The sequence below is a fragment of the Actinomadura spongiicola genome, from assembly GCF_003432485.1.
Taxonomy (GTDB): Bacteria; Actinomycetota; Actinomycetes; order Streptosporangiales; family Streptosporangiaceae; genus Spirillospora; species Spirillospora spongiicola.
This window is the reverse complement of sequence record NZ_QVNQ01000005.1, coordinates 108,034-222,345: the sequence shown is the minus strand read 5'-3', so window position 1 is coordinate 222,345 and position 114,312 is coordinate 108,034. Positions and strand designations below refer to the sequence as shown.

General features: G+C 71.9%; 107 protein-coding genes and 2 pseudogenes (1 of these 109 only partly in view). 66 read left to right on the top strand and 43 right to left on the bottom strand.

Going from position 1 to position 114,312, the window contains the following annotated elements; genetic code table 11:
- Together D0T12_RS17500 and D0T12_RS17495 are read right to left on the bottom strand one after the other, a co-directional pair.
- Positions 1-130 carry the 5' portion of a tryptophan 2,3-dioxygenase gene (locus tag D0T12_RS17500; protein ID WP_117400669.1) on the bottom strand. It extends 686 nt beyond the left edge of the window, so 130 of the gene's 816 nt are visible here — the first part of the coding sequence; its start codon is at positions 128-130; the stop codon falls past the left edge of the window.
- Positions 131-248: 118 nt separating this feature from the next.
- Positions 249-779, bottom strand: coding sequence for a MarR family transcriptional regulator (locus tag D0T12_RS17495; protein WP_233526135.1), 531 nt, complete (start codon positions 777-779; stop codon positions 249-251).
- Between the two features lie 44 nt (positions 780-823).
- Here D0T12_RS17495 and icmF point away from each other — a divergent pair, with 44 nt between their 5' ends.
- Together icmF and D0T12_RS17485 are read left to right on the top strand one after the other, a co-directional pair.
- Positions 824-4,066, top strand: a complete 3,243-nt coding sequence (gene icmF, locus D0T12_RS17490) for a fused isobutyryl-CoA mutase/GTPase IcmF (protein ID WP_233526134.1) — start codon at positions 824-826, stop codon at positions 4,064-4,066.
- A 14-nt stretch (positions 4,067-4,080) separates the two neighbouring features.
- A complete protein-coding gene (locus tag D0T12_RS17485; RefSeq protein WP_233526133.1) occupies positions 4,081-4,905 on the top strand; it encodes a helical backbone metal receptor in 825 nt (274 codons plus the stop codon).
- Positions 4,906-5,455: 550 nt separating this feature from the next.
- Here the strand turns inward: D0T12_RS17485 and D0T12_RS17480 are convergent.
- Positions 5,456-5,785 carry a DUF3099 domain-containing protein gene (locus D0T12_RS17480; RefSeq protein ID WP_117400668.1) on the bottom strand — a complete coding sequence of 110 codons (330 nt, stop codon included), beginning with the start codon at positions 5,783-5,785 and terminating at the stop codon, positions 5,456-5,458.
- A gap of 69 nt (positions 5,786-5,854) precedes the next feature.
- On the opposite strand from D0T12_RS17480, the gene D0T12_RS17475 reads away from it, so the two are divergent.
- Positions 5,855-6,067 carry a dodecin gene (locus tag D0T12_RS17475; protein ID WP_117400667.1) on the top strand — a complete coding sequence of 71 codons (213 nt, stop codon included), beginning with the start codon at positions 5,855-5,857 and terminating at the stop codon, positions 6,065-6,067.
- 111 nt (positions 6,068-6,178) lie between these two features.
- Here D0T12_RS17475 and D0T12_RS17470 read toward each other — a convergent pair whose 3' ends face one another.
- Together D0T12_RS17470 and D0T12_RS17465 are read right to left on the bottom strand one after the other, a co-directional pair.
- A complete protein-coding gene (locus D0T12_RS17470; RefSeq protein ID WP_117401076.1) occupies positions 6,179-7,552 on the bottom strand; it encodes a metallopeptidase TldD-related protein in 1,374 nt (457 codons plus the stop codon).
- A 5-nt stretch (positions 7,553-7,557) separates the two neighbouring features.
- Positions 7,558-9,057, bottom strand: a complete 1,500-nt coding sequence (locus tag D0T12_RS17465; RefSeq protein ID WP_117401075.1) for a TldD/PmbA family protein — start codon at positions 9,055-9,057, stop codon at positions 7,558-7,560.
- Positions 9,058-9,222: 165 nt separating this feature from the next.
- Here D0T12_RS17465 and fabG point away from each other — a divergent pair, with 165 nt between their 5' ends.
- Together fabG and fabI are read left to right on the top strand one after the other, a co-directional pair.
- Positions 9,223-9,927, top strand: coding sequence for a 3-oxoacyl-[acyl-carrier-protein] reductase (gene fabG, locus D0T12_RS17460; protein ID WP_117401074.1), 705 nt, complete (start codon positions 9,223-9,225; stop codon positions 9,925-9,927).
- Between the two features lie 5 nt (positions 9,928-9,932).
- A complete protein-coding gene (fabI, locus tag D0T12_RS17455; protein WP_199487516.1) occupies positions 9,933-10,718 on the top strand; it encodes an enoyl-ACP reductase FabI in 786 nt (261 codons plus the stop codon).
- Positions 10,719-10,993: 275 nt separating this feature from the next.
- Here the strand turns inward: fabI and D0T12_RS17450 are convergent, their stop codons facing one another.
- From D0T12_RS17450 to corA, 3 genes are all read right to left on the bottom strand, one after another.
- Positions 10,994-12,889, bottom strand: a complete 1,896-nt coding sequence (locus tag D0T12_RS17450; protein WP_233526132.1) for a helix-hairpin-helix domain-containing protein — start codon at positions 12,887-12,889, stop codon at positions 10,994-10,996.
- Positions 12,886-13,839: an aldo/keto reductase gene (locus tag D0T12_RS17445; RefSeq protein ID WP_117400665.1), complete on the bottom strand. Its 954-nt coding sequence runs from the start codon at positions 13,837-13,839 to the stop codon at positions 12,886-12,888. Before D0T12_RS17445 ends, D0T12_RS17450 begins: the two co-directional genes overlap by 4 nt.
- Positions 13,840-13,916: 77 nt before the next feature.
- On the bottom strand, positions 13,917-14,888 hold the full coding sequence (gene corA, locus D0T12_RS17440; RefSeq protein ID WP_199487515.1) for a magnesium/cobalt transporter CorA: 972 nt from the start codon (positions 14,886-14,888) through the stop codon (positions 13,917-13,919).
- 75 nt (positions 14,889-14,963) lie between these two features.
- Between corA and D0T12_RS17435 the strand changes: the two genes are divergently transcribed.
- From D0T12_RS17435 to mshC, 7 genes are all read left to right on the top strand, one after another.
- Positions 14,964-15,668, top strand: a complete 705-nt coding sequence (locus tag D0T12_RS17435) for a histidine phosphatase family protein (RefSeq protein ID WP_117400663.1) — start codon at positions 14,964-14,966, stop codon at positions 15,666-15,668.
- 10 nt (positions 15,669-15,678) lie between these two features.
- Entirely contained in the window at positions 15,679-16,227 is a 549-nt protein-coding gene (locus D0T12_RS17430; protein WP_117401072.1) for a DUF3090 domain-containing protein, read from the top strand.
- Positions 16,228-16,308: 81 nt separating this feature from the next.
- Positions 16,309-17,100, top strand: coding sequence for an SCO1664 family protein (locus tag D0T12_RS17425; RefSeq protein ID WP_117400662.1), 792 nt, complete (start codon positions 16,309-16,311; stop codon positions 17,098-17,100).
- A gap of 236 nt (positions 17,101-17,336) precedes the next feature.
- Complete coding sequence (locus tag D0T12_RS17420) at positions 17,337-18,152, top strand: NRDE family protein (protein WP_325050818.1); 816 nt, start codon at positions 17,337-17,339, stop codon at positions 18,150-18,152.
- A 92-nt stretch (positions 18,153-18,244) separates the two neighbouring features.
- Positions 18,245-19,135: an ABC transporter permease gene (locus D0T12_RS17415; RefSeq protein WP_117400660.1), complete on the top strand. Its 891-nt coding sequence runs from the start codon at positions 18,245-18,247 to the stop codon at positions 19,133-19,135.
- An 8-nt stretch (positions 19,136-19,143) separates the two neighbouring features.
- Entirely contained in the window at positions 19,144-20,088 is a 945-nt protein-coding gene (locus tag D0T12_RS17410; protein WP_117400659.1) for an ABC transporter permease, read from the top strand.
- A 78-nt stretch (positions 20,089-20,166) separates the two neighbouring features.
- Complete coding sequence (gene mshC / locus D0T12_RS17405) at positions 20,167-21,405, top strand: cysteine--1-D-myo-inosityl 2-amino-2-deoxy-alpha-D-glucopyranoside ligase (protein WP_117400658.1); 1,239 nt, start codon at positions 20,167-20,169, stop codon at positions 21,403-21,405.
- A gap of 50 nt (positions 21,406-21,455) precedes the next feature.
- Here mshC and D0T12_RS17400 read toward each other — a convergent pair whose 3' ends face one another.
- The gene (locus tag D0T12_RS17400; RefSeq protein WP_117401071.1) at positions 21,456-22,298 is read right to left on the bottom strand and encodes a PAC2 family protein; all 843 of its coding nucleotides are present in this window, start codon (positions 22,296-22,298) and stop codon (positions 21,456-21,458) included.
- Between the two features lie 273 nt (positions 22,299-22,571).
- On the opposite strand from D0T12_RS17400, the gene D0T12_RS17395 reads away from it, so the two are divergent.
- The 7 genes from D0T12_RS17395 to D0T12_RS17365 all read left to right on the top strand — a co-directional run bounded on the left by D0T12_RS17395 (position 22,572) and on the right by D0T12_RS17365 (position 30,909).
- A complete protein-coding gene (locus tag D0T12_RS17395) occupies positions 22,572-23,240 on the top strand; it encodes an HAD family hydrolase (RefSeq protein WP_233526131.1) in 669 nt (222 codons plus the stop codon).
- 143 nt (positions 23,241-23,383) lie between these two features.
- A complete protein-coding gene (locus D0T12_RS17390) occupies positions 23,384-23,815 on the top strand; it encodes a hypothetical protein (RefSeq protein WP_117400657.1) in 432 nt (143 codons plus the stop codon).
- A 977-nt stretch (positions 23,816-24,792) separates the two neighbouring features.
- Positions 24,793-25,785, top strand: coding sequence for an ABC transporter permease (locus tag D0T12_RS17385; RefSeq protein ID WP_117400656.1), 993 nt, complete (start codon positions 24,793-24,795; stop codon positions 25,783-25,785).
- A gap of 45 nt (positions 25,786-25,830) precedes the next feature.
- Positions 25,831-27,597, top strand: coding sequence for an ABC transporter substrate-binding protein (locus D0T12_RS17380; RefSeq protein WP_117401069.1), 1,767 nt, complete (start codon positions 25,831-25,833; stop codon positions 27,595-27,597).
- Between the two features lie 104 nt (positions 27,598-27,701).
- Positions 27,702-28,715, top strand: coding sequence for an ABC transporter permease (locus tag D0T12_RS17375; RefSeq protein ID WP_117400655.1), 1,014 nt, complete (start codon positions 27,702-27,704; stop codon positions 28,713-28,715).
- Positions 28,715-29,782, top strand: a complete 1,068-nt coding sequence (locus tag D0T12_RS17370) for an ABC transporter ATP-binding protein (RefSeq protein WP_117400654.1) — start codon at positions 28,715-28,717, stop codon at positions 29,780-29,782. The genes D0T12_RS17375 and D0T12_RS17370 overlap by 1 nt, the downstream gene beginning before the upstream one ends.
- 26 nt (positions 29,783-29,808) lie before the next feature.
- Positions 29,809-30,909 carry an ABC transporter ATP-binding protein gene (locus D0T12_RS17365; protein WP_117400653.1) on the top strand — a complete coding sequence of 367 codons (1,101 nt, stop codon included), beginning with the start codon at positions 29,809-29,811 and terminating at the stop codon, positions 30,907-30,909.
- Positions 30,910-31,097: 188 nt separating this feature from the next.
- Here D0T12_RS17365 and D0T12_RS17360 read toward each other — a convergent pair whose 3' ends face one another.
- From D0T12_RS17360 to D0T12_RS17340, 5 genes are all read right to left on the bottom strand, one after another.
- A complete protein-coding gene (locus D0T12_RS17360) occupies positions 31,098-33,599 on the bottom strand; it encodes an ABC transporter permease (RefSeq protein WP_233526130.1) in 2,502 nt (833 codons plus the stop codon).
- A complete protein-coding gene (locus D0T12_RS17355) occupies positions 33,596-34,474 on the bottom strand; it encodes an ABC transporter ATP-binding protein (protein ID WP_117400651.1) in 879 nt (292 codons plus the stop codon). Before D0T12_RS17355 ends, D0T12_RS17360 begins: the two co-directional genes overlap by 4 nt.
- Before the next feature lie 380 nt (positions 34,475-34,854).
- The gene (locus D0T12_RS17350) at positions 34,855-35,535 is read right to left on the bottom strand and encodes a response regulator (RefSeq protein WP_117400650.1); all 681 of its coding nucleotides are present in this window, start codon (positions 35,533-35,535) and stop codon (positions 34,855-34,857) included.
- A 275-nt stretch (positions 35,536-35,810) separates the two neighbouring features.
- Positions 35,811-37,034 carry a sensor histidine kinase gene (locus tag D0T12_RS17345; RefSeq protein ID WP_117400649.1) on the bottom strand — a complete coding sequence of 408 codons (1,224 nt, stop codon included), beginning with the start codon at positions 37,032-37,034 and terminating at the stop codon, positions 35,811-35,813.
- Positions 37,035-37,244: 210 nt separating this feature from the next.
- Positions 37,245-38,267, bottom strand: coding sequence for a RecB family exonuclease (locus tag D0T12_RS17340; RefSeq protein WP_117400648.1), 1,023 nt, complete (start codon positions 38,265-38,267; stop codon positions 37,245-37,247).
- A gap of 104 nt (positions 38,268-38,371) precedes the next feature.
- On the opposite strand from D0T12_RS17340, the gene D0T12_RS17335 reads away from it, so the two are divergent.
- The 13 genes and pseudogenes from D0T12_RS17335 (at position 38,372) to D0T12_RS17280 (ending at position 52,363) form a co-directional block, all read left to right on the top strand.
- Positions 38,372-39,553 carry a site-2 protease family protein gene (locus tag D0T12_RS17335; RefSeq protein WP_233526129.1) on the top strand — a complete coding sequence of 394 codons (1,182 nt, stop codon included), beginning with the start codon at positions 38,372-38,374 and terminating at the stop codon, positions 39,551-39,553.
- Between the two features lie 89 nt (positions 39,554-39,642).
- Positions 39,643-40,626, top strand: a complete 984-nt coding sequence (locus D0T12_RS17330) for a tRNA (adenine-N1)-methyltransferase (protein WP_117400646.1) — start codon at positions 39,643-39,645, stop codon at positions 40,624-40,626.
- A 295-nt stretch (positions 40,627-40,921) separates the two neighbouring features.
- Entirely contained in the window at positions 40,922-42,685 is a 1,764-nt protein-coding gene (gene arc, locus D0T12_RS17325) for a proteasome ATPase (protein ID WP_117400645.1), read from the top strand.
- 129 nt (positions 42,686-42,814) lie between these two features.
- Positions 42,815-44,332 carry a depupylase/deamidase Dop gene (gene dop / locus D0T12_RS17320; RefSeq protein WP_117400644.1) on the top strand — a complete coding sequence of 506 codons (1,518 nt, stop codon included), beginning with the start codon at positions 42,815-42,817 and terminating at the stop codon, positions 44,330-44,332.
- A gap of 806 nt (positions 44,333-45,138) precedes the next feature.
- A complete protein-coding gene (locus D0T12_RS17315; protein ID WP_117400643.1) occupies positions 45,139-45,348 on the top strand; it encodes a ubiquitin-like protein Pup in 210 nt (69 codons plus the stop codon).
- A gap of 421 nt (positions 45,349-45,769) precedes the next feature.
- Positions 45,770-46,603: an endonuclease VII domain-containing protein gene (locus tag D0T12_RS17310; protein ID WP_199487514.1), complete on the top strand. Its 834-nt coding sequence runs from the start codon at positions 45,770-45,772 to the stop codon at positions 46,601-46,603.
- Between the two features lie 169 nt (positions 46,604-46,772).
- Entirely contained in the window at positions 46,773-47,618 is an 846-nt protein-coding gene (gene prcB, locus D0T12_RS17305) for a proteasome subunit beta (RefSeq protein WP_117400641.1), read from the top strand.
- Positions 47,619-47,639: 21 nt separating this feature from the next.
- Positions 47,640-48,410, top strand: coding sequence for a proteasome subunit alpha (gene prcA / locus D0T12_RS17300; protein WP_233526173.1), 771 nt, complete (start codon positions 47,640-47,642; stop codon positions 48,408-48,410).
- A 191-nt stretch (positions 48,411-48,601) separates the two neighbouring features.
- A complete protein-coding gene (gene pafA, locus D0T12_RS17295; RefSeq protein WP_117400639.1) occupies positions 48,602-49,960 on the top strand; it encodes a Pup--protein ligase in 1,359 nt (452 codons plus the stop codon).
- A gap of 99 nt (positions 49,961-50,059) precedes the next feature.
- A pseudogene (locus tag D0T12_RS37395) lies at positions 50,060-50,503 on the top strand (FKBP-type peptidyl-prolyl cis-trans isomerase); the annotation flags it as partial.
- Positions 50,504-50,626: 123 nt separating this feature from the next.
- Positions 50,627-50,986, top strand: coding sequence for an FKBP-type peptidyl-prolyl cis-trans isomerase (locus D0T12_RS36625; protein WP_233526128.1), 360 nt, complete (start codon positions 50,627-50,629; stop codon positions 50,984-50,986).
- A 199-nt stretch (positions 50,987-51,185) separates the two neighbouring features.
- The gene (locus tag D0T12_RS17285) at positions 51,186-51,842 is read left to right on the top strand and encodes a helix-turn-helix transcriptional regulator (protein WP_117400637.1); all 657 of its coding nucleotides are present in this window, start codon (positions 51,186-51,188) and stop codon (positions 51,840-51,842) included.
- 32 nt (positions 51,843-51,874) lie between these two features.
- Entirely contained in the window at positions 51,875-52,363 is a 489-nt protein-coding gene (locus D0T12_RS17280; RefSeq protein ID WP_117400636.1) for a DUF3291 domain-containing protein, read from the top strand.
- A 78-nt stretch (positions 52,364-52,441) separates the two neighbouring features.
- On the opposite strand, the gene D0T12_RS17275 is transcribed toward D0T12_RS17280, so the two are convergent.
- Positions 52,442-53,524, bottom strand: a complete 1,083-nt coding sequence (locus D0T12_RS17275; RefSeq protein ID WP_117400635.1) for a DUF3866 family protein — start codon at positions 53,522-53,524, stop codon at positions 52,442-52,444.
- 236 nt (positions 53,525-53,760) lie between these two features.
- On the opposite strand from D0T12_RS17275, the gene D0T12_RS17270 reads away from it, so the two are divergent.
- The 12 genes from D0T12_RS17270 to D0T12_RS17215 all read left to right on the top strand — a co-directional run bounded on the left by D0T12_RS17270 (position 53,761) and on the right by D0T12_RS17215 (position 65,039).
- Positions 53,761-54,786, top strand: coding sequence for a helix-turn-helix transcriptional regulator (locus D0T12_RS17270; RefSeq protein ID WP_117400634.1), 1,026 nt, complete (start codon positions 53,761-53,763; stop codon positions 54,784-54,786).
- Positions 54,783-55,766: a helix-turn-helix transcriptional regulator gene (locus D0T12_RS17265; protein WP_117400633.1), complete on the top strand. Its 984-nt coding sequence runs from the start codon at positions 54,783-54,785 to the stop codon at positions 55,764-55,766. The genes D0T12_RS17270 and D0T12_RS17265 overlap by 4 nt, the downstream gene beginning before the upstream one ends.
- A 128-nt stretch (positions 55,767-55,894) precedes the next feature.
- On the top strand, positions 55,895-56,116 hold the full coding sequence (locus tag D0T12_RS17260) for a hypothetical protein (protein WP_233526127.1): 222 nt from the start codon (positions 55,895-55,897) through the stop codon (positions 56,114-56,116).
- Between the two features lie 44 nt (positions 56,117-56,160).
- Entirely contained in the window at positions 56,161-56,481 is a 321-nt protein-coding gene (gene tatA, locus D0T12_RS17255; RefSeq protein ID WP_117400631.1) for a Sec-independent protein translocase subunit TatA, read from the top strand.
- A 51-nt stretch (positions 56,482-56,532) separates the two neighbouring features.
- Positions 56,533-57,393 (top strand): twin-arginine translocase subunit TatC, encoded by an 861-nt coding sequence (gene tatC / locus D0T12_RS17250; RefSeq protein ID WP_117401068.1) that lies wholly within the window; start codon positions 56,533-56,535, stop codon positions 57,391-57,393.
- Between the two features lie 131 nt (positions 57,394-57,524).
- Positions 57,525-60,293 carry a DEAD/DEAH box helicase gene (locus D0T12_RS17245; protein WP_117400630.1) on the top strand — a complete coding sequence of 923 codons (2,769 nt, stop codon included), beginning with the start codon at positions 57,525-57,527 and terminating at the stop codon, positions 60,291-60,293.
- A gap of 176 nt (positions 60,294-60,469) precedes the next feature.
- Positions 60,470-60,826: a hypothetical protein gene (locus tag D0T12_RS17240; protein WP_117400629.1), complete on the top strand. Its 357-nt coding sequence runs from the start codon at positions 60,470-60,472 to the stop codon at positions 60,824-60,826.
- A 202-nt stretch (positions 60,827-61,028) separates the two neighbouring features.
- A complete protein-coding gene (locus D0T12_RS17235) occupies positions 61,029-61,952 on the top strand; it encodes an ABC transporter ATP-binding protein (RefSeq protein WP_117400628.1) in 924 nt (307 codons plus the stop codon).
- A complete protein-coding gene (locus D0T12_RS17230; protein ID WP_117400627.1) occupies positions 61,949-62,809 on the top strand; it encodes an ABC transporter permease subunit in 861 nt (286 codons plus the stop codon). The genes D0T12_RS17235 and D0T12_RS17230 overlap by 4 nt, the downstream gene beginning before the upstream one ends.
- Before the next feature lie 155 nt (positions 62,810-62,964).
- Positions 62,965-63,555, top strand: coding sequence for a TetR/AcrR family transcriptional regulator (locus D0T12_RS17225; RefSeq protein ID WP_117400626.1), 591 nt, complete (start codon positions 62,965-62,967; stop codon positions 63,553-63,555).
- 59 nt (positions 63,556-63,614) lie between these two features.
- Entirely contained in the window at positions 63,615-64,217 is a 603-nt protein-coding gene (locus tag D0T12_RS17220) for a MarR family winged helix-turn-helix transcriptional regulator (protein WP_117400625.1), read from the top strand.
- A 105-nt stretch (positions 64,218-64,322) separates the two neighbouring features.
- On the top strand, positions 64,323-65,039 hold the full coding sequence (locus D0T12_RS17215; RefSeq protein ID WP_117400624.1) for a DUF4142 domain-containing protein: 717 nt from the start codon (positions 64,323-64,325) through the stop codon (positions 65,037-65,039).
- A 45-nt stretch (positions 65,040-65,084) separates the two neighbouring features.
- Here D0T12_RS17215 and D0T12_RS17210 read toward each other — a convergent pair whose 3' ends face one another.
- The gene (locus tag D0T12_RS17210) at positions 65,085-65,483 is read right to left on the bottom strand and encodes a MerR family transcriptional regulator (RefSeq protein WP_117400623.1); all 399 of its coding nucleotides are present in this window, start codon (positions 65,481-65,483) and stop codon (positions 65,085-65,087) included.
- A 61-nt stretch (positions 65,484-65,544) separates the two neighbouring features.
- On the opposite strand from D0T12_RS17210, the gene D0T12_RS17205 reads away from it, so the two are divergent.
- Positions 65,545-66,720 (top strand): MFS transporter, encoded by a 1,176-nt coding sequence (locus D0T12_RS17205; RefSeq protein WP_117401067.1) that lies wholly within the window; start codon positions 65,545-65,547, stop codon positions 66,718-66,720.
- Between the two features lie 96 nt (positions 66,721-66,816).
- On the opposite strand, the gene D0T12_RS17200 is transcribed toward D0T12_RS17205, so the two are convergent.
- The gene (locus D0T12_RS17200; protein WP_233526172.1) at positions 66,817-67,686 is read right to left on the bottom strand and encodes an NAD-dependent protein deacetylase; all 870 of its coding nucleotides are present in this window, start codon (positions 67,684-67,686) and stop codon (positions 66,817-66,819) included.
- 440 nt (positions 67,687-68,126) lie between these two features.
- On the opposite strand from D0T12_RS17200, the gene D0T12_RS17195 reads away from it, so the two are divergent.
- Both D0T12_RS17195 and D0T12_RS17190 read left to right on the top strand, forming a co-directional pair.
- Positions 68,127-69,515 (top strand): 6-phospho-beta-glucosidase, encoded by a 1,389-nt coding sequence (locus tag D0T12_RS17195; protein ID WP_117401066.1) that lies wholly within the window; start codon positions 68,127-68,129, stop codon positions 69,513-69,515.
- 36 nt (positions 69,516-69,551) lie between these two features.
- Positions 69,552-70,730: a carbohydrate kinase family protein gene (locus D0T12_RS17190; protein WP_117400621.1), complete on the top strand. Its 1,179-nt coding sequence runs from the start codon at positions 69,552-69,554 to the stop codon at positions 70,728-70,730.
- 45 nt (positions 70,731-70,775) lie between these two features.
- Here the strand turns inward: D0T12_RS17190 and D0T12_RS17185 are convergent, their stop codons facing one another.
- The gene (locus tag D0T12_RS17185) at positions 70,776-71,144 is read right to left on the bottom strand and encodes a hypothetical protein (RefSeq protein WP_117400620.1); all 369 of its coding nucleotides are present in this window, start codon (positions 71,142-71,144) and stop codon (positions 70,776-70,778) included.
- 130 nt (positions 71,145-71,274) lie between these two features.
- Between D0T12_RS17185 and D0T12_RS17180 the strand changes: the two genes are divergently transcribed.
- Together D0T12_RS17180 and D0T12_RS17175 are read left to right on the top strand one after the other, a co-directional pair.
- Positions 71,275-71,568: a DUF2470 domain-containing protein gene (locus D0T12_RS17180; protein ID WP_117400619.1), complete on the top strand. Its 294-nt coding sequence runs from the start codon at positions 71,275-71,277 to the stop codon at positions 71,566-71,568.
- Positions 71,569-71,690: 122 nt separating this feature from the next.
- Positions 71,691-72,347 (top strand): biliverdin-producing heme oxygenase, encoded by a 657-nt coding sequence (locus D0T12_RS17175; protein ID WP_117400618.1) that lies wholly within the window; start codon positions 71,691-71,693, stop codon positions 72,345-72,347.
- Positions 72,348-72,390: 43 nt separating this feature from the next.
- On the opposite strand, the gene D0T12_RS17170 is transcribed toward D0T12_RS17175, so the two are convergent.
- Together D0T12_RS17170 and D0T12_RS17165 are read right to left on the bottom strand one after the other, a co-directional pair.
- On the bottom strand, positions 72,391-73,137 hold the full coding sequence (locus D0T12_RS17170; protein ID WP_117400617.1) for a Crp/Fnr family transcriptional regulator: 747 nt from the start codon (positions 73,135-73,137) through the stop codon (positions 72,391-72,393).
- A 254-nt stretch (positions 73,138-73,391) separates the two neighbouring features.
- Entirely contained in the window at positions 73,392-74,312 is a 921-nt protein-coding gene (locus D0T12_RS17165; protein WP_117400616.1) for a 5'-3' exonuclease, read from the bottom strand.
- 92 nt (positions 74,313-74,404) lie between these two features.
- On the opposite strand from D0T12_RS17165, the gene D0T12_RS17160 reads away from it, so the two are divergent.
- Complete coding sequence (locus D0T12_RS17160) at positions 74,405-75,514, top strand: M24 family metallopeptidase (RefSeq protein ID WP_233526126.1); 1,110 nt, start codon at positions 74,405-74,407, stop codon at positions 75,512-75,514.
- Positions 75,515-75,747: 233 nt separating this feature from the next.
- On the opposite strand, the gene D0T12_RS17155 is transcribed toward D0T12_RS17160, so the two are convergent.
- Positions 75,748-76,941, bottom strand: a complete 1,194-nt coding sequence (locus D0T12_RS17155) for an ABC transporter ATP-binding protein (protein ID WP_117400614.1) — start codon at positions 76,939-76,941, stop codon at positions 75,748-75,750.
- A gap of 144 nt (positions 76,942-77,085) precedes the next feature.
- Here D0T12_RS17155 and D0T12_RS17150 point away from each other — a divergent pair, with 144 nt between their 5' ends.
- Entirely contained in the window at positions 77,086-78,108 is a 1,023-nt protein-coding gene (locus D0T12_RS17150) for a LacI family DNA-binding transcriptional regulator (protein WP_117400613.1), read from the top strand.
- Positions 78,109-78,182: 74 nt separating this feature from the next.
- Entirely contained in the window at positions 78,183-78,623 is a 441-nt protein-coding gene (locus D0T12_RS17145) for an Lrp/AsnC family transcriptional regulator (protein ID WP_117400612.1), read from the top strand.
- Positions 78,624-78,655: 32 nt separating this feature from the next.
- On the opposite strand, the gene D0T12_RS17140 is transcribed toward D0T12_RS17145, so the two are convergent.
- From D0T12_RS17140 to D0T12_RS17095, 10 genes are all read right to left on the bottom strand, one after another.
- A complete protein-coding gene (locus D0T12_RS17140) occupies positions 78,656-79,654 on the bottom strand; it encodes an N-acetylglucosamine kinase (RefSeq protein WP_199487557.1) in 999 nt (332 codons plus the stop codon).
- Positions 79,654-80,910, bottom strand: a complete 1,257-nt coding sequence (locus D0T12_RS17135) for a 6-phospho-beta-glucosidase (RefSeq protein ID WP_117400611.1) — start codon at positions 80,908-80,910, stop codon at positions 79,654-79,656. The genes D0T12_RS17140 and D0T12_RS17135 overlap by 1 nt, the downstream gene beginning before the upstream one ends.
- Positions 80,907-81,737 carry a carbohydrate ABC transporter permease gene (locus tag D0T12_RS17130; RefSeq protein WP_117400610.1) on the bottom strand — a complete coding sequence of 277 codons (831 nt, stop codon included), beginning with the start codon at positions 81,735-81,737 and terminating at the stop codon, positions 80,907-80,909. The genes D0T12_RS17135 and D0T12_RS17130 overlap by 4 nt, the downstream gene beginning before the upstream one ends.
- Positions 81,734-82,714, bottom strand: a complete 981-nt coding sequence (locus D0T12_RS17125; RefSeq protein WP_233526125.1) for a carbohydrate ABC transporter permease — start codon at positions 82,712-82,714, stop codon at positions 81,734-81,736. The genes D0T12_RS17130 and D0T12_RS17125 overlap by 4 nt, the downstream gene beginning before the upstream one ends.
- A 3-nt stretch (positions 82,715-82,717) precedes the next feature.
- Entirely contained in the window at positions 82,718-84,046 is a 1,329-nt protein-coding gene (locus D0T12_RS17120; RefSeq protein WP_199487513.1) for an ABC transporter substrate-binding protein, read from the bottom strand.
- Positions 84,047-84,085: 39 nt separating this feature from the next.
- Complete coding sequence (locus D0T12_RS17115; protein WP_117400609.1) at positions 84,086-85,348, bottom strand: ROK family transcriptional regulator; 1,263 nt, start codon at positions 85,346-85,348, stop codon at positions 84,086-84,088.
- Between the two features lie 78 nt (positions 85,349-85,426).
- Positions 85,427-85,966, bottom strand: coding sequence for a DUF1707 and FHA domain-containing protein (locus D0T12_RS17110; RefSeq protein WP_117400608.1), 540 nt, complete (start codon positions 85,964-85,966; stop codon positions 85,427-85,429).
- 106 nt (positions 85,967-86,072) lie between these two features.
- The gene (locus D0T12_RS17105) at positions 86,073-87,146 is read right to left on the bottom strand and encodes a DUF3616 domain-containing protein (RefSeq protein WP_117400607.1); all 1,074 of its coding nucleotides are present in this window, start codon (positions 87,144-87,146) and stop codon (positions 86,073-86,075) included.
- 25 nt (positions 87,147-87,171) lie between these two features.
- Positions 87,172-88,356 carry a cytochrome P450 gene (locus D0T12_RS17100; RefSeq protein ID WP_117400606.1) on the bottom strand — a complete coding sequence of 395 codons (1,185 nt, stop codon included), beginning with the start codon at positions 88,354-88,356 and terminating at the stop codon, positions 87,172-87,174.
- Between the two features lie 63 nt (positions 88,357-88,419).
- On the bottom strand, positions 88,420-89,805 hold the full coding sequence (locus D0T12_RS17095) for a KamA family radical SAM protein (RefSeq protein ID WP_117400605.1): 1,386 nt from the start codon (positions 89,803-89,805) through the stop codon (positions 88,420-88,422).
- Between the two features lie 123 nt (positions 89,806-89,928).
- Between D0T12_RS17095 and kdd the strand changes: the two genes are divergently transcribed.
- Positions 89,929-91,011 (top strand): L-erythro-3,5-diaminohexanoate dehydrogenase, encoded by a 1,083-nt coding sequence (gene kdd, locus D0T12_RS17090; protein WP_233526124.1) that lies wholly within the window; start codon positions 89,929-89,931, stop codon positions 91,009-91,011.
- A 49-nt stretch (positions 91,012-91,060) separates the two neighbouring features.
- A complete protein-coding gene (locus D0T12_RS17085; protein ID WP_117400604.1) occupies positions 91,061-92,392 on the top strand; it encodes a DUF2252 domain-containing protein in 1,332 nt (443 codons plus the stop codon).
- A gap of 431 nt (positions 92,393-92,823) precedes the next feature.
- Here D0T12_RS17085 and D0T12_RS17080 read toward each other — a convergent pair whose 3' ends face one another.
- Complete coding sequence (locus D0T12_RS17080; protein WP_117400603.1) at positions 92,824-94,452, bottom strand: SpoIIE family protein phosphatase; 1,629 nt, start codon at positions 94,450-94,452, stop codon at positions 92,824-92,826.
- 100 nt (positions 94,453-94,552) lie between these two features.
- On the opposite strand from D0T12_RS17080, the gene D0T12_RS17075 reads away from it, so the two are divergent.
- Entirely contained in the window at positions 94,553-95,353 is an 801-nt protein-coding gene (locus tag D0T12_RS17075) for an SAM-dependent methyltransferase (protein WP_117400602.1), read from the top strand.
- A 1,258-nt stretch (positions 95,354-96,611) separates the two neighbouring features.
- Here D0T12_RS17075 and D0T12_RS17065 read toward each other — a convergent pair.
- Entirely contained in the window at positions 96,612-97,379 is a 768-nt protein-coding gene (locus D0T12_RS17065; protein WP_117400600.1) for a bestrophin-like domain, read from the bottom strand.
- Between the two features lie 272 nt (positions 97,380-97,651).
- Here D0T12_RS17065 and kamD point away from each other — a divergent pair, with 272 nt between their 5' ends.
- The 6 genes from kamD (at position 97,652) to D0T12_RS17035 (ending at position 104,202) form a co-directional block, all read left to right on the top strand.
- On the top strand, positions 97,652-99,277 hold the full coding sequence (gene kamD / locus D0T12_RS17060; RefSeq protein WP_117400599.1) for a lysine 5,6-aminomutase subunit alpha: 1,626 nt from the start codon (positions 97,652-97,654) through the stop codon (positions 99,275-99,277).
- Positions 99,274-100,173, top strand: a complete 900-nt coding sequence (gene kamE / locus D0T12_RS17055; RefSeq protein ID WP_117400598.1) for a lysine 5,6-aminomutase subunit beta — start codon at positions 99,274-99,276, stop codon at positions 100,171-100,173. Before kamD ends, kamE begins: the two co-directional genes overlap by 4 nt.
- A complete protein-coding gene (kal, locus tag D0T12_RS17050; RefSeq protein ID WP_117400597.1) occupies positions 100,170-100,568 on the top strand; it encodes a 3-aminobutyryl-CoA ammonia lyase in 399 nt (132 codons plus the stop codon). Before kamE ends, kal begins: the two co-directional genes overlap by 4 nt.
- Before the next feature lie 510 nt (positions 100,569-101,078).
- Positions 101,079-102,833 carry an apolipoprotein N-acyltransferase gene (gene lnt, locus D0T12_RS17045; protein ID WP_233526122.1) on the top strand — a complete coding sequence of 585 codons (1,755 nt, stop codon included), beginning with the start codon at positions 101,079-101,081 and terminating at the stop codon, positions 102,831-102,833.
- A 5-nt stretch (positions 102,834-102,838) separates the two neighbouring features.
- Complete coding sequence (locus tag D0T12_RS17040; RefSeq protein ID WP_117400596.1) at positions 102,839-103,603, top strand: polyprenol monophosphomannose synthase; 765 nt, start codon at positions 102,839-102,841, stop codon at positions 103,601-103,603.
- 89 nt (positions 103,604-103,692) lie between these two features.
- Complete coding sequence (locus D0T12_RS17035) at positions 103,693-104,202, top strand: FxsA family protein (RefSeq protein WP_117400595.1); 510 nt, start codon at positions 103,693-103,695, stop codon at positions 104,200-104,202.
- Between the two features lie 4 nt (positions 104,203-104,206).
- On the opposite strand, the gene D0T12_RS17030 is transcribed toward D0T12_RS17035, so the two are convergent.
- The 3 genes from D0T12_RS17030 to D0T12_RS17020 are packed head-to-tail and all read right to left on the bottom strand — an operon-like array spanning position 104,207 to position 107,411.
- Positions 104,207-105,019: an ABC transporter permease subunit gene (locus D0T12_RS17030; protein ID WP_233526121.1), complete on the bottom strand. Its 813-nt coding sequence runs from the start codon at positions 105,017-105,019 to the stop codon at positions 104,207-104,209.
- Between the two features lie 11 nt (positions 105,020-105,030).
- Entirely contained in the window at positions 105,031-106,485 is a 1,455-nt protein-coding gene (locus D0T12_RS36620; RefSeq protein WP_233526120.1) for a DUF1349 domain-containing protein, read from the bottom strand.
- Positions 106,482-107,411 (bottom strand): ABC transporter ATP-binding protein, encoded by a 930-nt coding sequence (locus D0T12_RS17020; protein ID WP_117400593.1) that lies wholly within the window; start codon positions 107,409-107,411, stop codon positions 106,482-106,484. Before D0T12_RS17020 ends, D0T12_RS36620 begins: the two co-directional genes overlap by 4 nt.
- A gap of 167 nt (positions 107,412-107,578) precedes the next feature.
- Between D0T12_RS17020 and D0T12_RS17015 the strand changes: the two genes are divergently transcribed.
- Both D0T12_RS17015 and D0T12_RS17010 read left to right on the top strand, forming a co-directional pair.
- Entirely contained in the window at positions 107,579-108,646 is a 1,068-nt protein-coding gene (locus D0T12_RS17015) for a sensor histidine kinase (protein ID WP_199487511.1), read from the top strand.
- The gene (locus D0T12_RS17010; protein ID WP_117400591.1) at positions 108,643-109,323 is read left to right on the top strand and encodes a response regulator; all 681 of its coding nucleotides are present in this window, start codon (positions 108,643-108,645) and stop codon (positions 109,321-109,323) included. Before D0T12_RS17015 ends, D0T12_RS17010 begins: the two co-directional genes overlap by 4 nt.
- A 134-nt stretch (positions 109,324-109,457) precedes the next feature.
- Here the strand turns inward: D0T12_RS17010 and D0T12_RS17005 are convergent, their stop codons facing one another.
- The 3 genes from D0T12_RS17005 to D0T12_RS16995 form a co-directional block, all read right to left on the bottom strand.
- Positions 109,458-109,802, bottom strand: a complete 345-nt coding sequence (locus tag D0T12_RS17005; protein WP_067802035.1) for an RNA polymerase-binding protein RbpA — start codon at positions 109,800-109,802, stop codon at positions 109,458-109,460.
- Positions 109,803-109,944: 142 nt separating this feature from the next.
- On the bottom strand, positions 109,945-110,550 hold the full coding sequence (locus tag D0T12_RS17000; RefSeq protein WP_117400590.1) for an ATP-dependent Clp protease proteolytic subunit: 606 nt from the start codon (positions 110,548-110,550) through the stop codon (positions 109,945-109,947).
- Positions 110,547-111,191: a ClpP family protease gene (locus tag D0T12_RS16995; protein WP_117400589.1), complete on the bottom strand. Its 645-nt coding sequence runs from the start codon at positions 111,189-111,191 to the stop codon at positions 110,547-110,549. Before D0T12_RS16995 ends, D0T12_RS17000 begins: the two co-directional genes overlap by 4 nt.
- A 108-nt stretch (positions 111,192-111,299) precedes the next feature.
- On the opposite strand from D0T12_RS16995, the gene D0T12_RS16990 reads away from it, so the two are divergent.
- On the top strand, positions 111,300-111,572 hold the full coding sequence (locus D0T12_RS16990) for a type II toxin-antitoxin system Phd/YefM family antitoxin (RefSeq protein WP_199487510.1): 273 nt from the start codon (positions 111,300-111,302) through the stop codon (positions 111,570-111,572).
- Between the two features lie 58 nt (positions 111,573-111,630).
- Here the strand turns inward: D0T12_RS16990 and D0T12_RS16985 are convergent, their stop codons facing one another.
- On the bottom strand, positions 111,631-112,437 hold the full coding sequence (locus tag D0T12_RS16985) for a glycerophosphodiester phosphodiesterase (protein ID WP_199487509.1): 807 nt from the start codon (positions 112,435-112,437) through the stop codon (positions 111,631-111,633).
- Between the two features lie 130 nt (positions 112,438-112,567).
- Here D0T12_RS16985 and D0T12_RS16980 point away from each other — a divergent pair, with 130 nt between their 5' ends.
- Positions 112,568-112,789 (top strand): EF-hand domain-containing protein, encoded by a 222-nt coding sequence (locus tag D0T12_RS16980; RefSeq protein ID WP_117400586.1) that lies wholly within the window; start codon positions 112,568-112,570, stop codon positions 112,787-112,789.
- A gap of 18 nt (positions 112,790-112,807) precedes the next feature.
- Here the strand turns inward: D0T12_RS16980 and D0T12_RS16975 are convergent, their stop codons facing one another.
- Both D0T12_RS16975 and D0T12_RS35925 read right to left on the bottom strand, forming a co-directional pair.
- Positions 112,808-113,443, bottom strand: a complete 636-nt coding sequence (locus tag D0T12_RS16975) for an SAM-dependent methyltransferase (protein ID WP_117400585.1) — start codon at positions 113,441-113,443, stop codon at positions 112,808-112,810.
- Positions 113,444-113,539: 96 nt separating this feature from the next.
- On the bottom strand, positions 113,540-113,710 hold the full coding sequence (locus D0T12_RS35925; protein WP_199487508.1) for a hypothetical protein: 171 nt from the start codon (positions 113,708-113,710) through the stop codon (positions 113,540-113,542).
- Positions 113,711-113,811: 101 nt separating this feature from the next.
- Here D0T12_RS35925 and D0T12_RS36615 point away from each other — a divergent pair.
- A pseudogene (locus D0T12_RS36615) lies at positions 113,812-114,045 on the top strand (TetR/AcrR family transcriptional regulator C-terminal domain-containing protein); the annotation flags it as partial.
- Positions 114,046-114,099: 54 nt separating this feature from the next.
- Here D0T12_RS36615 and D0T12_RS16965 read toward each other — a convergent pair.
- A complete protein-coding gene (locus D0T12_RS16965) occupies positions 114,100-114,309 on the bottom strand; it encodes a DUF4287 domain-containing protein (RefSeq protein WP_117400584.1) in 210 nt (69 codons plus the stop codon).
- Between the last annotated feature and the right edge of the window lie 3 nt (positions 114,310-114,312).

Here is a 114,312-nt window from a genome sequence, read left to right as displayed (position 1 = left end):
ACAGCTCGTACACCTGATGGATGATCACGAACAGCAGCTCGTCGTGGGCCTCCGTCCGCGGCTCCTGGCAGGACAGGAGATCATCGAGCCGTAGGTAACCGCCGTACGTCAACGTCGGCGACTCCGCCATTCCGCCTCCTCGCGACACCACGGATGTGATCCGCAGCATATGGGATGCATCACCCCATCAAGGTGATCAGGGCTCCTCAATCACCCATACCCGGCACCGCGTTCCGGGTGGCTCCGGGTCAGTCGAGGTCGCCCGCGGCGAGGCGGAGGGGACGCAGCGAGTCGGTGATCTCGGCGGCCTGCGCGGCGGGCAGCCCGGAGACGCCGAAGCCGGACTCGTTGAGGGCCAGGGTGGCCTTCTCGGCGAGGTCGCGCCCGTCGGGGGTGAGGGTGGCGAGGACGACGCGGCGGTCGTCGGGGGAGGGGGCGCGGCCGACGAGCCCGCGCCGCTCCAGGCGGCCGATGACGTTGGTGACCGACGCGGGATGGACCATGAGCCGCATGCCCATCTTCCCCATGGGTAGCGTCCCGGTGCGGGTGAACGCGAGCAGGCGCAGCGCCTCGTAGGCGGCGAACGTCAGCCCGTACGGCTTGAGGACGGCCTCGATCCGGCTCAGCAGGAGCTGCTGGGCCCGCATCACGGAGGTGACGGCCGCCATGTGGTCGGCGTGCTCGGGCCAGCGCAGGCTCCACTGGCGGTGGGCCTCGGCGATGGGGTCGGGCATGTCGGGCACCGCCTGATCGTATGCGGTCTTGACTGAGGGACGCATGGAAACTATTTTAACTTCCAAATATTGGATGTCCAAGGGTTGGGGTGGAGACGGTGACGGCCGACCTGCACACGCCGGTGCACCCGGTGCGGTTCGTGACGGCGGCGGCGCTGTTCGACGGGCACGACGCGGCGATCAACATCATGCGGCGCATCCTGCAGTCCCAGGGCGCGGAGGTGGTGCACCTCGGGCACGACCGCTCGGTCCGCGAGGTGGTCGACGCCGTCCTGGAGGAGGACGCCCAGGGCGTCGCGATCAGCTCCTACCAGGGCGGCCACGTCGAGTACTTCGAGTACCTGTCGCGCAGCCTGAAGGAGGCCGGCGCCGAGCACGTGCGGGTGTTCGGCGGGGGCGGCGGCGTGATCGTCCACGAGGAGATCGCGCGGCTGGCCGGCGCCGGGGTGCGGATCTTCTCGCCGGAGGACGGGCAGCGGCTGGGCCTGCCCGGGATGATCAACGAGCTGGTGCGGGAGTGCGACGTCGACCTCACCGCCGAACCGGTGCCCGTGGAGGCCGTGCCGACGGGGGACCGGCGGGCGCTCGCCAGGACCATCACCCGCGCCCAGGCCGGGAAGCTGACGGAGGACGAGCGGGCGTGGCTCGCCGAGCGGGCGGGGACCCGGCGGTCGGCCGTGCTCGGCGTCACCGGGACGGGCGGGTCCGGGAAGTCGTCCCTCACCGACGAACTGGTGCGGCGGCTGCGCGTCGACCAGGGCGGTCTTGAACAGGCTGGCGGTCCGCGCGTCGCGGTGCTGGCCGTCGACCCGACCCGGCGGCGCGGCGGCGGCGCGCTGCTCGGCGACCGGATCAGGATGAACTCCCTGGACGGAGACCAGGTGTTCTTCCGTTCGCTGGCCACGCGAGGTGCGCGGGAGCTGCCCGACGGCATCGACGACATCATCCTCGCCTGCAAGGCCGCCGGATACGACCTGGTCATCCTGGAGACCCCCGGCATCGGGCAGGGCGACGCGGCGATCGCCCCGCTGGTCGACGTCTCGCTGTACGTGATGACGCCGGAGTTCGGCGCGCCCACCCAGCTCGAGAAGATCGACATGCTCGACTTCGCGGACGTGGTCGCGATCAACAAGTTCGAGCGGCGCGGCGCAGCCGACGCGCTGCGGGACGTGGCGCGGCAGCTCATCCGCAACCGTGGGGCGTTCGGGCAGCGGCCCGAGGACATGCCCGTGTACGGCACCAGCGCCGCCACCTTCAACGACGACGGCGTGACGGCCCTCTACCAGCACCTCAAGGAGCTGCTGGTCGACCACGGCGTCGACCTGCCGGAGGGGAACCTGCCGAAGGTCGAGACGAAGATCTCCACGGCCGCCGCCACCGTGATCCCGCCCGCCCGGGTGCGGTACCTGTCCGACATTTCCGACACCGTGCGCGGCTACCACGCCGGCACGGCGCGGCAGATCGAGGCCGTCCGGCGCGTCCAGCGGCTGGACGAGGTCCGCGCCGAGCTGACCGACGCCACCGAGGTCGAGGGGCTGCTGGAGAGGGCGCGCCGAGACGTGGACCCCGGCAACGCCGCGTTGATCGAGGAATGGCCCGCGGTCGTGGAGTCGTACTCCGGAGACGAGCAGGTCGTCCGCGTCCGCGACAGGGAACTGCACACGAAGCTGACCCGCGAGTCCCTGTCGGGCAGCCGCATCCCGCGCGTCGCGCTGCCTCGCTACACCGACCACGGGGAACTGCTGCGGTTCCTCCGGAACGAGAACCTGCCGGGACGGTTCCCGTTCACGGCGGGAGTGTTCCCGTTCAAGCGCGACAACGAGGACCCGGCCCGCATGTTCGCGGGGGAGGGCGACCCGTTCCGCACCAACCGGCGCTTCAAGCTGCTGTCGGAGGGCCAGCCCGCGACCCGCCTGTCCACCGCGTTCGACTCGGTCACCCTGTACGGGCGCGACCCCGACGAGCGTCCCGACGTGTACGGCAAGATCGGCACGTCCGGGGTGTCGATCGCCACGCTGGACGACATGAAGGCGCTGTACGACGGGTTCGACCTGTCGTCGCCGACGACGTCGGTGTCGATGACGATCAACGGCCCGGCGCCGACGATCCTGGCGTTCTTCCTCAACACCGCCGTCGACCAGGGGCTGGACGCCTTCTACGAGGAGCACGGCCGCGAACCGTCCGCCGAGGAGGCCGCCGCGATCCGCGCCCGAGTGCTGTCCACCGTGCGCGGCACCGTCCAGGCCGACATCCTCAAGGAGGACCAGGGGCAGAACACCTGCATCTTCTCCACCGAGTTCTCCCTGCGGATGATGGGCGACATCCAGGAATGGTTCATCGCCAACCGGGTCCGCAACTTCTACTCGGTGTCGATCTCCGGCTACCACATCGCCGAGGCCGGCGCGAACCCCATCAGCCAGCTCGCGTTCACCCTCGCCAACGGGTTCACCTACGTCGAGTCGTATCTGGCGCGCGGCATGGACGTCGACGACTTCGCGCCCAACCTGTCGTTCTTCTTCTCCAACGGCATGGACCCCGAGTACAGCGTCCTCGGCCGCGTGGCCCGCCGCATCTGGGCCGTCGCGATGCGCGACCGGTACGGCGCCAACGAGCGAAGCCAGAAGCTGAAGTACCACGTGCAGACGTCGGGGCGGTCCCTGCACGCACAGGAGATGGACTTCAACGACATCCGCACGACGTTGCAGGCGCTCATCGCCATCTACGACAACTGCAACAGCCTGCACACCAACGCCTACGACGAGGCCGTCACCACCCCGACGGCCGAGTCGGTGCGGCGCGCCCTGGCGATCCAGCTCATCATCAACCGCGAGTGGGGCCTGGCGATGAACGAGAACCCGTTGCAGGGGTCGTTCATCATCGACGAGCTGACCGACCTCGTCGAGGAGGCCGTCCTGGCGGAGTTCGACCGGCTCAGCGAACGCGGCGGCGTCCTCGGCGCCATGGAGACCGGCTACCAGCGCGGCCGCATCCAGGACGAGTCGATGCTGTACGAGCAGCGCAAGCACGACGGTTCCCTGCCGATCGTCGGCGTCAACACGTTCCGTGGCCCGGACTCCGGCGACGGGACGCCCGACACGATCGAGCTGGCCCGCGCCACCGAGGAGGAGAAGCGGTCCCAGCTCGACCGGGTGCGCGCCTACCGGGACGCGCACCACGACGAGGCGCGGGCGGCGCTCGACGCGTTGAAGGACGCGGCGCGGGCCGGGGAGAACGTGTTCGCCGTCCTGATGGACGCGGCGCGCGTGTGCAGCCTCCAGCAGATCAGCGACGCGTTCTTCGAGGTCGGCGGCCAGTACCGGCGCAACGTGTGAGCCGCCGCCGACACATGGACGCCACTGACGACCCCGCCTCGGACGCTGTTCGTCCGGACGCCGCCGATCCGAACGCGGTCGACGACACCGGCGCCCCGGTCCCTGTCCCGGACCGGGTGCGGCGGGTCGTGTCGATCGTCCCGTCCTTGACGGAGACGGTCGCGGTGACCGCGCCGGAACTGCTGGTCGGCGCGACCGCCTGGTGCACCCATCCGGCCGGACTGGACGTCCCGCGCGTCAGGGGCACGAAGAACCCCGATCTGGAGCGGATCGCGGAACTGCGGCCCGACGTCATCCTCGGCAACACCGAGGAGAACCGTCCCGCCGACGTGGAAGCGTTGCGCGCCGCGGGGATCCCGGTGTGGTTGACGGACATCCGCACCGTGGACGGGGCGCTCGCGTCCCTGCGCCGGTTGCTCGCCGTCGCGTGCCGGGTCCCGGTGCCGGGCTGGCTGGACGAGGCGTCCCGCGTCTGGGCGGACGTCGCGCCCGGCACGCGCCGCGCGGCGGTCGTCCCGATCTGGCGGCGGCCGTGGATGGTCGTCGGCCGGGACACCTTCACCGGCGACGTCCTGTCCCGCCTGGGCGTCGCCAACGTCTACGCCGATCATCCCGAGCGCTATCCGAAGATCCCCCTCGGTGATCTGAACGCGGCGGGCGCCGACCTGGTCGTGTTGCCGGACGAGCCCTACCGGTTCACCGGGGACGACGGACCCGAGTCGTTCCCGGGCGTGGACGTCGCGCTCGTCGACGGCCGCCTGCTCACCTGGTACGGCCCGTCCCTGGTCGAGGCCCCGCGAGCCCTGGCGCGCCAGCTCGCCGACACCCGCCGCCGCTGACGCTCGGGGCGAGGAGACGCACCCGCCGACGGTGAGGCGCGAAGGCCCTCAGATCCCCGTGCGCGGGCCGGAGGACGCGGTTGGCTGTCCAGGCGTCGGCGGCCCGTGCGCACACGCCCACGGGCTTCTGAACGTCCGCCAGCCCCACCGAGGCGCTCGGCCCCTCCTCCGGACACGGGGATGTACGCGCCGCGTCCCGGATCGGTTCAACGGGGTGGTGCGCCGCGCCGGGAAGGTTCCACCGGACCGGGTTTCGGCCGTGGCCGTAGCAGGCCACGACAGGGGCTTGCGTTCCCGGCCGGTCGTGCGCAACGCCCGTGGACGCCGTCAAGAACGAACCAGGGACGGGTCATCGACGACCCGGGGGAACACCAGCGGAACACCCCGGACATGAAAAGCGGCGCCGGGTGGATACGGGGGCAATCCACCCGGCGCCGCATCATCGGTGTTCCGACGGGGGCCCGGAACACCGGCACGGGCGCTCCGACGGGGGACCAGAGCGCCGGTACAAATCGTACACCGAAACCCCCCGCGGTTAGTCAAGAGAATGTCACGACCGGATTTCTGGTCGCTGTCCGGAAACGGGCTTCTGTACCCGCCGCGAGCGGTCGTCAAAGGTCGCGGGGGCGGTGGGCTCCCGTCCGCCGTTCGCGAAAATCACCGCGACGTACGGCAGAAAGAGCGCCCCGACCACCAGAAGGATCATCACCCACACCGGCGCGCCCGCCACCGCGGCCAGGATCGCGCCGACGAAACAACCCGTCCGGACGCCCATGGACAGCAGGTAGCGGCGCTGCCGGTGGCCGATGTCCTCCGACATGGGCCGCGGAGCGTCGGTGACCGTGTAGACGTCCGGCCGTCGATGGTGATTGACCTTCACACTTCCACGGTAAGCCCAAGGGGGACGCCGGGCGACGGCAGTACGGGTCAAGTCAGCGGGAGGAACGAGATGACCGATCGCACGTACCGGGTAACGGAGATCGTCGGGACCTCGCCGGAGTCGGTCGAGAGCGCGATCCGCAACGGTGTCAGGCGCGCCGCGCAGACGCTGCGCCACCTGGACTGGTTCGAGGTGACCGAGGTCCGCGGCCAGATCGAGGACGGCGAGGTCGCCCACATCCAGGTCACCATGAAGGTCGGTTTCCGCCTGGAGGACGCCTGAGCGCCGCGCGGGGCCCGTCCCGCTAACCGGGGACGGGCTCCGCGCGGACGGCGGCCGGAGGTGGCCGTCAGGGCGCCTGTAGTCCGGGCGCCTGTAGTCAGCACGCCGGGTTCAGGACGCCTGGGACACCGTCGACATGTTGAAGTCGGGGATCCGGAGCGGCGGCATCGCGGCGCGGGTGAAGTAGTCGGACCACTCGCGCGGCAGGGTCGGGCGCGTCCCGCCGACCTCGGAGAGGCGGGACAGCAGGTCGACGGGGCTCTCGTTGAACCGGAAGTTGTTCACGGCCCCGACGACCTCCCCGCCCTCGACGAGGTACACGCCGTCGCGGGTGAGGCCGGTCAGCAGCAGCCGCTGCGGGTCGACCTCGCGGATGTACCACAGGCACGTCAGCAGCAGGCCCCGCTCGGTGCGGGCGACCATCTCCTCCAGCGACGCGCCGGTGTCGCCTCCGGTGAGCACCAGGTTGTCGATGGCGGGGGTGAGCGGCAGGCCGGTGCGTTCGGCGGACCGCCGCGTCTGGGTGAGGGCGGTGAGGGTCCCGTCGGCGATCCAGTCGGTGCCGCTCAGCGCGAGGCCGTTGTCGAACACCGACGCGTCCCGGCCGGAGGCGTGCGCGACGACGAACGGCGCGCACTCCAGCCCCGACGCCGCCGGGTCGCTGGACAGGGTGACGGGCATGCTCGCGAGCCGCTCGCCGACGCGGGTGCCGCCGCCGGGCGCGCTGAACACGGTCCGTCCGTCCTGCGCGTCCTGCGCCCCCGCCGACCAGTACAGGTAGATCATCAGGTCGGCGACGGCGGACGGCGGCAGGATCGTCTCGTACCGTCCGGCGGGCAGGTCGACGCGCCGCGCGCCCCATTCCAGCCGCCGGGCCAGGTCACCGGTCAGGGCGGGGACGTCCACGTCGGTGAAGTCGCGGGTGCCGACGCCCGCCCACGCCGACCCGCCCGCGCCCTTGGCGTTGAGCTCCAGCAGCCCGGTCGGCTGGTCGTGACGCGCCCGAAGCCCCGTGGAACTCCCCACGAACGTCGAGGTCAGGACGTGGTTCGCGAACCCGTACAGGCGCCGGTCGGCCGCCTGCGCCGCCGCGAACGCCTCCCCGAGCGCGGGCGCGAACCCCTCGAACACGCCGATGCCGGTCTCGGCGGGGTCGTCGTCCCAGCCGCCGGCCGGGCCGCCGTCGACGAGCGGCGCGGCGTCCTCGGCGGGCTCGTTGCCCGCGGCGTCGGCCTCGGCGGCCCGCACCAGGTCCTCGATCGCGTCGGCGCCGACCGCCGACCGGGACACCACGCCCGCCGCGACGCCGTCCGCTGTGTGCCGCAGCGCGATGACGGTGAGGCGGCTCGACCGGGTCACGCCGTTGGTGGTGAGCGTGTTGCCCGCCCACCGCAGGTTCGCGGTGCTGGCCTCGTCGGCGATGACGACGCAGTCGTCCGCGCGGGACAGGGCCAGCGCCCGCTCGACGGCCTCCTGCGGCCTGATCACGCTCACTGGCCCGCCTCCTTCAGGGCGTTGAGGATGTTGACGCCGCGGAACAGCGCCGACGGGCAGCCGTGGCTGACCGGCGCGACCTGCCCCGGCTGGCCCTTCCCGCAGTTGAACGCGCCGCCGAGCACGTACGTCCCGGGGCCGCCGACCGCCTCCATGGAGTTCCAGAAGTCGGTGGTGGTGGCCTGGTAGGCGACGTCGCGGAGCTGCCCGGCGAGCCGCCCGTTCTCGATGCGGTGGAACCGCTGCCCGGTGAACTGGAAGTTGTGGCGCTGCATGTCGATCGACCAGCTCTTGTCGCCGATGATGTAGATCCCGCGGTCGACGCCGGCGATCAGCTCGTCGGTGGACGGGCCGTCCTCGGCCGGCCGCAGCGACACGTTCGCCATCCGCTGGATCGGCATGCTGGACGCGGCGTCCGCGAACGCACAGCCGTTGGAGCGGTCGGCGCCGGTGAGGCGGGCGATGCGACGGTCGGTCTGGTAGCCGGTGAACAGCCCGCCGGTGACGATGTCGAACTCCTGCGTCCGCACGCCCTCGTCGTCGTAGCCGATGGTGGCCAGGCCGTGTTCGGCCGTGCGGTCCCCGGTGACGTTCATGACCTCGGACCCGTACCGGAGGGTGCCGAGCTTGTCGGGCGTGGCGAACGACGTGCCCGCGTACGCCGCCTCGTATCCGAGCGCCCGGTCCAGTTCGGTGGCGTGCCCGATCGACTCGTGGATCGTCAGCCACAGGTTCGACGGGTCGACGACCACGTCGTAGACGCCCGGTTCGACGGACGGGGCGGCGAGCTTCTCGGCGAGCAGCTCGGGGATCCGGGCGAGCTCACCGTCCCAGTCCCAATGGTCGCCGGTCAGCCACTCCCACCCGTACCCGGCGGGCGGCGCGAGCGTCCGCATCGTGTCGAACAGGGACCCGGAGATGCCGACGGCGTTCAGCGACGGATGCACCCGGACCCGCTGCTGGGTGGTGACGGTCCCGGCGAGGTCGGCGAAGAACTTGTTCTCCTTGACCTGCAGGAGCCTGGCGTCGACATGGTCGACGCGGTCGTCGTCGAGCAGGAGGCGGCTCCACCCGGCGAGCAACGCGACCTTGTCGCCGGTCGGGACGTCGAACGGGTCGATCTCGTACGCCGAGACCCAGGTCCGCTCCCCGTGGACGGGCTCGGGCGCGAGTTCGATGGGTTCGCGGTTGACGGGCCGGGCGACGGCGGCGACGTCCACGGCCTGCGCGGCGACGCGGGCGGCGCCGTCCACGGTCAGGTCGATGCCGGCGGCGAAACCCCACGTGCCGTCCTTGACGACCCGGACCGACAGGCCGACGTCGTCGGCGTCCAGGGCGGTCTCCAACGCGGCGTCGTGGAGCCCGAGGGTCTGGCTGCGGATGCGTTCCAGGCGGAAGTCCGCGTGTTCGGCGCCGAGCTCCCGGGCCCGGCTGAGGGCCGCGTCGGCCAGCGCGCGAAGCGGCAGCGCGGTGAAGGATGGATCGATGTCATGCACCTTCCGCAACCTACCCTTCCCGCCTCTCCCGTCCCCGCGCCTCTTGGCCGCGCGAGGGACCCGACAAACACGGTCGGCGGAACTTGTCGGATCGGCACATCCGCGGGCCCGTCCCGGCCCGCTAAGGTCGTGCGCACCGACGCGCAGCCGAACGAGAGGGTCCTGATGAGTCGATCTGTCCTCGTGACCGGGGGTAACCGGGGCATCGGCCTCGCCATCGCCCGCGAGCTCGCCGCCGCGGGCGACGCGGTCGCGGTGACCTACCGGTCCGGTGAGCCCCCCGAGGGGCTGTTCGGCGTGCGGTGCGACGTGACGAGCACCGAGGACGTCGACGCCGCGTTCGGGAAGGTCGAGGCGGAACAGGGGCCCGTCGAGGTGCTCGTCGCCAACGCCGGGATCACCAAGGACACCCTCCTGGCGATCATGGCGGAGGACGCGTTCACCTCCGTCCTCGACACGAACCTGACCGGCGCGTTCCGCGTCGCGAAACGCGCGACCAAGGGCATGATGCGCAAACGCTCGGGACGGATCGTCCTGGTCTCCTCCGTGGTCGGGCTGTCGGGCTCGGCCGGGCAGACTAACTACGCCGCGTCCAAGGCGGGCATGGTCGGCTTCGCCCGCTCGCTGGCCCGCGAACTCGGCTCCCGCAACGTCACCGTCAACGTCGTCGCCCCCGGGTTCGTCGACACCGACATGACCGCGGTGCTGTCGGAGGACCAGCAGAAGGCCATCACCGCATCGGTCCCCCTCGGCCGGATCGCGCGACCGGAAGAGATCGCCAAGGCCGTGCGGTTCCTGGCGAGCGACGACGCCTCCTACATCACCGGGGCCGTGCTCCCGGTCGACGGCGGACTGGGAATGGGGCACTGACGATCATGGGCATTCTCGAAGGCAAGCGGATCCTGGTCACCGGCGTCCTGACCGACGCCTCGATCGGCTTCCACATCGCGCGGGTCGCGCAGGAGCAGGGCGCCGAGGTGGCGTTGACCGCCTACCCGCGCCCGACGCTCACCGAGCGCACCGCCAAGCGGCTCCCGTCCGGCCCCGACTCACCGCCCCCGGTGATCGAGCTGGACGTGACGAACACCGAGCAGCTCGACGCCCTCGCCGGGAACCTCCGCGACCACGGCTTCGACAACCTGGACGGCGTCGTCCACGCCATCGCGTTCGCGCCGCAGACCGCCCTCGGCGGCACGTTCCTGGAGACGCCGTGGGAGGACGTCGCGACCGCCGTGCACGCCTCGACGTACTCGCTGAAGTCGCTGACGATGGCGTGCCTGCCGCTGATGAAGGACGGCGGCTCCGTCGTCGGCCTCGACTTCGACGCCACCAAGGCGTGGCCGGTGTACGACTGGATGGGCGTGGCGAAGGCCGGCCTGGAGTCGTGCGCCCGCTACCTCGCCAAGTACCTCGGCCCCCAGGGCATCCGCGTCAACCTCGTCGCCGCCGGCCCGCTCGCCACGATGGCGGCCAAGAGCATCCCCGGCTTCGAGAGCATCACGGACCTGTGGTCGCAGAACGCGCCCCTCGGCTGGGACCTCAAGGACAGCGAACCCACCGCCCGCGCCTGCGTGGCCCTGCTCTCCGACTGGTTCCCCGCGACGACGGGCGAGATCGTCCACGTAGACGGCGGCCTCCACTCGGTAGGAGCTGGGAGTTGACTAGATGCTCGCTGCGCGATCAGGTTCTCGCTTCGCTTGAACCTGCCTTCGGACGCGATCGCAGTGGCCCAGGTTGTCGCGGGGTTGCGGTGACGGGCTGAGGTAGGTTCGCGAGGTCGCCGGTGGTGCGGTCATCCCGTTGCTCCGGCTCGCCCGGTTCGCCGTGCCGTCAGATCCTCGCAGGCTCGCAGTCTGCGTTCGGACGCGATCACCGACCCTGGGATCGTCGCGGGTTGTGGTGATGGAGCGGGGCGGGGCGCGCCGACCGGGGGCGGTTACTGGGTCATGAGTCTTGCTAGGCGGGTGCGGCGGGGTGGGGCGGGGGTGTCGCGGACGGCCTTGGCCAGGTTCGGGCCTGCTCCTTGGACGACCGACAGGTGACGGTGTGCGAGGCCGAAGGCGGTCGTGACCAGGGGGCGGGACAGGCCGTCCGGGGTCATGACGGCGACGATGGCGGGGCGGGGCGTTCCGCGGGCCTGGTCGATCGTTATGGCCCAGCCGTGCCGTAGGCGGGATGCGTCCGCCGGGGAGATGACGGTGGGGCCGGTGGGGAACTCGACGTCCAGGCCGTGGGCGCCGCCGCCGGTGACCGTTCCTGTCTCCCCGACAGCGGCGTGGGGGAGTGGCGCGGCGACGACCACGCGGTCGCCGGGGTCCAGGCCGCCGAACCTGCCGGGGCCCGGGTTCAGGCGCGCCTTGATCGCGGTGTTCAGGGCGGTGGCGCCCGCGTCGCCGCCCGTGGTGGGTGTGACGACCTGGACGTCGTCGATCGGGATTCCGAGCGCGCGGGGGATCGAGTCGGTGACGAGCTGGACCGTGCGGTGCACCGCCTCTTCGTGGCCGTCGGCGGGCACGATGACGACCTCGCGTCCCGGGGCGTCCACGGCGACGAGGTCACCGCCGCGCACCGCCTCGGTCAGCGTGCCGATGGGGTCGGATTGCGGCGCGGCGTCCAAGGTCACGACCGGTACCGTCTCCGAGGCCTCCAGGTCGTCCAACGGGCGTCCGGGGCCGGCGGGCGGCGGGGCGTCCGGCTCGGCGCACAGCACCAGGTGCGCGCCGTCGGGGCACGCCTCCACCAGCACCGCGCACAGTTCGACGTCCAGCGCGGACGCGTCCGTCACGATGACCAGGTCGAGGTCGAGGGGGCGCTGCTCGCCACGGCCGTACACGACGGCGCCCGGCGCCCCGGACGGGTCGTCGTGGGGCTCCAACAGCCGGTGGAGGCTCGTCACCGCGGCGCCGTCCGCCGCTGCCAGGACGGTGGCGGCGCGGTCGGTGGGCGCGGCCACGGCGGCGCGCACGCCCGCGCCCGCGGCGGCCGCCGCGACGTCGAGGGCGGTGCGCGCGAGGTCGCGGGGCGTGCCGCGCAGGACGCTGACGCCGGTGCGGAGCGCGGCGGTGAGCGCGAGGGAGCGGTCCTCGGGCAGCCCGTCGCGCAGGCCCTTGACGGTCGCGTCGTCCAGCAGCGGCTCGGCCGTGAGCGTCAGCCGCCGGAAGCCCTCCGCCGCGGCCTCCTCGGCGAGCGCCCACCGCGCCGGGCCCAGCGTCTCCTCCGGTTCGGGCGGCTCGGCGTCCTCCTCGAACGCCTCCTCGTCGAACTCGGGTTCCTCGGTGAGCGCGAGCACCTCCGCCTCGTCGAGCGCGGCCTCCACCGCCCGCCTCGGGTCGGCGACCTGGACGCGTTCCAGCGCGGACACGACGTCGGCGGCGGGCGTGACCGTGTGACCGGCGCGCGCCGCCTCGGTCAGCAGGTGCAGGACGAGCGCCCGGCCGCGCCGGGGGTCGTCCGGCCGCGCGTCCGGGCCGAGGACCGCGCGGGCGAAGTGGTCGGCCTGTCGGGGCCCGACGCCGGGGACGCGCAGCAGCCGCCACGGGTCGTCGCGGAGCCGCCCGGCGGCGCCGGGGCCGAGCCGCGCGGCGGTCCGGGCCGCGAGCGGCGCCGGGACGCCCGTCTCGGCGAACAGGTCGGTGAGCGCGCGCAGCCCCTCATGTGGTCCCTCAGGTGGCCCCTCCCGCGGGTCGGGTGGCGCGGCCGGGGGCTGTGCCTGGGGTTGCGCGGGGGCCTGGGTGGGCCGTACGGCCCGTGCGGCCTCCTCCGCCGCGTGCATCGCCTCCGCGGCGCGCGCCGCGCGTTCGGCGGGCGAAGTGTCGCGGTCGTCTGGGTTCACGGGCTTCCCGTCGAGGTGTCGGAGACATCGTCCAGCGCCGCGCGGATCTCGTTCGGCAGCGTCAGGTCCTCGCTCTCCAATATCACGCCGAGTTGCGCGGCCGTCCGGGCGCCGACGACCGGCGCGGCGACCCCGGGACGGTCACGGACCCAGGCGAGCGCCACCGCCACCGGGGACCGGCCGAGGCCCTCGGCGGCCGTCACCACCGACTCGACGATGCGGGCGCACTCCTCGTCCAGGTACGGCTGGACGAACTCGGAGTAGTGCGCGGCGGCGGCCCGGGACCCGGCGGGGATCCCGGTGCGGTACTTGCCGGTCAGCACGCCCCGGCCGAGCGGCGACCACGCCAGCAGCCCGGCCCCGGCGTCCACGGTCGCGGGCACCACCTCCCGCTCGATGTCGCGGCGCAGCAGCGAGTACTCCAGCTGCGCCGACACGACGGGGGAGCGGCCCGGCCAGGCGCGTTGCCACGCGGCGGCCTTGGAGATCTGCCAGCCCGCGTAGTTGGACACGCCGACGTACCGGGTCCGGCCGGACGCGACGGCCTCGTCCAGCGCCGACAGCGTCTCCTCCAGCGGCGTCGCCGGGTCGTACACGTGCAGCTGCCACAGGTCGACGTGGTCGAGGTCCATGCGGTCGAGGGAGGCGTCCAGGGCGCGGAGCAGATGCCGCCGCGAACCGTCGTAGCGGCCGTTCGGCCTGATGGCGGCCTTCGTCGCGACGACGAGCCGGTCCCGGTCGACGCGTTCGCGCAGCAGCCGCCCGAGGATCCGTTCGCTCTCCCCGCCGTTGTAGACGTCGGCGGTGTCGACCAGGGTCCCCCCGGCGTCGACGAACGTGGTGAGCTGTTCCGCGGCCTCCTCCGCGTCGGTGTCCTGCCCCCAGGTCATGGTGCCGAGACCCAGGCGGGACACCAGCAGCCCGCTCCGCCCGAGGTGACGCTCCTTCATAGGCGGTCAATGTAGCGGTCCGCGGTGACGTCGACGTGCACCACCGCCGCTCCGACCACGTCCCGGAAATCCGCCCGTCAGAGCCAGCCGCTGCGGCGCAGCCGGCGGAACAGCAACACGCAGACCACCGCGACCACCACGAGCATCACCGGGTACGACCACGTCCATTTCAGCTCCGGCATGTGCTCGAAGTTCATGCCGTAGATCCCGGCGACCGCGGTCGGCACCGCGATGATCGCGGCCCACGCCGAGATCTTTCTCATGTCCTCGTTCTGCTGCTTGCCGAGCAGCGCCAGATGTGCCGTCAGGACACTGTTCAGCAGTTCGTTGTGCGCGTCGACCTGCTGGTCGACGCGCAGCAGGTGGTCGAGGACGTCACGGAAGTACTCGCGGGTGGAGGCGCACTCGGCGACCCGGCCCCGGACGATCTCCTGCAGAACCGGGATGAGCGGGTCCTCGGCGGTGCGGAACTCCAGCACCTCCCGCTTGAGTGAGTAGACGGCCTCGGTGACGTCCCGCGCCGCCGGATCGAACACGGCCTTCTCCAGCTGGATGATGTCGATCTCGACCTCGTGGGCGACGATGCCGTACCGGTCGACGACCTCGTCGCACACGGCGTACAGGACGGCGGTGGCACCGTGCTTGAGCAGTTCCGGCGAGTCCTCCAGCCGCTGGCGGACCGGCCCGAGCGGGTTCGCGGCGCCGTGCCGGACGGTGACGACGAAGTCCGGCCCGAGGAACACCATGATCTCCCCGACCTCGATGTCGGAGGTCTCGTCGATGTAGGCGAGCGTCTTCAACACGACGAACAGCGTGTCGTCGTAGCGTTCCATCTTGGGCCGCTGATGCGCGGACACGGCGTCCTCGGCGGCCAGCGGATGCAGGTCCAGTTCCTCCTTGACCAGCTCGAACTCGTCCTCGTCGGGTTCGAACAGCCCGATCCAGACGAAGCAGTCGCCGTCCTCCCGGGCCAGGTCGAAGGCGTCGCTGATGTCGCCGTCGATGTCGCGGCGGGTCCCGTCGGCGTAGATGGCCTTGTCCACGATCACACGCCGCATTGTTCCGCATCCGCGCCGCGGGAACCGCCGCGTCGGCGCCACCGCCCATCTCCTAGAGTGACCGCTGTGACGATGCTTCTCCTGGTACGGCATGGCCTGACCGCGATGACCGGTCCCGTCCTCGCGGGGTGGACGCCGGGGGTGCCTCTCGACGAACGCGGCCGCGCGCAGGTCACCGCGGTCGCCGCCCGCCTCGCGCCGCTGCCGCTCGCCGCGATCGTGACCAGCCCCCTCGAACGCTGCGCCGAGACCGCCGGGGCCATCGCCGCCGGCCACGCCGTCGAGGTCGACACCGACGAACGGTTCGGCGAGGTCCGCTACGGCGACTGGACGGGCCGTCCCCTGAAGGAACTCGCCGAGGAACCCCTGTGGCGGGTCGTGCAGACCCACCCGAGCGCCGCCCGGTTCCCCGGCGAGGACGGCGAGTCCCTCGCCGCCGCCCAGCACCGCGCCGTCACCGCCGTCCGGGACTGGAACGCCCGGATCGCCGCCGACCACGGCCCCGACGCCGTCTACGCGGTGTGCAGCCACGGCGACATCATCAAGGCGGTCGTCGCCGACGCGCTCGGCGTCCACCTCGACCAGTTCCAACGGATCCAGGTCGACCCCGCGTCGATCACCGCGATCCGGTACACGGAGACACGTCCGTTCGTCGTCCGCGTCAACGACACCGGCGGCGATGTCACCGGTCTCGTGCCCGAACCGTCCGGCGACGACACGGGAGGAAACGGACTCGGGCCGGGTGACGCGGTGCCCGGCGGCGGCGCGTAGGGTCTTTGTCATGCCCGTCATCTCCTACGATCTGCCGGAACGGTTCGTCGCCGGGGCCGTCGGGCGGCCCGGCGACCGCGCCTTCTACCTGCAGGCGCGCTCCGGCCGCCGCGTCACCAGCGTCGGCCTGGAGAAGTTCCAGGTGACGCTCCTGGCGGAACGGCTGGAGGAACTCCTGGACGAGGTGCTGCGGCGCAGCGGCGGCGAGGCGCCCGTGCCCGCCGTCACCCCCTCCGAACTCGTCGACGACGGCCCCCTCGACCAGCCGGTCGAGGAGGAGTTCCGGGTCGGCACGATGGCGCTGGCCTGGGACCCCGACGACGAACAGGTCGTCATCGAGGCGCAGGAGGTCACCGAGACCGAGGAGGAGACCGAGGTCGGCGAGGACGACCCCGCCATCGCGGTGCTTCGGGTCCGGATCAGCGCGGCGCAGGCCCGCGCGTTCGCCGAACGGGCCCTGAAGGTCGTCGCCGCCGGGCGGCCCCCGTGCCCGCTGTGCGGCCTGCCCCTCGACACCGAGGGCCACGTGTGCCCTCGCCAGAACGGATACCTCGGCTGAGATGACCGCCGCCGGGTCCGCCGAGGACGAAATGGGCTCGTTGTGCTGGATCATGGACGGCGCTCCCGGGAGAATGACCCCATGACGCAGCCCTCCCGGGACCGGGCGCCCGCGGGCGACGCCGCCGGACACGGGACGTCCGGACCCCCGGTCTCCCCCCGCGACATCGCGGCCGCCGAGCGGCTGTTGACCGCCGGACGCCTCAACGTGGAGGGCCGCCTCGTCCAGGCGTCCAACGCCACCCTGTACTGCACCGTCGAACACGACGGGCGGACCGCGGCCTGCGTCTACAAACCGGTCGCGGGCGAACGGCCGCTGTGGGACTTCCCCGACGGCACCCTCGCCGAACGGGAGGTCGCCGCCTACGAGGTGTCCAAGGCCATGGGCTGGGGCACCGTCCCGCCCACCGTGCACCGCGACGGCCCCTACGGACCCGGCATGGTGCAACTGTGGGTCGAACCCGACCCCGACGTCGACCTGGTGGCCCTGTCCCGCTCCGAGGACGACGAGATCCGCCGCATGGCGGTGTTCGACGCCGTCGTCAACAACGCCGACCGCAAGATCGGGCACCTGCTGCCCCCCGGGGACGGCCGCGTCTACGGCTGCGACCACGGCGTCTGCTTCTCCGTCGAGTACAAGCTCCGCACCGTCCTGTGGCAGTGGCGCGGCAAACCCCTGACACCGGAGGCCCTGGAGGCCCTGGACCGCGTCGCCGCCGCCCTCGGCGACGGCCCGCTCGGCCCCCGCCTGTCGGAACTGCTCACCCCCGACGAGGTCGACGCCACTCGCCGCCGCGTCGACCTGATGCTCAAACACCGCATCCACCCCTACCCCCCGGAAGACTGGCCGGCGATTCCCTGGCCGCCGCTGTAGTCCAGGGGGGACGACCCCCCTGGAACCCCCCGTTGCGAGCAGGTCGATCCTCACGCCACGGTGCGGGTTCGCTGTGACCGTGCGGGTCGCGTCGTGGCGCTGCGGTCGACCTGCTCGGCGGTGCGCGCGGCCTCCGGCGCTGGGGCGCCTCCGGCCGCGCGAACCGTGACCGTCGGCTGGGGTTTGCTCCAGGGACCGAGCTGTGACCCGTCCGAGGAAAGGGTGTCGGTCTGGGGATGTGGGGGCGGGGAGTTGGGGGGATCTGGTGGGGTGGTGCAATTGGGGGCATGTGTACGGCGATCATTAGTTTTGACCCCTCGTCGCCGGTGCCCGTGCTGCTTGTCGGTGTGCGGGACGAGTTCGTCGCTCGGGAGTGGGAGGCGCCGGGGCGGCACTGGCCGGATCGGCCGGGGCTGGTCGGTGGACGGGATCTGCGGGCGGGCGGGACGTGGTTGGCCGTGGATCCGGGGGCGCCCCGCGTCGCCACGGTGTTGAACGGGCGGGGGCGGATGGCGCCGGAGACGGGTCGCCTGTCACGGGGCGAGTTGCCACTGCGGGTGGCTGCCGACGGCAAGCTCGGGCGGCTCGACCTCGCGTCGTTCGACCCGTTCCATCTCCTGGGCGCGGAACCCGACCGGGTGCGGTTGTGGCGGTGGGACGGAGTGGAACTCGTCGAACGGGAACTGGGGCCCGGACTCCACATGATCGTCAACAGTGGGCTGGAGGGGGAGGGGCGGCTCGAAGGGCAGACCGAGGACGCCTACATGGCGGCGCGGCTCGCGCACTTCCGGCCGCGGCTGGCCGCGGCGGCGCGGCCCGAGCCCGGCCCGGACGTGCCCCTGGAACAGGCGTGGGGGGAGTGGCTGCCGCTGGTGACCGGCGACGGGCTGCCCCGGGCCGACCACCGGGCCCTGCTGCCGCTGTTCGACCTCGGCGAGGGACGGGTGTGGGGCACCACCTCCGTCAGCCTCACCGCCCTCACCGCGGCCGGCGTCCGGTACGACTTCTCGGCCGTCTCCGGTGACGCCTCCACCTGGGCTCGGGTGCTGTAGGCGAATTTCGTCGACCGGCCTCCGCGGCGTGACACACGGTGTTAGCTTGGCCACTCATCGCGAGCTCGGGTGGACGGGGGGTGCCGGGACGCATGCCGTTCCAGGTCGCCTGGGATCGTCTCCGCCGTGACCGGCTCGCCGTCGCGTCGCTGGTCGTGCTGCTGTCGATCGCGGTGTTCGCGTTGCTGGCGCCGCTGTGGGCGCATCTCACCGGTCACCCCTACGACCGGACGTTCCCCGGCACGGGCCTGGACGTCGCGGGGCAGCCGCGCGGGCCCGGCGCGCAGTTCCCGCTCGGCGCCGACCGGCTCGGCCGGGACGTCCTCGTCCGCGCCGCCTACGGCACCCGGGTCTCCCTGGTCGTCGGGGTCTGCGCGGCGCTGCTCGCCACCGTCGCCGGGACCGTCGCCGGGCTCGTGTCCGGGTTCGCGGGCGGCGCCGTCGACGCGCTGCTGGCCCGGCTGATGGACATGACCCTCGCGCTGCCCGGCCTTCTCGTCGCGATCACGCTGGCGACGACGTTCCAGGTGTCGTCGCCGGCCGCGGGGCTGGCGCTGACGACCGTGGTGATCGCGTTCTTCTCGGCCGCGGCGTACGGGCGGGTGATCCGCGGTCAGGTGATGGCGCTGCGGCGCAGCGAGTTCATCGACGCCGCCCGGTCCATCGGCTCCTCCGACGCCCGCATCATGGTCGTGGACGTCCTGCCGAACCTGGCCGCGCAGGTGACCGTGCTGACGTCGCTGCAGATCCCGGCGGCGATCGTGTTCGAGGCGACGCTGTCGTTCCTCGGCGCCGGGGTCCCGCCGCCGACGCCGAGCCTCGGCTCGATGCTCGGCGAGGGCGGTGAGGTGTTCCGGTCCGCGTGGTGGCTCCTCGCCGTCCCGGGCGCCCTGCTGCTGGCGACCACGCTGGCGTTCAACCTGCTCGGCGACGGGATCCGCGACGCCCTCGACCCGCGCGACGGGGCCGGGCGCCGGAGGTGAGCGGGGGATTGCCGCGTTTCGTCCTGCGCCGCCTGCTGTACTCGGCCGCGGTGCTGTGGCTGGTGTCCACGCTGGTGTTCGTGTTCCTGCACGTCTCGCCCCTTCCGGTGGAACGCGTCATCGGCGGGCCCCGCGCCACCGCCGAGACGCTGGAGCTGATCCGCGGCAACCTCGGCCTGGACCGGCCCGTCCTCGTCCAGTACTGGAGGTTCGCGGGACGCCTCCTGCGCGGCGACCTCGGCGACTCCTACGTCAACGGGACGCCGGTGACGACGCTGATCGCCGAGCGGCTCCCCGCGACGCTGTGGCTCGTCGCGGGCGCCGGGACCCTGTGGTTCGCCAGCGGCGTCGCCCTCGGCGTGCTCGGCGCCGCCAGGGCGCGGACTCCGTGGGACCGGGCCGTCACGGCGTTCGTGCTGGTCGGCCTGTCCACGCCGCCGTTCGTGCTGGCCCTGGTACTGCTCCACGTGTTCGCCACCGGCCTCGACCGGGCCGGCGTCCCCGCGTTCGAGGCGGGACCGCCGTTGCAGGAGCACTTCCTCCAGCGGATGGTCCTCCCGTGGGCCGCGCTGGCGTTCCTGATGCTCGCCTCGTACACGCGCCTGACCCGCGCCGCGATGCTGGACGTCCTCGGCGAGGACTACGTCCGGACGGCGCGGGCCAAGGGGCTGCCGGAGCGCCGCGTCGTGCTCCGCCACGGGCTGCGGCCCGCGCTGACCCCGGTCGTCACCCAGCTCGGCGTCGACGTCGGCGCCCTCGTCGGCTCCACGGTGGTCATCGAGAAGGTGTTCGGGCTGCAGGGCGTGGGGCAGCTCGTCCACCAGTCCGTCGCGGCCGGCGACACCCCGGTGATCATCGGGGTGACGTTGACGGTGACGCTGTTCGTGGTCGCCGCGAACCTGCTGGTGGACCTCGCCCACGCGTTCCTGGACCCGCGCGTCCGGCGGCCCTGACCGGTCCACCCCGACGGATCGGACACTTACCGTGATCTCGCCGCATAACCGCGATCAGGGCATGGATAAGCTTTCCTTATGCGATCGTGGCCCGCCCCCGAAGTCCCCGGCCTGACCCAGGTGGGCCTGCCCGCCGCGGCCCGGCCGCTGCTCCTGCACGACACGGGCACGGGGACGGCGCGTCCCGCCGGCCCCGCCGACCCCGGCGGCACCGCCCGCATGTACGTGTGCGGGATCACCCCCTACGACGCCACCCACCTCGGCCACGCCAACACCTACCTGGCGTTCGACCTGGTCAACCGGGTGTGGCGGGACCTCGGGCACCGGGTGCACTACGTCCAGAACACCACCGACGTCGACGACCCGCTGTTGGAACGCGCCCGGGACACCGGCGAGGACTGGCGGCGCCTCGCCGACCGGGAGATCCAGCTGTTCCGCGACGACATGACGGCGCTGCGGATCCTGCCGCCCGACCGGTACGTCGGCGCGGTCGAGGCGATCCCGCTGATCGTCGAGATGATCGAGAAGCTGCGGGGCCGGGACGCCGCCTACGAGGTGGCCGGCGACGTGTACTTCCCGGTCGCGGCCGACCCCGCGTTCGGCCGGGTCAGCGGGTTGAGCAGGGCGGAGATGGCGCCGCTGTTCGCCGAGCGCGGCGGCGACCCGGACCGGCCCGGCAAACGCGACCCGCTCGACGCGCTGCTGTGGATGGCGCGGCGCCCCGGCGAGCCGGGCTGGGAGTCGCCGTTCGGGGAGGGCCGCCCCGGCTGGCACGTGGAGTGTTCGGCGATCTCCATCGAGTACCTCGGGATGGCGTTCGACGTGGAGGGCGGCGGCTCCGACCTGGCGTTCCCGCACCACGAGATGAGCGCCTCCCACGCCCAGGTCGCCACCGGCGAACGGCCCCACGCCCGCGCCTACGTCCACGCGGGCATGGTCGGCCTGGACGGCGAGAAGATGTCGAAGTCGCGCGGCAACCTGGTGTTCGTGTCGAGGCTGCGGCAGGCGGGCGTCGACCCGATGGCGATCCGGTTGGCGCTGCTCGCCCACCACTACCGCGCCGACTGGGACTGGACCGGGGACACCCTGGACGAGGCCGCCGCGCGGCTGGAACGGTGGCGCGCCGCCGTGGCCCGTCCGTCCGGCCCGCCCGCGGGGCCCGTCGCCGCCGCCGTCCGCGACCGTCTGACCGACGACCTCGACGCCCCGGCCGCGCTCGCCGCCGTCGACGCCTGGGCCGCCGCGGACGGCGCCGACACCACCGCCCCCGCACGGATCGGGGCCGTGGTCGACGCCCTCCTCGGCATCGCCCTCTGACCCGGCGGTTCACGCTGGGACGTGGCGGCGCCCGACCGGCGCCGGGTGTCTCAGCCGGGGTCGCGGCGCCGCAGGTAGCGTTCGAACTCGCGGGCGATGGCGTCGCCGCTCGCCTCCGGCAGCTCGGTGGCGTCCTTCTGCTCCTCCAGCGTCCGGACGTACTCGGCGACCTCGGAGTCCTCCTCGGCGAGCTCGTTGACGCCGTTCTCCCAGGCGCGGGCCTCCTCGGGCAGCTCCCCGAGCGGGATCGCGACGTCCAGGACGTCCTCGACGCGGCGCAGCAACGCGAGGGTGGCCTTCGGGGACGGCGGCTGCGCGACGTAATGCGGGACGGCCGCCCACAGCGACACCGTGTCGAGGTCGGCCTTGGTGCACGCGTCCTGCAGGACGCCGAGGATGCCGGTGGGCCCCTCGTAGCGGGCCGGCTCCAGGTGCAGGGTGCGGGCCAGGCCCGCCTCGGACGCGGCGCCGGTGACGGGCACCGGCCGGGTGTGCGGCGCGTCGGCGAGCAGCGCGCCGAGCAGTACGACGTTGCGGATCTCCAGCTCCATCATCAACCCGATCAGCTCCCGGCAGAACGACCGCCACCGCATGTTCGGCTCGATGCCGTGCAGCAGGACGACGTCCTTGCCGTCCGGCAGCCGCGCCCACGACACGCGCGTCGTCGGCCAGGTGATCCCGCGGGTCTCGCCGTCGGTCATCTCCACGATCGGGCGGGTGACCTGGAAGTCGTAGTAGTCGTCGGGGTCGAGTTCCGCGATCGGCACCGCCTCCCAGGTGGCCTCCAGATGCGAGATGACCCCGCTGGCGGCCTCCCCGGCGTCGTTCCACCCCTCAAAGGCGGCCACGAGCACCGGATCGACCAGCTCCGGCAGACTCTCCAGCTCGACCACGCGCTGCCTCCTTCCGACGCCCAGGTACAGCGTCACCGACGGGGGACCTCATTCCCGGGGGCGGCCCCCGGCTCATGATCGGTGGCTGTCAGCCTACGTCCTGACGGTGACGTACCCCACCCTTCGGCGACCCCACGTCCACCCTGTACGCCCCAGGCGGAATAACGGCCGGGCGCCGTCACTTACCGTCGATGGCGGGGACGATCACGACGTCGCGGGGGAGCGGCGCGTCCACCATGGTTTACTCGCCGGTAGTTTCCCGAGAGGAGCGCTGTGACCCGAGGGGGCCCGCAGGCCGTTCTGTTCGACATGGACGGCCTGCTCATCGATTCCGAGCGCGTCTGGCTGGAGGTCGAGTCGGAGGTCATGGCGTGGCTGGGCGGCGAGTGGAGCCGCGCCCACCAGGAACACCTCGTCGGCGGCTCCCTGTCCGTGGCCGTCGACTACATGCTGGAGTTGACCGGCGCGGACGCGCCGCCCGAGGAGGTCGGGCGGCGAATGCTGGACGGCATGGTCGAGCGGCTGAGCGCCTGCGTCCCGATGATGCCCGGCGCCAAGGATCTGCTGGCCGAGGTCCGCGCGGCGGGCGTCCCGGCGGCGCTGGTGTCCTCCAGCCACCGGCGGCTCCTGGAACCGGTGCTGGACGCCGTCGGCCGCGAGCACTTCGCGTTGAGCGTCGCGGGCGACGAGGTGACGCGGACCAAACCCGATCCCGAGCCCTACCTGACGGCCACGGTCCGGCTCGGCGCCGACCCGGCCCGGTGCGTGGCGCTGGAGGACTCCCCGAACGGCGTCGCCGCGGCCGAGGCCGCGGGCTGCGTCACCGTCGCGGTGCCGAGCGTCCTGCCGATCCCGCCCGCGCCGGGACGCGTCGTGGTCGCGTCGCTGCGCGAGGTGAGCCTCGCGACCCTGCGGGCGCTGCCCCCGTTCGACGCACCCTGATACCTGCGGGGCGGTTCTCAGGGGACGGGTCCCGCCGCAGGAGGAGAGGCCCGTCGGCACAAACCGTCCGCCGGGAGGATCGGAACCGCCGTTCGGCGTGTGACGATGGAGGAGAGCAGCACCGTACGGAGTGAGGGGTCGGCATGAGCGACGCAGCCATTTTCGCGATCAGTCTCGGAGTCACCCTGCTCGGGTTGGTCATCAGCTGGGGCGTCCACCGGCGCCGCGGCGCGGGCGTGGGCCTGCGCGGCGCGGCCCTGTCGCTGGTGCCGCTCGCGGCGGCGATGACCGGGGTGAGCGAGTTCTTCGTCGATCTGGCCTTCAGCCCGGTCAAGTGGGCGGGCGTGGCCGTCGCGGGGCTCGCGGTCCTGCTCTACATGACGTCCGGCGCCATGATGAGCCGCCGCGCGGGCTCCGGCGGCGGCAAGAGGGCCGCCGAGGGCGGGGACGCCCCGGCGAAGCCCGCCGGACGTTCCGGCAAGGGGAAGAAGGCCGTGGAGGGCCCCGCGCAGGGCGGCGGCGACCCCGAGATGGCGGAGATCGAGCGAATCCTGCGCGAGCACGGCATCTCCTGACCCCGACGCCGAACCCGGCCTCCGCCCCGCCCCCCGCCCGCCCTCACACCCCACCGGGCACACGGCCCGACGCACGGCCCGGGGCACGATCCGATGCACGGCTCGACGCCCGACCGGGCACGCCACTGGGCGCAGGCCCCGACGCATGACCGAGCGCCCGACCGTGCACACGGCCCGACGATCCGGCGCGCGGTCGAGCGCGCGGTTCGGCGCCTGACCGGGGGCGCGGTCCGACGCGCGACTGGGCGCGCGGTCCGGCGCGTGGCCGGCCGCACGGCCCCATGCACGGCCCGGCACGCGAGCGGGCGCACAGCCGGGTATACGACCCGGCGCACGAGCGGGCATACGACCGAGCCCACGGCCCGGCGCACGAGCGACGGCATGACCAGGCGCATGATCAGGTGCACGGGCCGGCACACGAACGGGTGCATGATCGGGCGCACGGCCGGGCGCACGGCCCGGCACGGGACCGGGCATACGGCCCGACCTACGGGTCCCACCCACAGCCGGCGCGCGGCCCGGCGTGCGGGCGGTGTGTGGTTCGGTGCGCAGGCCCTTGGCGGTAGGGCGTTTGGTGACGGCGGGGAGGGGGGACGTCGTGATCTTGGGGTGTCCCGGCGTTTCCGGGTGCGCTGCTGACCTGCGGAGAAACGGTCTCGGAACGGACTCAGTACGGTAAAGCTTTCCGGTCTAGACCAGTCTGGTATTGCCTGCCCAGGTAGCGCTGAACGTACTATTCGGGCGATTTATCCGACGTGGGGTGCGGACGCGTGTTCCCGAGATGACGACGAGATCACAAGTCAGATACGGGTACTGGCGAAGGTCGCCTCACGGATGGACAGTCGTGCGCGAAGGACTACGTTTCCCTTCAGCGAACGCGGCGTGACAGGCACGTCGGCAACGGATGACCTCTGTTGCCGCCGGTCGCGCGCCGGCGGCATGGCCGAACCCTGGCCGAACGGTAGGAGGTATGGAGCGTGGCCGCACCCATCGAGGTGAGCGGGTCCGACACCGAGGCGCAGCCGGAATCGGTACTGGCCGGCGTCGACCGCAAGAAGATCCAGGGGCGCTCCCTAGGCCAGATCGCCTGGCTGCGGCTCAGGCGCGACAAGGTCGCCCTCACCGGCGCGCTCGTGGTGCTCCTGCTCATCCTCCTCGCCATCTTCGGCCCGTACTTCGTGCAGGACCCGCTGAAGTACAACCAGAACCTGATCGACCCGACCTACAACCGGCCCAAGTCCGGCTTCTGGCATTCGGGCATCAGCTCCGAGCACTGGCTCGGCGTGGAACCGGGCACCGGCCGCGACATGCTGGCCCGAATCGTCCACGGCGCGCGGATCTCCCTGCTGGTGTCGTTCCTCGCCACCCTGATGTCGGTGATCATCGGAACGACCATGGGAATCATCGCCGGTTTCTTCGGCGGGTGGGTCGACTACGTCATCAGCCGCGCGATGGACGCCTTTCTCGCGTTCCCCCTCCTGCTTTTCGCGATCGCGCTGGTCGGCGTGGTCGCCGACGACGCGTTCGGGCTGAGCGGCAACAATCTGCGGGTGTCGGTGCTGGTCATCGTCATCGGGTTCTTCAACTGGCCGTACATCGGCCGCATCATCCGCGGTCAGACGCTGTCGCTGCGGGAACGCGAGTTCGTCGACGCGGCGCGCAGCATGGGAGCCCGCAACTCCTACGTGCTGTTCAAGGAGATCCTGCCGAACCTGGTCGCGCCGATCCTCGTCTACTCGACCCTGCTGATCCCGACCAACATCCTGTTCGAGGCGGCGCTGTCGTTCCTCGGGGTCGGCGTGAACCCGCCGACGCCGTCGTGGGGCGGCATGCTCACGCTCGCGGTGCCGATCTACTCCTCGGACCCGATGTACATGATCATTCCGGGTATGGCCATCTTCATCACCGTCCTCGCCTTCAACCTGTTCGGTGACGGGCTGCGGGACGCTCTCGACCCACGGTCCAGGTGACTCGGGTCTCTTTCGACCCGTCTATTTGAAGGGGTGCGCCTGCACATGAACAAGATGAGACCGATCGCGGTCCTCGCGGCCGGCGTGGTCGCGGCCGCGACGCTCGCCGCCTGTGGTGGCGGTGACGACTCCGGCGACACCGGAAGCGGCCCCGGCTTCAACGCCGGTGTCAAGGAGCAGGTCAACAAGTCAGACAAGAAGGGCGGCACGCTCAAGTTCGGTCATTCCGACGACTGGGACTCGCCCGACCCCGGCAACACCTACTACGCGTTCTCCCAGAACTTCTCGCGACTGTACGGCCGTGGCCTGACCACGTTCGCGCCCGCCGCGGGCGACGCCAGCCTGAAGGTCGTCCCGGACCTGGCGACCGACCTCGGCCAGGCCAGCGACGGCGGCAAGACCTGGACGTACAAGCTGCGCACCGGCGTGAAGTACGACGACGGCACCACCGTCACGTCCAAGGACGTGAAGTACGCGGTGGAGCGCAGTAACTACAGCGCCGAGCTGCAGAACGGACCCAAGTACTTCAAGGCGTACCTTGTCGACAACAAGCCGGCGTACCCGGGGCCGTACAAGGACAAGGGCGACGAGGGCCTGAAGTCCATCGAGACCCCCGACGACCAGACGATCATCTTCCACTTGAACACGGCGTTCCAGGAGTTCGACTACCTGGTCGCGATGTCGCAGACGATGCCCGTGCCGAAGGCCAAGGACACCGGCCTGAAGTACGAGACCACGATCGCGTCCACCGGCCCGTACAAGGTCGACAGCTACGCCCGCGGCAAGTCGATGTCGCTGTCGCGCAACCCGCACTGGAACCAGAGCACCGACCCGCTCCGCAAGGCGCTGCCCGACAAGATCGAGGTGCAGCTGAAGCAGAACGGCGACGACATCGACCAGCGGCTCCTCGCGGGTTCGCTGGACGTGGACATGGCGGGCGTCGGCGTGCAGTCCGGCACGCAGCCGAAGGTGCTGGCCGACGACCAGAAGCCGTACGTCGACAACCCGGTCCAGGGGTTCCTGCGGTTCATGTCGCTGAACGTGAACGTCAAGCCGCTCGACAACGTCCACTGCCGGATGGCGGTGCAGTACGCGACCGACAAGGTCGCCGCGCAGACCGCCTACGGCGGCCCGCTGGCCGGTGGTGACGTCGCGACCACGGTGCTGCCGCCGACGGTCGCCGGTTACACCAAGTTCGACCTGTACCCGCAGAAGCAGGCCGAGGGCGGCGGTCTCGACCAGGCCACCCTCGCGAAGGCCAAGCAGGAGCTGCAGGCGTGCGGTCAGCCGAACGGCTTCACCACCAAGCTCTCGGCCCGGTCCGACCGGCCGAAGGAGGTGGCGATGGCCCAGGCGATCCAGCAGAGCCTCGCCAAGGTCGGCATCAGGACCGACATCGTGCAGTATCCGGCCGGTGACTACTTCACCAAGTACGTCGGCGTGCCGAAGTACGTCCACGACAACGGCATCGGCATGATGATCATGGCGTGGGCGGCGGACTGGCCCACCGGCTACGGCTTCCTGTCGCAGATCATCGACGGTGACGCGATCAAGCCGTCCGGTGGTAACAACCTCGCCGAGCTCGACGACCCGAAGATCAACAAGGCGTTGGACGACGCCATCGCCAACCCGGACGAGGCCGCCCGCCTGAAGACCTACGGCGAGATCGACAAGATGGTCATGCAGTCGGCCGCGGAGGTCCCGCTGGTGTACGCCAAGGCGCTGATGTACCGGCCGAAGCGCGTCACCAACGTGGGGATCACCTACTCCTACGGCGGAATGTACGACTACCTCAACATGGGCGTGGAGTAACAGTCCGCTCGTCCATGCGTCCCTCTGAAGGCAGGTGAAGGCGACGCCCGCCGGCCGGGGCCGGGCCCACAGGCCCGCCCCGCCGGCGGGTGGGGCCGCGCAATGTGTTCGCTTACATCGTCCGGCGGCTCATCGGTGCCGTCCTCATGTTGCTGCTGGTCAGCCTGGTGACCTTCGGCATCTTCTTCTGGCTGCCGAAACTGGCGGGGCAGACCACCGACCAGATCGCGGCCGGCTACGTCGGTAAGGCCCCGACGAAGGAGGCCATCCAGGACACCAAGGAACGGCTCGGTCTCGACGACCCGGTGCTCGTGCAGTACGGCAACTACGTCAAGGGCATCGCCGTCGGCCGGGACTTCGAGGCGGGCCCGGTCACCGACCACTGCCCGGCGCCGTGCCTCGGGTACTCGTTCCGCAGCAGCCAGCCGGTCCTGGAGACCCTGGTCGACCGGGCCCCGGCGACGGCGTCGCTCGCGGCGGGCGCCGCCGTGATCTGGCTGACCGGCGGCATCACCGTCGGCGTCATCTCGGCGTTGCGAAGAGGGAGCCTCTGGGACAGGGCGACGATGGTGATCGCCCTGAGCGGTGTGTCGCTACCGATCTACTTCACCGGCATGGTCTCACTCCAACTGTTCTCCTACAGTGTTGAGATATTTCCCGGCGGCGGCCAGTACACCGCGATCACCGCCGATCCGGTGAAATGGTTCCAGGCGCTGGTGCTGCCCTGGGTGACCCTGGCGTTCCTTTACGCGGCGATGTACGCGCGGCTCACCAGGGCGGGCATGTTGGAGACGATGAACGAGGACTACATCCGCACCGCCCGCGCCAAGGGGCTCCCGGAACGGACCGTCGTCACGAAGCACGCCCTCCGCGCGTCCCTGACACCGATCATGACGGTGTTCGGCCTGGACCTCGGGTTGCTGCTCGGCGGCGCGGTGCTGACGGAGAGCACGTTCGGGATTCCCGGGCTCGGCCGCCTGGCGATCGACTCGATCCGCAGCGGCGACCTGCCGATGGTCCTCGGCGTCACCCTGCTGACCTCCGCCTCGATCGTGATCATCAATCTGATCGTGGACCTGCTGTACGCCGTCGTCGACCCGAGAGTGAGGCTGGGCTGATGACCGGCACCGCGCCCACCGCGCAGACCGCGGGCACCGGCGACGCTCCCACGGCGTTCCTCGAGGTCCGCGACCTGAAGATCCACTTCCCGACGGACGACGGCCTGGTCAGGTCGGTGGACGGCCTGACGTTCCAGCTGGAACGCGGCCGCACCCTCGGCATCGTCGGCGAGTCCGGCTCCGGCAAGAGCGTCACGAGCCTCGGCATCCTCGGCCTGCACAACAGGCGCAACGCCAACGTGTCCGGCGAGATCTGGCTGAACGGCAAGGAGCTCGTCGGGTCCTCCGAGGCGGAGGTCCGCCGCCTCCGCGGCCGCGACATGGCGATGATCTTCCAGGATCCGCTGTCGGCGATGCACCCGTTCTACACGGTCGGCCAGCAGATCATCGAGGCGTACCGGGTGCACAACGACGTCTCCAAGCAGGTCGCCCGCAAGCACGCCGTCGACATGCTCGGCAAGGTCGGCATCCCGAAACCGGACCGGCGGGTCGACGACTACCCGCACCAGTTCTCCGGCGGCATGCGGCAACGCGCGATGATCGCGATGGCGTTGTCGTGCGACCCGGAGCTGCTCATCGCCGACGAGCCGACGACCGCGCTGGACGTGACCGTCCAGGCGCAGATCCTCGACCTGATCAGCGACCTGCAGGAGGAGTTCAACTCCGCCGTCATCATGATCACCCACGATCTCGGGGTGGTCGCGGAACTGTCGGACGACATCCTGGTGATGTACGCGGGCCGCTGCGTCGAGTACGCCTCGGTCGACGACGCGTTCCACCGGCCACTGCACCCCTACACGTGGGGGCTGCTCGGGTCGATGCCACGGCTGGACCGGGAGCGTTCCGAGCGGCTGCTGCCGATCGAGGGGTCGCCGCCGAGCCTGATCAACGTGCCGTCCGGGTGCGCGTTCCATCCACGCTGCCCGTACGCGGACCTGAACGGCGACAAGAGCACGACCGAACGACCGGAGCTGGTCGAGGTCGAACCGGGCCACAAGGCGGCGTGCCACCTGCCTCTGGACAGGCGGCGGGAGATCTGGGCCGACGAGATCCGGCCGAAGCTGTGACGAGCACAGGTGGGAACGAGACTGTGGTGAGCACATCGAAGACCCCGGCGGGCGGGACCCGTCCCGCGGGCGAGCCGCTGCTGGAGGTCGAGGGCCTCGGCAAGCACTTCCCCGTCACCGCGGGGCTGCTGCGCAGGCAGGTCGCGGCGGTCAAGGCCGTCGACGGGGTGTCGTTCTCCGTCCGCAAGGGCGAGACGCTCGGGCTGGTGGGGGAGTCGGGCTGCGGCAAGTCCACCACCGGCCGGATGATCATGCGGCTGCTGGAACCGAGCTTCGGAAAGATCACCTTCGAGGGGCGGGACATCACGAAGATGTCGCAGGCGCGCCTGCGGCCCCTCCGCCGCGACCTACAGATGATCTTCCAGGATCCGTACTCGTCGCTGAACCCACGCAAGACGGTCGGCGCGATCGTCGGGGCCCCGTTCCGGCTCCAGAACATCGAGGCCAAGCAGGGCGTGAAGAAGGCCGTCCAGGAGATCCTGGAACTCGTCGGCCTCAGCCCCGAGCACTACAACCGGTACCCGCACGAGTTCTCCGGCGGGCAGCGGCAGCGCATCGGCATCGCCCGCACCCTCGCCCTGAAACCGAAACTGATCGTCGCGGACGAACCGGTGTCCGCGCTGGACGTGTCGGTGCAGGCGCAGGTCGTGAACCTGCTGGAGGACCTGCAGGACGAACTCGACCTCACCTACGTGGTGATCGCGCACGACCTGTCGGTGGTGCGGCACATCTCCGACCGCGTCGCCGTCATGTACCTCGGCAAGATCGTCGAGATCGCGGACCGGTCGGACCTGTACGAACGGCCCATGCACCCCTACACCAACGCGTTGCTGTCGGCGGTGCCGATCCCGGACCCGTCGCAGCGCGGTGAGCGGCAGCGGATCCGGTTGCAGGGCGACGTGCCGAGCCCGCTGGACCCGCCGCCCGCCTGCCGGTTCCACACCCGCTGCTGGAAGGCGCAGGACATCTGCAAGCAGGTCGAGCCGCCGCTGGTGGAGCTCAGCCCAGGCCACCAGGCCGCCTGCCACTTCCCGGAGAACACGACGGTCAGCGCGACCGACGCGGTCGCCAAGGCCGCCGTGGCCCCGGCCGCGGCACCGGCCGACGACCCCGAACCCGCGGAGTAACCGCCCCGGCGCCTCTCGCGGCGCCTCCCTCCCGGTGCCTCCTTCCCCGGCGCCGGTCGCGGTGCCCCGTGCGCGGCGAAGACCCGGCCCCCTCGTCCGAGAGGGCCGGGTCTTCGTGTCGGCGCCCGGTTCCCGTGGCGGTCCCCTACCGCTCCCGTGCCGGTCTCTCGTGGCGCCTCCGTGCCGTGCTATTCGGTGGCGATGGCCTTCAGGACGTCCATGCGTCCCGCCCGCCACGCCGGCCACAGCGCGGCCAGCACACCGATCACCGCGGCGACCACCAGGTACACGCCGATCGTCCCGTACGGGACGGCGAGGACCCCGAGGCCCTTGTCGGCCAGCGCGTTCTGCAACGCCGCGCCGAACGCCACCCCGATCGTGACGCCGAGCACCGCCCCGAACAACGCGATCATGATGGACTCCAGGCGGATCATGCGGCGCAGCTGCCGGCGGGAGATCCCGATCGCGCGCAGCAGCCCGATCTCCCGGGTCCGTTCGATCACCGACAACGCCAGCGTGTTGACCACCCCGACCGCCGCGATGATCACCGACATGACCAGCAGGATCGTCAGGAACGTCACGAACCCGTCGACCTCCTTGCGGACGTCCTCCTTCAACGCCGCCTGGTCGAGCACCTCAAGGTCCGGGTGGTCCGACAGCGCCGTCTGGAGCGCCGACCGCGACGCGGGGTTGTCCGCCGCCGCGTCCACCAGGATCGCGTCCACGGTCGGGTTGACCGTGTGCCGCAGGTACGCCTGCTGGGAGACCAGCCTGCTGCCGATCAGGTCGCTCTTGGCGAACACGCCCGCCACCGTCAGCCGTTCGGTCTTCCCGTCGGTGAACGTCACCGGCACCGCCGAGCCGACCTTCCAGCCGTTCTTCTTCGCGGAGTCCTCGTCCACCATGATCCCGGCCGGGCCGATCGCCGTACCACCCGAAACGATCTTCAGTTTGGCGGCCTTGGCGATCACGGCGGCGTCACCGGACACATACGGCGCCTTCTTCCCGGCGATCTTGGCGTCGCCCTGGTACACCGTGGACGCCGACGCCACCCCCGGCACCGCCTTCACCTTCCGCTCGACACCGGCCGCGACGCCGGCCGCGCCCTGCGACGACACCAGGTAGTCCGCGCCGAACTGGGAGTCGATCTGGTCGTCGACCGACGCCCGCATCGTCGCGCCCAACACGTTCACCGTCGTGATCAACGCCAGGCCGATCATCAACGCGGCGGCGGTCGCCGCGGTCCGGCGCGGGTTGCGCAGCGCGTTCTGCCTGGCCAACCGGCCCGGCGACCCCAGCAGCCGCGCTGCGGGCGCGCCCAGCACCCGCAGCACCGGCACACTGATCACCGGGGCGAGCATCGCGACACCGATGAACACCGCGAACGCGCCCGCCCCCACCGGCACCACGGCGTTGCCGCCGTCGGCGGTGAGCCCGACACCGATGAGCGCCGCGCCGACGAGCGTCAGCAGCGACCCGAGCGCCACCCGGATCCGCATCGACCGCTGCGGCAACGCCACATCGTCCCGCATCGCCGCCACCGGCGGGATCTTCGCGGCCCGCCGCGCCGGGAAGTACGCCGACACGACCGTCACGACGACCCCGACCACGTACGACCAGATCACCGGCGTCACCGTGAACGTCAACCCGCCGTCGCCCGCGTCACCGACCTGCGACTGCAACATCGTCGCCAGACCCGCCCCGACCAGCAGCCCGAGCGTGGACCCCACGATCCCGACCGCGACGGCCTCACCGATCACCGCCCGCGTCACCTGAGCGCGGGCCGCGCCGACCGCCCGCAGCAGCGCCAGCTCCCGGGTCCGCTGCGCCACCAGCATCGAGAACGTGTTGAAGATGATGAACGCCCCGACGAAGATCGAGATCAGCGCGAACACGAGCAGGAACGTCCGGAAGAAGTTCATCATCGCGGCGATGTCGCTCTTGGCCTCCTCCCGCAGCTTCTCCCCGGTCACGGCCTCCAACCCGTCCGGCAGCACCTTCGCGACCCGGTCGCGCAGCTCCGCCTGCGACGGCCCCGACGACGCCATCTCGATGTCGCTGAAGTAGCCGGGCCTGAGCATCAGCCGCTGCGCCGTCGGGGTGTCGAACGCCGTGAGCGTCGCGCCCATCAGGTTCCCCGCGTCGGCCAACCCCACGATCCGCATCCGCTGCGGCGGCCCCTGCGTGAGGACCCGCACCGTGTCCCCGACGGACAGGTCGCCCTTCTCGGCGGTCCGCTGATCCACGACGACCTCACCCGGCCCCTGCGGCGCCCGGCCCGACGCCAGGTCGTACGACTCGCCGCCGGTCCAGTTCACCCCGAGCTGCGGCGGCCCGTTCTGCGGGGTGCCGATGACCTTTCCGTCCTTGCCGACGACCGCCGCGTACCCATTGACGTTCCCCGTCGGGTTCTTCACCCCCTCAACGCCCCGCAGCGTCGCCAGGAGCGACTCCGGCACCGGCTGCGCCGCCATCCCGTCGTCGTCGCCGTCCACGATCTTCTCGGCCCGCACGTCCACGGCCACGTTCACGCCGACCCGGCTGAACAGCTCGTCGAACTGCTTGTTCATACTGTCGGTGAAGATCAACGTCCCGGCCACGAACGCCACACCGAGGATCACCGACACGGCCGTCAACACCAGCCTGATCTTGTGCGCCGCGAGGTTGCGGAGCGTCACCTTGCCCATCATCGCGCCGCGACCCCCGGCCCCTGTTCGGGGTGCGCGCCCGCGGTGGCCGGCCCGACACCGGACCGGCCGTCGGCGGCGGGCATCGAAGCGCGCCCACCGCCCGTCTCGAAGCCCTTCATCCGCTCCAGGACCCGCTCCGCCGTCGGCCCCACCATCGTGTCGACGATCTGCCCGTCCGTCAGGAACAGCACCTGGTCGGCGTACGCCGCCGCGGACGGGTCATGCGTCACCATCACGATCGTCTGCCCCATCCGCCGCACCGAGTCCCGCAGGAACCCCAGCACCTCCGCGCCGGACCGCGAGTCCAGGTTCCCCGTCGGCTCGTCCGCGAAGATGATCTCCGGGCGGGCGGCGAGCGCCCGCGCGCACGCCACCCGCTGCTGCTGCCCACCCGACAACTCCGTCGGACGGTGCTTCAACCGCGGCCGCAACCCCACCGTGTCGACCACCGCGTCCAGCCACTCCTTCTCCGGCCTGCGGCCCGCGATGTCCATCGGCAGCGTGATGTTCTCCAACGCCGTCAGCGTCGGCACCAGGTTGAACGCCTGGAAGATGAACCCGACCTTGTCGCGCCGCAACCGCGTCAGCTGCTTGTCCTTCAACCGCGTCAGCTCGGTGTCACCGATGAAGACCTCTCCGGAGTCCACCGAGTCCAGGCCCGCCATGCAGTGCATCAGGGTCGACTTCCCCGACCCGGACGGACCCATGATCGCGGTGAACCGGCCGCGGGGAATGCCGACCGTGACCCCGTCGAGCGCGACGACCCGGGCGTCGCCACGCCCGTACACCTTCGCGATCTTCACGGTCCGTGCGGCGAAGTCGCCCGCCCCGGGCGCGGTCGGCGCGCCGGCGGTCGACGGGGCGGTGTTCGTCACGTGAAACTCCCATGTGTAGTGAGCGGAAATTCGCGTCGAGACCGCGCCGAGCCCCCGGCGATCCGACCTTCAAAACACTAGGAGCCCGAAGATCTCCTGAGATGACCCCCAGGAACCGAATCGCCCGTCCACCCGTAGCAGGAGCGACCTGTCACCGGTCGTACCAGCGGAGTAGTCCCGCCCACCGAAAGACAGGGGTGTCTCAGGGGCCGGACCCGCCCCCGCGGCCCGGCGCGGCGCCGCTCACCAGCACCGACACGAGCGCCGGGGTCTCAGGGACATCCCTGAGACCCCGGCGCCCGCCAACACGAAGACAACGACGGGCAGCAAGGGGCAGCAGAGGGGGGCGGCGAGGGGACGTTGTCAGGCGGCGCCGCCGGTCAGCTCTGGCCCGGCCTGCTCAAACCCGTCTCGTACGCGTACACGACCGCCTGCACCCGGTCCCGCAACCCCAGCTTCGCCAGCACGTTCCCCACATGCGTCTTCACGGTCGTCTCACTCACCACGAGCTCCGCCGCGATCTCCGCGTTCGACTGGCCCCGCGCCACATGCGCCAGAACCTCACGCTCCCGCTCGGTCAACGTGTCCAGCCCCGGGGGCGGCTGCTGGTCACGCACCGCCGGCAGCCGCGTCGCGAACCGGTCCAGCAACCGCCGCGTCACCGACGGCGCCACGATCGCGTCCCCCGCCGCCACGATCCGGATCGCCTGGACGAGGTCCTCCGGCGGCGAGTCCTTCAACAGGAACCCGCTCGCCCCCGCCCGCACCGCCTCGATCACGTACTCGTCCAGGTCGAACGTCGTCAGGATCAGCACCCGCGGATCGTGCGACGCCGCGCCCTCCCGGATGATCCGGCGGGTCGCCTCGATCCCGTCCACGCCCGGCATCCGGATGTCCATCAACACCACGTCCGGCAGCAACGACCGCGTCATCTCCACCGCCGCCGCGCCGTCCCCGGCCTCACCCACCACCGCGATGTCCGGCTCCGCCTCCAGGATGAGCCGGAACCCCGTCCGCAGCAACGGCTGGTCGTCGACGAGCAGCACCCGCACCGTCGTCATCGTCCCGCCCCGTCCGCCCGGCGCACCGGGCCGTTCCGGGACGCGCGGGGGGACGTCCCCCCGTCACAGGCCGGTCCGTTCATCGTCACCGCTCCTCGCCTCACAACGCTCCAGCCCACCCTATGGCCCCACCGGACCACACCGCCCGAATCCCACCGTCCAGACTTCCGCCCGGATGCACGCCCGGATGCACGCCCGGATGCACGCCCGGACCGCGCCGACCGGTGCTCACCGCCCGGTTGTCGCCGACCGGACCGGCGGATCCGCGGGCCACCTCACGCCTCCAGCGGGAAACGCGCCCGCACACCGAACCCGCCGCCCACCCGCGGCCCGATCTTCAACTCGCCACCGTACAGCGCCACCCGCTCGTACATTCCCACAAGACCGTGCCCCGTCTTGGCGCCGTCGTCCCCCATGAACGTCGCCGTGCCCCGACCGTCGTCCTCGATCTCCACCGTCAGATCACCGTCCCCGTAGTACAACCGCACCCACGCCCGCGCCTGCGGCCCCGCGTGCTTCAGCGTGTTCGTCAACGCCTCCTGGATCAACCGGAACGCCGCCACGTCCACCCCCGGAGACGGCGGCCGCGCCTCACCCTCGATCCACAGCTGCACCGACAGGCCCGTCTCCCGGACGTGGTCCAGCAGCTCACCGAGATCCCCCAGGCCCGGCTGCGGCGCCAACTCCTGCCCCGCCCGCTCCGCGTCCCGGTCCGTCCGCAGCACCCCCACGATCCGCCGCATCTCGCTCAACGCCGTCCGACCGACCTCCTCGATCGTCGACATCGCCTCCCGGGCACTCCCCGGATCCCGGTCGATGATCCGCCGCGCCGCGCCCGCCTGCACGGTCATCACGCTCACATGATGCGCCACCACGTCGTGCAGCTCCCGCGCGATCCGCGACCGCTCCTCGATCCGCGCCGCCCGCGCGTCCGTGCCCCGCGCCCGCTCCAGCCGCGCCGCCCGATCCTCCAACTCGGCGAAATACGCCCGCCGCAGCCGCAGGTTGCGGCCCAGCACCCACACCCCGGCCACCAACGCGGCATCGGTGATCATCGTCAGCGGCGACGACGACACCGGCAACATCAACAGGAACGTCACGAAGTACCCGAACGCGATCAGCCCGCCGAGCGCGCTCTGCGCCAACCCGCGATACGCCGCCACCGAGTACACCGCCACCAGGAACGCCGCCACGTCCGGCAGCCCCGGCGGATACTCCGCCAGCGCCAGCGCCATCTCACCGCAACAGATCACCAGCAGCACCGTCAGCGGAGCCCGGCGCCGCCACGTCAACGCCAACGTCACCGCCGCGACCAGCAGCGCCGCCCACACGTCCGGGTCACGGAACCGCTCGAACTCCGGAGTCGCCGGAAGCTTCTCCAGGAACAGCTGCGGCAGCCCCACGGCCAGCAGACCCACCGCGAGCAACGCGTCCGCCGCCTGCGGACGCGCCTTGAGCCATGCGCGGAAGGACAGAAGACCACGGATGCGGGGTGACACGACTCTCACCCTAGGAGGTCGCACCAGGTCGTGAGCCCTCCTGAACGCCGATCCGCGGTCCTCCCCAAGGAGGACACGCCTCCCACCGCCGCTCCACCCCCGCACCGGCCCACCCGGACCAGCCCCTGAACAGCGACCGGACCAGTGCCGTGACCGGAGCCGTGACCGGCGGCATGACCGGAAACCCGACCGGCGACACGACCGGAACGATCACAGATCGTCGCGCTCGCGCGCCGGGACCTCCCCACCGCCCCCACCCTCGAGATCCGCCGGCGACGGACGACCCACCGGCCCCACCGGCAACGGCGGGGGAGTGCCCCCGAACTCCGGGCACCGCTCCTTGTGGTCACACCAGTCGCACAACCGACCCGGACGCGGACGCCACTCCCCGCCGTCCATCGCCCGCCGGATCGCCTCCCACAGCGCCTCCACCTTCCGCTGCGTCGCCCGCAGATCCCCCTCATCGGGCGCATACCGCAGAACCTCGCCGTTGCCCAGATACATCAACTGCAACAACCGCGGCACCCGCCCCTGCAACCGCCACAGCACCAACGCGTAGAACTTCATCTGGAACAACGCCCGAGCCTCGAAATCCGCCCGCGGCGCCGTCCCCGTCTTGTAGTCCACGATCCGCACATCACCACTCGGCGCCACATCCACCCGGTCGATGTACCCCCGCAACTTCAACCCCGAATCCAGCACCGTCTCCACGAACAACTCCCGCTCCGCCGGCTCCAACCGCCGCGGATCCTCCAACTCGAAGTACCGCTCCACCATCCGCCGCGCCTGCTCCAACCACTCCGCCCGCTCCGCGTCCCCGGCCTCCCCGTCCCCGAACAACGCCGCCAACTCCGGCTCCGCCGCCAACAGCCGCTCCCACTCCGGACCCACCAACTCCACCGCCGCCGACGCCGTCCGCCCACCCCGCGGAAGATCGAACAACCGCTCCAGCACCGCGTGCACCAGCGTCCCCCGCGCCGCCGCCGCACTCGGCCGCTCCGGCAACCGATCGATCACCCGGAACCGATACAACAACGGACACGTCATGAAATCGCTCGCCCGCGACGGCGACAACGACCCGACCACCTCCACACCCACCGACCCCGCCGAACCCGCGGCAGCCACCGACTCCACCGACTCCACCGACTCCACCGGCCCGGTCGACCCGGTCGCCTCACCGCCGCCGCCAGCGGACGGAACGCACGCCTCACTACCCGCCTCGGTCGTCGTCATGGCACAGCACACTAGGCCACACCCCCGACGAAATCCCGCACCCCGACGCCCCCACCCGCACACCACCACCCGGCCCCACCCACCGGGGCCGTAGCATCGGTAGCGTGACACACAGCGCGCCCCCGACCGAGGGCAAGACGCCCGCCGGCGGCCCCGGCCACGACAACGGCCCCACACCACGGCCCGGCCTCCTCATGGGCCGCCTCCTCGGCGTCCCCATCTACGTCTCGCCCAGCTGGTTCCTGGTCGCCGCCCTCGTCACCGTCATGTTCGAAGGACAGGTCCACGACGTCGTCGAACGCCCCGTCAGCTACCTCGTCGCGTTCCTCTACGCCGTCCTCCTCTACGGCTCCGTCTTCGTCCACGAACTCAGCCACGCCGTCACCGCCCGCGTCTTCGGCCTCCCCGTCCGATCCGTCACCCTCCACATCCTCGGCGGCGAGACCTCCATCGAACGCGAGGCCCCCACCCCCGGACGCGAATTCCTCATCGCCTTCGCCGGCCCCCTCGTCAACCTCGTCCTCGCCGGCCTCGGCCTCCTCACCCACGCCCTCCTCCCACTCCCCGACGTCGCCCTCCTCCTCGTCGACGCCCTCACCTTCGCCAACCTCCTCGTCGGCGTCTTCAACCTCCTCCCCGGCCTCCCCCTCGACGGCGGACGCCTCGTCCGCGCCGCCGTCTGGAAGGCCACCGGACGCGCCCGCAGCGGCGCCATCATCGCCGGCTGGGTCGGCCGCGGCGTCGCCCTCGCCACCCTCGTCGCCGGCGCCTTCCTCGCCACCTACGGCACCGGCGACGACGGCGGCATCGGCTGGCTCGCCCTCCTCTGGTCCGCCCTCGTCGCCTCCTTCATCTGGGTCGGCGCCACCCACGCCATCCGCGCCGAACACGTCCGCGACCGCATCCCCCTCCTGTCCGCCCGCCGCCTCGCCCGCCGCGCCACCCTCGTCACCGCCGACGTCCCCCTCGCCGAAGCCGTCCGCCGCGCCCAGGAAGACCACGCCGGCGCCATCGTCATCGCCGACCACGACGGACGACCCCTCGGCCTCGTCAACGAGAAGGCCGTCACCGCCACCCCCCACCACCGCCGCCCCTGGGTCACCGCGGGCGACCTCTCCCGCGGCATCGACGACGACCTCACCCTCCCCGCCGACATCTCCGGCGACGACCTCATGGACGCCCTCCGCCGCGCCCCCGCCTCCGAATACCTCCTCGTCGAACCCGACGGCCGCGTCTACGGCGTCCTCGCCACCACCGACATCGACCGCGCCTTCACCGGCATCTGACCCCACCGCACAGACCCCGGCCGACCCCCGAACCCACCCCCACCCCGACCGGCCCGAACGTCCCACGCCCGCCGCTAGCCTTGACATTCATGAGCGAACCCCAGCCGAACGGCGCCACCACCCCCACCACACGCCGCACACCCCACGGCCCGTTCCGCCCCGGCGACCAGGTTCAGCTCACCGACCCCAAAGGCCGCATCAACACCATCACCCTCCAACCCGGCAAGCTCTACCACTCCCACAAAGGCTCCGTCCCCCACGACGCCATCATCGGCAACCCCGAAGGCACCGTCTACCGCTCCACCGGCGGCGTCGAATACCTCGCCTTCCGTCCCCTCCTCGCCGACTTCGCCCTCCGCATGCCCCGCGGCGCCGCCGTCGTCTACCCCAAGGACGCCGCCCAGATCATCGCCATGGCCGACATCTTCCCCGGCGCCCGCGTCGTCGAGGCGGGAGCCGGATCCGGCGCCCTCAGCTGCTTCCTCCTCCGCGCCGTCGGCGAACACGGCCTCCTCTCCTCCTACGAACGCCGCCCCGACTTCGCCGACATCGCCCGCACCAACGTCGAAAAGTTCTTCGGCGCCCCCCACCCCGCCTGGCGCCTCACCGTCGGCTCCCTCGAACACCACCTCACCGAAACCGACATCGACCGCGTCGTCCTCGACATGCTCGCCCCCTGGGAATGCCTCGACACCGCCGCCCAGGCCCTCGTCCCCGGCGGCATCCTCTGCGCCTACATCGCCACCACCACCCAGATGTCCCGCGTCGTCGAAGACCTCCGCGCCCACGGCCGCTTCGCCGAACCCACCGCCTCCGAGACCATGCTCCGCACCTGGCACGTCGACGGCCTCGCCGTCCGCCCCGACCACCGCATGATCGGCCACACCGGCTTCCTCGTCACCGCCCGCCGCCTCGCCGACGGCGTCACCCCACCCGCCCGACGCCGCCGCCCCGCCAAAGCCGCCCACCCCGCCCCCGACGAACCCGCCACCCGCGAACCCGCGCCCGCCCCCGCCACACCCGAACCCGCCACGCCGGGACTCGCCACGCCCGGGCACACCACCGAGTCGTAGATCACACCCCGCCCCCACACCCCACGACACGACCCCCGCACCCACCACGACACCCCGGAATCCCACCCCCCGCACCAGCCAACCCCCAAACCCACCACGACACCCCACCCAACCCCCACAAACCCCCAGGTCCACGCCCCGTAACCCCCCGCCCCACACCGCCCCCACGACACCCCTCCCAACCCCCGCGGAACCCCACCGCACGACACGAACACCGAATGGGCAGGTTACGGAAGCCCTCCAGATAGGTAGGGTCTCAGTAGGTCGTCGGCTCTTCATGAGGAGGTGACGGGGCGTGGCCGCTCGTGACGACGCTGGGGCGCGAAGGGCGCAGCACGAAAAGGAGGTCAGGGACCTCCAAACACAGATCTCCTTCCTGGAGGAGGAGATCTCCGTGCTGCGCCGCAAGCTCGCGGAATCCCCCCGCCAAGTACGTGTTCTGGAAGAACGCCTCCATGAGGCACAGGCCAACCTGGCCGCCGTAACCGGTCAGAACGAGCGTCTCGTAGCGACCCTCAAGGAGGCTCGCGAACAGATCGTGGCGCTCAAGGAGGAGGTCGACAGGCTCGCACAACCACCATCCGGGTTCGGAGTCTTCCTCGAGGCCCGCGACGATGGAACGATCGACATCTTCACCGGCGGACGCAAACTCCGCGTCAACGTCAGCCCCGCCGTCGACGTCGACGAACTCCAACGCGGCCAAGAGGTCATGCTCAACGAGGCCCTCAACGTCGTCGAAGCCCTCGCCTTCGAAGAACAAGGCGAAGTCGTCATGCTCAAAGAGCTCTTCGACGACGGCGAACGCGCCCTCGTCATCGCACACGCCGACGAGGAACGCGTCGTCAAACTCGCCGAACCCCTCCGCGGAGTCCCCCTCCGCGCAGGCGACTCCCTCATGCTCGAACCCCGCTCCGGATACGCCTACGAGAAAATCCACAAGGCGGAGGTCGAAGAACTCGTCCTCGAAGAGGTCCCCGACATCTCCTACAACGAGATCGGCGGACTCGGCTCACAGATCGAAATGATCCGCGACGCCGTCGAACTGCCCTACCTGCACGCCGACCTCTTCCGCGAACACCAACTCAGGCCCCCCAAGGGCGTCCTCCTCTACGGACCCCCCGGATGCGGCAAGACCCTCATCGCCAAGGCCGTCGCCAACTCCCTCGCCAAACAGGTCGCGGAGAAGACCGGCCAAGAAGGCAAGAGCTTCTTCCTCAACATCAAGGGCCCCGAACTCCTCAACAAATACGTCGGCGAAACAGAACGCCACATCCGACTCGTCTTCCAGCGCGCCCGCGAAAAGGCCTCCGCCGGAACCCCCGTCATCGTCTTCTTCGACGAGATGGACTCCATCTTCCGCACCCGCGGATCCGGAGTCTCCTCCGACGTCGAGAACACCATCGTCCCCCAACTCCTCAGCGAGATCGACGGAGTCGAAGGCCTCGAGAACGTCATCGTCATCGGCGCCTCCAACCGCGAGGACATGATCGACCCCGCGATCCTCCGCCCCGGCCGCCTCGACGTCAAAATCAAAATCGAACGACCCGACGCCGAAGCCGCCAAGGACATCTTCTCCAAATACATCCTCGAGGGACTCCCACTCCACCCGGACGACGTCAAGGAACACGGCGGCTCCGCGGACGCCACCGTCGAAGCCATGATCCAGCGCACCGTCGAACGCATGTACGCCGAAACCGAGGAGAACCGTTTCCTCGAAGTCACCTACGCCAACGGTGACAAAGAAGTCCTCTACTTCAAGGACTTCAACTCCGGCGCCATGATCCAGAACATCGTCGACCGCGCCAAGAAAATGGCCATCAAACAATTCCTCGACACCGGGCAGAAGGGCCTGCGCGTCACCCACCTCCTGGCCGCCTGCGTCGACGAGTTCAGCGAGAACGAAGACCTCCCCAACACCACCAACCCCGACGACTGGGCCCGCATCTCCGGCAAGAAGGGCGAACGGATCGTCTACATCCGCACCCTCGTCTCCGGAACCAAGGGCGCGGAAGCCGGCCGATCCATCGACACCGTCGCCAACACCGGCCAATACCTCTGACACACCCCCTGGCACGACACGCGCGGCGGCCTCAACACCCGAGGCCGCCGCGCAGCCATGCCCCGCCACACCCCCCACCAAGCCCCGGCCGCGTGCCCCCACCCCCCGCGCCCCGATAGGCTCGACGATATGAGTGTTCGGCGGGTGATGGGCATCGAGACCGAGTACGGCATCTCCGTACCCGGACAGCCAGGGGCCAACGCGATGGTGACCTCCTCCCAGGTCGTCAACGCCTACCTCGCGGCATCAGCGGCACGCGCCCGCAGAGCCCGCTGGGACTTCGAAGAGGAGAACCCCCTCCGCGACGCCCGCGGCTTCGACCTCGCCCGCGAGGTCGCCGACCCCACCCAACTCACCGACGAAGACCTCGGCCTCGCCAACGTCATCCTCACCAACGGCGCCCGCCTCTACGTCGACCACGCCCACCCCGAATACTCCGCACCCGAATGCACCAACCCCCGCGACGCCGTCATCTGGGACAAAGCCGGAGAACGCGTCATGGCCGACGCCGCCCAACGCGCCGCCATGGTCCCCGGCACCCACCCCATCCAGCTCTACAAGAACAACACCGACAACAAGGGCGCCTCCTACGGCTGCCATGAGAACTACCTCATGCGCCGCGAAACCCCCTTCGCCGACATCGTCCGCCACCTCACCCCCTTCTTCGTCTCCCGCCAGGTCGTCACCGGCGCCGGACGCGTCGGCATCGGCGTCGACGGACGCGGCGACGGCTTCCAAATCAGCCAACGCGCCGACTTCTTCGAAGTCGAAGTCGGCCTCGAAACCACCCTCAAACGCCCCATCATCAACACCCGCGACGAACCCCACGCCGACCCCGAGAAATACCGCCGTCTCCACGTCATCATCGGCGACGCCAACATGGCCGAACTCTCCACCTACCTCAAACTCGGCACCACCTCACTCGTCCTCGCCATGATCGAAGACGGCTTCCTCACCGTCGACCTCTCCGTCGACATGCCCGTCGCCGCACTCCGCGCCGTCTCCCACGACCCCACCTGCAAACACCAGCTCACCCTCCGCGACGGCCGCAAGATGACCGCCGTCCAACTCCAGATGGAATACCTCGAACAGTCCCGCAAATACGTCGAAGACCGCTTCGGCTCCGACGTCGACGAAATGACCAAGGACGTCCTCGACCGCTGGGAATCCGTCCTCCACCGCCTCGGCGACGACCCCATGCAACTGTCCCGCGAACTCGACTGGGTCGCCAAACTCTCCCTCCTAGAGGGCTACCGCAGCCGCGACGGCATCGACTGGTCCCACCCGCGCCTCCAACTCGTCGACCTCCAGTACACCGACATCCGCCCCGACAAGGGCCTCTACAACCGCCTCGTCGACCGCGACCGCATCGACCGCGTCGTCACCGAAACCGAAGTCCAGGCCGCCGTCGAGGACCCGCCCGAGGACACCCGCGCCTACTTCCGCGGCCGCTGCCTGCGCCAGTACGCCGACTCCGTCGCCGCCGCCTCCTGGGACTCCGTCATCTTCGACGTCCCGGGCCGCGAATCCCTCCAGCGCGTCCCGACCCTGGAGCCGCTACGCGGCACCAAGCAGCACGTGGGCGCCCTCCTGGACCGCTGCCGCACCGCGGCCGACCTCGTCGCCACCCTCACCGGCCAGAGCTGAGCAGAGCCACAGCGCCCGCCCGCGAGCGTCGCCGACCGCATCGCCCCTCACCGGCACGACCTCAGCGCACCCCTCCCCACTTGGGCATCGGCGGGGGCGTGAGGATCGCTGTTGGGGCAGCCGCTCCCGGTCGGTGAGAGCGCCAGCTTTTACGGTCGACGGCCGCACCGTGCTCTGGAAACCGTCCCCACACCACCCGAGCACGGCGACCTCCTCAACCTCGGCTACAGATACGGCCCATCCCCCTCAATCCGGGACAAGCACCCACCACCTGGCCGACACCGCGTTCCCGCACGCCCCCGGGAGAGCGAGGCACAGGCCGGACGTCGAGAGGGGCGCGACGCGCACCATTGGGCGTCGTTCAACGGCCGACGGCGTCGGCGGCGCGCAGGATGGCGTCGCTGGGCAGGCCCTGATGCTTCGCCGCGAGGAGGAGGTCGCACCCGGAGGCGCCCGCTCTCGCCCGGCACAGCCCGTCCAGGGCTCATCGAGGGCTGAGGCCCCTGAACCCCGCTGTCCTGCGAACCCCGCCGTCCTAAGCCAGACGCCGCCATCCGCCGTCCTCCGTCCCGGCGCGACCCATTGGATAGTTGAGCTATCGAGCGTTCGCTAGCATCCTGACCTGCGCAAACATCGGATGTCTCGGTATCGTGACCGCTATGCCCGTTTCAGTGGTCGATCGGCGGGCGATAACCCGAGCATGCCCCCGGCCCCCGGGACGGAAGCGGCGAAACGGATGTTCAAGATCCGCTCGCCGTCGAAGATCGGAGATAGGGTCGAGAGCACCGGCAGAGCGGAGGTACGGAATGGCCACGAAGGACACCGGCGGTCAGAAGCAGACCACGCGGCGCACGGAAGAGGTCGAGGAGACCGAGGCCACGACCACCGAAGACGTGCAAGAGCGCCAGGACAAGCTCACCGATGACGTGGACTCAATTCTGGACGAAATAGACGAAGTACTAGAAGAGAACGCAGAAGACTTCGTCCGCGCGTATGTGCAAAAAGGCGGACAATAACGGACAAATCGGACATTCGAGAGAGCGTCCAGAGAATGGTGAACTCTGGCGATCCTCGTAAAACTTAAAATGGCAGTAAGGGCATGGGCGGGCTGCTAAAGTCCCGCCCATGTCTTCGAAAAGGTGTCTCGATTGCGGCGAGGTCAAGTCCGCCGTGGAGTTCTGGAAGCTCAGGTCCTCCAAGGACGGGCTGGCCCACTACTGCAAGCCCTGTTTCGGCTTGCGAAACAGTCGGTCATATCGGAAAAAGCAGGCAGAAGCGGGGAAAGTGGCGAGGCCGTATCGAAGACACTCGGACGTTCCAGAGGGGAAGAAGTACTGTCCGCGGTGCAGAGAGATCAAGTCTGTCACCGACTTCGGAAGTAATCGGGCGCACAAGTCCGGGCTTGCTGATTATTGCCGTCCGTGTCATACCCGGGTGATGACGGAGATCAGGAACCGCAACCACGGGAGCACCCGCAACTACCTGCTCAAGCTTCGGTACGGCGTGACGGAGGAGCAGGTGGATCAGATGATCGCCGAGCAGGGCGGCGTCTGTGCCATCTGTCTTCGCGCGGACGCCGAGCACGTCGACCACGATCACCTGACGGGGCTCGTGCGTCGCGTCCTGTGCTTCAAGTGCAATGGCGGGCTGGGGCAGTTTCACGACGACCCCGACCGTCTCCGCCTGGCGGCGGACTATCTGGAACTGCGCGGGTCGCACGCTCGGCGTATGCGCATCGAGATCGGCGCTCCGGTGTTCGGCGGTCCCGACCGTGTGCGCTGGGACCCGGAGTGGCGGACGAGGGGCGCGGCCGCGAGGTCGGCTCGGCACTATCACCTGCGCCAGAAGTACGGCATCAACGACGAGGACACGGAGTGGCTTCTGAAGGTGCAGGTGGGTCTGTGCGGGGTGTGCTTCGACTTCCCTGCCGAGCACGTCGATCACGATCATGTGTCCGGTTCGGTGCGCGGGTTGGCGTGTTCGGGCTGTAACACGGGCATGGGGCAGTTGCGGGACGATCCGATCGCGCTTCGTCGTGCTGCGGACTACGTGACGGGTCGGCTCGTGCGGACGGTGACGGGTGAGGACGGCCGGGAGCGGTTGTCGTTGACGGTGCCGGACGTCGATCCGGTCACGGTTCCGAAGGGCGGGTGGAAGGCGATCTGGGAGGAGGACGGTCGGTACCGGAAGCGGACGTTGCCGTTCGATGAGGAGCTCGACATGCCGACGTGGGGTGGCGCGGGCCCGGAGGGGGTTGTGCCGTCCGTGTGAGTCCGTCCGTGGGGCCGGGCCCGGTGGGTGGGGTGTGGTTCGCCGTGGGCGGACTTGCCCGGGGATCGGGTGGCATGCGCGGGGGCGACCTTGAACAGTAGGGTCGTAGTCGTCCGTGCCGGTGGGGCCCGTGAGGGTGCCGGTGCCATGCTGGAGGGAAGGGAGTCGCGTGGCGTCCCATGATTCGCAGTTCGGGCGTCTGCCGGGTTTGTTCGCGAGCCCGGACACGTCGTCGTTCACGGAGTTCTTGGGGTCGTACTCTCCGGAGTTGCTGCCCGGTCGGCGGACGCCGCCGTCGTCGCGGGTGGGGGATGACATCCCGCATGGGACGACGATCGTTGCGGTGAGCTTCCCCGGTGGGGTGGTGGTCGCGGGGGATCGTCGGGCGACGGCGGGGAATGTGATCGCGCAGCGGGACATCGAGAAGGTGTTCCGGGCGGATGAGTTCTCGGCGATCGCGATCGCGGGGACGGCGGGGATCGGGCTCGAGATGGTGCGCTTGTTCCAGGTGGAGCTGGAGCACTACGAGAAGCGTGAGGGCCGGACGCTGTCGGTGGAGGGCAAGGCGAACCGGCTGGCGACGATGGTGCGGCAGAACCTGGGGATGGCGATGCAGGGTCTGGCGGTGGTTCCGTTGTTCGCCGGGTATGACGAGGAGCGGGACGAGGGGCGGATCTTCTCGTACGATCCGGCGGGTGGCCGGTACGAGGAGCGGGACTTCTACTCGGTGGGGTCGGGTTCGGTGTTCGCGCGGGGGGCGTTGAAGAAGCTGTATCGCGAGGACCTGTCGGCGGAGGACGCGGGGCTGGTGTGCGTGCAGGCGCTGTACGACGCGGCCGATGACGACTCGGCGACGGGTGGGCCCGATCTGACGCGGGGGATCTTTCCCGTGGTGGCGTCGGTGACGTCGGAGGGGTATCGCCGGTTGGGCGAGGACGAGGTGGGCGCGTTGGCGCGGGCCGTCGTGGATGGTCGTTACGAGTCGCCGGGCGGGCCGACCGCCCCGCTGCGTTAGAAGGGATCCAGTTCGGTGTCCATGCCGTTCTATGTGTCGCCCGAACAGCAGATGAAGGACAAGGCGGATTATGCGCGTAAGGGTATCGCGCGTGGTCGCAGTGTCGTGGTTCTGCAGTATGACGATGGCATCTTGTTCGTGGCGGACAATCCGTCGCGGGCGTTGCACAAGATCAGTGAGATTTATGATCGGATCGCGTTCGCGGCGGTGGGGAAGTACAACGAGTTCGAGAATCTTCGGCTGGGCGGTGTGCGGTACGCCGATATCAACGGGTACCAGTATGACCGTCGTGATGTGACGGCGCGGGGGTTGGCGAACGTGTACGCGCAGTCGCTGGGGACGATCTTCACGGAGACGAACAAGCCGTACGAGGTGGAGCTGGTCGTCGCGGAGGTGGGTGATGACGCGGAGACGGATCAGATCTACCGGTTGACGTTCGATGGTTCGGTGGCGGACGAGCACGGTTATGTGGCGATGGGGGGTCAGGCGGACGCGGTGGCGCAGTCGTTGAAGGACGGTTACCGGGAGGGGGCGTCGTTGGCTTCGGCGTTGCGGACGGCGGTGCGGGCGTTGGAGGCGCAGGATTCGGAGCGGCGTTTGGAGGCGACGTCGCTGGAGGTGGCGGTGCTGGATCGTAACCGTGAGCATCGGTTGTTCCGGCGGTTGTCGGCGGCGCGGATCGGTGATCTGTTGTCGGCGGCGGACGAGGGCGCGTCGGGGGGCGCGTCGGGTGGTTCGGGGCCGGGTGCCGGTGAGGGTGGCGAGGGTGTGGAGGGTGCCGACGGGGGTTGATCTGGGCGTGTTCGCTCTGCCGGGGTGGTGGGGCGTGTGGGTGTTCGGGTGGGTTCGGGCCCGTCGCCGGGGGTGGTGTCGGCTGCTCCTGTGGCGGCGGGCCTGTCGTGTGTGCGGTGGTTGTGATGTTCAGGGGAACCTGTCGGTGGGAGAGACTGCCAAGTCGGGTCTGGGCCGCATAGGGTCGGGGTGTGGACAGGCGCATCTTTGGGCTTGAGAACGAGTACGGCGTCACTTGCACCTTCCGGGGGCAGCGGCGGTTGTCACCGGACGAGGTGGCGCGCTATCTGTTCCGGCGGGTGGTGTCGTGGGGTCGGAGCAGCAATGTGTTCCTGCGTAACGGGGCGCGGTTGTACCTGGATGTGGGGAGTCATCCGGAGTATGCGACGCCGGAGTGCGACAGTGTCGTGGATCTGGTGACGCATGACAAGGCGGGTGAGCGGATCCTGGAGGGGCTGCTGGTCGATGCGGAGCGGCGGTTGCGGGAGGAGGGCATCGCGGGGGACATCTATCTGTTCAAGAACAACACGGATTCGGCGGGGAACTCGTACGGCTGCCATGAGAATTATCTGGTGGGGCGGCATGGTGAGTTCGGGCGGTTGGCGGATGTGCTGATTCCGTATCTGGTGACGCGTCAGATCATCTGTGGTGCGGGGAAGGTGTTGCAGACGCCGCGTGGTGCGGTGTACTGCGTGTCGCAGCGGGCGGAGCACATCTGGGAGGGTGTGTCGTCGGCGACGACGCGGTCGCGGCCGATCATCAATACGCGGGATGAGCCGCATGCGGATGCGGAGCGGTTCCGTCGGCTTCATGTGATCGTCGGTGACTCGAACATGAGTGAGACGACGATGTTGTTGAAGGTGGGGGCGACGGATCTGGTGTTGCGGATGGTGGAGGCGGGGGTGGTGATGCGTGATCTGACGTTGGAGAATCCGATTCGGGCGATCCGTGAGGTGAGTCATGACATGACGGGTCGTCGTAAGGTGCGGTTGGCGAATGGTCGGGAGGCCAGTTCGCTGGAGATTCAGAAGGAGTATTTCGGTAAGGCGCGGGATTTCGTGGACGCGCGTGGTGGGGACGCGACGGCGAAGCGTGTGTTGGAGTTGTGGGAGCGGACGTTGCGGGCGGTGGAGACGGGGGATCTGGACCTGGTGGCGCGGGAGATCGACTGGGTGACGAAGTACAAGCTGATCGAGCGGTATCGGCGGAAGTATGATCTGCCGTTGTCGTCGCCGCGTGTGGCGCAGTTGGATCTGACATATCACGATGTGCATCGTGAGCGGGGTTTGTATTACTTGTTGGAGCGGCGCGGGTCGGTGGAGCGGGTGTCGCGGGATCTGGACATTTTCGAGGCGAAGTCGGTGCCGCCGCAGACGACGCGGGCGCGGTTGCGGGGGGAGTTCATTCGGAAGGCGCAGGAGAAGCGGCGTGACTTCACGGTGGACTGGGTGCATTTGAAGTTGAACGATCAGGCGCAGCGGACGGTGTTGTGCAAGGACCCGTTCCGGTCGGTGGACGAGCGGGTGGACAAGTTGATCGCGGGGATGTGAGGGGCTCGCGGGGGCGGGTCGTGTGCTGTGCGTGACCGTCCGGTGACGGGGGCGGTAGGGTGACGCGCGGAGCTTTTCGTCCCTGTGAAGGGTTGTTGTATGTGGCGTGGGGTCCGGTTGTTGTGGCTGGTCGTCGTGGTGTTGGTGGTGTCGGCGTGTTCGGGTGGTGGTGCTGAGGTCGGTGTTGTGGTGCGTGGGGATTTCGGGCGTGTGCCGGAGGTGCGGTTTCCGGAGGGGGCGCCGTCGGGTTCGTTCGCGGTGCGGACGTTGGTGGAGGGGCGGGGCGCCGCGGCGCGGAGGGGTGATCTGGTGGTGGCGGATTATGTGGGTTATCGGTGGAACGGGGGTGGGCGGAGGCTGTTGGCGAGTAGTTACGCGGAGGGGCGGCCGGGGGCGTTTCCGACGGGTCGGTTGGTGCGGGGGTTGACGCGGGCGTTGGTGGGGGCGCGTCCGGGGTCGCGTGTGGTGGCGCGGATTCCGCCGGAGGACGGTTTCGGTGTGGAGGGTGATCCGGGGCGTCGGGTGGGTGCGGGTGACACGTTGGTGTACGTGCTGGATGTGCGGGCGGTGTATTCGCGTGGGGCGGGTCCGCGTGGGGTGCGGGAGGCGCCGTTGGAGGACGGGGGTCTGCCGCGGGTGGGGGAGGGGGCTGCGGGTGGGGCGCCGGTGGTGACGGTGCCGCGGGTGGCGCCGCCGGAGGGTTTGCGGGTGCGGGCGTTGGTGCGGGGTGACGGTCCGGTGGTGCGGGACGGGCAGTTGGCGGTGGTGCATTTCGCGGGGGTGTTCTGGCGTGACGGGAGGGTGTTCGATTCGTCGTGGGCGGCGGGTCGTCCGTCCGGGGTGGTGCTCGGGTCCGGTCAGGTGATCGAGGGGTGGGAGCGGGGGCTGGTGGGGCAGCGGGTGGGGAGTCGGGTGTTGTTGGTGGTGCCGCCGTCGTCGGGGTACGGGGCGAAGGGTTTGGCGCGGTTCGGGATCAGGGGTGATGACACGTTGGTGTTCGTGGTGGATCTGTTGGGCGCGCACTGACGGCGGCGGCGTCCGGCGGCGCGCTTCGCCGGGCCGGTGCGCGTAGCGGGTCACTTCGTGAGGGCGCTCGGGGGCGTGTGCGGGCCACGCGCGGCGGCGACGGCGCCGATTCCCCCCGGAGGTCGGTCGATGGCGTGGTCCCGGGTGGTTGCCGGGCGTGTTCTCTATTGGGGACGTTGGTTGTTCTTAGACTGGTGGGGTGGAGGACATCGAGGCGATCGCGCTGTTGCAGGATCCGGTGCGGCGGCGGTTGTACGAGTTCGTCGCGGCGCGGGGTCGTGAGGTGGGGCGGAACGAGGCGGCGGAGGTGGTGGGTGTGGCGCGGACGTTGGCGGCGTTCCATCTGGACAAGTTGGTCGGTGCGGGGTTGTTGGAGGTGGGGAGTAGGCGGTTGACGGGCCGGTCGGGGCCGGGGGCGGGGCGTCCGGCGAAGGTGTACCGGTTGTCGGCGGTGGAGCGGGGGGTGTCGGTGCCGGCGCGGGACTATCGGACGGCGGCGGGGCTGCTGGCGGAGGCGGCGGAGTCGGGGGGCCTCGATCGGGAGGTGTGGGAGGTGGCGCGGCGCCGGGGGAGGGCGTTGCGGGGTCCTGCGGGGACGTGGAGCGGTTTGGACGAGGTGCAGGGGGTTTTGGCGGAGCGGGGTTATGGGCCTGTCCGTGATGAGGACGGCGCGGTGGTTCGGATGCGGAACTGTCCGTTCGGGGCGGTGGCGGAGGAGTTCCCGCCGTTGGTGTGCGGGATGAATCTGGCGTTGCTGGAGGGGTTGGTGGAGGGGTCGGGGGTGCGGGTGCGGCTGGATCCGCGGCCGGGGTGGTGTTGCGTGGTGGCCGAAGATTCTAAAAACAACGAAGATTGACATAGAAGAGGCGGCGTGGTGGAGTGATCTCCATGACCGCTCACGACGCCGCCCGGCACCATCTGGCCCAGTTCAACGTCGCGACGCTGCACCGTCCGCTGGACGACCCGCGCCTGGCGGGCTTCGTCGAGCTGCTCGACCCGGTCAACGCGCTCGCCGACGCCGCGCCCGGGTTCGTGTGGCGGCTGGTGGAGGAGGGCATGCCGGACGCGACCCGGCTGCGTCCCGCCGGCGCCGACGTGATCATCAACTTCTCGGTGTGGGAGTCGGTCGAGGCGCTGTGGGACTTCGCCTACCGCAGCGGCCACCTGGAGGTGATGCGGCGGCGCCGGGAGTGGTTCCGGCGGCACGCGGAGGCGCATCTGGTGCTGTGGTGGATTCCCGCGGGGCACGTCCCGACGGTGGAGGAGGCGATGGAGCGGCTGCGGACGGTCCGCGAGCACGGTCCGACGCCCCAGGCGTTCACGTTCAACGCGTCCTACACCGCCGAGGAGGCGGCCGCGGGCCGCCCGGCCGGGTGAGCGCGGTCCGGGGGACGCTCGGGCGCGGTCCCGGGGCGCCCGAGCGCGGGCCGGGGGTGCCGTGGCGCGGTGCGGGGGTCAGGCGAGGAGGGCGGCGGTGTGGCGGCCCGCGGCCGCGGCGGTGAGGAAGTAGGCGAGGTCCTCGTCGAGGCGGCGGCCCATGGTGGACAGCCGGACGCCCCAGTCCTTCTCCGCGGCGCCGAGGACGTCCCGCAGGCCGTCGACGGCGACGGGGACGAGCCGGTGCCGGTCGCCGAGCGGTGCGGCGCCGGCGGCGACGCGGGCGCCGAACTCGCCGCCGAGTTCGGGGACGGGGATGTCGGCGGCGGCGAGGGCGACGCGTCCGTAGGCGGTGAGGGAGTGGTGGGAGACGCCGAGGTGGCGTTCGCGTCCGTCGCCCTGGCTGACGCGCAGGGTCCCGACGGGTCGTCCGCCGAGCACCGACGCGGCGTTGAGGGCCTCGCCCGCCGTGACGCCCGAGAACCCCCACCGGGTGCCCGTGCCGAGGTTCCCGGGGCCCTGGGCGACGACGGCGACGTCGGCGTTCAGGACGAGCCGGGCGGCGAGGAGCCCGGTGTGGACGGTGACGGTCTCGAGGTCGCCGCCGAACGCCTGCCCGACGGTGACGGTGGCGGCGAGGGCACCCGCGTCCCTGAGACGGGCGATCGACATGGAGAACCAGGACGGCAACGCCCCGCCGTCCGGCATGACGTACACGACGCGCGTGGACGGTCGTTCGGCAAGGAGCGCGGCGAGGATCGGCGGTAGCGCGGAGTGCAGGTCGGCGACGACGACGGGCATGCCGTCCACGCTGTCGGCGTCGCGGAGGACGCCGTGGTGGGGGGAGTCCTGCTCGTCGGCGCCGAGGACGGTGGCCTGCAACGGCGTGTAGCGGGCCTTGACGAGGTGGCCGGGGCCGGACGGGTCGGGCGGGAGCCGGTCGGGGATCGCGACGACCATGGCGTATCCGCCGGTGCCGAGGCCCATCGCCAGGGCGGTGGTGTTGAGCAGGACGGTGTCTCCCGCCTCGGGGCGTCCCACCAGGGCGGGGTAGGCCAGGGCGCGGCAGGTGCCGTCGCCGTCGATCGAGACGGCCAGTTCGACCGCCCCGGGCCATTCTCGGCGGACTTCCTCGACCGTGCCTCTGCGCCATCGGATCACACCGGACAACGTAGTGCAGCGGGGACGCGGGCACAGCCGGTCGTGGCCGGCCGTGAGCCGGGAGGCGGCAGAAGTGAGCGGCGCGTCCCCGGGTCGTCGTCGTCCCCGGTCGGAGTGACATCGGGGTGACATCGGAGTGACAGAGGGGAAAGTCGAGGCGATGCCCGGCAAGTCGGCGATCTCCTGCTGTGGAGGGAGCCAGGTCCGGTAGCGTGTCGTGCGGGGAAGGGGGTCACATGTCACGGCGCAAGACCGAGCGACTGTTGAACCTGGTCGTCTGCCTGCTCGCCACGCGGCGGTACCTCACGGCCGAGCAGATCCGCCGGGCGGTGCCGGGCTACCCCGACTCCGACGAGGCGTTCAAGCGGATGTTCGAGCGGGACAAGGAAGAGCTGCGTGAGCTCGGCGTCCCGCTGGAGGTGGGGAGTGACCAGCAGGGCGGCGGCGGTGAGGAGATCGGGTACCGGATCCCGCCGCAGGCGTACGAGCTGCCCGACATCCACCTGACACCCGACGAGGCGGCCGTGCTCGGCCTGGCCGCGCGGGTGTGGCGGCGGGCGAGCATGGCCGAGGCGGCGTCCGGGGCGTTGCTGAAGCTGCGGGCCGCGGGCGTGGAGACGGACGTGCCGAACGGGGTCGGGATCGAGCCCAGGGTCAGCACGGGCGAACCGGCGTTCCCGGCGCTGTGGGAGGCGGTCCGCGACGGCCGGCCGGTCGCGTTCGACTACCAGGGGATCGGGCGGACGTCGGTGGCGCGGCGGCACCTGGACCCGTGGGGCGTGGTGTCGCGGCGGGGCCGCTGGTACGTGGTCGGGTTCGACCGTGACCGCGACGAGCAGCGGGTGTTCCGGCTGAGCCGGATCGTCGGGGACGTGAAGACGATCGGGCCCGCCGGGTCGGTCACCGTGCCCGAGGGTGTGGACGTGCGGCGCATCGCGTTCGACTGGGGCGATCCGGTGAGCGAGCCGCGGCCGGCGACGGTGCGGTTGCGGGCCGGTGCGGCGCAGGGCCCGCGGCGGTGGGCGCGCGACGTGCGGCCCGTGGAGGACGGGGCCTGGGACGAGGCGACCCTGACGTTCCGTGACGCGGAGCGGTTCGCCCCCTACCTGGCGAGGTTCGCCGACGACGTCGTCGTCCTGGACCCGCCGGATCTTCGGGAGGCCGTCATCCACCAGTTGAAGTCGGTGCTGGCCGCCGACACCCCCCGCACGGCGCACGGCGCCGCGCAGGGGGCCGCGCCGGAGGCGGTGAGCGGGCGATGAGCGCCCCGGCCACCTCCACGCACCGGCTGGCGCGGCTGCTGGCGCTCGTCCCGTACGTGGTGAGCCGTGACTCGGTGGCGCTCGAGGAGGCCGCCGCCGCGTTCGGGGTGACGCAGAAGCAGCTGATCGACGACCTGAACCTGTTGTGGTGCGTGGAGCTGCGCGGCCCCGACCCGTACTGCCCGATCGACCTGTCGTACGAGGGCGGGGAGATCACGGTGGCGGAGGCGGAGTCGATCGCGCGTCCGCTGCGGCTGAAGGTGGACGAGGCGTCCGCGCTGCTGGTGGCGTTGCGGATGCTGGCCGAGATCCCCGGCCTGGACGACCGGGACGCGCTCAGCCGGGTGATCGCGAAGCTGGAGGGGGCCGCGGGGACGGCGGCGGCCGTGTCCAGCAAGGTCGCGGTGGAGGTCGACGTGCACCCCGGGTCCACCGACCCGGAGGGCGGCGGCGTCGGCCTGCTGCGGGAGGCGATCGCGCGGGGCCGCCGCGTGCACCTGACGTACTACGTTCCGGCGCGGGACGAGAACACCGACCGGGACGTCGACCCGATGCGGCTGCTGGTCGTGGACGGCAACACCTACCTGGAGGGATGGTGCCGGCGGGCGGAGGCGGTGCGGCTGTTCAAGCTGGACCGGATCGCGGACCTGTCGGTGCTGGACGTGGCGGCGGAGGTGCCCGACGGCGCGGAGCCGATCGACGTGGACGCGGGCCTGTTCCGCCCGTCGCCGCACGACGAGGCGGTGACGTTGGAGCTGACGCCGCGGGGCCGGTGGGTCGCCGACTACTACCCGTGCGAATCGGTGGAGGAGATCGGGGAGGGGCGGCTGCGGGTGGTGCTGCGGACCCCGGACACGCGGTGGGTGCGGGGCCTGGCGTTGCGGCTCGGCGGGCAGGGCCGGGTCGTGGCGCCCGAACGGCTCGCGTCCGAGATCCGGGAGGATGCCGCGCGGGCGCTGGCCAGCTACGGCATGACCTGACCGGCCGGGCCCGGCCCCCGCCCCGCCCGTTGCCCCGCCCGGCCCGTCGCCAGGCCCGCTGCCTGGGACGTCGCCCGGCGGGTGAGGGCCGCCGCGCGGGTCCGGAGCGGATCGGCTACGGTGGCGGCGTGGCGTGGGTTGCGATGTCGGTGGCGGCGGGCTCGATCGGCCTGGCCGTGATCGCCTTCTGCGCGTTCCGAGTGTGGCTGGGAGTACGGCGTTTCGGCCATGAACTCGAGCGTGCGAGGCGGCGGCTGGTGACGAAACAGTCGGCGCTGGCCCGTGAACTCTCCGATCCGGAGTACGCGCACACGTCACAACCGCGCGGGGACGGCGTACGATCGGCATGAAACCTCGCGTCCTCGATTGAGGACCCCTGCTGAAGAGGATTGTCATGGCTGGACTTGGCACGACCGAGATTCTGATCATCCTGGCAGTCGTGTTGCTGCTGTTCGGATCGGCGAAGCTCCCGACGCTGGCCCGGTCACTGGGCAAGTCGGCGCGGATCCTGAAGGCCGAGACCAAGGGCCTGCGCGACGACGATGACGACGACGCGCAGACGGCCAAGTCGGCGCAGGCGGGCGCGGCGGAGAAGAACGCGCGGGACGAGGCCGGTGACGGCGGTGCCGCGCGGCCCCGCGGCGCGCTCGGGGCCGGTGAGCCGATCCAGGGCGTGCCGGTGTCGGACCCCGGTCAGGTCCGCAAGAGCGGCTGACCGGCGCCCGCGACGCCGACCGACACCCACCCCCGAACCTGAATGCCCACGATGAAGCTGAGCAGGAGCGCCGCCGCCCCCGACGGCCGCATGCCCCTCATGGAGCATCTCCGGGAGCTGCGATCCCGGTTGATCAAGGCGATCCTGGGCCTCGTGCTCGGCGCGATCGTCGGATGGATCGTCTTCACCCCGGTCTGGGAGTTCATGACGCAGCCGTACACGCGGCTCCCGACCGAGCACTGCCTGAACAACAAGTGCGACCTGGTGGTCCATGGGATCTTCGAAGGGTTCTTCGTCCACCTGAAGGTCGCGTTGATGGTGGGGGCGGTGCTGTCGTCCCCGGTGTGGCTGTACCAGATCTGGGCGTTCGTCGCGCCCGGCCTGTACAACAAGGAACGCCGCTGGACGTACACGTTCATGGCGGCCGCGGTGCCGCTGTTCCTCCTCGGCGCCGCCCTGGCGTACCTGACGATGGACAAGGGCCTGGAGATCCTCATCGGGCTCGCGCCGGGCGACACGACCGTGCTCATCGGCGTGAAGGACTACCTCAGCTACGCGCAGGCGATGCTGTTCATCTTCGGGTTGACGTTCGAGCTGCCGCTGTTCGTGGTCATGCTGAACGTCGTCGGGATCCTCACCCACGCGCGGATCCGCAAGTCGCGGCGGCTGCTGATCTTCGGGGTGTTCGTGTTCGCGGCGGTCGCGACCCCCAGCCAGGACCCGTTCACGATGCTGGCGCTGGCGTTGCCGACGATCGTGCTGTTCGAGATCGCCGAGGTGATCGCGTACTTCCACGACCGGCGCAGGGCCCGCGAACCCGACCCGTACGCGGACCTGTCCGACGACGAGGCGTCCCCCCTGAACCTCGACGCCGTCGACGCCGCGCTGGAGAAGGGCGACCGGGCCGTCTGATCCCGTCGTCTGAGCGGGCCGTCTGAGCGGGCGGTCTGAACGCGGGCGGCCCCGGGCCCCGGGCGCGGCGCGTGCGGCGGGATCGTCCCCGGATTGGGAATCGGGCCGGTCGAAACCGTAGGCTCGAAGGCATGACCACCCCCGACACCGCGCAGGCCGCGCAGACCCCGGCACAGCGGTACGCCGACTACCGGCGGCGCACCGCCGGGAACGGCCCGGCGCTGCTGGACTTCCGCACCCTGTACGACTTCGATCTGGACGCGTTCCAGATCGAGGCGTGTCAGGCGTTGGAGGACGGCAGCGGCGTGCTCGTCGCCGCGCCCACCGGATCCGGGAAGACGGTGGTGGGGGAGTTCGCCGTGCACCTCGCCCTCACCGGCGGCGGGAAATGCTTCTACACCACGCCGATCAAGGCGCTGTCGAACCAGAAGTACGCCGACCTCGTCCGCCGTTACGGGCCGGACAAGGTGGGGCTGCTCACCGGTGACAACAGCGTCAACGGGGAGGCGCCCGTCGTGGTGATGACGACGGAGGTGCTGCGGAACATGCTGTACGCGGGGTCGCACACCCTCGCGGGCCTCGCGTTCGTCGTGATGGACGAGGTGCACTACCTCGCCGACCGGTTCCGCGGCGCGGTCTGGGAGGAGGTCATCATCCACGTCCCGGACTCGGTGCGGATCGTGGCGCTGTCGGCGACGGTCAGCAACGCCGAGGAGTTCGGCGAGTGGCTCCACGCGGTCCGCGGTGACACGGCGGTGATCGTGGACGAGCACCGTCCCGTCCCGCTGTTCCAGCACATGCTGGTCGGGACCCGCCTGTACGACCTGTTCGTCGACACCGGCAAGGGCGCGGACCGGCAGGCGCGGCTGAACCCGCAGCTGACGCGGATGGCGGTGGAGGAGGTCCGGCGCGCCAAGGTCAACGCCGGTCGCCGCACCGGGCGGCGGCGCACGGCCCGGCCGCAACGGTACCGGCCGCCCGCCCGGCCCGACGTGATCGAACGGCTGGAACGGGCCGGGCTGCTCCCGGCGATCACGTTCATCTTCAGCCGCGCCGGATGCGACGCGGCGGTGCTGCAGTGCCTGCACGCCGGGATCCGGTTGACGTCGAAGGAGGAGGCGGAGGAGATCCGCGCGCACGCCGAACTGCGGACCGCCGACCTGTCCGACGAGGACCTGCGGGTCCTCGGGTACGCCGACTTCCTCGCCGCGCTGGAACGCGGAGTCGCCGCCCACCACGCGGGGATGCTGCCGACGTTCAAGGAGATCGTCGAGGAGCTGTTCACCCGCGGTGTGATCAAGGCGGTGTTCGCGACGGAGACGCTCGCGCTCGGGATCAACATGCCCGCCCGGACCGTCGTGATCGAGAAGCTCGACAAGTGGAACGGGGAGGCGCACGTCGACCTGACGCCCGGCGAGTACACGCAGCTCACCGGGCGGGCGGGGCGCCGCGGCATCGACGTGGAGGGCCACGCCGTGGTGGTGTGGGGCCCGAACGTGGAACCCGCGTCGGTCGCGGGCCTGGCCGGTGCCCGCACCTACCCGCTGAACTCCAGTTTCCGGCCGTCGTACAACATGGCGGTCAACCTCGTAGGCGCCGTCGGCATCGAACGGGCCCGGACGCTGCTGGAGGAGTCGTTCGCGCAGTTCCAGGCCGACCGGGCCGTCGTCGGCCTGGCCCGGCAGGTCCACAAGAACGAGGAGGCCCTCGCCGGGTACGCGAAGGCCGCCGAATGCCATCTCGGTGACTTCATGGAGTACGCGGCGATGCGGCGCCGCCTGTCCGACCGTGAGGCGGAGGTGGCGCGGGAGCGGGCCGGGACGCGCCGCGCGGAGGCCGCCAGGTCACTGGAGCATCTGCGGCCCGGGGACGTCATCGTCGTCCCGTCGGGGCGCCGTTCCGGCCTCGCCGTCGTCCTCGACCCGGGGGTGGGGCGCCGCTCCGACGGGCCCGCGCCGCTGGTGCTGACGGTGAACCGGTCCGTGCAGCGGCTGTCGATCCAGGACTTCCCCCGCGCCGTCGAACCGGTCGAGCGGATCCGGATCCCGAAGTCGTTCAGCCCCCGGAACCCGCAGGACCGCCGTGATCTGGCGTCGACGCTGCGCGCGAAGGTCCCCGACGACGTCCGGGCCCGGAAACGTTCCCGCGGCGACTCCGCCGCACCCGACGACGCGGAGATCGCGGCGTTGCGGGCGGAGCTGCGCGGCCACCCCGTGCACGGCTGCGACAAGCGTGAGGAGCACGCCCGCTGGGCCGAGCGGTACCACCGTCTCGACCGCGAGACCGAGCAGCTCCGCCGCCGCGTCGAAGGCCGTTCCCAGGTGATCGCGCGGACCTTCGACCGGGTGTGCGGCGTGCTGCAGCAGCTCGGGTACCTGGACGGCGACTCGGTCACCGAGGAGGGCCGCCGCCTCGGGCAGATCTACAACGAGCTGGACCTCCTCACCGCCGAGAGCCTCCGCACCGGCCTGTGGGAGAGGCTCGACCACGCCGAGCTCGCCGCGTGCGTGTCCGCGCTGGTGTACGAGTCGCGGCAGCCCGACGACGCCGCCCCGCCCCGCACTCCCGCCGGGGCCGCGCAGGACGCCCTCGCCGCGATGGTGCGGCTGTGGGGGGAACTGGACGCCGTCGAACACGACAACAGGGTGTCGTTCCTGCGGGAACCCGACCTCGGGTTCGCGTGGACGGCGTACCGGTGGGCGAAGGGCGACGACCTCGACGAGGTCCTCCTGGACGGCGACCTCACCGCCGGGGACTTCGTCCGCGCCGTCAAACAGCTCCTCGACCTGCTCGGCCAGGTCGCCGACGCGTCCCCGCCGAACGGGCACGTCCGCAAGACCGCCCGCCGAGCCATGGACGCCATGCGCCGCGGTGTCGTCGCGTACTCGTCCGTCGCCTGAAAACCGCAACCGTAATGTCCCAATCCGGGGAAAACGTCTCCGACCTTGGGATTCGGTGCCACAATCGGGACGCCCGAAATCTTTGAGGGCCGTGGGAAGCCAGTGGCGGCGGGGGCGCCGGGGCGGGGCCGAGGGGGCCCCGCCCGCCCACGAGTCACACGAGAAAGGTCCCCACCGTGGCCATCCGCGACAAGATGCGCGCCAACGCGGCCCACGTCCTGAAGCCCGGCGAGAACATCCAGGCGGTGTTCGGCGCCCAGACGACCAGCCAGTACTTCGCGTTGATCTCCTTCTGGATCCTCATCATCGCCAACTCCTACCGGGTCGTGGTCGTCACCGACCAACGGGTGCTGGTGTGCCGGTCCGGGCGGCTGCGCACGACACCCGTCGTCGAGGTGCTGCGGGAGCTGCCCCGCGACACCCGCATCGGGCCGCCGAGCGGCCTGTGGTGGCGGTGCGAGACGCTCGGGGAGAGGCTCTACGTCCACAAGCGGTTCCACAAGGACGTCAACGCCGCCGACGGCGCCGCCTGACGCGCTGTCCGGCCCCCGGGCAGGGGCCCTCCCGCGCCGGGAGGGCCCCTGCCCCCGTCTCCGCCGCGGCGATGACCGACGCGGTCGCGGCACCCTCCCGAGGTCGGAGACGGATCCGCTTCACGGAGGAGCCGGCGGCGGTATCCGGGCCGCTAATGTGAGCCTGATCACGGAATCGGCGACGAACACACAGGATGTGTGCATGATCGAGGCGGAGAACCTCACCAAACGCTACGGCGACAAGACCGCCGTGGACGATTTGTCCTTCACCGTCGTTCCCGGGCGGGTGACCGGGTTCCTCGGCCCGAACGGGGCGGGCAAGTCGACCACGATGCGGCTGCTGCTCGGCCTCGACCGGCCGCACCGCGGCGACGCGCGCATCTGCGGCGTTCACTACGGTCAGCTGCCCGCGCCGCTGCGCGTCGTCGGCGCGCTGCTGGAGGCGCGGGCCGTCCACACCGGCCGCAGCGCCTACAACCACCTGCTGTGCCTGGCGCAGACGCAGGGCATCGGCAAGAAGCGCGTCGACGAGGTCGTCGAGCTCGTCGGCCTCACCGGCGCGGCCCGCAAGCGCGCCGGCGGCTTCTCCCTCGGCATGGGGCAGCGGCTCGGCATCGCCGCCGCGCTGCTCGGCGACCCGTCCGTGCTGATCCTGGACGAGCCCGTCAACGGCCTCGACCCCGAGGGCATCGTCTGGATCCGGACGCTCATGCAGCGGCTCGCCGCCGAAGGGCGGACCGTGTTCGTGTCCAGCCACCTCATGAACGAGATGGCCGTGACCGCCGAGCACCTCATCGTCATCGGGCGCGGCAGGCTCATCGCCGACTGCTCCACCGAGGAGTTCATCGAGCGCAGCACCGAGAAGATGGTGATCGTCCGCAGCCCGGACGTCGAACGGCTCACCGGCGTCCTCGTCGGCGAGGGCGCCAAGGTCAGCCCCGACGGGGACGGGACGCTCACCGTCACCCACATGGAGGCGCCGCGCGTCGGGGAACTCGCCGCCGCCGAGGGCGTCGTCCTGCACGAACTCACCCCGAAGCGCGGCTCGCTGGAGGCCGCGTTCATGGAGCTGACCCGCGACAGCGTCGAGTACGGCGCGGGCGCCGGGACGGAGGAGACCCGATGAGCCCTGCCACGACGGGTGCCGCCACGTCCGGCGCCGACGCGCGGCCCGCGCAGGCGCCGCCCGCCTACTCCCGGCCGGGGTTCGGGCGGCTCATGCTCGCCGAATGGACGAAGATCCGCACGGTGCGCTCCACGCTGTGGTCGCTGATCCTGCTGTTCCTCCTCGTCCTCGGGTTCACCGCCCTGTTCGTGGGTCTGACCGTCGCGCAGTGGGACGACATGAAACCCGAGGACCAGGCGTCGATCACCGCCGACCCGGTCAGCTTCATCCTCGGCAGCGGGTTCTTCCTCGGCCAGCTGACCATCTGCGTCCTCGGCGTCCTGATCATCGCCTCCGAGTACTCCACCGGCATGATCCGCGCCAGCCTCCTCGCCGTGCCGCGGCGGCTGCCGATGCTGTGGGCGAAGGCCACGGTGTTCGGCCTGGTCGTCCTCGTCCTCGGGGTCGTGGTGTCGTTCGTGTCGTTCTTCATCGGGGCGGCGCTCTTCGGCGACAAGGCGTCGGTGTCGCTCGGCGACGACGGTGTGCTGCGCGCCGTCATCGGCGGCGGACTCTACCTGGCGATGCTGGGCCTGTTCGCGCTGGCCGTCGGCGCGATCGTGCGGCATCCCGCGGGCGGCATCACCGGCGTGATCGGGTTCGTGCTGGTGCTGGCGCCGCTCGCCTCGCTGCTGCCCGGCAGCATCGGTGAGCACGTCCACGCCTACCTGCCGTCCGAGGCCGGGTACCTGATCTCCAAGGCCCACCAGGGCGAGGACGACATCCTCAGCCCCTGGGAAGGGTACGGCGTGTTCGCCCTGTGGACGGCCGCGCTCCTCGGCATCGCGTCGGTCCTGCTCAAACGCCGCGACGCCTGACACCCGCCCGCACCCGACACCTTCGAAACGCCCGGCCCCCGGCCGGGCGTTCCGGTGTTTCCCCATCCGGCCCCCGCACCGAAAAACGTTGCACTGAGCAACGATCCCGACTACTGCTTAGAGGTGCTCAGACGCTTGACCGACACGGGGGTGCGATGGTGGACGACGAGGCTCCGACACGGACACGGCTGCTGCGGGCGGCCGTCGAGGTCATGGCCGAAAGCGGCTGGTCCGCGGTGACGTCACGGCTCGTGGCGGAACGGGCACGGGCCAACAACGCGCTCGTGCACTACCACTTCGGCACGATCGACGGGCTGCGCAGGGCCGCGGTCATGCACGCGGTGGAGAAGGAACTGGAAGGCCCGGTCGGGGCCGTGCTGCGCGCCGAGGACGCCCTGGACGGCGTCCAGACCGCCATCCGCCGCCTCGCCGAACGCGGCTCCGGAACCCCCGGGCAGCGGGTGCTGGCGGAGGCGCTGATGCACGGCCTGCGCGACGCCGAACTGCACGAGGAGGGCATCCGGCAGATCCGGACGTTCCGCGACGCGCTGACGAGCCGGCTCACCGAGAACCAGGCCGCCGGGCGGCTGCGCGCCGACGCCGACCCCGCCGCCCTCGCCGTGGTGATCGGCGCGCTGCTCAACGGCCTGCTCCTGCACATCCTCATGGACCCCGGCATCGACGCCGTCCGCTCGACCGCCGGGCTGATCGCCCTGCTGCGCCCCGTCGACCCCCCGGACTGGTGAGCGCGTGCGGGACCCGGGGGCCATGGCGCCCCCGGGGCGGGGCGTTGTAGAAAGTCGGCATGAGCGAGCAGGGCGCCCCCACAGGCGACGAGCGTCGCGACGAACACCGCGCCTCACGCGGGGACGAGCACACCGACGAACGCGCCGCCGAGCACACGGACGAACACGCCGACGAGCCCGCCGACGAGCCCGCCGAGGAGGACGGTGTCGACGAGGTCACCTCGGCGGTGCTGACCGCGTCGCGGCTGCTGGTCGCGATCTCCGTGCGGTCCCTGGCCGCCGTGGAGGACGCCGTCACGCTCCCGCAGTTCCGGCTGCTCGTCGTGCTGTCCTCGCGGGGGCCGCTGAAACTCGTCACGCTCGCCGGGGCACTCGGCGTCAACCCGTCCACCGCCATGCGGATGGTGGACCGGCTCACCGCCGCCGGGCTCGTGGACCGGCAGGCCAGCCCCGACAGCGGCCGCGAGATCCGCATCCAGCTCACCGCGGCCGGCAGCGCCATCGTCGACGACGTCACCGCCCGCCGCCGCGCGGACATCGCCACGATCGTCGCCCGGATGCCGGCCCCCCGCCGCCACGACCTCGTCGCCGCGCTGCGCGCCTTCACCGACGCGGGCGGCGAACCCCCCGTCACCACCGCCGTCCCCCTCGGCTGGACCTGAGGACCGTTCCCCGGACCGCCGCAATCACTCTCGGCGCGGTGAACCTCGCCGCCCGGAGGGACGTACTGCCCGGCGACGCCCACCCACCCGGAAGGACGGCGGCGGATGCGAACACCCGGGCCCCACGCCGCCGCGGCGTGCATGCTGACCACCGCGCTGGCCACCGCGCTGCTGCTCGGCGGCTGCGCCCCCATGGCCCGCCAGTCCGGCGACGGCGGAGCGCAGCCCTCACGGATCGCGGCCGAGAACGCCCGCCAGGCCACCGTTTCCACCCGGTGGGGGCCGCTCGGCCCCGCCGACCGGGCCCTGCTCGTCCAGGTCCGCCAGGCCGCGCTGTGGGAGATCCCCGTCGGGCGGGAGGCCGCCCGCCGCGCCTCCCGGCCCGCCACGCGCCGCGACCTCGCCGAGATCGCCCGCCGGCACGAACGGCTCGACGAACTGGACCGCGGCGTCGCCGCGCAACTGGACGTCCCACTGCCCGACCGGCCGACGGCCGAACAGCTGAGCTGGATGTCGGAGATCGGCGGCAAGTCCGGCACCGACTACGACAAGACCGCCGTGGCACGGCTCCGCATGGCGCAGGGCCTGCTCTACCAGCGGATCGCCGCCGTCCGCGCCAGCACCCGCAACACCCTCGTCCGCCGGTTCGCCAAGCAGTGCGAGACGTTCGTCCACACCCACATGACGCTGCTGGAGGGAACCGGTTTCGTCACCGGCGACACGCTGCCCGACCCGCCCGCCGTCACCGAGGCGCCCGAGCCGGGCGGCGCCAACCAGCCGCGGCCGCCCGCACCCGCCGCCACCTCCGTCATCGGCGGGTAGCCGTCACCCGCGACGGGCGCGGTCACGACGTTTCGCGGCGGGCGGTCACGGGTCCACCGCGACGGACGGCACGGCGTGGTCGGCATCCGCAGCGGCGGCGGTCTCGGCTCGCGTGGTCGCGAGCAGGTCGTCGAGCAGCGACCGCGTGTGGACGAGCCGGTCGATGTCGGCGGTGATCCTGCGGCGCTCCCCCTCGAGCCGTCCGCGGCAGTCGTCCAGGAGCAGGGAATCGCCGGACAGGCAGGACAGGATCTTCCGGATGAGTTCCATGCGGAGGCCGGCCGCGAGGAGGGTCCGGACGTGCGCGACCCTGTGGACGTCGGAGTCGGCGAAGACGCGGTACCCGCCGGGGGTCCGGTCCGGCCACAGGAGACCCTTCTCCTCGTAGTAGCGCAACGCTCGCACGCTGACACCGGTGCGCTTCGCCAGCTCTCCGATCCTCACCGGGAATCCCTCGCCCCTCGACTTGACTCTCACGTCAACGTGAGACTTTAGCGTGCGGGACATGTCTCGCCTCGTCATCCTCATGTTCTGCGTCTTCAGCATCACCACCGGTGAGTTCGTCGTCGCCGGGATCCTGCCCGAGGTCGCCTCCGACCTCGACGTCACCGTCGGTACCGCGGGGCTGCTCGTCACCGCCTACGCCGCCGGGATGATCATCGGTGGTCCGCTCCTGACCGCGGCGACCGCCGGAGCCGACCGGAAACGGCTGCTGTCGGCGCTGCTGGCCGTCGCGGTGGTGGGGAACGCGGCCTCCGCCCTGGCTCCCGAGTTCTCTCTCCTGCTGGCCGCTCGGGTGGTCACGGCGCTGGTGACCTCGACCTTCTTCGCCCAGGCGGTCGTGATCGCGGTGCGGTCCGCGCCCCCCGAGCGGGCCGGGGCCATGGTCGCCCGGCTGGCGTTCGGGATGAACCTGGCCATGATCCTCGGGGCGCCGATCGGGACCCAGCTCGGCGGCCAGTGGGGATGGCGCACGACGTTCGCCGCCATCGCCGTGGCCTGCCTGCTGGGGCTCGGCCTGACGCGCCGGTGGCTCACCCCGCCGGCCGAGGAGAACCGGACCTCGGCGATCTCCGAACTGCGCGTGCTCCGCCGCGCCCCGGTCCTGGTGGCGCTGGCCACCACCGCGGTCGGCAACGCCGGGGTGCTCATGGTGTTCAGCTACCTCGCCCCGCTGCTCACGGACCTGGCCGGGCATCCCGCCGGCCGGCTGCCGCTCCTGCTGCTCACCTACGGCGCCGGTGCGACGATCGGCAACGTCGTCGGCGGCGCGCTCTACGACCGCGACCCCCGGCTGTTCCAGCCCGCCCTGCTCGGCCTGCTGGCCGTGATCCTGGTGGGCGGCTGGTTCGTCGCGACGTCCACGTCCCTCACCGTGGTGGCGGTCGGGGCCATCGGCCTCTTCGGCTTCGCGATCATCCCCGGTATGCAGGCACGCGTGATGACGACCGCCGCCCAGGCGCCCACGCTGGCCATGGCCGTCAACGCCTCCGGATACCAGGTCGCCGCCGCCTGCGCCGGCGTGTTCGGCGGCCTGGTCGCCGACTCGGCCGCCGGTCCCCGGCCCATCTACCTGCTGGCCGCGGGCCTGACGGCGTGCGGTCTGCTCATGACGGTCATGGCCGCCCGCGCCCCACGCGGCGCCCGGCACGAAGAGGCGACGGCGCCGCTACGACCGTGAGCATCACCGGCGAGAACGCCACGTCCGCCGGCACATCGGACGGGAGGCCGGTCTCCGGGCTTCGCGGAGACGCCACCGGCGCCCGGTCCGGGGCGGTCAGCGGTCCAGTTCGGCGAGCAGGGCCTGGAGCGTCGCGCCGAGCGGGGCGTCCAACGTGACCATGGCGTGCCCGTCGCCGCGCGTCGCGCCCCGGTTGACGATCCCCACCGGGACGCCGTGCTCGGCGGCGTGCCGGACGAACCGGTACCCCGACAGCACCGTCAACGAGGACCCGAGCACCAGCAACGCGCCCGCGCCCTCGGTGAGCGCGTAGCACTCCCGGACCCGGGCCGGCGGCACGTTCTCCCCGAAGAAGATCACGTCGGGTTTCAGGGTGCCGCCGCAACGCTCGCAGTCCACCACCCGGAACGCCGCCGTCTCCGCGTCGCCGAGGACGACGTCACCGTCCGGATTGACCTCCCCGGTCGCGGCGACGCGCTCCTCCCAGCCCGGGTTCGCGGCCCGCAGCCGCTCGTCCAGCCGCGCCCGCGGCGTCCGGTCACCGCACGCCAGGCACACGACCCGCGCCAACGCGCCGTGCAACTCGATCACCCCGTCCCCGCCGGCGGCCTGGTGCAGCCCGTCGACGTTCTGGGTGATGATCCCCGAGAGCAGCCCGCGGCGCCCCAGCTCCGCGACCGCGCGGTGCCCCGCGTTCGGCCGGGCCGCGGTGATGTGCCGCCACCCCAGATGGCTGCGCGCCCAGTACCGGCGGCGCGCCTCCACGGACCCCGTGAACGTCTGGTACGTCATCGGCTCGGCCCGCCGTCGACGCCCCGTCTCCCCGCGATAGTCCGGAATCCCCGACTCGGTCGACAGGCCCGCGCCGCTCAGCACCACCACGTCGCCGTCGGCGACCAGGTCGGCCAGCAGCCGAAGCCGCGCGCCCGCCCCCGTCCCGCCGTCGGCGAAAAGCTCCTCAACCACCCGCGTCACCCTTCCATGGTGCACGACCGGCCGGGTGAACGTTCCCCCTGACGGAGGGTCACCGTTCGCCGGACGAGAACAGCCGCCCCCGGCGGCGTCGACCGCCGCCGCCGCGACGCGGCCCTCAAGCACGCAGGTGGGGGAGGGGCCGAATGGCGGAGTTCGAGCGTGAAGGCCGGATGATGACGGAAGTCGACCAACGGTGTTACGTTGCCGTGCGTGACCTCACGCTCGCCGGCTCGTGCGCCGAGACCGCGTCGCGGCAGGTCCACGCCGACCTCGTGTCCCTCAGCCGCGCCGGGGCCCGCCCGGACGGCCACGCCGTCGACGACAGGGAGTGCGCGTGCTCCCGCGCCCGGATCGACGCTCGTCACCACCGCCGGCGCCGATCCCCGGACTCTCGAGCTCAGCCGCCAGGCGGACGGGAAGGTGTACATCGCATGAAGCTGGCCATTCTCGGCGGCGGCGGGTTCCGGGTGCCCCACGTGTACGAGGCGCTGCTGCGCGACCGGGGCGCCCCGCGCGTCGACGAGGTCTGGCTGCACGACACCGACGCCGGACGGCTCAGGGTCATGGCGGCGATCCTCGCGGCGATCGCGGAGGGGACCACGAACGACACCGGCGCCGCCGGCGCCGCCCCGCCGAAGGTGTTCACCGCGACGCTCCTGGACCGCGCGCTGGAGGGCGCCGACTTCGTCTTCTGCGCGATCCGCGTCGGCGGCGCCGCGGGCCGGGTCCGCGACGAGCGGGTGGCGCTCGACCTGGGCGTCCTCGGGCAGGAGACCACCGGCCCCGGCGGCATCGCCTTCGGCCTGCGGACCATCCCGGTGATGACGCGCATCGCCCACCGGATCAGGGCCGTCGCCCCGGACGCCCATGTCATCAACTTCACCAACCCCGCCGGGATGATCACCGAGGCGATGCAGGCGGTCCTCGGCGACCGGGTCCTCGGCGTGTGCGACACCCCGTCCGGGCTCGGCGCCCGCGTCGCCGCCGCGCTCGGCCTCGACGCCGCCCGGCTCCGACTGGACTACGTCGGCCTGAACCACCTCGGCTGGACGCGCCGCGTCCTGCACGACGGCACGGACGTGCTGCCCGCCGTCCTCGCCGACGACGGCCTGCTCGGCGCGTTGGAGGAGGGCGTGGTGTTCGGCCGCGACTGGCTCCGCGACCTCGGCGTCATCCCCAACGAATACCTGTACTACTACTACTTCAACCGGGAGGCGGTGCGGGCCACCCGGGACGCGCCGCGGACCCGCGGCGAGTTCCTCGCCGCCCGGCAGGCCGCGTTCTACGAACGAATCGCCGCCGCGCCCGGCGGCGCGGCGCTGCGGGCGTGGCGCGAGGCCGTCGCGTCCCGCAGCGCCAGCTACATGGCCGAGATGAAGGGCGCCGCGACCGGCACCGAACTCGCGGACCACGGCGCCGTCGACCCGGTCGACGAGGGCTACGCCGGAGTCGCGGTGAAAGTCATGGCCGCGATCGGCCGCGACGAGCCCGCCACCATGATCCTCAACGTTCGGAACGGTCCAACCGTGGCGGAACTGCCGCCCGACGCCGTCGTCGAGGTGCCGACCCTCGTCGACGCCCGCGGCGTCCACCCCCTCCCGCCCACCCCGCCCGACCTGCACCAGACGGGACTGATGCAGCAGGTCAAGGCCGTCGAACGCCTGACGATCGGCGCCGCGCTGACCGGGTCCCGCGCCGCCGCCGCGCAGGCGTTCGCGCTGCACCCCCTCGTCGACTCCGTCTCGGTCGGACGCCGGCTCCTGGACGGCTACATCGACCGCATCCCCGAGGTCGCCGCCGTGTTCGAGGAGACGCGATGACGTTCGAGGAGACGCGATGACGTTCGAGGAGCCGCGATGACGACCGTGCGCGACACGGCACCGGGCCGTCCGCCCGAGCCCGACCTGTCGGACCCGTGCGCCGAACGCGGCGTCGTCGCCGAACGGCTCCGCCGCGCCCGCGACACCGGGCCCGGACCGACACCCGACCTGGACGTCTTCCTGTCCGGCCAGGTCTTCATGGACATGATCTTCACCGGGCTGCCGGGGCTGCCGCCGCCCGGCACCGAACTGTTCACCGAGGGGCTCGGCTCCGCGCCCGGCGGCATCGCCAACATCGCCGTCGCGATGAGCAGGCTCGGCCTGCGCGTCGGGCTCGCCGCCGCGTTCGGCGACGACCTCTTCGGCGCCTACCTCTGGCGCACCCTCGCCGAGCAGGAGGGCGTCGACCTCGCCCGGTCCCGCCGCGTGCCGTCCTGGCCGACGCCGGTGACGGTGTCGCTGGCCTACGACTCCGACCGCAGCATGGTCACCTACGCCAAGCCCGTCCCCGACATCGGCACCGGCACCGGCACCGGCGAAGGCTACGAGGAGGCGCTCGGCAGCGCGCCGCCGACCGCGCGGGCCTGCTTCGTCGACATCGAACGTCCCGTCCCCGGCTGGGCGCGGGACATGCGCGCCGCGGGCACCACCGTGTTCGCCGACCTCGGCTGGGACGCCACCGAGACGTGGTCCAGCGAGGTCCTCGACCGGCTCCGGGACGTCGACGTGTTCCTGCCGAACGCCGTCGAGGCGATGGCCTACACCCGCACCGCCACGCCCGAGGACGCCGCCCGCGCCCTGTCCGCGCGGGTGCCGGTCGTCGTCGTCAAACGCGGCGGCGCGGGCGCCATCGCCATCGACGCCCGCACCGGCGAGGTCGCCGAGACCGGCGCGCTGCCCGTCGAGGCGCTCGACGCGACCGGCGCCGGAGACGTGTTCGGCGCCGGGTTCCTGTTCGGCACGCTCGCCGGCATGCCGCTCGCGGAACGGCTCAGGTTCGCCAACCTGTGCGCGGGCCTGTCGGTGCGGCACCGCAGCGGCTCCCTCGGCGCCCCCTGCTGGGGCGAGATCGCCGCGTTCGGCGAGTCCGGCGAGGTGCCCGAGGACGAACTGAAGGAGTACGCGTTCGTCGTCGACCACATCCCCGACTCGGCGCCCGACGACGCCGTCCGCGCCGAACCCACCCTCCGCGACGCCCCGCGGCACTCGCCCTGACGGGCCACCGCAGGGCCCCGGAGTCGGGCCGCTCCTCCAGGCGGCCTACCGGTCGCCGCGTCCCGGGTTCTCCAGCTGGAAGAAGTTGCTCTGCGACCCGTCCTTCCTGTGCTCCTGGTACAGGAAGTTGAGTTCACGGTCGTCGAACGTGCGGAACCAGTCGTCCCAGGAGATGTGCTCCAGGTTCTCGCCGCCGTAGCCGGGGAAGTCGAACAGCAGCCTGCCGGGCCTGCCCTCGTACTCGCTGCCGGGCACGGTCGACGGCTCGGCGCCGCGATCCTCGGCCCAGCGGCGGATGACCTCGTGGTCGGTGGTGACCATGCTGCGGCCCGGCCGCTCCTCGTGCTCCTCGGTCGAGGACACCTCCTGCTGGTACCGGTGCTCGCCCCGGATCGGGTGATGTGAGTCGCCCATCGTTTCCCCCCTGTTTCAGGCGTTTCAGATATCTCGTCCCCATACCCGCCGATCCGGTGGCTAACGAGCCCGCGGCCTCGGCCGGCCCGCCGCGGGTAGGCTCCGCCGCAGACCCGAGGAGAGGACGGAAATGGCCGACGAGGGACCCTTCGGCGACGACGTCGTGCGGCAGATCATGCGGCACATGAACGACGACCACGCCGCCGACTGCCTGACGATCTGCCGGGCGCTCGCCGACCGGCCCGGCGCCACCGCAGCCCGGATGACCGGCATGGACGCCGACGGCATCGAGTTCGCCGTCATGGACGGCGGCGTGGAGCACCCCGTACGGATCCCTTTCAGTGAGCGGCTCACCGAACGCCCGCAGGTCCGTCGCGAGGTCGTCCGGATGACCGAGGAGGCCCGCGCCGCGCTCGGCGGCTGACCCTGGCCTTCCCGACACCCTGTCGGTAAAGTAGCCGACGTCACGTCGGAAACTTCACCGCCGCACCTTCCCAACCAATTTAGGTAAGGCTAGCCTAAATTCAAGGGACGAAGGAGGCCGGGATGACCAGCACGGACGAGTCGTTCTCCGCGCGGCTGCGCGCCGCCACCTGGGGCGACCACGGAGACACCGGCGGCTCCGCCTACATGAGCGCGCTCGTCGAGGGCCGCCTCGCCCGCGACGAGTACGCGCTGTTCGTGGCGCAGCTGCACCCCGTGTACGAGCTGCTGGAGGAGGCCGCCGACCGGATGGCGTCCGACCCGGTCGCCGGTCCGTTCGACCTTCCCGGCCTGCGCCGCCGCGACGCGCTGGAGGCCGACCTGGTCTACTTCTACGGCCCCCGCTGGCGCGCCCGAATCGAGCCCGGCGAGGCCACGGAACGGTACCGCGACCGGCTCCGCGACGTGTGCTTCGACTGGCCCGCCGGTTTCGTCGCCCACCACTACACCCGCTACCTGGGCGACCTGTCCGGCGGGCAGTACATCGGCCTCCAGGTCCGCAAGACCCTCGACCTGGAACCCGGCGCGGACGGCGTGCGTTTCTACCGGTTCCCCGGCAAGCCCAAGGCGTACAAGGACCGCTACCGCGCCCTCCTGGACGCCGCGCCGTGGGACGACGACGAGCGCGAACGCGTCATCGACGAGGTCAGGGCCGCCTACCGTCTCAACGCCGCCGTCACCGCGGACCTCGACCGCGGCCTGCGCTCCAGCGCCGCCTGACCGCGGTGCCGCCTGACCGCGGACCTCGACCCGGGTTACGAATCTACAATGTAAAGGAGTCGGCCGGGGAACGTTCCGGCGCGCGGGCGAACGCCCGCAGCCCCTCCGGATCCACCACCGTGATCTTCCGGCGGCCGGTGCGGACGAGCCCCTCGGCCCGCAGCGTGCCGAGCGCGCGGGCGACGGTCTCCCGCGAGGCGTCCATCCAGCTGCCGAGTTCCTCCTGCGACAGCGGCGGGCCGATCTCGACACCGCCGTCGGCGTCCGGCGGGACGTGCCGGGCCGACAGGTCCGCGAGCCGCGTCAGCAGGATCGCCAGCCGCCGCGCCCCGTGCGCGGACACGTGCGCCTGCAGCCTGCGGTCGGCGTCGTCGAGCCGCCGCACGAACGTCCCGCTGACCAGGCGCCACATCCCGGGATGGGCGTCCAGGAAGCCGGTGAAACGGGACGCGGGCACCACCAGCGCGCGCAGCGGGGTGAGCGCCACCACGGTCGCCGACCGCTCCCGGCGCCCCAGCACCGCGCTCTCGCACACCAGGTCGCCGGGCCCGCGCACCGCGAGGACCACGTCCCGGCCGTCCTCGCTGGTGGACGTCACCTTCGTCCACCCCGACTCGATGACGACGATGTGCTCGGAGTCGTCACCCTGGTAGCACAGCGGCGTCCGCGGGGCGTACCGCTTCGGCCGCGCCACCGCCCGCAACGCGGCGCGTTCCGCCGCGCCCAGCGCGTCCCAGAAGCCGGGGGGCTCCGGTGTCGTCGGTCGGTCGGTCGGCGGGGGCTGCGTCACGGCTGCGGATCTCCGGTTCTCGGGGTCGGGTGAACCGGTACCCACGGCAGATGGGGGGAGTGGGGCGATGAGGCCCAGCGCCGCGGGTACCGGTCGCTCTCGTGGCCGCCGCGGCGACGGGCGTCATGGTCCGTTCCCGCGGCGGCGCACTGCCTTCAACCCAATGAGAACCCCTCACTGAGCAGGATGCTGCACGCGGAAGAACCCCCTGTCTGCGTCATCTGACACTCTCACCGAAAATTGCATGGAAACGGTCAGCGGGCCAGCGCGTTCAGCAGCCGGTTGACGGGGCTCGACAGGTTCCACCGGTCCGCGAGCGCGACGAGCGCCTCCGGGTCGCGCGCCCCCTGCGGGAGCCGGTCGTCGAGCGCCGCCAACTCCGGCGCGTCGATGTCGGTGACGACCCGCACCACCGTCTCGGCCGCCGCCAGGTACTCGCGGGCGCTCTCCATCCGGCGCCGCGCGCCCGCCGGGAAACCCTCGTCGGTCCCGGCGTCGAGGGCCGCGAGGATCCCCTCGACCGACCCGAACCGGGTGACGAGCGCGGCGGCGGTCTTGTCGCCGACGCCGGGGACGCCCGGCAGGCCGTCGCTGGGGTCGCCGCGCAGCGTGGCGTAGTCGCCGTAGCCGCGACCGGGGATGCCGTACTTGGCCGCGACCTCCTTCTCACCCATCACCTGCAGGTTCCTGATGCCCCGCGCCGTGTACAGGACGCTGACCGGGCCGCGGTCGTCGACCAGCTGGAACAGGTCGCGGTCGCCGGTGACGATGTCGACGGCGCCGTCCGCCGCGCCCCGCGTCGCCAGCGTGCCGATGACGTCGTCGGCCTCGTACCCGGGGACGCCCGCCCGCGCCAGCCCGAACGCGTCCAGCACCGCGTCGATGATCGGGAGCTGCGTCTCCAGCGCGTCGGGGGTCTGGTCGCCGCCGTCGTCGGCGACCCGGTGCGCCTTGTAGGACGGCAGCGCCGCCACCCGGAACGCGGGCCGCCAGTCGGCGTCCATGCAGCACACCAGCCGGTCGGGACGGCGGTCCTGGACCAGCCGCGCGATCATGTCGATGAGGCCGCGGACCGCGTTGACCGGCGTCCCGTCCGGCGCGGTCACCGACTCGGGCACCCCGAAGAAGGCGCGGAAGTACAACGACGGCGTGTCCAGCAGCATCAGCCCGCTCATGCGCCACATCGTGCCATGCGGGCCGGGGCGGCGCCGTGTGGACGCTCCTGCGATCCTGGTACCGCAGACACGACCGGAGAATGGAGACGGGTGTGACAACGGAGTTGTATCCGCGGGAGCGTCTCGGGCAGGTGCGGGACGCGGCGGCGAAGGCGGGCCTCGACGCGGTACTGCTGACACCCGGCCCGGACCTGCGGTACGTCACCGGGTACGACGCCAAGCAGTTGGAGCGGCTCACCTGCCTGGTGGTGCCGACCGGCGGCGAGGCGTTCCTGGTCGTCCCGCGGCTGGAGGTCCCCGCGGCGCAGGCGTCCCCGGCGGGCGCGCTCGGCGTGGAGCTGGTGCCGTGGGACGAGACCGACGACCCGTACGCGCTGGTCGCGGCCCGGCTGCCGAGGGGCCTGGCGACGGTGGGCGTGGCCGACCGGATGTGGGCGGTGATGGCGCTGCGGTTCCGCGCGGCGCTCCCGGACACCGAACAGGTCGCGGCCGGGTCGGTGCTCCGCGAACTGCGCATGCGCAAGAGCCCGGCGGAGGTCGCGGCGCTGCGGGAGGCGGGCGAGGCGATCGACCGGGTGCACCGCCGCGTGCCGGACATCCTCAAGGCCGGCCGGACCGAACGGGAGGTGGGCCGCGACATCGCCGACGCGATCACCGCCGAGGGGCACGCGCAGGTCGACTTCGTCATCGTCGGGTCCGGCCCGAACGGCGCGAACCCGCACGCCGAGCTCTCCGACCGCGTCATCCGCCCCGGCGAGCCCGTCGTGGTCGACATCGGCGGGACGATGCCGAGCGGCTACTGCTCGGACTCCACCCGCAATTACTGCGTCGGTGAACCGCCCGCGGACTACCGGGCGTACTACGAGGTGCTGGTGGTGGCGCAGCGGGCGTCGCGCGAGGCCGTCCGGCCCGGCGCGACGCCCGAGGCGGTGGACGCGGCCGCCCGCGACGTCATCGCCGCCGCCGGGTACGGCGAGCACTTCTTCCACCGCACCGGCCACGGCATCGGCCTGGAGTCGCACGAGGACCCCTACATCGTCGCGGGCAACCTCGAACCCCTCGAACCGGGCATGGCCTTCTCGATCGAGCCGGGCATCTACCCCGGCCCGCACGGCGCCCGCATCGAGGACATCGTCGTCTGCACCGAAGACGGCCACACCCCCATGAACCTCACCGACCACACCCTCAAAATCATCGACTGAGACCGAGCACAACCCGGTTCCTGGACGAGTCACAACTCCGGTCCCTGGACCGAACCCCAGCCCGGGTCACGGTGCGCGCGGCCTCCGGCGCCCCAGCGCCGGAGGCCGCGCGAACCGTCGAGCAGGTCGACCGCAGCGCCACGACGCGACCCGCACGGTCCCAGCGAACCCGCGCCGTGGCGTGAGGATCGACCTGCTCGCAACGGGGGGTTCCAGGGGGGCGTCCCCCTGGGCTACAGCGCCAGCCCGCTGGTCGGGTCGAAGAAGTGGAGGCGGCGGGTGTCGACGGCGAGGTCGACCTGCTGGCCGGGGCGGACGTGTGAGCGGGAGTTGACGCGGGCGGTGCACAGCGCCTTGTCGCCGGTGAGCGGGACGGCCATGTCGCCTTCGCCGTCGTCGACGTCTTCGGCGAGGGCGACGGTGTCCTTGTGCTCGACGGGTGGGGCGTCGATGGTGAACAGGACGTTGATCTCGCTGCCGAGTTCTTCGGTGACGGTGCTGTGGACGGTCATCGGCGCCCATTCGGGTGCGGCGAAGTGGGCTTCCTCGAAGTCGGACGGGCGGATGCCGAGGATGACCTTGCGGCCGAGGTAGTTCTGCAGGCCCGGCTTGCCGTCCAGGACCGACGCCGGGACCGGCAGCGTGTATCCGGCGAAGGAGACCTTGGCGCCGCCGTCGCCGGTGGTGAGGTCGGCGGTGACGAAGTTCATCGCGGGGGAGCCGATGAAGCCCGCGACGAACAGGTTGACGGGGTTGTCGAACAGGCGCTGGGGCGTGTCGACCTGCTGGAGTTTCCCGTCGCGCAGGACGCAGACCCGCGATCCGAGCGTCATCGCCTCGACCTGGTCGTGGGTGACGTAGACGGTGGTGACGCCGAGCCGTTCGTGCAGTTGGCTGAGGGAGGCGCGCATGGACACGCGGAGTTTGGCGTCGAGGTTGGACAGCGGCTCGTCCATGAGGAACGCCTGCGGCTGGCGGACGATCGCACGGCCCATGGCGACGCGCTGCCGCTGGCCGCCGGAGAGCGCGGCGGGCTTGCGGCTCAGGAACTGTTCGAGGCCGAGCATCTTGGCGGCCTCGTGGACCTTCTGCTTGATCTCGGCCTTGGGGGTGCCGCGGAGTTTCAGGCCGAACGCGAGGTTCTGTTCGACGGTCATGTGGGGGTAGAGGGCGTAGTTCTGGAAGACCATCGCGATGTCGCGGTCCTTGGGGGCGAGGTCGTTGACGACCTGGTCGCCGATGGAGATCTTCCCGCCGGTGATCTCCTCCAGCCCGGCGATCATCCGCAGCGCGGTGGACTTGCCGCAGCCGGACGGGCCGACGAGGACCATGAACTCGCCGTCGCGGATCTCCAGGTCGAGCCCGTCCACGGCCTTGACGCCGCCGGAGTACACCTTGTCGACCCGGTCCAATACGATCTTCGCCATCCGAACCCCTTATGGAAACGTTTCCAACACCCCCTGGCGAGCAGGGGTTTCACTCGATATCTGGAGTAAACATCATGGAAACGTTTCCACGGGAGTCAAGATCATGAGAAGCTCATCAAGACGTGCGAAGGGGGCGGTCCGGACATGACGGACAGAAGGCCCGCGACGATCAAGGACGTGGCGGCGTCGGCCGGCGTCGGCATCGCCACGGTGTCCCGGGTGTTCTCCGGAACGGGTTCGGTCAGCGCCGCCACCCGCGACCGGGTACTGGCCGCCGCCCGAGCGCTGGACTACCGTCCGAGCGCCCTCGGCCGCGGTCTCAAGACGCGCGGCGGCGGCGGCATCGGCGTGATCGTCCCCGACGTCACCGACCCGTTCTGCGGTGAGCTGGTCGCCGGCGTGCTGGCCTGCGCCCGCACCCTCGGCGAGCACGTCATCGTGGACGCGGCGGGCGGCGACCCGGCACGCGAGGCGCAGATCGTCGAGCGGCTCGCCGGGCAGCGGGTCGCCGGGATCATCGCGATGCCCGCCGGGGACGAGGCCGACTGGCGCGGCGCCGCCCGGGTGTGCTCCAGCGTCGTGTTCGCGGGCCGTGTCCTGCCGGAGGTGCCGGGCGTCCCGTCCGTCCTCGCCGACGACGCCGGCGGCGTCCGGTCCCTGACCGAGTACCTCACCGGGCTCGGGCACCGCCGCATCGGGTTCCTCGGCGCCGCGCCCGGCAGCCCGTCGCGGGTGCGCGAGCGCGCGTTCCGCGACACCCTCGCCGAACTCGGCGTGCCCGTGGAGGAGGACCTGGTCGTCGCCGCCCGCCCCGGCCGCGACGCCGCCTACGCCGCCGCGGCGGGGCTGTTGCAGCGCCGCGCCGACGTCACCGCCGTCCTGGCCGCCGGGCACCTGCTCGGCGAGGCCGCCGTGCTCGTCGCCCGGGGCCTGGACCTGCGGGTGCCCGCCGACGTGTCGATCGCGATGGTCGACGACGTGGCGTGGGCGGAGCTGTGCGACCCGCCGCTGACCGCGATCGCCCGCCCCGGCCACGACGTCGGCTACCGCGCCTGCGAGCTGGTGCTGCGGGAACCGGCGCGGCGGGGGAGGGGAGGGCCGGTGCTGCTGCCGACCGAGCTGGTCGTGCGCGGCAGCTGCGGGCCGCCCCGCGCCCAGCGCCGCTGAGCCGCGGCCGGACAGAGCCGATCCGTGATCGTAGACGGGCCCGGGCACCGGCCGGGGCGCGCTAGATTTCGGGCGTGGAGGAGATCGATCGTCAGATCATGGCGCTGCTGGCCGACGACGGGCGGATGAGCTTCACCGACCTCGCCAAGGAGACGGGCCTGTCGGTGTCGGCCGTGCACCAGCGTGTGCGCCGGTTGCAGAAACGCGGCGTGATCACCGGGTTCGCCGCCAAGCTCGACAGCACCCGGATCGGGCTGCCGCTGACCGCGTTCATCTCGATCAAGCCGATCGATCCGGCCGCGCCGGACGACGCGCCCGACCGGCTGGCCCATCTCCAGGCGATCGAGGCGTGCCACTCGGTGGCGGGAGACGAGAGCTACATCCTCAAGGTGCGCGTCGCGTCCCCCAACGAGCTGGAGGAACTGCTGCAGCAGATCCGCGCCGCCGCGAACGTCGCGACGCGCACGACGGTCGTCCTCAGCACCCCCTGGGAGTCGCGCCGCCCGCCACTGTGAACCGCGCTCCCGCCGGCCGGTCACCGGCACGGTCACCGGCTCCGGCGGAACGCGGCGCGGAGGGTGTCGTACGCGGCGGGCACGGCGCCGGTGTGGTCGAGGGCGAGCAGCGCGGCGCCGAGAAGCGGGGGATCCTCCGGGACGACGAGCCGGGCGCGCGGGGCGAGTTCGGCGTAGCGGGCGGTGACGCCGTCCATCAGCAGGGGACGCCGGGCCGCGAGGACCCCGCCGCCGAGGACGACGTCGGCGGCCCCGTCCAGCAGCCCGAGGCGGCGCAGCGCCACCGACCCGAGCACCGCGACCTCGTCGGCGAGCCGCGCCACCACCTCCCGCGCCACCGTGTCCCCGGCCTCGGCGACGTCGAACAGCACGGGCGCGAGGCCGGTGAGGCGGCCCTCGTCGACCTCGCCGAGATGGATGCCGAGCCCGACGTCGACGGCGCGGTCGACCCCGAAGTGGGCGGCGACGGCGCCGGTCAGCGCCGTGCGGGGGCCACGGCCGTCCTCGCCGCGGATGCCGTGCCACAGCGCCTCCCGGCCGAGCGAGGACCCGCCGCCCCAGTCGCCGGTGTGGGGCCCGAGGGACGGGAACCGGGCCGTGCGCCCGTCGGGGGCGACGCCCGCGCAGTTGATGCCCGCGCCGCACACGACGGCGACGCCCCAGCCCGCGGTCACCGCGCTGCGCAGCAGCGCGAACGTGTCGTTGCCGACGGTGACGCTCGCCGCGGCGCCCCGGCCGAGCAGCAGCTTCTCCAGGCGTTCCTCCTCGCCGGGCAGGTCCACGTTGGCGGTGTAGGCGGCCAGGTGCGCGACCTCGCCGGGCGGCGCGCCCGCGCGGCGCAGCGCCGCGTCGATGACCGACGACAGCGCGTCGAGAGCGGCGTCGAGGCCGCCGGTCTGCGGGCGGAACCCGTCGCCGCGGGCGGTGGCGAGCAACTCGCCGCCGCGCCCGATCACGGCCGCGTCGGTCTTGCTGTTGCCGCCGTCGACGGCGACCAGGACGCGTCCCGGCGCGCTCACGGGAACGGCCATCACGCCGCCCACGGCAGGTGGGCGCGGTTGGCGGCCACCAGGTCGCGGGCCAGCCGGTCGGCGACGTCGGTCTGCCCGACCAGCGGGTGCGCCAGCAGCGCCGCGGCGACGCGGTCGACACCGCCGCGCAGCGCCGCGTCCAGCGCCAGCTCCTCGTAGGCGGACACGTGCGCGATCAGCCCGGCGAACAGGGGCTCGACCGGCGGGACGGGCACCGGCACCGGCCCCGAGGAGGAGATCCGCGCCGGGACCTCGATGACCGCGCGGTCGTCCAGGAACGGCAGCGTGCCGTGGTTGCGGACGTTCACGACCTGCGTGTCGCCGCGTCCGGTCAGCAGCGACGCCGCGAGCTGCACGGCGGCCTCGGAGTAGAACGCGCCGCCGCGCTCCTCCAGCCGGGCGGGCTTGGTGTCCAGGGTCGGGTCGGCGTACAGGTCGAGCAGGTCCCGTTCGAGCGCCGCGACCTGTTCGGCCCGGGACGGCGCGCCGCGCTGCTCCTCGACCACGCGGTCGTGTTCGTAGAAGTACCGCAGGTAGTACGACGGGACGGCGCCGAGCGTCCGCAGGAACGGGACGGGCAGCCCGGAGATCTTCGCCAGGTCGTCCGGATGGTCGGCCAGGAGCCGCGGCAGGACCTCCCTGCCGTCCAGCAGCACCGACCGCACCCAGGTCAGGTGGTTGAGCCCGGCGTGGCCGAGGCTCACCAGGTCGGGCGGGACGTCCAGCAGCGCGGCCACGCGGCGCTGGAACCCGATCGCGACGTTGCACAGCCCGACGGCGCGGTGGCCCGCGTCGAGCAGGGCGCGGGTGACGATGCCGACCGGGTTGGTGAAGTCCACGATCCACGCGCCGGGGGCGAGGGCGGCGACGCGGGCGGCGACGTCCAGCACGACCGGGACGGTCCGCAGCGCCTTGGCGAGCCCGCCCGCGCCGGTCGTCTCCTGGCCGACGCAGCCGCACTCCAGGGGAAGCGTCTCGTCCACGTGCCGGGCGGCCTGCCCGCCGACGCGCAGCTGCAATAGCACGATCGTCGCGTCCGCGACGGCCGCGTCGAGGTCGCCGGTCGTGGTCACCTTGCCCGGATGCCCGGCGCGTGCCAGCATCCGCGCGGCGACGCCGCCGACGAGGTCGAGGCGCCCGGCGTCCGGGTCGTGCAGCACCAGCTCCGACACCGGCAGCGCGGTGTGCGACCGCGCGAGCCCGTCGACCAGTTCCGGGGTGTAGGTGGACCCACCCCCGATGACAGCCAGTTTCAACCCTTCACTCCCGTCAACGTCACACCCTGGATGAACACCCGTTGGGCGAGGAAGAACACGATCAGGACCGGCAGGATCGTCAGCAGCGTCGCCGCCATGGTCAGGTTCCACTCGACCTCGTGCGCGGCGCGGAACGTCGCGACGCCGATCGCGAGGGTCCAGTGGTCGGGGTCGGCGTAGACGAGCGGCCGGAAGTAGTCGTTCCAGCAGTAGAAGAACTGGAACAGCGCGACGGCGGCCAGCGCGGGCTTGGCCATCGGCAGGATGACGCGCAGCATCGTGCGGAACTCCCCGCAGCCGTCCACCCGGGCCGCGTCGGCGTACTCGCGGGGGATCGTCACCAGGAACTGGCGGAGCAGGAAGATGGAGAACGCGTCCCCGAACAACTGCGGGATGATCAGCGGCCACAGCGTGCCGGTCAGGTCGAGCCTGGCCCACACGATGTACAGCGGCACCATCGTGACCTGCGGCGGCAGCATCATCGCCGAGATCACCACGACGAGCGCGGTGTTGCGGCCGCGGAAGCGGAACCGCGCCAGGGCGTAGGCGACCGGCACGCTGGACACCAGCATGAACACCGTGGACAGGGCCGCGTACATCGTGCTGTTGATCGTCCAGCGGACCATGTCGCCGCTGAACACCTCGACGAAGTTCTCGAAGTGCCAGCCGTCCGGCCACAGGTCGTCGCTGAGCGCCTGCCGGTCGCTCATCAGAGCGGTCAGCGTGATGAACAGCAGCGGCGCGAGGAACATCAGCGCGACCGCGACGGCGGTGGCGTGCACGGCGACCCACAGCAGCGCCCGCCGCGTCCGGGTTCCGGGGCTCATGCGGCCTCCTCACCGGCGAAGGCCTTGAACTGGCGGAGCAGGAAGAGGGTGAACACCATCGCCGTGCCGAACATCAGCAGCGCCAGGACGCACGCGTAACCCATGTTGAACTGCCGGAACCCCTGGTCGTAGAGCCATTGCGGGAACGTGAGCGTGGAGTCGCCGGGATAGCCGGGCGTGTACTGGGTGCCCGGCAGGTCGGCGCGTCCGGAGGCGACCTTCCCCGCCACCATCGCCTGCGTGAAGTACTGCAACGTCTCGATGACGCCGGTGACCGCGCAGAACGCCAGGACGGGCGAGACGGTCGGCAGCGTGATGTGCCGGAACCGGGACCAGGCGCCCGCCCCGTCGATGGCCGCGGCCTCGTACAGCGACCGCGGCACGTTCAGCAGCGCCGCCAACATGATGATCATGACGTCGCCGACGGCCCAGAGACCGAGGAGGGTGAGGCCGGGCTTGGCCCAGGCGGCCTCGTTGAAGAAGTCGGGCAGCGTGACGCCGAGGCGGTCGGTGAGGGTCTGGAACGGGCCGGTGCCCGGGTTCATCAGGAACACGAACGCGACCGTGGCCGACACCGGCGGGATCAGGTACGGCAGGTAGAAGATCGAGCGGAGCACGCCCCCACCCGTCTTGATCTTGGTGAGGAGCTGCGCGACGCCGAGGCCGAACAGCACCCGCAGCGGGACCAGGACGGCCACCAGCCACAGCGTGTTCCTCATCGCCGTCCACGCCTGGCCGTCGTTCAGCAGGTAGGTGTAGTTGTCCCACCCGACGTACTCCAGGGTGAACAGGTTGTAGCGGGTGAAGGAGAAGTAGACGGTGGCGGCCAGCGGGTAGGCGAAGAAGATCGCGAACCCGACCAGCCACGGGGACAGGAACACCAGGACGCGGAGCCGCCGGCGGCGGCGCGCCCGCGCCGCCGCCGTGCCGGTCCGCGTCCCGCCGGTGAAGGGCAGGCGCAGGGAGCCGAATGCCACCGGTCAGCCCCCGGCGAGCTTCAACGCGTCGTTGACCTCGCGGTCGAGCTTGGTGAGCGCCGCGCCGAGGTCGCCGACCTTGCCGGGCTCCCACTCGTCCTGGACGAACTTCTGGAACCGCACGATGTAGTCGTTGCCGTTCGGCGTCGGCGGCGTGGTGGTGCTGGCGGGGTGCTTGAAGGCGCTCAGGAACGTCTGGAACTGCGGCGGCAGCTTCAGGTCCGGCGACGCCAGCGCCGGGACGGTGGACGGCACGTTCCCCAGCCCGTTGGACAGCGTGACCAGCGCGCCGGTCTCGGTGGTGAGGTAGCGGACGAACTCCCAGGCGGCCTGGGCGTGCTTGGCGCCGCGCGGGATCCCGATGACGGTGCCGGCGATGAAGCCGCCGCCGTACGTCGACTGCTTGTCGTCGGCGACCGGGGACGGCGCCGTGCCGTAGTTCAGCTTCGGCGCCTCCTTCTCGATGAACTTGGTGCGCCACTCACCGTCGATGGCCATCGCCACCTGCCCCTTCTGGAAGGGGTTGGCCGCCTCGAACTCCTGGCCCAGCGAGCGCAGGAACTTCTTGACGTTGTCGTAGCCGTACCAGTCGAGGAGCTCCTTGTTCCACTTCAGGTACGCCTGGAAGGCGGGGTCGGAGGCGAAGTTGGCCTTGCCGTCCGCGGTCAGCCACGTCACCCCGAACGGCGGGGCGAGGTGCTGGACCTGGTGCTCGTAGTACTGGGCGGACGGGATGAACCCCGCGACCTTGATGGTGCCGTCCGGGTCGCGGACGGTGAGCTTCTTGGCCAGCGCGGTCAGCTCGCTCATCGTCTTGGGCGGCTGCTCGCCCTTCATCAGGTCCTTGTTGTAGTAGAGCCCGTACGCGTCGGCCAGCAGCGGCATCGCGCACCGGACGCCCTGGTACTCGGTGTACTTGCGCACCGCCTGGGGGAAGATGTTCAGGTCCACCTTCGACTTGGCGATGTAGGGCGCGAGGTTCTGCCAGGCGCCGCTCTTGCACCACTGCCCGACGCTGTCGGTGGTGAAGGACGACACCACGTCGGGCGGGTTCCCGCCGCGGATGGCGTTGGTGATCCGCTCGTCGGTCTGGCCCGACACGAGCTTGACGGTGATGTTGGGGTGGACCTTGTTGAAGCCGGCGACGGCGTCCTGGAACGCCTTCACCTCGTGCGCGGCGCTCCAGCCGTGCCAGACCTCGATCGTCTGCTTCTCGTCGGACTTGGGGCCTTCGCCCGACGAGTCGCCGCCGGCGGTGCAGGCCGCGGTGAGGCCGAGCGCGGCGGCGGTCAGGGCCACCGCGACCCGGCGCGTGATGGTGGTGGGGGGCACTCCGGTTCTCCTTCGGGAGGTGAGGTCCGATCTCGGTCGTCAGGGAACGGTGCTGGAGAAGATCTCCTCGCGTGTCTCCAGGAGCGCCTGCTGGAGCGCGCCGGCCAGGACGGGGTTGCCCTGGACGGTGCTGAGCCGCACCCGGGGACGCGGAATCGTCAGGCTGTGCAGGTGCTGCTCGACGCGGGCGCGCAACGGTTCGCCTCCCGCGAGCAGGACGTCGCCGGTGAGCACGACGAGGGCGGGGTCGAGGACGGCCACGACGGTGGCCAGGGTGACGCCGAGCCGGGTGGCCAGTTCGGTGAGGGCCCGTTCCGCGCGGGCCCCCGCGTCGGCGGCGGCGCGCGTCCCGGACGCCGTGCCGGACCCCGTGCCGGAACCGGTGCCGGCCGACCAGGCGGCGCCGACGTCGGCGGCGGCGCGGCGCAGGGCGGTGGCGGCGTCGCGGCCGCGGAACCCGTGCTCGCGCATCAGCCTCAGCACGGCCGCGCCGCCGGTGAGGCTGTGCACGCCGCCGGTGTGGGTGCGGCGAACGTCCCGCATGAGGGGGGCGCCGACGGTGGGCATGTAGCCGATCTCGCCCGCGCCGCCGGTCGCGCCGCGGTGCAGGGTGCCGTTCAGCACGACGGCCATCCCGACGCCGTCGGCGACCCACAGCAGCACGAAGTCCCCGTCCCCGGCGGCCTGCCCGCGGGCGCGTTCGGCGAGCGCGGCGAGGTTGACGTCGTTCTCGATCGCCACCCGCACGCCGAGGCCGTCGCTGAGCGTGGCGACCAGGTCGGGGATGTGCCAGCCGGGGATGTGGGAGGCGTATCCGAGCCGTCCCGTCGCGGGGTCGACCGCGCCCTGGATGCCGATGACGACGCGGCAGAGCCCGGCGCGGCCCCGCCCGGCCGCGGCCGTGGCGCCGTCCAGCGCGGCCGCCATGCGGGCCACCACGTTCACGCGGGCCCGTTCGGGCGTCGGGAGCGTGTGCTCGCCGACGACCGTGCCGGCCAGGTCGGCGACGCTGACCCGGATCCGCGCCGGGGTGACGTCGGCGCCCGCGACGTGCGCGGCGGACCCGTTGATCCGGTACAGCTCGGCGGTGCGGCCGGGCAGCCCCTCCCTGATGCCGTCCCGGACGACGAGCCCGGCCGCCTCCAGCCGGGCCAATAACTGCGAGGCGGTCGGCTTGGAGATGCCGGTGAGGTCGGAGATCTGCGGGCGGGTCAGCGGCCCCCGGTCCAGCAACGCCTCCAGCGCCGCGCGGTCGTTGATCGCGCGCAGCAGGCTGGGCGTCCCGGGGACGGGCACGGACACGTCGGCGGCTCCGTTAAGAAGGTTTCCTAACTTGGAGGGAAAAGTAAGGACTCTTAACGGTTACGTCAACACCCGGGTTCAGGGAGCGGCGACGACGAAGGTGCAGTTCCCGAATCCGACCTCGTCGCCGGGCCGCACGCGGGCCGGGCCCGTCAGCCGCCACCCGTTCACGCGCGTGCCGTTCATCGACCCCAGGTCAGAGATCATCCAGCCCTCGTCGGCGTGGTAGATCTCGGCGTGGAACCGCGAGACGGTGAGGTCGGTGAGGACGAACTGGCAGCCGGGGGCGCGGCCGACGACGATCCGCTTCAGATGGGCCGGCGGCAGCGTGAACCGCGGCAGCCGCGGCGCCCGCCACGCCGCCTCGAACCGCGCCGTGACCTGCGACACCGAGGAGACGATGCCGGTCAGCCGGTTCAGCACGCGGTTGCCGGTCGGCAGGTCGTGCACGATGTCGGCCAGTTCCGCGCGGCTGCGGGCCCGCAACACCTGGTCGACGCGGCGCTCGAAAGTCTCGTTCGACATCCGGCCCTCGGCGACGCGTTCGCCGAGGACGCGCAGCACCCGGTCCCGTTCCACGTCGGACGCTCTCACCGGGAACGAGGGCTGACCGTCCATAGTCGTGAGTATCCAGTCCCCATCATCGGCTGTCCAGAAATGGCCGTTCCCTCGCTTGGACGCCGTGCCCCCCGCGAATGTTCGCGGCGGGGGAGTCGGGGCCGGTTCACCCGGTGAAGGACACCACGTCGGCGACGACGCCGCCGTCCGGGGTCAGCCGCTCCGGGGACGGGCTGTCGTAGACGACCAGCAGGCGGGTGCCCGGACCCTCGTCCAGGACCGCGATGCCCTCGGCGTGGTCGTCGCCGTCGCCGTAGGGCAGGTCACCCAGCACCTCCAGCTCGTCGGAGGTGACGATCTCGGCCGCGTCGGCCGTGGCGGCGCCCCGCCACCGCACCACCTGCACGGGACCGTCCAGGTCCATGCTGGGGCCGGTGAGGACGAGCAGGTCGTCGCCGTGCGGGCACAGGTCGCGGATGCCGAGACCCCGCAGGTCCAGGAAGTGGGTGCGGTAGAGGTCCTTGCCGCCGTCGAGGGGCAGGGCCCGCAATCGCCGCGAATCGTTCGGATGGGTGCCGGGACGTATCTCCACCAGCACCGCCCAGCCGCGCAGCACCGGCCCGCGCAACCCGATGTAGAGGCGGTCGCCGTGCGCGGCGATGCCCTCGATGTCGATGCCGTTGTCCTTGCTCGGGATGGACAGGAACGGCGCGAGGTGCGGGTCGTCGGCGAGCAGGTCGGTGAGGGAGTCCTCGTCCAGGCCGAGGACGGCGGCGGTGCGGTCGCCGTCCTCGGCGACGACGCGGGGGAGCCCGTCGTCGCCGGTGACCAGCGGCAGCCGGACGAGGATGTAGCGGTTGTCCTCGCGGACGACGGTGGCCAGCCGCTTACGGGACTTGGCGTCGCTCTGCCCCGGCTTGATCTTCTTGCGTTTGAGGCTGTGCGAGCCGACCGCCCACAGCCAGCCGCCGGCGCGTGCCAGCCCCTCGATGTCGGCCTCCTCGTCGCGCCCGGCGGGCAGCGGGACGAGGTCGGCGAGCGCGACCGTGGTCTGGGCCTCGTAGCCGGTGACATGACCGTCGCCGTCCACGGTGGCGGTCAACCGCTCGATGGTGGCCGTCTCGTCGCCCGCCACCCACAGGCAGCGGCCGTCCTGGCGCACGGCGGACAGGTTGGTGTGCGTCTCCGCCTCACGGCTCTCCAGCCCGAAGCGCAGTGTGACCCGGCGTTCCACGATCATTGGGGCATGTTCCCATATGGCGTGGTCAGGCGTCCCACCGGACGTGCAGGTACGGCGGCCTGCGGAACACCAGGCCGCGCGGCCGTGCCGGGCGGGACGGGTCGAGCCGCAGCCCCGGCAGCCGCTCCAAGAGGGCGGTGACGGCGACCCGGGCCTCCAACCCGGCGAGGTGGGCGCCGAAGCAGAAGTGCGGTCCGCGGGCGAACGCCAGGTGGTCGGCGGCGTTACGGCGCCGCACGTCGAAGCGGTCGGGGTCGGGGAACACGGCCGGGTCGCGGTTGGCGGCGGCGAGCGACACGCGGACCAGGTCACCGGCGCGCACGGGCGTTCCGGCGATTTCGGTGTCACGGGTGGCGTACCGGTCGACGACGGAGGCGGAGGGTTCCAGCCGCAGTGACTCCTCCACGGCGTTGGGCAGCAGGTTCCGGTCGGCGAGCACGAGCCGGAGTTGGTCGGGATGCCCGAGCAGGTGCAGCACCGCGTTGGCGATCATGCCTTCGGTGGTGTCGATGCCGCCGAACATCAGGACCGCGGTGTTCGCGACGACCTCGTCCGCGGTCAGCCCGGCCTCGTCCCGGGCGGCGTGGGCCAGGAGCGAGCCGGGCCGGGACGCGCCGATCGCGTCCTGGACGGCCGCGCGGAGCAGCCGGTACGCGGCGTCGGCGCGGGGCGGCGCGGACCCGCCCGCCGTGATCGCGGAGACGGCCTCGACGAACGCCCCGTACCAGGACCGGACGGTGGCGGCGTCGACGCCGTCCAGCCCCAAGGCCTCGGTGACGACCGTGACGGCCAGCGGTCCGGCCAGGTCGCCGCGCAGCTCGGCGTGGCCCGCCGGCGCGAGCCCGTCGACGAGCCGGGCGGTCTCGGTCTCGACGAAGGCGGTGAACCGTTCGCGGGTCGGCGCCGGTCGGAACGGGCGCGCGAACGGGTCCCGGTGGCGGGCGTGGGCGGGCCCGTCCAGCGACAGCATGCTCGGCCCGACGACCTGGGCGGTGGAGAAGCGCGGGTCGTCCACGGTGAACGCGTCGGCGTCCCGCAGCACCTCCAGTGCCAGGGCGCGTGAGGTCACCAGCCAGCCGCCGAGGGCGGGGAGCCAGGAGACCGGTTCGCGCGACCGCAGCCGCGCCAGGTGCGGGTGCGGGTCGTCCTCCAGGGCGGCCGCCGTGACGGCCGCGCCGAGCGGGAACCGGCGGGCCGGGTCGCGGGTCATCTCTCCGACCCTAGCCGCCGCTCGTGATCTACAATGTAAAGGCGGCGGCCGGTAGGCGATCGTTCATGCGGCCTCGGCCTGTTCCCGCCACCAGGCACGGCCTCGCTCCGGCAACGTATAGATCGGGTCGTGGTACTCGTACCGACGGGTGAGGGCGTCCGGGTCGGCGGCCTCCAGTCCGGTGCGGTAGTTCTTCGTCCAGTAGGAGACGCCGCGTTCACGGTCGTAGCCGGCGAGCTGGTGCACCCAGCGTTTGCCGACGTAGGGGACGTCGCACACGATCCGCGGGGTCGCGAAACCGGGCAGGTACCCCATGATCGCGTGCTGGAGCTCCTGCGCCTCCCAGACCGCCAGCCGCCAGTGCTCGCTGTAGGGGATCATGTCGCACATGTAGAGGTAGTACGGCATGATCGCGGCCTCGTCGAGCAGCGCGAAGGACAGGTCGAGCAGGGCGGCGGGGGAGTCGTTCACCCCGCGCAGCAGCACGCCCTGGTTGCGGACGTCGCGGACGCCGGTGTCGAGCATCGCGCGGGCGGCCCTGGCGACCAGCGGCGTCACCGACTGGGCGGCGTTGACGTGGGTGTGGATCGCGATCTGGACGCCGCGTTCGTGCGCCGTGGCGGCGAGGCGTTCCATCCCGGCGCGGACGTCGTCCTGCAGCCAGTGCTGCGGCAGTCCCATGAGCGCCTTGCTGGCCAGGCGGATGTCGCGGATGTTCTCGATGTCCAGCAGGGACGCGACGAACGACTCCAGCCGGGGCCAGGGCATGTTGGCGACGTCGCCGCCGGACACGACGACGTCGCGGACGCCGGGGGTGCGGCGCAGGTAGTCGAGCATGGCGCCGAGCCGGTCCGGCGGCTTGCCCGTGAACTTGTGCTTGTCGACGTTGGCGGTGGAGTTGCCGACGAGGTCCATGCGGGTGCAGTGCCCGCAGTACTGCGGGCAGGTCGGCAGAATCTCGGCCAGCACCTTGGTGGGGTAGCGGTGGGTGAGCCCCTCCACCGTCCACATCTCGGCCTCGTGCAGCGAGTCGCGGGTCGCGTAGGGGTGGGACGGCCAGTCGGTGCGCCGGTCGCTGAACACCGGCAGCATGTAGCGGCGCACCGGGTCGGCGTAGAAGGCCTCGGTGGAGGAGACGTCCATCGTGTTGAGCATCTGCGGGGGCAGCAGCATCGACATCGTGGCGCGTTCGGCCTGGTCGCGTTCGAGGTCGGCGTAGAACGACTCGTCCAGCAGGTCGCCCATGAGCCGGCGGAGCTGCCGCGCGTTCTTCACGCAGTGGGCGCGCTGCCACTGCGCCGACTCCCATTCGGCCGGGGTGACGTCCCGCCAGCCGGGCAGTCGCCGCCAGTCCGGTTCCTCCAGGGGGCGCCGCCGGTAGACGTACGGCTGCGCGGTCTCCTCGGGCGGGACGGCGGCGCCCGCGTCCGGATGCAGAGCAGTGGTCATCGTCGACCCTCTCCTCGCCTCACATGATCGCGTAAAACTCTTGTATAAGGCCGACGGTACGGGAAGAATTTCGATGAAACCAGTAATGTTCGGAATATCTTTCGTGGACGGGGGTGGGTGGAGATGACCGACGGCGGCACGGGAACCGGAGTGGGGACGGCGGTGGGACTGCACCGGGTGTTGGAGCCCCCGGGCGTGCTGCCGCAGGCCGCGCGGCGGCTGGACACCGACCCGCGGATCCGGCCGGACGAGGTCCGTGTCGCGGTCGAGCGGCTGAACCTGGACGCCGCGTCCTACCGGCAGCTGCGCACCGCGCACGGCGGCGACCCGGACGCGATCCGCGCCGAGGTGCTGCGGATCGTCGCCGAGCGCGGCAAGATGCACAACCCGGTGACCGGGTCGGGCGGCATGCTCGTCGGCGTCGTCGACGAGGCCGGGCCGGACTCGCCGCTCGGCCTGCGGCGCGGCGACCGCGTCGCGACCCTGGTGTCCCTCACCCTGACGCCGCTCGCCGTCACCGACGGGCTGGCGCGTTGGAACGGCCTGTCGGAGCAGGTGCCCGCCGAGGGCCACGCGATCCTGTTCGCCCGGTCCATCGCCGCCGTCCTCCCCGGCGACCTGCCCGTGCCGCTGGCCCTCGCCGTCATGGACGTGTGCGGCGCCCCCGCCCTCACCCACCGGGTCGTCGCGTCCCGTCGAGGGAGCCGCGCCGACGGGCCCGCCGTGGCGGTGCTGGGCGCCGCCGGGAAGAGCGGCTGCCTGTCGCTGGCCGCGGCCCGCCGCGCCGGGGCGTCCCGCCTGGTCGGGCTCGTGCCCACCGCCGAGGAGGAGGAACGGCTCGCCGCGTCGGGCCTCGCCGACACCGTCGTCCGCGCCGACGCCCGCGACCCCGTCGCCGTCGCCGCCGCGGTCGGGGACGCGCACGGCGGGCCCGTGGACGTCACCGTCGTGTGCGTGGACGTGCCGGGCTGCGAGCACGGCGCGATCCTCGCGACCGCGGCCGGCGGCACCGTCGTGTTCTTCTCGATGGCGACGTCGTTCCCCGCCGCCGCGCTGGGGGCCGAGGGCCTCGCCGCCGACGTGACGATGCTCATCGGGAACGGCTACGTCCCCGGGCACGCCGCGATGGCGCTGGATCTGGTGCGGTCGGAACCCGCCGTCCGCGCGTTGTTCACCTCCCGGACCGGGGACGATTCGGCAGAATGACCGGCAATGCCCGGGACGCGGCCGGGGACCGGAACACGAGGGAGACAGCATGGGGAGCATCATCGAGGACCTGCGCGGGCGGGACCCGAAGGAACGCCAGGCGCAGATCGTCGACGTCCTCGTCGACGCGTTCTCGGACCTGATGGAGCGCAGCCCCGCCGAGTTCCGCCGCCGCTTCCGGAAGATGGCCTCCGACCCGTTCGCGTTCTACCGGGGCAGCGCCTGCCTGTTCTACGCCGACGTCGTCGACGACGAGGACCCGTGGGCCGACGAGCGCACCTCCCGCGTGTGGATCCAGGGTGACCTGCACGCGCAGAACTTCGGCACGTACATGAACGACGACGGCGTGTTCGTCTTCGACGTCAACGACTACGACGAGGCCTACGTCGGTCACTTCACCTGGGACGTCAAGCGGCTCGTGGCGAGCGTGGCGCTGCTGGCCTGGCAGAAGGCGATCTCCGACGCCGACATCCGCCGTCTCATCGAGACCTACGTCCGCGCCTACGTCGACCAGGTCCGCCGGTTCGCGGCGCACGAGGGCGACGAGCGGTTCGCGTTGACGCTCGACACCGCCGACGGGTACGTCCGGGACGTGCTGGTCGCCGCGATGGGCGGCACGCGGATCGGGCTGCTGGACGGCATGACGGTCGTGGAGGGCTCCGAGCGCCGGTTCCGCGACCGTCCCGGCGTCCGCCGCCTCGGCGACGACGAGCGCGCCTCCGTCGAGGCCGCCTACCGCGAATACCTGACCACCATCCCCGTCGACAAGCGCTTCGGCAGCCTCACCTACCAGATCAAGGACATCGTCGGCGCCTCGGGCTTCGGCATCGGCTCGGCCGGGCTGTCGGCGTACAACATCCTGGTGGAGGGCAGCACCCAGGCCCTGGAGAACGACGTCGTCCTGTCGATGAAGCAGGGCAACGTCGCCGCCCCCAGCCGCGTCGTCGACGACCCCCGCATCCGCGAGTACTTCCGCGACCACGGTCACCGCACGGCCGTGTCCCGCCGCGCCCTGCAGGCCAACAGCGACCCGTGGCTCGGCCACACCCAGATCGACGGCGTCGGCTACGTCGTTCAGGAGCTGTCCCCGTACGAGGAGGACCTCGACTGGAGCGGTCTCACCGAGCCGGACGAGATGGTGTCGCTGCTGGACGACCTGGGCCGCGCCACCGCGAAGGTGCACTGTGTGTCGGACTCCGACTCCGACCACACCCTCGTCGGCTTCCAGGTCGAGGACGCCATCGACGCGGTCATCGGCCCGGACGAGTCACGTTTCGTCGAGGCCATGGCCGCGTTCGGCACCCGCTACGCCGAGATCGTCCGCGACGACCACACCTACTTCGTCGACGCGTTCCGCAACCACCAGATCCCCGGCCTGTAAGAAACAGGCGGACCCGAGCCCAGAATCCACGAGGAGGCCGACCCCGCTACCGGCCCTGCCGAACTCCGGGTGGGGCCGGCCGCACCGCCCGGCAACACCACCCACAAGTCAGCGTCCAGGCCCCACATCACAACCAGCACTCGACGCGGGGGCACCGCAACCACAGAGTGGCGCGACGCCTCCTACTTCGTCGACGTGCTTCGCCACCAGATCCCGGGGCTGTAGAGACCGGGCGGACCACTGCCCAGAATCCACGAGGAGGCCGACCCGTGACCCGGCCCTGCCGAACTCCGGGCGGGGCCGGCCGCACCGCCCTGAAGCACACAACCCGCGGGTCAGCGGCCAGTCCCCACATCACAACCAGCACCTGACGCCGGCGCACCGCAACCACAGAGTGGGGCGCCGAAGGAGACCGGTGGGTTGGGCCGGGGTCAGGACGGTCGGGCCGCGCGGATCAGCAGCAGCGCGATGTCGTCGTTCCCGCACTGGTCGGACAGCAGGTTCAGCACACCGTCGGCGGTCTCTTCCAACGTGCCGGCCTGGGAGGCGACCAGCGCGGACGCCAGCCGCGCGATGCCCTCGTCGACGTTGCGCCGGCGGCTCTCCACCAGCCCGTCGGTGTAGAGGGCGAGGGTCGCGCCCGGCGGGATGGCCGCCGGGACCTGCTCGTACTCGGCCGGATGCGCCCGGTCGGACACGCCGAGCGGGAGGCCTTGCGGGACGGCGAAGCGCCGGACCGTCCCGTCCGGGAGGGTCAGCAGCGGTGGGGGATGACCGGCGCACGCCACCTCGCAATAGCGGGTCGCGGGGTCGCACACCAGGCACAGGCAGGTGGCGAACTGGGCGGCGTGCAGGTCCTGCGCGATCGCGTCGAGGCGTTCCAGGACCACGGCGGGCGGGAAGCCGCAGCCCGCCAGGGTGTGCGCGGCGACCCGCAACTGACCCATCGCCGCGGCGGCGGTGACGCCGTGGCCGACCGAGTCGCCGACCACCACGGCGATCTGGCCGTCGGGCAGCGGCACCACGTCGTACCAGTCGCCGCCGACGCCGCTGCCCGCCGGCAGGTACCGGTGCGCGATCTCCAGGCCGGGCGGCGCGGTGACCGCGGCGGGCACCAGGCTCGCCTTCAACGCCGTGGCGGTGCGGTGCTCGCGGCGGTACAGGCAGGCGTTGTCGATGCACGTCGCCGTCCGCGCGGCGAGCTCGGCGGCCAGCGCGGCGTCGGCGGCGGCGAACGGCGGACGGCCGCGTTTGCGGCTGAACACCGCGAACCCGAGGGCGCGGCCCCGCGCCACCAGCGGCACCGCCAGCAGCGAGACATGGTCGAGGAGCCCGTCGATGAGGCGGCCGGTGCGGTGCGCGAGGGTGTCCTGGACGGCGTCGCCGCCGAACTCGACCATGCGCCCGGTGGCCAGGCACCGCGCGTACGGCGTCGTCGGCGGGTAGACGATCACCTCGTTGACGGGGAACTCGCGGGCCCAGCCACGCGGGTCGTCATCGGCGAACACGATGGACAGGCGCCGCACGACCACCGACCCGTCGACCTCGGCCGTGGGCCGGTCGTCGTCGGCGAGCAGCCGCTCGAGCACGTAGACGGCTCCGGCGTCGGCGAACCGGGGGACGGTGACGGCGACGGCCTCCCGGGCCGTCAGGTGCAGTTCCAGGGAGGAGCCGATGCGGCGGCCGGCCTCGCTGAGCAGTTCCAACCGTCCCGCCCACGGCGGTGTCACGGTGAGCGCGACGGCGACACCGCCGTCCTGGACGGTCATCGGCTCGCACGACACCGACAGGCCCCCATCCGCCGCGGGGCCGTCGCCCGCGGGCGGCAGCACCCCGGACCAGGGCCGCCCCTCGGCGGCGTGGCCGAAAGCGGCCACGAGCTGCTCGGCGGTCGGCCCGCCCGGCGGCTCGCCGAAAAGGTCGGTGACCGGGGCCCCGACCGCCTCGCCGGGGCCGCGGCCGAACAACCGCGCGGCGCCCTCGCTCCACCCGGTGATCCTGCCGTCCGAGGTCAGCAGGACGGTCACCGGCGCCGCCCGCGGCGGCGGTCGTTCGGACATCGGCGTTCACCGTTCCGTGGGCCGGGCTCGCCCGCGCGGAACCGGGTTACGCTGAGATCCCTGCGCGGACGGCGCCCCCCGGTCAGAGGGAGACGGATGCATGGGCTTTGAGTGGACTCCACCCGAAGTCGACTGTCGAAAACCCAGCGTCGCACGGGTTTATGACTTCTTGCTCGGCGGTGACCACAATTTCGCGTCCGATCGTGAGCTGGCGACCGGCCTCCTACGCGTCGAACCGCGGGCGCGGGAGCTCGCCCGAGCGAACCGGGCGTTCCTGCGGCGCGCGGTCCGCGCGGTCGCCGAGGCCGGTGTCAGGCAGTTCGTCGACCTCGGCTCCGGCATCCCGACACAGGGGAACGTGCACGAGGTCGCGCGGGACGTCGACCCGGCCACGCGGGTGGTGTACGTCGACAACGAGGACGTCGCCGTCGCGCACGGCCGCGCCCTCCTGACGGGCGACGACCGGGTCGCGGTCCTGCACGCCGACCTGCGGCGTCCCGCGGACCTGCTCGCCGACCCGACGCTGCGGAACCTCATCGACCTGTCCGAACCGGTCGCGTTCCTCCTCGTCGCGGCGCTGCACCTGGTCAAGGACGAGGAGGATCCGGGCTCGATCGTCGCGGCGCTCCGAGACGCGTGCGCGCCCGGCAGCCACCTGGTGATCTCCCACCTGACCCACGAGACGCAGCCGGGAAAGACCGCCGCGATCGGCCGCCTGTACGACCGGGCGAGCTCCCCCGCGGTAGCGCGCTCGCAAGCCGAGATCCTCCGCTTCTTCGACGGCTGGGACCTCCTCGACCCCGGCCTGGTGTACCTACCGACCTGGCGCCCGGACGACGGCACCCCCACCCCCGACCCCGAACACTCCCTGATGCTCGGCGGCGTAGCCCACCACCCCTAACCCCCGCCCCCGCACATGTCCCGCCCCCGCATGCCGGTGCGCGTCTCTGTGCGCAAGCGGGTGTGCGTTCCCGTGCGTCTCTCTGTCCGCAGGTCCGTGCCTGTAGCGTGCACATGCCCGTGCACCTCTCCGTGCACCTCTCCGTGCACCTCTCCGTGCACCTCTCCGTGCACCTCTCCGTGCACCTCTCCGTGCGCGTTCCGATGCGCGTCTCCCTGTGCGCCCCCGTGCGTGTCCCCGGGCGCGTAGAGCGCCGTCGCCGGGCGGTGCGGGATCCCGTGCGCGCGCCGGTGCCCGTCTTGGTGGGCGTGCCCGTGCCCGTGTACGTCTCTGTGTGCGCCCCCCGTGCGCATACCGGTTGCGTAGCCCGTGTGCGTCCCGGTCGTTCGGTCCGCAGGCCCGTGCGTGTCGCGTGCACATGTCCGTGCGGGACTCCGTGTGCGCCCCTGGGCGTGTTCCCAGGTGAGTAGCACGCCGTCGCCGAGGGCGGTGCGCGCCCTCGTCCGCGTCAAGGTGTCCCGTCTCCCTATGTGTCCTGCTGTGCGTCCCGTTCCCTTGCCCGTGCGCGTCCCGGTGCGTCTTTCCGTGTGCGTCCTCGTGGGCGCCCCGGTGTGCGTTGCCGGGCATGTGTGTTGTTGCGGGTGGGGTCAGCGGGCGAAGGCTATGGCCGCGCCCGCGCTGATGACGACCGCGAGGACGACCAGGACCAGGGAGGTGCTCAGTGGGGCGCGGCGCGGTGGCGGCGCCTTTCGTGCGCGGGGGGCGATGTGGGCCTGGACGGGTGCGGGCTTCTTGGGCGGGGACGGCTGCGGGCGCGCCTCGGGTGGGCGCGGGGGTGCGGGGGGTACGGCTGCGACGGGTCGGGGTTGGGGTGGGCGCGGTGGTGGCGCCGGGCTGTTCGTGGGTGGCGTCGGGGACGGAGGCTCGGACGGCTCTGGGGGCTCTGAGGGTTCGGGTGGGGGTGGAGTCGGCGGGGTCGGGGGAGTGGGGGTCGGGGGAGGGGGCGGTGATGGCGGGGGTGGAGTGGGTGGAGTGGGTGGCGGTGTGGGTGGGGGTGGGGGGCATTTGTGGTGACCGCGGGCGGTGTTGGCGCCGAGGGTGATCTCGATGTCGATGCACAGACTGATTCGCGGCTTCGGGAGTGGTTCGGCGGATGCGGGCACTGGTCCGGCTGCGGAGGCGGCCAGCGTTAGGGCCAGCGCCAGTGCGGGAGGGACGGCCAGCGTCGCGGTGGACGGGACGGGGTCGCGGCGCACGCTCAGCCACCTCCGGCGATGCGTCGCAGGTCGGCCTGTAGTTCAGTGAACGCGTCGGGTTCGACGGCCAGGGGTCCGTCGAACGCGTGGGAGATGTCGATGGTCAGGTACGTTCCCGCGGCCAGCAGCGCGGCCATCAGGGCCAGGGGGATCAGGGACGCCCCGCGCGGCCGGGCACCGGCGAAGAAGGGCAGCAGCGTGACCGTGATCCCGGTGAGGACGGTGATGACGAGCAGCCCGGTGGGGGGTGCGCTGTCGGCGTCCATGGCGCGTTGGCGCCGGGCCGCGGAGATCTCGCCGAGGTGGTCCAGGACGGCGTTGCGGGCGTCCTTGATCTCGTCGGTGTCGGCCTCGACGGCGATGACGTCGCGGCGCAGGGCGTCCAGCAGCGTCCACCCCCGGGAACTGAGCCGTCCGTCCTCCATGAGGCGCCACTCGGGGCCCTCTACCAGTTCGGCGTAGTCGCGCAGGCCCTGCCGGACGTGTTGCGCGTCGGGCGGGCGCAGCCGCGCGGCGGCCCAGTACGCCTCGGCGACGGCCTGGCTCTCGGTGTAGGTGTTGGAGCGCGCCGCGTCCGACGTCGTCCACGGCACGATGATGGCGATGGCGAAGGCGAGCAGGAACAGCGCCGACAGCATCGCGCCGGTGTGGCCGGTGGTGGGGCCGTCGGGGGCGTCGTCGTCGACGCCGCCGCGTGTCCGCCGCACCAGCACGCTCGCCACGAGCACGACGCCGACGGCGCAGGCCGCGGCCGCAAAGTAGACGATCATGGCACTCCCCGGGGGATGGATCCGCCATCACTTCACGTGATTGTAGGTTCACGGTTGGTGTTTGTGGCGGGGGTTTCGTGTGATCTCACCTGGGGGTGAGGTGACTGCCCGGCGGGGGAAAGATGAGGATGTCCTCTGATGACAGGGCATGGGCGATCTCGCGGCGGTTCTTGCGGAAGATGGGCCTTATGCCGGAAGATCTTCTGTAGATGGCCCGATATGGAGGATGATTCACGGGTCCCGAGAGGGTGGCCGCACGAGGGGAGACGGCGATGGCGCCGCAGGGGAAGCTGGACCTCGACCCGGAGGTGGTGCGAACCGCCCGGCGGCTGGCCGCCCAGGCCGCCGAGCCGATCATTCGAATGGCCCGATCTCACACCACCGTCTCCGTCGAGCGGGCCCTGCTGCGCCTGTGCGGGCTCACCGGCGCCGACGACGAGGGCCGTCCGTGGGTCAACCACCTCACCGACGCCGTCCGCGACCAGGTCGGCCTGGAGCACGGCGTGGCCCTGCCGGTCTGGGACGCGCTGCTGGACGGCCCGCACCGGTCGCTCGGTGACCTCGCCCGCGCCGCCGCGCGGGGCCGCGTCTCCTTCCGCCTGCCCGCCGACACGGACGCCGCCCGCGCGGCCGCCTCGGACGCCGCCCGCGCGGGCATCGCCCGCATCGACCGCCGCCGCGCCGAACGCGACGCCCTGCTGCGCGAACTGCCCGCCCCCGACACCGCCGACCCGCCCCGGCCGCTGGTCTACCTCATCGTGGCGACCGGCGACATCTACGAGGACATCCCGCAGGCGCAGGCCGCCGCGCGGGAGGGCGCCGACGTCGTCGCGGTGATCCGCTCCACCGGACAGTCGCTGCTGGACTTCGTCCCCGAGGGCGCCACCCGCGAGGGGTACGCCGGCACGTACGCGACCCGCGAGAACTTCCGGCTCATGCGGGCCGCGCTGGACGACGTCTCCCGCGAGCTGGGCCGGTACGTGCGTCTGACGAACTACGCGTCGGGGCTGTGCATGCCGGAGATCGCCGCGCTCGCCGGGCTGGAACGCCTGGACATGATGCTCAACGACTGCATGTACGGCATCATCTTCCGCGACATCAACCCCCGCCGGACGTTCATCGACCAGCGGTTCTCCCGGCAGATCCACGCCCGCGCCGGGATCGTCATCAACACCGGCGAGGACAACTACCTCACCACCGCCGACGCCGTCGACGCCGCCCACACCGTGATCGTCAGCCAGCTGCTGAACGAGCGATTCGGGCACGAGGCGGGTCTGACCGACGCGCAGCTCGGCCTCGGTCACGCGTTCGAGATCGACCCGACGGTCCCCGAGTCGTTCCGGCTTGAGCTCGCGCACGCCCAGCTGGTCCGGGAACTGTTCCCCGCCGCGCCGCTGAAGTACATGCCGCCGACCAAGCACATGACCGGCAACATCTTCGCCGGGTACCTACTGGACGCGTTCTTCAACCTCGCCGGGGTGATGACCGGGCAGTCCATCATCCTGATCGGGATGATGACCGAGGGCATCCACACCCCCTGGCTGTCGGACCGCGACCTCGCGCTGGAGAACGTCCGGTACGTCCGCGACGCGTGCGGGAACATCGCCGAGGACTTCCGGCCCCGCCCGGACGGCATGCTCGTCCAGCGCGCGAAACGGGTGCTGTCGGAGTCGGTGGACCTGCTCGCCCGCATCGCCGACGACGGCCTCCTCGACGCGATCGCCGAGGGCACCTTCGGCGTCACCCGCCGCCCCCCGGACGGCGGCAAGGGCCTGGACGGCGTCGTCCCCCGCGCCGACGGGTACGTCAACCCCGCGATCGAGATCCTCGACGCCGAGAACCCGCACCCGGCCGCCGGCGTCACCGCCGGCCCGGCCGAACAGGAGGTGCCCGCATGACGGTCCAGGTCCCGGGAGCGCACGCCCCCGCCGACCCCGCCGACACCCGGCAGGTGATCCGCCCCTACGGCGACACCACCGGCGACGGCATGGTGCAGATGTCCTTCACCCTGCCCGTCCCGGCGGGGAAACGCGCCGACGCCGCCGCCCTGCAACTCGCCGGGAAGATGGGCCTGGACCCCGCCAGCGTCGTCCACGCCAAGCCGATGGGCCCCGACTTCACGTTCTTCATCGTGTACGGGAAGGCCCGGCACCTTGTCGACTACGCGTCCATCCCCGTCCCGGAGGAGCGCGCCTACCCGCTGCTGACGTCACAGGAGGTCAACCTGGCGATCCGCCGGACGCTGAACCGGCGGCTGGTCGTCGTCGGCGCCTGCATCGGCACCGACGCGCACACCGTCGGCATCGACGCGATCCTCAACGTCAAGGGGTTCGCCGGGGAGAAGGGCCTGGAGTACTACCGGGAGATCCAGGTGGTGAACATGGGCGCGCAGGTGACCGTGGCGGAGCTGGTGCGGCGCGCCAAGGCCGAGAACGCCGACGCCGTCCTGGTGTCGCAGGTCGTCACGCAGCGCAACGCGCACCTGCACAACACCAAGCAGATGGCCGCCGCGTTCCACGCCGAGTACCCGACCGCCGTCGCCGGGGGGATGGGACGGCCGCTGCTGGTCGTCGGCGGCCCCCGGTTCGACACCGTCACCGAGACCGATCTCGGCGTCGACCGGATCTTCGGCCGGGGCACCACGCCCGCCGAGGTAGCCAGCTACCTCGTCCACGCCCTGCTGCCCGCCGAGGACCGCCCCGCCGAGGCCGCCCGGACGGACGAGCCGACCGACGAGCCAACGGACGACACGGCAGACACGGAGGAGACCGGTGAGACGGGGGAGGGGCGATGAGCGGCGCGCGTGAGGGGATGACCGTCACGCACCGCCGGTACATCCCCTACTCCCACGCCCACTACGCCGGTGACCTCGTCGACGGCGCCTACGTCCTCGGGCTGTTCGGGGACGTGGCCACCGAGATGTGCGTCCGCGCCGACGGCGACGAGGGACTGTTCGCCTCCTACTCCGACGTGCAGTTCCGCGCCCCCGTCCGGGCCGGGGACGTCCTGGAGACCTCCGCCGTGCTCGTCCGCGTCGGCACCCGCAGCCGCGTCCTGGACTTCGAGGCCCGCGTGGTGTGCCGGGGCCGTCCCGAGGCGGGGGAGTCCGCCGCCGAGGCCCTCCCCGAGCCGATCGTCGCGGTCACCGCGACGGGGACCGTCGTCGTTCCGGCCCGCCAAAACCCCTGACCTCGCGATCATGGTGTTGAGCTGGGAGAACATGGAGTCGCCGCAGAACATGAGGCGGTTGACAAGGTGGCGGAAGCCGGTAGTTTTGCTGCAGTCCAGCACGGGACTCACCGATCGGCCGCCCGAGGCGCCGCCGGGCACCGCGCCACGACGGGACGGGGATCACGCGAGTGGTCGGCAGCCGTGCCCGCCCGAGCCAGCGCGGTGGTCCGAGGCCGTGCCCCGGCGGAGCCGCCCGATCGGGCGGGGGGTTGGACCCGGGAAGGGCCCGGACATCCAGTAGAAAACGGAGCCTCGTTCTCACCGCCTGTGGGACGAACTCCGGCCCGACGGATGTCGCGGGCCCTCTTCCGTGTGCCCGCCGTCCGCCCGCCGTCCGCCCGCCGTTTCGTCCGCTGTTTCGTCCGCTGTGGGCGCGGGACGGGACCCGTCCGCCGTGGCCGGCCCGGTCGCCGTGGTGGCCACGGCCCGGTAGCGTTCCTGCCAACGGACCGAGGAACGAGGTGGGACGTGGCCCAGGAGACCCTTCCTGACCGGTCGCCGACCGGCGACCCCGGCCGGGATCCCCATGGCCCCGCGGGCCCGGCACCCGCGACCCGGCCGGACGGGCGGGCCGAGAGGCTGCGGCACTGGCTGCGCGTCGGCGGCCGCGCCGGCTGGCCCCGCACCCTCAGCGCCGCCACCGCCGGGCTGGTCATGTGGCCCGCGTTCCCGCCGTACGACCTCACGTTCCTGGCGCCCGTCGGGGTCGCGCTGTTCATCTTCGTGCTGCGCGGTCTGCCCGCCCGAACCGGCGCCTGGCTCGGCTTCGTCGGCGGCGCCGCGTTCTTCCTGCCCGTCCTGGAGGGGATCGCCGCGATCGGGCCGGACGGGTGGATCGTGCTCAGCCTCGTCCAGGCCCTGTACTTCGTGCCGCTCGGCGCCGGGATCTGCCTGGTCACACGGCTGCCGCTCTGGCCGCTGTGGACGGCCGCGCTGTGGGTCGGCGAGGAACTGGTGCGCGGGCACGTCCCGTTCGGCGGGTTCCCGTGGGCGCGGCTCGCGTTCAGCCAGACGGCCACGGTCCTGACGCCCTACGCCTCCTACGGCGGCGCGCCCCTGGTCACGTTCCTGACCGCTCTGATCGGCGGGCTGCTCGCCTACGCCGCCGTCGCCGCCCACCGCGCCCGCACCGCCCACCCTGCCCGCACCGCCCACCGAGACCAGCGCCGCGCGGACGATCGGGCAGGCGGTGAGGGGAGCGACGAACCGAGCGGTGAGACGCCCGGTGAGAAGCGGCCCGGTCTCCTGGCCGCCTTGGTGCCCGTGGGCGCCGCGCTCGGCGCCGTCGCGGCGCTCGCCGGGCTCGGGGCGCTGATCCCCACCCCCACCGCGGGGCGTCCCGTCACCGTCGCCGTCGTCCAGGGCAACGTGCCCCGCCTCGGCCTGGACGCGCTCGGCCAGCGCAAGGCCGTCCTGAACAACCACGTCCGGGCCACCCACGAACTGGCCGCGAAGGTCCGCGCCGGCACCCTGCCCCGGCCCGAACTGGTCGTGTGGCCCGAGAACGCCAGTGACCTGGACCCCTACAGCGAACCCGAGGCGTACCAGGCCATCGACGGCGCGGTGCGGGCCGTCGGCGTCCCCGTCCTGGTCGGCGCCCTCACCGACACCCCCGACGGCGAGAAGGTCGAGAACCGCGGCATCGTCTGGGACCCGAGCACCGGGCCCGGCGACTACTACGTCAAGCGGCACCCCGTCCCGTTCGGGGAGTACCTGCCGTTCCGCGACGTCCTCACCAAGCTGATCACACGGTTCGAGCAGATCCCCCGCGACTTCGCCAAGGGCACCCGCTCCGGCGTCATGCGGCTCGGCCCGGTGACCGTCGGCGACGTGATCTGCTTCGAGGTCGCCTACGATCGGGAGGTCCGCGACGTGGCGCGCGGCAGTCTGCTGGTCGTGCAGACCAACAACGCCACCTACGGCCGCACCAGTCTGCCGCCGCAGCAGGTCGCGATGTCCCGGCTGCGCGCGGTCGAACATGGCCGTACGATCTTGGTTGCCGCGACCAGCGGCATCAGCGCGATCGTCGCCCCGGACGGCCGGATGATCGACAGGTCCGGGGAGTTCGTCCCGGACCTGCAGGTCGCCACCGTCCAGGCGCGGACGTCGCGGACGCTCGCCGACCGGGTCGGCGCGGCGCCCGAACGGGTGCTCGCGGTGCTCGGGCTCGGCGCGGTCTGCGCGGCGGCGTGGACGGCGGTCAGGAAGGACGAGGGGAACTGACACCGATGGAGATCCCAGCCGACCTCGGCCGGGTGCTCGTGATCATCCCGACGTACAACGAGCGGGACAACATCGAACGCATCGCCGCCCGGGTGCGCGAGGCGGTTCCGTCGGTGGACCTGCTGGTCGTCGACGACGCCAGCCCGGACGGCACCGGCGAGGTCGCCGACGCCATGGCCGCGGACGACGAGCAGATCAAGGTCCTGCACCGGGCGGGCAAGGACGGCCTCGGCCCCGCCTACATCGCCGGTTTCCGGTGGGCGGCCGAACGGGGCTACGACGTGATGGTCGAGATGGACGCCGACGGTTCGCACCAGCCGGAGGAACTGCCGCGCCTGCTGACCGCGCTGCAGGACGCCGACCTGGTCATCGGCGCCCGCTGGGTCCCCGGCGGCAAGGTCCGCAACTGGCCCAAGCGGCGTGAGGCGCTGTCGCGCGGCGCCAACACCTACGCCCGGCTGATGCTCGGCATCCCCCTGCACGACTCCACCGGCGGCTACCGCGCGTTCCGCGCCGCGACGCTCGACAAGATCGGGTTGGACGGTGTCGACTCGCGCGGCTACTGCTTCCAGATCGACCTGGCGCTGCGGGCGTTGCGGCGGGGACTGCTCGTCGTGGAGGTCCCCATCACCTTCGTCGAACGCGTCCACGGCACCAGCAAGATGAGCCGCGACGTGATGATGGAGGCGGCGGTGCGCATCACCCAGTGGGGCATGGCCGCCCGCGTCCGCCGGGCCCGCGCCCGCAGGCTCGAACGCGCCCGCCGCTGAGCCCGGCACCCGCCGGGAAACGTTGGGGGGTGTTCCGGCGTTGTCAGGGGAGAGAGGGATTCTTCTCCCCGCGACCCGAAGATGGAGTCATGCTGCCGCTGCTACTGGTCCTGGCATTCCTGGTGATGCCCGTCCTGGAGATCTTCGTGATCATCCAGGTGGGCGGGGTGATCGGCGCCTGGCCCACGGTCGCGCTGCTGGTCGCCGAGAGCCTGCTCGGCGGCTGGATCGTGCGGCGCGAGGGCCGCCGCGCGTGGCGGACCCTGGAGGCCACGCTGCGCCGCGGCGTCATGCCCGACCGGGAGATCGCCGACGCCGCCCTGATCCTGGCCGGCGGTGTGCTGCTGCTGACGCCCGGGTTCGTCACCGACGTGTTCGGGTTCGCGTTCGTCCTGCCGGTCACGCGTCCGCTCGTGCGCCGCGCCCTGTCCCGGTACGCGTCGCGGCGGGTCCGGGCCTCCGCGCACCACGACGGGATCCGGACCCGCGTGGTGTTCCCGCCCGGCTTCGGACGGGCGCAGACCCCGCCGGGACCGGTGGTCCGCGGCGAGGTCGTCGACGACGTCACCGAGGGCGACGACTCCCCGTCCCGCGCCTGACCGCTCAGGCGTCCCGGACGGCGAACAGCACCCCGCCGACCAGCATCGCCGCCGCCGCGTACCCGGCGAGCACGCCCAGGCCCGGCCACGGCCCGATCGGAAGCCGCTCCAGGTCCCGCGTGGACTGGACGGCCAGTCCCGCCGACATCGGCGCGACCTTCTCCAGCCGTTCCCGCCATGCCGCGTCCCCGACGAGCCGCGTGACGATCGGGACGATCCACAGCAGCGCCAGCACCGCCGTGGTCGCCGCCGCCGTGTCCCGCAGGGCCGTCGCGACGCCGAGGGACAGCAACGCCACCAGCACCAGGTACAGGACGGTCCCGGCCGCGGCCCGCGCCGTGGCGCCGTCCAGCGGCGACAGCGGCGGATACCCGTGCGCGGCGGTGAACCCGTTGCGGGGCAGGATCCCCCGGCCCACCGCGAGCGCCGCCAGCACCCCGACCGCGCCCGCGGCGGCGACGGCGCCGGCGACCACGGCCGCCTTGGCGGCCAGGACCGTGCCGCGGCGCGGCACCGCCGCCAGCGTCGCGGTGATCGTCCCGGTGGCGTACTCGCCGCCGACCGCGAGGACGCCGAGGACGATCGCGGCGATCTGACCGAGCCGCACCCCCGACAGCGCCAGCCTCGGCGTGTCCTCCTCGCAGGCGGCCGGGGTCACGCAGTCGGCGGTGTCGACGCTCCCGGTGACCGCCGCGCCGACCGCGACGGTGATCCCGGCCAGCGCGAACAACAGCCACCCGGTGCTCGGCAGCGTCCGCAGCTTGGTCCACTCCGCCCGGACCGCCCTGCCGGCCCCTCCGCCCCTCACGCTGCTCATCACGCTGCCCGTCACGCCGCGTCCCGGCGCCTGACCAGCCACGTCGCGACGAGCATCGCCACCGCCGCGTACGCGCACAGCACCCCGAACCCGGCCCACGGGCCGATCGCCCGGTCGAACCGGTCGACGGTGTGCTGCACCGCGAACCCGGCGGCGGGCGTGACCCGTTCCAGCCACCGCGCGGCCGACAACGGCAGCCCGGTCGCCACGATCTGCGGGAGCAGCAGGAGCAGCAGCACGATCGTGATCGCGGGCGCGCTGCGCCGCACGATCGCCGCGACCGCCAGACCGAGCACCGCGACGACGCCCATCAGCGCCGCCGTGCCCAGCACGGCCCGCAGCACCGCCGGGTCCGACAGCGGCGGCGGCGCGAGCCCGCCCGCGCGCAGTAGCGGCGCGGCCAGCAACATCGCGCCGAACGCGGCGACCAGCCCCGCCGCGAGCGACGCCACGCCCACCACGACCGCCTTGGCGGCCAGCACCCGGCCGCGCCGCGGGCTCGCCGCGAACGTCGTGCGCACCATGCCGCGCCGGTGCTCGGCCGTCATGAACAGCACCGCCACGGCGACGATCGCGGCCTGCCCGATCAGCGCGCCGGTGAGGGTGACGCGGGTGACGTCGTCGGCGAACGCGTCATGGCCGATGTCACCGGACCCGGCCAGCGTGAACGTCCCGCCCTCCTGCGTGCTACCGCCCGTGCCCTGGTCGGCGGGCCCGCCCGGGGCGCCGCGGTCCCGCCACCGCGCGCCGGGCCACGCGGGCGACACCGACACGTGGTCGAACGTGGCGCGGGTGTCGGAGGGCGCCGAGTCGACGGTCTCACCGCCGAACCGGCGTTGGACCTTCGCGGTGTTCGGCGCGGCGACGAACAGGCCCGCCAGGGCCGTGCGGGGCAGCCCGTCCAGCGTCACCGACCCGACGCGCCGCCAGTCGCGCCCGTCCGCGGACTCGAACCCCGTCACGGTCGTGCCCGATCGGACCAGCCGCAGCCAGCGCGGCGCGGTGCCCGTCCCACCGCCCTGCCCGTCGCCCTTGTAGCCGGTCTGGAGCCGGACGCCGTGCCCTGGGGTCACCATCAGCGCCGCGTACGGTGTGGCGCGGTCCGCGCTGCCGCGGACCATCAGCCCCGCCTTCGCCCACGCGCCGCCGCCCCCCTGGGACGTGACGCGGGCGACGACGGCGCCGTCCCCGGCCAGCGGCTGGTAGGTGAAGTGCCCCAGGTCGTGGATCTGCACCCGGTCGGGGTCGGAGATCCCCTTGCCCGTCCCGGACGCCTGCGCGCCGGCGGCCGTCAGCAACGCCACCAGCACGGTCAGCGCGACCGACGCCAGGAGGGTCAGCGTCCACCGGGGGACGGTCCGCAGCTTGGTCCATTCGGCCAGCAGCAGCCGCCCGAACCCGTCGCGGGCCTCGTCCTGGACGGTGCTGCGGTACGGCGTCACGGCGGTCGGCCCCGGGGCGGTCACGGCGCCACCCGCCCGGTCACGGCCTGGAACTCCACCGCGTCCCGGGTCAGCTCCATGTAGGCCTCTTCCAGCGACGCCCGGTACGCGGCGACCCCGCTGAACGTCACCCCGGCCCCCGTCAGCAGGGCGATGATCCGCTCGGAGTCCAGGCCCGCGACGGTCACCGCGTCCGTGCCGTGGGCCGTGACCGTCGCGCCCGCGTGCGCCAGCACGGTCATCGCCTCCTGCCGCCGGGCGGTGCGCAGCTCCACCCGGCCGCCGGACGCGGCGTCCAGCAACTCCCCGACACCGATGTCGGCGATCAGGCGGCCCCGGCCGATCATGACGAGGTGGTCGGCGCCGCCCTCCAGCTCGCTCATCAGATGGCTGGACACCAGGACCGCGCGGCCCTCCCCGGCCAGTGACCGCAGCAACCCCCGCATCCAGGCGATGCCGTCGGGGTCGAGCCCGTTCACCGGCTCGTCGAACATCAGCACGGGCGGGTCGCCGAGCAGCGCCGCCGCGATCCCGAGCCGCTGCCGCATACCGAGCGAGAACCCGCCCGCGCGGCGTCCGGCCGCGCCGGTCAGCCCGGCCAGTTCGATCACCTCGTCGACACGGCGGACGGGCAACCCGTTGGCGTGCGCGAGCCACCGCAGATGGTCGCGGGCCCGCCGCGCCGGATGCACCGCCGACGCGTCCAGCAACGCCCCGAGCCGGCACAGCGGCGTCCGCAGCGACCGGTACGACCGCCCGCCGACCAGGGCCGTGCCCGCGTCGGGCCGGTCCAACCCCATGATCATCCGCATGGTGGTGGACTTGCCGGCGCCGTTCGGGCCGACGAACCCAGTGACCCGCCCCGGGGCGACGGTGAAGGTCAGGCCGTCCACGGCGGTGGTCGGCCCGTACCGTTTGCTCAGGCCACGCACTTCGATGGTTGCGTCCATGGCCTGGGAGGCTACGGACCGCCGCGGCCGGGGGCATCCCGCCGTGGACCGGTTCCGGGCGGCGGGGGCGGAGGGACGCCGCGTCCCTCCGCCGGGGGACGCCGCCGCGCCGCGTTCACGCCACAATGATCGGCGTGGGTCGTAGCGGGATCGTGGGTCGTAGCGGGATGGGTCGCAGGGGGAGGGGAGCGGAACGCGGCGCGCGGTGGCCGGGTCCGTGGCCCGCCGCCGGGGTCTGCCTGGCCCTGGCCGGGACGGCCGAGGCGGCCCTCAGGACCGGGGGGTCCGGCGCGGCGCTGTCCCTGGCCATCGTGGTGGACGTGTGCGCGGCGCTCCCGCTCGTCCTGCTCCGTGACCGTGTCCGCGACCGTGTCACCGCCGCCGCCGTGACCGTCACCGCGGCCGGCGCCGCGGCGTGCGTCATGCACCGCGGGGTGGCCGTGACGGCGGTCGTCGCGTTCGTCGCCGTCTGGTCGGTGTACGTCCGGCGCCGGACGCGGCGGCGCCGCGCCGCCGCAGCGGCGCGGGACGCCTCCCGCCGGGCGTTCGAGAACACGCTGCTGGAGCACACCGCGCGGGGCGAACGCGCCCGCATCGCCCGTGAACTCCACGACGTCGTCGCCCACCACATCTCGATGATCTCCGTGCAGGCGGAGACCGCGCGGCTCGCCGTGCCCGGCATGCCGGACGAGGGCGCCGAACGGCTGCTGGCCATCGGCGACACCGCCCGGACCGCGCTGACCGAGATGCGGCGGCTGCTCGGCGTGCTGCGCGAGGACGCGGGCGCCGAACCGACCCGCCGCCCCCAGCCGGGCCTGCAACAACTCCTGGACCTGCTCGACGAGACCCGGGCGTCCGGTCCAGCGAGTGTCCGGCTGCGCGTCCGCGGCGCCGTCGCGGCCCTGGAACCGGGGGTGGAACTCGCCGCCTACCGGATCGTGCAGGAGGCCCTCACCAACGCGCGGCGGCACGCGCCCGGCGCCGCCGTCGACGTGGAACTCGACTACGCCCCGGAGGCCCTGCGCGTCAGCGTCCGCGACAACGGTCCCGGACCCGGCGACGACGCTGAAACCGGCACGGGGCACGGGGGCGAGGCCGGGGTCGCGGGGCATGGCCTGCTCGGGATGCGGGAACGCGCCGCCGCGGTCGGCGGTGCCCTGCGCACCGGTCCCGGGCCGGTCGGCGGGTTCCTGGTGGAGGCGACGCTGCCGGCACCGGAAGGCGACCGGTCGTGACGGTCCGTGTCGTCGTGGCCGACGACCAGGAGGTCGTCCGCGCCGGGTTCGGCGCGCTGCTCGGCACGCAACCCGACCTGGCCGTCGTCGGCACCGCCGCCGACGGCGCCGCCGCGGTCCGCGTGTGCCGCGACCGGCGACCCGACGTCGTGCTGATGGACGTGCGGATGCCCGTCATGGACGGCATCGAGGCCACCCGCCGCGTCGCCGCCGCCCCCGACGCGCCGCGGATCCTGATGCTGACCACGTTCGACCTCGACGAGCACGTGTACGACGCGCTGGTCGCCGGGGCCAGCGGGTTCCTGCTCAAGGACGTCACGGCCGAGCGGCTGTTCGACGCCGTCCGGGTCGTCGCGGCGGGGGAGGCGCTGCTGGCGCCCGCGGTCACCCGCCGTCTCATCGGGGAGTTCGTCCGGCTCCGCCCGCGGGCGCCGTCGCGTCCGTCCGGCGCGCTGGAGACCGCGCTGGAGACGTTGACGGCGCGGGAGACCGACGTCCTGCGCCTGGTCGCCGAGGGCCTCAACAACGCCGAGATCGCCGCCCGCCTCACGGTGGGGGAGGAGACGGTCAAGACGCACGTGAGTCGCGTCCTGCGCAAGCTGGGGTTGCGTGACCGGGTCCAGGCGGTCGTCGCCGCCTACGAGAGCGGCCTGATCCTGCCCCGCTCAGGCCGGTGACCGACGGACCTCAGGGCCAGGCGGTGCCCCCTGACCAGGTGCGGACATGGGGCGGGCCCGTACCGTCATCGGTACGGGCCCGCCCAGAAACTCCTGTGCCCCTTTGCTGTTCCCCTCGGTCGTTCAGGTGCCGCTCACGCGGACTTCCTGCGTCCCGCCCGCAGGATCTCCAGTCGTTCCGCGAGAACCTCCTCGAGGTCCTCGACGGTCCGGCGTTCCATGAGCATGTCCCAGTGCGTGCGCGGTGGTTTACCCTTTTTCGCCTGGGGCAACTCCCCGTCGACCCGCAGGGCCGTGGCGCCGCAGTTGCGGCATTCCCAGGTCATCGGCACCTCGGCCTCGGCTGCGAGCGTCACGGTGAACCGGTGGCCCTTGGTACAGGTGTAGTCCACCTCTTGCCGAGGGGCCAGATCGGTGTTGCGATCGTTCTCGTAGCTCGTCGCTCCGAGTCGGGTGCCGCGAAGTGCGCGCTCGGCCATCGTCACGTGCCTCCCAGACGGCTTGCGGTCTTGCCCTGACCAACGCTGAATCCCGTGACAAGATTCCCCGGGGCGGCATGATCCAATCCTGTCGTTTGCGGACGGCCGCGGGCCGGGCCGGTCGCGGCGCCCGGTCGGGGCGTCACCGGCGGGACGTGATGACCTCGTCGATCAGGCCGTATTCCTTGGCCTGCGCGGCCGTGAAGAAGCGCGTGCGATCAAGATCACGGCGCACGGTCGCCGGGTCCCGCCCGGTGCTCTCCGCCAGGATCGCCTCGGTCTGCTCGCGCAGCCGCAGCACCTCCCGGGCCTGGATGTCCAGGTCGGCGGCATGGCCGCGGGCCACCTCGATCGCCGGTTCCCCCAGCACGATCCGCGCCCCGCTGAGCGCCGCCCGCCGGCCCGGCGCGCCCGCCGCCAGCAGGATCGCCGCGGCGGCGCCGGCCTGCCCGACGCAGGTCGTCTCGATCGGGGGCCGGACGTAGCGCATCGTGTCGCAGATCGCCAGCATCGCCGTCAGGGACCCGCCGGGGGAGTTGATGTACAGGGCGATGGGCCGGTCGGCGTCGATGCCCTCCAGCGCCAGCAGTTGCGCGGTGACGTCGTTGGCGCTGGTGTCGTCCACCGGCGTCCCGAGGAACACGATGCGGTCCTCGAACAGCTTGTCGTAGGGGTCGGAGTCCTTGCGCCCGTAGGCGGTCCGCTCCTCGAACTCGGGGACGAGATGGCGCCGTTCCGTCCGTGTCATGTTCCCACCCGGTCGGTGCTGTCGACGACGTGGTCGACGAAACCGTAGTCGCGGGCCTGTTCGGCGGTGAACCACGCGTCCCGGTCCCCGTCGGCCTCGATCTGTTCCAGCGGCTGCCCGGTGTGGAACGCGGTCCGCTCCGCCAGGGTCCGCTTGAGATAGAGCGACTGCTCCGCCTGGATCTTGATGTCGGACGCGGTGCCGCCGATCCCGCCGTGCGGCTGGTGCATCATCACCCGGGCGTGCCGGAGCGCGTACCGTTTGCCCCGCGTCCCGGCGCACAGCAGCGTCTGTCCCATGGACGCCGCCATGCCCATCACGACGGTGGATATGTCGTTGGGGACGAACTGCATCATGTCGTAGATCGCCATCCCTGCGTCCACGACGCCGCCGGGCGAGTTGATGTAGATCGTGATGTCGCGCCGCGCGTCCTGCGCCGCCAGGAGCAGCAACTGCCCGTTGATCCGGTTGGCGACCTGGTCGTCGATCTCGGTTCCGAGGAACACGATCCGCTGGGCGAGGAGCCGCTCGAACAGCTGCGCCTGCGCCAGTTGCGGCGCCTCGGTCACGCTGACCCTCGCCCGGCCCACGAACGTCTCCACCGGTCGCCCGCCGTCCCAGTGCCGCTGTTCACCGCGCATACCGACCGCCTTTTCTGTACAGAATGTACATTACGTACATTGGACCGTAGTGGTGGTGGCGGATCGAGGCCAGAGGAGGACGGAGGGTTTCGCTATACGATGAATCACGTGGATGTTCCGGTAACCGAAGCACGCGCCCAGTTCGCCGACCTGGTGAACCGGGTCGCCTACACCGGCGAGCCCGTCAAGCTGACGCGGCGGGGCCGGGTGATGGCCGCGCTGGTCAGCCCGGAGGATCTGGAGCTCCTGGAGACGATCCGGTCGCAGCGCGTCGAGCTGACGCAGCCCGCGCAGCCGGCCGCGCCCGTGGAGCACCCGCGGCCCGCGCCGTCGCCGATGCGCGTCGCGGCCGAGTACCGCCCGCCCGGTTTCACCCGCTGAGTCCCGCGGACCGGGCCGCGTCGGCGAGTCGGTCAGGCGGCCAGGTCAGGCGGCCAGGTCAGGTGGTGGCGGTGGGGTGGTCCCACAGGCCGCGTGCGTCCATGACGTCGCGGAGGGTGAGGAGGTCGTCGGTCATGATGCCGTCCACGCCGAGGTCGAGGAGGCGTTCCATGGCGGCGCGGTCGTTGACCGTCCAGGCGTGGACCCGCAGGCCCAGTTCGTGGGCGCGGGCGATGAACGCGTCGGTGACGAACGGGAGGGGCCCGAGGCCGTAGGGGACCTGGGCGCAGGCGACGCCGGTGGCGGCCAGCCGGATGAGCTTGGCGGTGGGGCCGCCGTAGGACTTGGCGCGCAGGGCCATCACGCCGCGGGGGCCGAGCGCGGTGCACACGTCGTGGCCGGTGAACAGGGGGAGCCGGGCGCGCATCTGGGCCAGCCGGCGCGTGGAGAACGAGGTGATGCACACCCGGTTCCAGGCCTTGGCGCGGTGCAGCGCGGCGGCGAGGGGGCCGATGACCGGCGCGTCCTTGAGGTCGATGTTGACGCGGGCGTCCGGGAAGGACGTGAGCAGCTCCTCCAGCCGGGGGATGGGCTCGGTCCCGCCGATGCGGGCCTTGGCGACCTGCGCGTAGGGCATCCGGGCGATGGTCCCGGCGCGGTCGGTGACGCGGTCCAGGGTGCGGTCGTGGAAGGCCACGACGACGCCGTCGGCCGTGGCGTGGGCGTCGGTCTCCAGGTAGCGGTAGCCGAGGTCGACGGCCCGCTGGAACGCGGCCATGGAGTTCTCGGGCGCCCCGCCGGCGCCCCCGCGGTGGGCGAAGGGGATCGGGCCGGGGTGGTCGAGGAATTCGTACGAGCCGCGCACCCGTCCGATTATGACGGACCTCGGGTCGGGCCTCTCGACCAAGCATGACCTTACTATGTAAAGGCATGGGGCTGGTGAAGGCTTGCTGCTACGGTCGGCGCGGCAATCGATCAACGAGGGAAGCGAGCCGATGGCGAATGTGGACGAGTACCGGGCGACGTTCGAGTTGGTGGACGTGGACGGCGACGGGTACATCTCGACGGCCGAGTTGAAGAACCTGATGAGCAGGCTCGGGCAGGACATCACCGACACTCGTGCCGTGGAGGTGGTCGTGGCCGCCGACGCCAACGGGGACGGCAAGATCTCCTTGCCGGAGTTCGCCGCGCTGATGGAGCGGACCGCCCGCCGTTGACGTCGTCCGGTGCCGCCGTCAGGTCCGGCGTCGCCGGATCTTGAGGAGGTTGTCGGTGCGGGTCATGGCGCGTCCGTCGGGGGCGGTCTGGAGGCGTTCGTGCTCGCCGCTGAGCAGCACGTCCCAGGCGCCGTCCGGCAGCCGTAGCGAGGCCAGGACCTCATCGGCGGTGGGTAGGTGCGCGTGCGGGTGGGCGTCCGGGTCCCAGGGTGGGGGACCGGCGTGGCCGGCGATGAGCAGGATGCCGCCGGGTGCGACGGCGTCGGCGGCGGCGCGCAGGATGGCCGCGCGGGGCATGTCCTCCCCCGGGGAGTGCAGGAACGCGGTGCAGACCAGGTCGTAGGTGCCTTCGGGGAAGGACGCGGCGAGGTCGTGGCGCTGGAAGTCGACGCGGTCGGCGACGCCCGCGGTGGCGGCGTGGTGGGCGGCGCGGTCGAGGGCCACGCGTGAGATGTCGGCGGCGGTGACGCGCCAGCCGTGCCGCGCGAGCCAGATCGCGTCGGCGCCCTCGCCGCAGCCGAGGTCCAGGGCGTTGCCGGGTTCCAGCCCGGTGACCTCCCGGACGAGGACGGCGTTGGGTTCGCCGCTCCAGAGGTGGTCGTGCTCGCCGTAGCGGGCGTCCCAGTACTCCTGGCCGGTGGTGGTGTCGTCCATGCCCCCGATGGTGGACCCGCACCGGGACGGCCCGCGAACCCTGTTGCCGTTTCCGCAATCAGGGCGACGGCGCCTTCGCCGAGCGGCGGCCCTGTCTCAGCTACGGGCCGCGGCGAGGGCGGGAAGGTTCTGGTTTCCGTCGGCCCAGGTGGCGGTCATGACGACGCTGGTGATCCGCCATCCGGCGGTGGTATGGGCGAGGTCAAAGCGGTAGGTGCCGCCGAGGGTGGCCGACCACGCTTCGATGATCTGGCGTGGGGTCAGCACGGCGGGCTCACCGCCGTTCAGGCTGGTGTGAGTCGAGTGTGACCTTGTCGGCGAACACGGCCTCGAGCCGGTCCCACTCGCGCTGGTCGGCGCGCCAGGCCATGCGTGTGCACGTCTGGATGATCTCCAAGCATGGGGTGCTCTTTTCGGTGTCGGAAGTACTGCGACGCCAGATCGACCGGGGCGTCCTGGCTGTCCCGGGCATCGACCTGGCGATCATTCAGTTCTCCTCGCTGGCCCTTTATCCCCACCTCATCCGCGCCACCTACGGCACGCCCATCGACGAGGAGACCGCCGATCGCCTCATCACCGGGGGCGTGGCGATGTTCCTCGACCACTACCGCGCATGGCGCCTGTTCCAGGGCGGCGGCCTCGCGGGGACCGGCGGTCTACTTCCTGCCGGCGAGCGTGTGGGCGACCAGAGCGTTGGCGTGGCCGTGCCCGAGGCCGTGCTCGGTCTTGAGCCAGCCGACGATCTCCATGTGCTTGGTCAAGGGTGAGGCGTTGATGAGGTCGATCCATTCCTGGACGGGGCGGCCGTACTTGGCCTCGATCGCGGGGAAGTAGCTGGCGGGGTTGCCTTTGGCCGATGCGGTCATGGT

Coding starts and splice junctions, on each gene's coding strand:
- D0T12_RS17495 (WP_233526135.1), bottom strand. CDS start 779: ATGCGTCCCTCAGTCAAGACCGCATACGATCAGGCGGTGCCCGACATG.
- D0T12_RS17485 (WP_233526133.1), top strand. CDS start 4,081: ATGGACGCCACTGACGACCCCGCCTCGGACGCTGTTCGTCCGGACGCC.
- D0T12_RS17475 (WP_117400667.1), top strand. CDS start 5,855: ATGACCGATCGCACGTACCGGGTAACGGAGATCGTCGGGACCTCGCCG.
- fabG (WP_117401074.1), top strand. CDS start 9,223: ATGAGTCGATCTGTCCTCGTGACCGGGGGTAACCGGGGCATCGGCCTC.
- fabI (WP_199487516.1), top strand. CDS start 9,933: ATGGGCATTCTCGAAGGCAAGCGGATCCTGGTCACCGGCGTCCTGACC.
- D0T12_RS17445 (WP_117400665.1), bottom strand. CDS start 13,839: ATGAAGGAGCGTCACCTCGGGCGGAGCGGGCTGCTGGTGTCCCGCCTG.
- D0T12_RS17430 (WP_117401072.1), top strand. CDS start 15,679: ATGCCCGTCATCTCCTACGATCTGCCGGAACGGTTCGTCGCCGGGGCC.
- D0T12_RS17425 (WP_117400662.1), top strand. CDS start 16,309: ATGACGCAGCCCTCCCGGGACCGGGCGCCCGCGGGCGACGCCGCCGGA.
- D0T12_RS17420 (WP_325050818.1), top strand. CDS start 17,337: ATGTGGGGGCGGGGAGTTGGGGGGATCTGGTGGGGTGGTGCAATTGGG.
- D0T12_RS17415 (WP_117400660.1), top strand. CDS start 18,245: ATGCCGTTCCAGGTCGCCTGGGATCGTCTCCGCCGTGACCGGCTCGCC.
- mshC (WP_117400658.1), top strand. CDS start 20,167: ATGCGATCGTGGCCCGCCCCCGAAGTCCCCGGCCTGACCCAGGTGGGC.
- D0T12_RS17390 (WP_117400657.1), top strand. CDS start 23,384: ATGAGCGACGCAGCCATTTTCGCGATCAGTCTCGGAGTCACCCTGCTC.
- D0T12_RS17380 (WP_117401069.1), top strand. CDS start 25,831: ATGAACAAGATGAGACCGATCGCGGTCCTCGCGGCCGGCGTGGTCGCG.
- D0T12_RS17370 (WP_117400654.1), top strand. CDS start 28,715: ATGACCGGCACCGCGCCCACCGCGCAGACCGCGGGCACCGGCGACGCT.
- D0T12_RS17360 (WP_233526130.1), bottom strand. CDS start 33,599: ATGATGGGCAAGGTGACGCTCCGCAACCTCGCGGCGCACAAGATCAGG.
- D0T12_RS17350 (WP_117400650.1), bottom strand. CDS start 35,535: ATGACGACGGTGCGGGTGCTGCTCGTCGACGACCAGCCGTTGCTGCGG.
- D0T12_RS17340 (WP_117400648.1), bottom strand. CDS start 38,267: ATGACGACGACCGAGGCGGGTAGTGAGGCGTGCGTTCCGTCCGCTGGC.
- D0T12_RS17330 (WP_117400646.1), top strand. CDS start 39,643: ATGAGCGAACCCCAGCCGAACGGCGCCACCACCCCCACCACACGCCGC.
- dop (WP_117400644.1), top strand. CDS start 42,815: ATGAGTGTTCGGCGGGTGATGGGCATCGAGACCGAGTACGGCATCTCC.
- D0T12_RS17315 (WP_117400643.1), top strand. CDS start 45,139: ATGGCCACGAAGGACACCGGCGGTCAGAAGCAGACCACGCGGCGCACG.
- D0T12_RS17310 (WP_199487514.1), top strand. CDS start 45,770: ATGACGGAGATCAGGAACCGCAACCACGGGAGCACCCGCAACTACCTG.
- prcA (WP_233526173.1), top strand. CDS start 47,640: ATGCCGTTCTATGTGTCGCCCGAACAGCAGATGAAGGACAAGGCGGAT.
- D0T12_RS17280 (WP_117400636.1), top strand. CDS start 51,875: ATGACCGCTCACGACGCCGCCCGGCACCATCTGGCCCAGTTCAACGTC.
- D0T12_RS17270 (WP_117400634.1), top strand. CDS start 53,761: ATGTCACGGCGCAAGACCGAGCGACTGTTGAACCTGGTCGTCTGCCTG.
- D0T12_RS17265 (WP_117400633.1), top strand. CDS start 54,783: ATGAGCGCCCCGGCCACCTCCACGCACCGGCTGGCGCGGCTGCTGGCG.
- tatA (WP_117400631.1), top strand. CDS start 56,161: ATGGCTGGACTTGGCACGACCGAGATTCTGATCATCCTGGCAGTCGTG.
- tatC (WP_117401068.1), top strand. CDS start 56,533: ATGAAGCTGAGCAGGAGCGCCGCCGCCCCCGACGGCCGCATGCCCCTC.
- D0T12_RS17245 (WP_117400630.1), top strand. CDS start 57,525: ATGACCACCCCCGACACCGCGCAGGCCGCGCAGACCCCGGCACAGCGG.
- D0T12_RS17235 (WP_117400628.1), top strand. CDS start 61,029: ATGATCGAGGCGGAGAACCTCACCAAACGCTACGGCGACAAGACCGCC.
- D0T12_RS17230 (WP_117400627.1), top strand. CDS start 61,949: ATGAGCCCTGCCACGACGGGTGCCGCCACGTCCGGCGCCGACGCGCGG.
- D0T12_RS17225 (WP_117400626.1), top strand. CDS start 62,965: ATGGTGGACGACGAGGCTCCGACACGGACACGGCTGCTGCGGGCGGCC.
- D0T12_RS17220 (WP_117400625.1), top strand. CDS start 63,615: ATGAGCGAGCAGGGCGCCCCCACAGGCGACGAGCGTCGCGACGAACAC.
- D0T12_RS17215 (WP_117400624.1), top strand. CDS start 64,323: ATGCGAACACCCGGGCCCCACGCCGCCGCGGCGTGCATGCTGACCACC.
- D0T12_RS17205 (WP_117401067.1), top strand. CDS start 65,545: ATGTCTCGCCTCGTCATCCTCATGTTCTGCGTCTTCAGCATCACCACC.
- D0T12_RS17195 (WP_117401066.1), top strand. CDS start 68,127: ATGAAGCTGGCCATTCTCGGCGGCGGCGGGTTCCGGGTGCCCCACGTG.
- D0T12_RS17190 (WP_117400621.1), top strand. CDS start 69,552: ATGACGACCGTGCGCGACACGGCACCGGGCCGTCCGCCCGAGCCCGAC.
- D0T12_RS17185 (WP_117400620.1), bottom strand. CDS start 71,144: ATGGGCGACTCACATCACCCGATCCGGGGCGAGCACCGGTACCAGCAG.
- D0T12_RS17180 (WP_117400619.1), top strand. CDS start 71,275: ATGGCCGACGAGGGACCCTTCGGCGACGACGTCGTGCGGCAGATCATG.
- D0T12_RS17175 (WP_117400618.1), top strand. CDS start 71,691: ATGACCAGCACGGACGAGTCGTTCTCCGCGCGGCTGCGCGCCGCCACC.
- D0T12_RS17165 (WP_117400616.1), bottom strand. CDS start 74,312: ATGAGCGGGCTGATGCTGCTGGACACGCCGTCGTTGTACTTCCGCGCC.
- D0T12_RS17155 (WP_117400614.1), bottom strand. CDS start 76,941: ATGGCGAAGATCGTATTGGACCGGGTCGACAAGGTGTACTCCGGCGGC.
- D0T12_RS17150 (WP_117400613.1), top strand. CDS start 77,086: ATGACGGACAGAAGGCCCGCGACGATCAAGGACGTGGCGGCGTCGGCC.
- D0T12_RS17140 (WP_199487557.1), bottom strand. CDS start 79,654: ATGGCCGTTCCCGTGAGCGCGCCGGGACGCGTCCTGGTCGCCGTCGAC.
- D0T12_RS17130 (WP_117400610.1), bottom strand. CDS start 81,737: ATGAGCCCCGGAACCCGGACGCGGCGGGCGCTGCTGTGGGTCGCCGTG.
- D0T12_RS17110 (WP_117400608.1), bottom strand. CDS start 85,966: ATGGACGGTCAGCCCTCGTTCCCGGTGAGAGCGTCCGACGTGGAACGG.
- D0T12_RS17105 (WP_117400607.1), bottom strand. CDS start 87,146: ATGATCGTGGAACGCCGGGTCACACTGCGCTTCGGGCTGGAGAGCCGT.
- D0T12_RS17100 (WP_117400606.1), bottom strand. CDS start 88,356: ATGACCCGCGACCCGGCCCGCCGGTTCCCGCTCGGCGCGGCCGTCACG.
- D0T12_RS17095 (WP_117400605.1), bottom strand. CDS start 89,805: ATGACCACTGCTCTGCATCCGGACGCGGGCGCCGCCGTCCCGCCCGAG.
- kdd (WP_233526124.1), top strand. CDS start 89,929: ATGACCGACGGCGGCACGGGAACCGGAGTGGGGACGGCGGTGGGACTG.
- D0T12_RS17085 (WP_117400604.1), top strand. CDS start 91,061: ATGGGGAGCATCATCGAGGACCTGCGCGGGCGGGACCCGAAGGAACGC.
- D0T12_RS17080 (WP_117400603.1), bottom strand. CDS start 94,452: ATGTCCGAACGACCGCCGCCGCGGGCGGCGCCGGTGACCGTCCTGCTG.
- D0T12_RS17075 (WP_117400602.1), top strand. CDS start 94,553: ATGGGCTTTGAGTGGACTCCACCCGAAGTCGACTGTCGAAAACCCAGC.
- D0T12_RS17065 (WP_117400600.1), bottom strand. CDS start 97,379: ATGATCGTCTACTTTGCGGCCGCGGCCTGCGCCGTCGGCGTCGTGCTC.
- kamD (WP_117400599.1), top strand. CDS start 97,652: ATGGCGCCGCAGGGGAAGCTGGACCTCGACCCGGAGGTGGTGCGAACC.
- kamE (WP_117400598.1), top strand. CDS start 99,274: ATGACGGTCCAGGTCCCGGGAGCGCACGCCCCCGCCGACCCCGCCGAC.
- kal (WP_117400597.1), top strand. CDS start 100,170: ATGAGCGGCGCGCGTGAGGGGATGACCGTCACGCACCGCCGGTACATC.
- D0T12_RS17040 (WP_117400596.1), top strand. CDS start 102,839: ATGGAGATCCCAGCCGACCTCGGCCGGGTGCTCGTGATCATCCCGACG.
- D0T12_RS17035 (WP_117400595.1), top strand. CDS start 103,693: ATGCTGCCGCTGCTACTGGTCCTGGCATTCCTGGTGATGCCCGTCCTG.
- D0T12_RS17030 (WP_233526121.1), bottom strand. CDS start 105,019: ATGAGCAGCGTGAGGGGCGGAGGGGCCGGCAGGGCGGTCCGGGCGGAG.
- D0T12_RS17020 (WP_117400593.1), bottom strand. CDS start 107,411: ATGGACGCAACCATCGAAGTGCGTGGCCTGAGCAAACGGTACGGGCCG.
- D0T12_RS17015 (WP_199487511.1), top strand. CDS start 107,579: ATGGGTCGCAGGGGGAGGGGAGCGGAACGCGGCGCGCGGTGGCCGGGT.
- D0T12_RS17005 (WP_067802035.1), bottom strand. CDS start 109,802: ATGGCCGAGCGCGCACTTCGCGGCACCCGACTCGGAGCGACGAGCTAC.
- D0T12_RS17000 (WP_117400590.1), bottom strand. CDS start 110,550: ATGACACGGACGGAACGGCGCCATCTCGTCCCCGAGTTCGAGGAGCGG.
- D0T12_RS16995 (WP_117400589.1), bottom strand. CDS start 111,191: ATGCGCGGTGAACAGCGGCACTGGGACGGCGGGCGACCGGTGGAGACG.
- D0T12_RS16980 (WP_117400586.1), top strand. CDS start 112,568: ATGGCGAATGTGGACGAGTACCGGGCGACGTTCGAGTTGGTGGACGTG.
- D0T12_RS16975 (WP_117400585.1), bottom strand. CDS start 113,443: ATGGACGACACCACCACCGGCCAGGAGTACTGGGACGCCCGCTACGGC.
- D0T12_RS16965 (WP_117400584.1), bottom strand. CDS start 114,309: ATGACCGCATCGGCCAAAGGCAACCCCGCCAGCTACTTCCCCGCGATC.